Annotated in this window: 100 protein-coding genes, 1 tRNA gene and 1 pseudogene (1 of these 102 only partly in view); 62 read left to right on the top strand and 40 right to left on the bottom strand. The window is 65.5% G+C overall.

Annotated elements, in window-relative coordinates; all coding sequences use genetic code 11:
• The 6 genes from P2G67_RS08750 to P2G67_RS08725 all read left to right on the top strand — a co-directional run.
• Positions 1-1,646 carry the 3' portion of a GcvT family protein gene (locus P2G67_RS08750; protein ID WP_275822099.1) on the top strand. 808 nt of this gene lie to the left of the window's left edge, so the window shows 1,646 of its 2,454 coding nt (coding positions 809-2,454); its start codon lies off the left edge, out of view; its stop codon occupies positions 1,644-1,646.
• 131 nt (positions 1,647-1,777) lie between these two features.
• A complete protein-coding gene (locus tag P2G67_RS08745) occupies positions 1,778-2,497 on the top strand; it encodes an HAD family hydrolase (RefSeq protein ID WP_275822097.1) in 720 nt (239 codons plus the stop codon).
• A 76-nt stretch (positions 2,498-2,573) separates the two neighbouring features.
• On the top strand, positions 2,574-3,926 hold the full coding sequence (locus P2G67_RS08740) for an MFS transporter (protein ID WP_275822095.1): 1,353 nt from the start codon (positions 2,574-2,576) through the stop codon (positions 3,924-3,926).
• 174 nt (positions 3,927-4,100) lie between these two features.
• Complete coding sequence (locus tag P2G67_RS08735; RefSeq protein WP_275822093.1) at positions 4,101-4,817, top strand: AzlC family ABC transporter permease; 717 nt, start codon at positions 4,101-4,103, stop codon at positions 4,815-4,817.
• Positions 4,814-5,545 carry an AzlC family ABC transporter permease gene (locus P2G67_RS08730; protein ID WP_275822091.1) on the top strand — a complete coding sequence of 244 codons (732 nt, stop codon included), beginning with the start codon at positions 4,814-4,816 and terminating at the stop codon, positions 5,543-5,545. Before P2G67_RS08735 ends, P2G67_RS08730 begins: the two co-directional genes overlap by 4 nt.
• Positions 5,532-5,834 (top strand): AzlD family protein, encoded by a 303-nt coding sequence (locus P2G67_RS08725; RefSeq protein ID WP_275822089.1) that lies wholly within the window; start codon positions 5,532-5,534, stop codon positions 5,832-5,834. The genes P2G67_RS08730 and P2G67_RS08725 overlap by 14 nt, the downstream gene beginning before the upstream one ends.
• A gap of 21 nt (positions 5,835-5,855) precedes the next feature.
• Here the strand turns inward: P2G67_RS08725 and P2G67_RS08720 are convergent, their stop codons facing one another.
• Complete coding sequence (locus tag P2G67_RS08720) at positions 5,856-7,421, bottom strand: gamma-glutamyltransferase (RefSeq protein WP_275822087.1); 1,566 nt, start codon at positions 7,419-7,421, stop codon at positions 5,856-5,858.
• A gap of 198 nt (positions 7,422-7,619) precedes the next feature.
• On the opposite strand from P2G67_RS08720, the gene modA reads away from it, so the two are divergent.
• From modA to P2G67_RS08705, 3 genes are read left to right on the top strand one after another with little or no spacing between them, the layout of a single operon-like run.
• Positions 7,620-8,411 (top strand): molybdate ABC transporter substrate-binding protein, encoded by a 792-nt coding sequence (modA, locus tag P2G67_RS08715; RefSeq protein WP_275822085.1) that lies wholly within the window; start codon positions 7,620-7,622, stop codon positions 8,409-8,411.
• Positions 8,412-8,416: 5 nt separating this feature from the next.
• Positions 8,417-9,085: a molybdate ABC transporter permease subunit gene (modB, locus tag P2G67_RS08710; protein WP_275822083.1), complete on the top strand. Its 669-nt coding sequence runs from the start codon at positions 8,417-8,419 to the stop codon at positions 9,083-9,085.
• Complete coding sequence (locus P2G67_RS08705; protein WP_275822081.1) at positions 9,078-10,202, top strand: ABC transporter ATP-binding protein; 1,125 nt, start codon at positions 9,078-9,080, stop codon at positions 10,200-10,202. The genes modB and P2G67_RS08705 overlap by 8 nt, the downstream gene beginning before the upstream one ends.
• On the opposite strand, the gene dapE is transcribed toward P2G67_RS08705, so the two are convergent.
• The 3 genes from dapE to P2G67_RS08690 all read right to left on the bottom strand — a co-directional run bounded on the left by dapE (position 10,203) and on the right by P2G67_RS08690 (position 13,330).
• Positions 10,203-11,330, bottom strand: coding sequence for a succinyl-diaminopimelate desuccinylase (dapE, locus tag P2G67_RS08700; protein WP_275822203.1), 1,128 nt, complete (start codon positions 11,328-11,330; stop codon positions 10,203-10,205).
• Positions 11,331-11,380: 50 nt separating this feature from the next.
• Complete coding sequence (dapD, locus tag P2G67_RS08695) at positions 11,381-12,241, bottom strand: 2,3,4,5-tetrahydropyridine-2,6-dicarboxylate N-succinyltransferase (RefSeq protein WP_275822079.1); 861 nt, start codon at positions 12,239-12,241, stop codon at positions 11,381-11,383.
• A gap of 132 nt (positions 12,242-12,373) precedes the next feature.
• Entirely contained in the window at positions 12,374-13,330 is a 957-nt protein-coding gene (locus tag P2G67_RS08690; protein WP_275822077.1) for an acetyl-CoA carboxylase carboxyltransferase subunit alpha, read from the bottom strand.
• A 112-nt stretch (positions 13,331-13,442) separates the two neighbouring features.
• On the opposite strand from P2G67_RS08690, the gene P2G67_RS08685 reads away from it, so the two are divergent.
• Positions 13,443-13,649 (top strand): DUF6494 family protein, encoded by a 207-nt coding sequence (locus P2G67_RS08685; protein ID WP_275822075.1) that lies wholly within the window; start codon positions 13,443-13,445, stop codon positions 13,647-13,649.
• 4 nt (positions 13,650-13,653) lie between these two features.
• On the opposite strand, the gene P2G67_RS08680 is transcribed toward P2G67_RS08685, so the two are convergent.
• Positions 13,654-16,296 (bottom strand): AMP-binding protein, encoded by a 2,643-nt coding sequence (locus P2G67_RS08680; RefSeq protein ID WP_275822073.1) that lies wholly within the window; start codon positions 16,294-16,296, stop codon positions 13,654-13,656.
• Between the two features lie 115 nt (positions 16,297-16,411).
• On the opposite strand from P2G67_RS08680, the gene P2G67_RS08675 reads away from it, so the two are divergent.
• The 5 genes from P2G67_RS08675 (at position 16,412) to P2G67_RS08655 (ending at position 21,070) form a co-directional block, all read left to right on the top strand.
• The gene (locus P2G67_RS08675; RefSeq protein ID WP_275822071.1) at positions 16,412-17,170 is read left to right on the top strand and encodes a gamma-glutamyl-gamma-aminobutyrate hydrolase family protein; all 759 of its coding nucleotides are present in this window, start codon (positions 16,412-16,414) and stop codon (positions 17,168-17,170) included.
• Between the two features lie 335 nt (positions 17,171-17,505).
• Positions 17,506-18,312, top strand: coding sequence for an exodeoxyribonuclease III (gene xth / locus P2G67_RS08670; protein WP_275822069.1), 807 nt, complete (start codon positions 17,506-17,508; stop codon positions 18,310-18,312).
• A 10-nt stretch (positions 18,313-18,322) separates the two neighbouring features.
• Complete coding sequence (locus P2G67_RS08665; protein WP_275822067.1) at positions 18,323-18,877, top strand: hypothetical protein; 555 nt, start codon at positions 18,323-18,325, stop codon at positions 18,875-18,877.
• A 56-nt stretch (positions 18,878-18,933) separates the two neighbouring features.
• A complete protein-coding gene (locus P2G67_RS08660) occupies positions 18,934-19,662 on the top strand; it encodes a pyrimidine 5'-nucleotidase (protein WP_275822066.1) in 729 nt (242 codons plus the stop codon).
• A gap of 49 nt (positions 19,663-19,711) precedes the next feature.
• Positions 19,712-21,070 carry a TldD/PmbA family protein gene (locus tag P2G67_RS08655; protein WP_275822064.1) on the top strand — a complete coding sequence of 453 codons (1,359 nt, stop codon included), beginning with the start codon at positions 19,712-19,714 and terminating at the stop codon, positions 21,068-21,070.
• Between the two features lie 213 nt (positions 21,071-21,283).
• On the opposite strand, the gene P2G67_RS08650 is transcribed toward P2G67_RS08655, so the two are convergent.
• Positions 21,284-22,486 carry an acyl-CoA dehydrogenase family protein gene (locus P2G67_RS08650; protein ID WP_275822062.1) on the bottom strand — a complete coding sequence of 401 codons (1,203 nt, stop codon included), beginning with the start codon at positions 22,484-22,486 and terminating at the stop codon, positions 21,284-21,286.
• A gap of 152 nt (positions 22,487-22,638) precedes the next feature.
• On the opposite strand from P2G67_RS08650, the gene P2G67_RS08645 reads away from it, so the two are divergent.
• The 5 genes from P2G67_RS08645 to P2G67_RS08625 all read left to right on the top strand — a co-directional run bounded on the left by P2G67_RS08645 (position 22,639) and on the right by P2G67_RS08625 (position 27,168).
• On the top strand, positions 22,639-23,379 hold the full coding sequence (locus P2G67_RS08645) for a TetR/AcrR family transcriptional regulator (RefSeq protein WP_275822060.1): 741 nt from the start codon (positions 22,639-22,641) through the stop codon (positions 23,377-23,379).
• Between the two features lie 198 nt (positions 23,380-23,577).
• Positions 23,578-25,008, top strand: coding sequence for an arylsulfotransferase family protein (locus tag P2G67_RS08640; RefSeq protein ID WP_275822058.1), 1,431 nt, complete (start codon positions 23,578-23,580; stop codon positions 25,006-25,008).
• On the top strand, positions 25,005-25,286 hold the full coding sequence (locus tag P2G67_RS08635) for a selenoprotein S family protein (RefSeq protein ID WP_275822056.1): 282 nt from the start codon (positions 25,005-25,007) through the stop codon (positions 25,284-25,286). Before P2G67_RS08640 ends, P2G67_RS08635 begins: the two co-directional genes overlap by 4 nt.
• Before the next feature lie 29 nt (positions 25,287-25,315).
• Positions 25,316-26,038 (top strand): hypothetical protein, encoded by a 723-nt coding sequence (locus P2G67_RS08630; protein WP_275822054.1) that lies wholly within the window; start codon positions 25,316-25,318, stop codon positions 26,036-26,038.
• Positions 26,035-27,168 (top strand): sulfotransferase family protein, encoded by a 1,134-nt coding sequence (locus tag P2G67_RS08625; RefSeq protein ID WP_275822052.1) that lies wholly within the window; start codon positions 26,035-26,037, stop codon positions 27,166-27,168. The genes P2G67_RS08630 and P2G67_RS08625 overlap by 4 nt, the downstream gene beginning before the upstream one ends.
• Here P2G67_RS08625 and P2G67_RS08620 read toward each other — a convergent pair.
• Positions 27,165-28,463 carry a class I SAM-dependent RNA methyltransferase gene (locus tag P2G67_RS08620; RefSeq protein ID WP_275822050.1) on the bottom strand — a complete coding sequence of 433 codons (1,299 nt, stop codon included), beginning with the start codon at positions 28,461-28,463 and terminating at the stop codon, positions 27,165-27,167. The genes P2G67_RS08625 and P2G67_RS08620 overlap by 4 nt on opposite strands.
• 71 nt (positions 28,464-28,534) lie before the next feature.
• Positions 28,535-29,545 (bottom strand): YheT family hydrolase, encoded by a 1,011-nt coding sequence (locus P2G67_RS08615; protein WP_275822048.1) that lies wholly within the window; start codon positions 29,543-29,545, stop codon positions 28,535-28,537.
• A 157-nt stretch (positions 29,546-29,702) separates the two neighbouring features.
• On the opposite strand from P2G67_RS08615, the gene P2G67_RS08610 reads away from it, so the two are divergent.
• From P2G67_RS08610 to P2G67_RS08575, 8 genes are all read left to right on the top strand, one after another.
• Positions 29,703-31,043 (top strand): MFS transporter, encoded by a 1,341-nt coding sequence (locus tag P2G67_RS08610; RefSeq protein WP_275822046.1) that lies wholly within the window; start codon positions 29,703-29,705, stop codon positions 31,041-31,043.
• Positions 31,044-31,109: 66 nt separating this feature from the next.
• The gene (locus P2G67_RS08605) at positions 31,110-32,570 is read left to right on the top strand and encodes an NfeD family protein (RefSeq protein ID WP_275822044.1); all 1,461 of its coding nucleotides are present in this window, start codon (positions 31,110-31,112) and stop codon (positions 32,568-32,570) included.
• Positions 32,571-32,575: 5 nt separating this feature from the next.
• Entirely contained in the window at positions 32,576-33,367 is a 792-nt protein-coding gene (locus P2G67_RS08600) for a slipin family protein (RefSeq protein ID WP_275822042.1), read from the top strand.
• A 160-nt stretch (positions 33,368-33,527) separates the two neighbouring features.
• Positions 33,528-34,082 carry a PadR family transcriptional regulator gene (locus P2G67_RS08595; protein WP_275822040.1) on the top strand — a complete coding sequence of 185 codons (555 nt, stop codon included), beginning with the start codon at positions 33,528-33,530 and terminating at the stop codon, positions 34,080-34,082.
• A 28-nt stretch (positions 34,083-34,110) separates the two neighbouring features.
• Positions 34,111-35,214 carry an efflux RND transporter periplasmic adaptor subunit gene (locus tag P2G67_RS08590; RefSeq protein WP_275822038.1) on the top strand — a complete coding sequence of 368 codons (1,104 nt, stop codon included), beginning with the start codon at positions 34,111-34,113 and terminating at the stop codon, positions 35,212-35,214.
• Entirely contained in the window at positions 35,211-38,405 is a 3,195-nt protein-coding gene (locus P2G67_RS08585) for an efflux RND transporter permease subunit (RefSeq protein WP_275822036.1), read from the top strand. The genes P2G67_RS08590 and P2G67_RS08585 overlap by 4 nt, the downstream gene beginning before the upstream one ends.
• Positions 38,406-38,572: 167 nt before the next feature.
• Complete coding sequence (locus P2G67_RS08580) at positions 38,573-39,508, top strand: AEC family transporter (RefSeq protein WP_275822034.1); 936 nt, start codon at positions 38,573-38,575, stop codon at positions 39,506-39,508.
• A 101-nt stretch (positions 39,509-39,609) separates the two neighbouring features.
• Entirely contained in the window at positions 39,610-40,368 is a 759-nt protein-coding gene (locus P2G67_RS08575) for an SDR family NAD(P)-dependent oxidoreductase (protein WP_275822032.1), read from the top strand.
• An 84-nt stretch (positions 40,369-40,452) separates the two neighbouring features.
• Here the strand turns inward: P2G67_RS08575 and P2G67_RS08570 are convergent, their stop codons facing one another.
• The 4 genes from P2G67_RS08570 to P2G67_RS08555 all read right to left on the bottom strand — a co-directional run bounded on the left by P2G67_RS08570 (position 40,453) and on the right by P2G67_RS08555 (position 47,229).
• Positions 40,453-40,737: a HigA family addiction module antitoxin gene (locus P2G67_RS08570; RefSeq protein WP_275822030.1), complete on the bottom strand. Its 285-nt coding sequence runs from the start codon at positions 40,735-40,737 to the stop codon at positions 40,453-40,455.
• 25 nt (positions 40,738-40,762) lie between these two features.
• Positions 40,763-43,738, bottom strand: a complete 2,976-nt coding sequence (locus tag P2G67_RS08565) for a type I restriction endonuclease subunit R (RefSeq protein ID WP_275822028.1) — start codon at positions 43,736-43,738, stop codon at positions 40,763-40,765.
• 147 nt (positions 43,739-43,885) lie between these two features.
• A complete protein-coding gene (locus P2G67_RS08560) occupies positions 43,886-45,181 on the bottom strand; it encodes a restriction endonuclease subunit S (protein ID WP_275822026.1) in 1,296 nt (431 codons plus the stop codon).
• Positions 45,182-45,189: 8 nt separating this feature from the next.
• Positions 45,190-47,229: a type I restriction-modification system subunit M gene (locus P2G67_RS08555; RefSeq protein WP_275822024.1), complete on the bottom strand. Its 2,040-nt coding sequence runs from the start codon at positions 47,227-47,229 to the stop codon at positions 45,190-45,192.
• 230 nt (positions 47,230-47,459) lie between these two features.
• On the opposite strand from P2G67_RS08555, the gene P2G67_RS08550 reads away from it, so the two are divergent.
• Complete coding sequence (locus tag P2G67_RS08550) at positions 47,460-48,122, top strand: trimeric intracellular cation channel family protein (RefSeq protein ID WP_275822022.1); 663 nt, start codon at positions 47,460-47,462, stop codon at positions 48,120-48,122.
• A gap of 6 nt (positions 48,123-48,128) precedes the next feature.
• Here the strand turns inward: P2G67_RS08550 and P2G67_RS08545 are convergent, their stop codons facing one another.
• The 7 genes from P2G67_RS08545 to P2G67_RS08515 form a co-directional block, all read right to left on the bottom strand.
• A complete protein-coding gene (locus P2G67_RS08545) occupies positions 48,129-48,623 on the bottom strand; it encodes a DUF421 domain-containing protein (RefSeq protein ID WP_275822021.1) in 495 nt (164 codons plus the stop codon).
• A 202-nt stretch (positions 48,624-48,825) separates the two neighbouring features.
• Positions 48,826-49,068, bottom strand: a complete 243-nt coding sequence (locus P2G67_RS08540; protein WP_275822019.1) for a PA2433 domain-containing protein — start codon at positions 49,066-49,068, stop codon at positions 48,826-48,828.
• 349 nt (positions 49,069-49,417) lie between these two features.
• On the bottom strand, positions 49,418-50,005 hold the full coding sequence (locus P2G67_RS08535; protein ID WP_275822017.1) for a DJ-1/PfpI family protein: 588 nt from the start codon (positions 50,003-50,005) through the stop codon (positions 49,418-49,420).
• A 67-nt stretch (positions 50,006-50,072) separates the two neighbouring features.
• Positions 50,073-51,041, bottom strand: a complete 969-nt coding sequence (locus P2G67_RS08530) for a substrate-binding domain-containing protein (protein WP_322099668.1) — start codon at positions 51,039-51,041, stop codon at positions 50,073-50,075.
• A gap of 31 nt (positions 51,042-51,072) precedes the next feature.
• Positions 51,073-52,068, bottom strand: coding sequence for an ABC transporter permease (locus tag P2G67_RS08525; protein WP_275822015.1), 996 nt, complete (start codon positions 52,066-52,068; stop codon positions 51,073-51,075).
• Positions 52,034-53,512 (bottom strand): sugar ABC transporter ATP-binding protein, encoded by a 1,479-nt coding sequence (locus P2G67_RS08520; protein ID WP_322099667.1) that lies wholly within the window; start codon positions 53,510-53,512, stop codon positions 52,034-52,036. The genes P2G67_RS08525 and P2G67_RS08520 overlap by 35 nt, the downstream gene beginning before the upstream one ends.
• 110 nt (positions 53,513-53,622) lie before the next feature.
• Positions 53,623-54,309: a GntR family transcriptional regulator gene (locus tag P2G67_RS08515; RefSeq protein ID WP_322099666.1), complete on the bottom strand. Its 687-nt coding sequence runs from the start codon at positions 54,307-54,309 to the stop codon at positions 53,623-53,625.
• A gap of 103 nt (positions 54,310-54,412) precedes the next feature.
• Between P2G67_RS08515 and P2G67_RS08510 the strand changes: the two genes are divergently transcribed.
• The 11 genes from P2G67_RS08510 to P2G67_RS08460 all read left to right on the top strand — a co-directional run bounded on the left by P2G67_RS08510 (position 54,413) and on the right by P2G67_RS08460 (position 65,736).
• Positions 54,413-55,417: an Ldh family oxidoreductase gene (locus P2G67_RS08510; protein WP_275822010.1), complete on the top strand. Its 1,005-nt coding sequence runs from the start codon at positions 54,413-54,415 to the stop codon at positions 55,415-55,417.
• A 25-nt stretch (positions 55,418-55,442) separates the two neighbouring features.
• Complete coding sequence (locus P2G67_RS08505; RefSeq protein WP_275822008.1) at positions 55,443-56,642, top strand: iron-containing alcohol dehydrogenase; 1,200 nt, start codon at positions 55,443-55,445, stop codon at positions 56,640-56,642.
• 19 nt (positions 56,643-56,661) lie between these two features.
• Complete coding sequence (locus P2G67_RS08500; protein ID WP_275822006.1) at positions 56,662-58,125, top strand: NAD-dependent succinate-semialdehyde dehydrogenase; 1,464 nt, start codon at positions 56,662-56,664, stop codon at positions 58,123-58,125.
• A gap of 70 nt (positions 58,126-58,195) precedes the next feature.
• Positions 58,196-59,032 carry an alpha/beta hydrolase gene (locus P2G67_RS08495; protein ID WP_275822004.1) on the top strand — a complete coding sequence of 279 codons (837 nt, stop codon included), beginning with the start codon at positions 58,196-58,198 and terminating at the stop codon, positions 59,030-59,032.
• 199 nt (positions 59,033-59,231) lie between these two features.
• A complete protein-coding gene (locus P2G67_RS08490; RefSeq protein ID WP_275822001.1) occupies positions 59,232-59,921 on the top strand; it encodes an FMN-binding negative transcriptional regulator in 690 nt (229 codons plus the stop codon).
• A gap of 256 nt (positions 59,922-60,177) precedes the next feature.
• Complete coding sequence (locus P2G67_RS08485; RefSeq protein ID WP_275821998.1) at positions 60,178-61,029, top strand: transketolase; 852 nt, start codon at positions 60,178-60,180, stop codon at positions 61,027-61,029.
• On the top strand, positions 61,026-62,069 hold the full coding sequence (locus tag P2G67_RS08480) for a transketolase family protein (protein ID WP_322099665.1): 1,044 nt from the start codon (positions 61,026-61,028) through the stop codon (positions 62,067-62,069). Before P2G67_RS08485 ends, P2G67_RS08480 begins: the two co-directional genes overlap by 4 nt.
• Before the next feature lie 45 nt (positions 62,070-62,114).
• A complete protein-coding gene (locus P2G67_RS08475; protein ID WP_275821996.1) occupies positions 62,115-62,867 on the top strand; it encodes an SDR family NAD(P)-dependent oxidoreductase in 753 nt (250 codons plus the stop codon).
• A 68-nt stretch (positions 62,868-62,935) separates the two neighbouring features.
• Positions 62,936-63,901 carry a TRAP transporter substrate-binding protein gene (locus P2G67_RS08470; protein WP_275821994.1) on the top strand — a complete coding sequence of 322 codons (966 nt, stop codon included), beginning with the start codon at positions 62,936-62,938 and terminating at the stop codon, positions 63,899-63,901.
• Entirely contained in the window at positions 63,901-64,470 is a 570-nt protein-coding gene (locus P2G67_RS08465) for a TRAP transporter small permease (protein WP_275821992.1), read from the top strand. Before P2G67_RS08470 ends, P2G67_RS08465 begins: the two co-directional genes overlap by 1 nt.
• 9 nt (positions 64,471-64,479) lie before the next feature.
• Positions 64,480-65,736 (top strand): TRAP transporter large permease, encoded by a 1,257-nt coding sequence (locus P2G67_RS08460; RefSeq protein ID WP_275821990.1) that lies wholly within the window; start codon positions 64,480-64,482, stop codon positions 65,734-65,736.
• Positions 65,737-65,760: 24 nt separating this feature from the next.
• Here P2G67_RS08460 and P2G67_RS08455 read toward each other — a convergent pair whose 3' ends face one another.
• Both P2G67_RS08455 and P2G67_RS08450 read right to left on the bottom strand, forming a co-directional pair.
• Positions 65,761-66,759 (bottom strand): LysR substrate-binding domain-containing protein, encoded by a 999-nt coding sequence (locus P2G67_RS08455; protein WP_275821987.1) that lies wholly within the window; start codon positions 66,757-66,759, stop codon positions 65,761-65,763.
• A gap of 326 nt (positions 66,760-67,085) precedes the next feature.
• Positions 67,086-67,808, bottom strand: coding sequence for a GntR family transcriptional regulator (locus P2G67_RS08450; RefSeq protein ID WP_275821985.1), 723 nt, complete (start codon positions 67,806-67,808; stop codon positions 67,086-67,088).
• Between the two features lie 152 nt (positions 67,809-67,960).
• On the opposite strand from P2G67_RS08450, the gene P2G67_RS08445 reads away from it, so the two are divergent.
• The 6 genes and pseudogenes from P2G67_RS08445 to P2G67_RS08420 all read left to right on the top strand — a co-directional run.
• Positions 67,961-70,051: a hydantoinase/oxoprolinase family protein gene (locus P2G67_RS08445; RefSeq protein ID WP_275821983.1), complete on the top strand. Its 2,091-nt coding sequence runs from the start codon at positions 67,961-67,963 to the stop codon at positions 70,049-70,051.
• The gene (locus P2G67_RS08440; RefSeq protein WP_275821982.1) at positions 70,048-71,772 is read left to right on the top strand and encodes a hydantoinase B/oxoprolinase family protein; all 1,725 of its coding nucleotides are present in this window, start codon (positions 70,048-70,050) and stop codon (positions 71,770-71,772) included. Before P2G67_RS08445 ends, P2G67_RS08440 begins: the two co-directional genes overlap by 4 nt.
• A gap of 76 nt (positions 71,773-71,848) precedes the next feature.
• A complete protein-coding gene (locus P2G67_RS08435; protein ID WP_275821980.1) occupies positions 71,849-72,844 on the top strand; it encodes a TRAP transporter substrate-binding protein in 996 nt (331 codons plus the stop codon).
• A gap of 205 nt (positions 72,845-73,049) precedes the next feature.
• Complete coding sequence (locus tag P2G67_RS08430) at positions 73,050-73,589, top strand: TRAP transporter small permease subunit (protein ID WP_275821979.1); 540 nt, start codon at positions 73,050-73,052, stop codon at positions 73,587-73,589.
• Between the two features lie 15 nt (positions 73,590-73,604).
• A complete protein-coding gene (locus P2G67_RS08425) occupies positions 73,605-74,915 on the top strand; it encodes a TRAP transporter large permease (protein ID WP_275821977.1) in 1,311 nt (436 codons plus the stop codon).
• A gap of 17 nt (positions 74,916-74,932) precedes the next feature.
• A pseudogene (locus tag P2G67_RS08420) lies at positions 74,933-75,495 on the top strand (transposase); the annotation flags it as partial.
• Between the two features lie 296 nt (positions 75,496-75,791).
• On the opposite strand, the gene P2G67_RS08415 reads toward P2G67_RS08420, so the two are convergent.
• From P2G67_RS08415 to cysE, 9 genes are all read right to left on the bottom strand, one after another.
• Positions 75,792-75,867, bottom strand: a tRNA-Lys gene (locus P2G67_RS08415).
• A 167-nt stretch (positions 75,868-76,034) separates the two neighbouring features.
• On the bottom strand, positions 76,035-76,583 hold the full coding sequence (coaD, locus tag P2G67_RS08410; protein ID WP_275821975.1) for a pantetheine-phosphate adenylyltransferase: 549 nt from the start codon (positions 76,581-76,583) through the stop codon (positions 76,035-76,037).
• Positions 76,584-76,628: 45 nt separating this feature from the next.
• Positions 76,629-79,472, bottom strand: a complete 2,844-nt coding sequence (gene gyrA / locus P2G67_RS08405) for a DNA gyrase subunit A (RefSeq protein ID WP_275822198.1) — start codon at positions 79,470-79,472, stop codon at positions 76,629-76,631.
• 517 nt (positions 79,473-79,989) lie between these two features.
• Positions 79,990-80,511 carry a single-stranded DNA-binding protein gene (ssb, locus tag P2G67_RS08400; protein ID WP_275821973.1) on the bottom strand — a complete coding sequence of 174 codons (522 nt, stop codon included), beginning with the start codon at positions 80,509-80,511 and terminating at the stop codon, positions 79,990-79,992.
• Between the two features lie 102 nt (positions 80,512-80,613).
• The gene (tenA, locus tag P2G67_RS08395) at positions 80,614-81,288 is read right to left on the bottom strand and encodes a thiaminase II (protein ID WP_275821971.1); all 675 of its coding nucleotides are present in this window, start codon (positions 81,286-81,288) and stop codon (positions 80,614-80,616) included.
• A gap of 4 nt (positions 81,289-81,292) precedes the next feature.
• Complete coding sequence (locus P2G67_RS08390; RefSeq protein WP_275821969.1) at positions 81,293-81,625, bottom strand: ferredoxin family 2Fe-2S iron-sulfur cluster binding protein; 333 nt, start codon at positions 81,623-81,625, stop codon at positions 81,293-81,295.
• Positions 81,626-81,732: 107 nt separating this feature from the next.
• Positions 81,733-82,869: a cysteine desulfurase family protein gene (locus P2G67_RS08385; RefSeq protein WP_275821967.1), complete on the bottom strand. Its 1,137-nt coding sequence runs from the start codon at positions 82,867-82,869 to the stop codon at positions 81,733-81,735.
• Positions 82,870-82,880: 11 nt separating this feature from the next.
• Entirely contained in the window at positions 82,881-83,339 is a 459-nt protein-coding gene (locus tag P2G67_RS08380) for an Rrf2 family transcriptional regulator (protein WP_275821965.1), read from the bottom strand.
• A 27-nt stretch (positions 83,340-83,366) separates the two neighbouring features.
• Positions 83,367-84,134, bottom strand: coding sequence for a serine O-acetyltransferase (gene cysE, locus P2G67_RS08375; protein ID WP_275821963.1), 768 nt, complete (start codon positions 84,132-84,134; stop codon positions 83,367-83,369).
• A 177-nt stretch (positions 84,135-84,311) separates the two neighbouring features.
• On the opposite strand from cysE, the gene P2G67_RS08370 reads away from it, so the two are divergent.
• Positions 84,312-84,983 (top strand): alpha/beta hydrolase, encoded by a 672-nt coding sequence (locus P2G67_RS08370; RefSeq protein WP_275821961.1) that lies wholly within the window; start codon positions 84,312-84,314, stop codon positions 84,981-84,983.
• 18 nt (positions 84,984-85,001) lie between these two features.
• Here P2G67_RS08370 and P2G67_RS08365 read toward each other — a convergent pair whose 3' ends face one another.
• Together P2G67_RS08365 and P2G67_RS08360 are read right to left on the bottom strand one after the other, a co-directional pair.
• Positions 85,002-86,072, bottom strand: coding sequence for an anhydro-N-acetylmuramic acid kinase (locus tag P2G67_RS08365; RefSeq protein WP_275821959.1), 1,071 nt, complete (start codon positions 86,070-86,072; stop codon positions 85,002-85,004).
• Positions 86,072-87,415 (bottom strand): MFS transporter, encoded by a 1,344-nt coding sequence (locus tag P2G67_RS08360; RefSeq protein ID WP_275821957.1) that lies wholly within the window; start codon positions 87,413-87,415, stop codon positions 86,072-86,074. The genes P2G67_RS08365 and P2G67_RS08360 overlap by 1 nt, the downstream gene beginning before the upstream one ends.
• Positions 87,416-87,543: 128 nt before the next feature.
• Here P2G67_RS08360 and P2G67_RS08355 point away from each other — a divergent pair, with 128 nt between their 5' ends.
• The 3 genes from P2G67_RS08355 (at position 87,544) to P2G67_RS08345 (ending at position 93,869) form a co-directional block, all read left to right on the top strand.
• Positions 87,544-88,746, top strand: a complete 1,203-nt coding sequence (locus P2G67_RS08355; RefSeq protein ID WP_275821955.1) for a serine hydrolase domain-containing protein — start codon at positions 87,544-87,546, stop codon at positions 88,744-88,746.
• An 86-nt stretch (positions 88,747-88,832) separates the two neighbouring features.
• The gene (tyrS, locus tag P2G67_RS08350; RefSeq protein ID WP_275821953.1) at positions 88,833-90,086 is read left to right on the top strand and encodes a tyrosine--tRNA ligase; all 1,254 of its coding nucleotides are present in this window, start codon (positions 88,833-88,835) and stop codon (positions 90,084-90,086) included.
• Positions 90,087-90,362: 276 nt separating this feature from the next.
• On the top strand, positions 90,363-93,869 hold the full coding sequence (locus P2G67_RS08345) for an indolepyruvate ferredoxin oxidoreductase family protein (protein WP_275821951.1): 3,507 nt from the start codon (positions 90,363-90,365) through the stop codon (positions 93,867-93,869).
• Between the two features lie 125 nt (positions 93,870-93,994).
• Here P2G67_RS08345 and P2G67_RS08340 read toward each other — a convergent pair whose 3' ends face one another.
• Both P2G67_RS08340 and P2G67_RS08335 read right to left on the bottom strand, forming a co-directional pair.
• Positions 93,995-94,735, bottom strand: a complete 741-nt coding sequence (locus P2G67_RS08340) for a class II aldolase/adducin family protein (protein WP_275821950.1) — start codon at positions 94,733-94,735, stop codon at positions 93,995-93,997.
• Entirely contained in the window at positions 94,732-95,862 is a 1,131-nt protein-coding gene (locus P2G67_RS08335; protein ID WP_275821948.1) for a TauD/TfdA family dioxygenase, read from the bottom strand. Before P2G67_RS08335 ends, P2G67_RS08340 begins: the two co-directional genes overlap by 4 nt.
• 116 nt (positions 95,863-95,978) lie before the next feature.
• Between P2G67_RS08335 and P2G67_RS08330 the strand changes: the two genes are divergently transcribed.
• On the top strand, positions 95,979-96,866 hold the full coding sequence (locus tag P2G67_RS08330; RefSeq protein WP_275821946.1) for a LysR substrate-binding domain-containing protein: 888 nt from the start codon (positions 95,979-95,981) through the stop codon (positions 96,864-96,866).
• A gap of 37 nt (positions 96,867-96,903) precedes the next feature.
• On the opposite strand, the gene P2G67_RS08325 is transcribed toward P2G67_RS08330, so the two are convergent.
• Positions 96,904-97,785 (bottom strand): pirin family protein, encoded by an 882-nt coding sequence (locus P2G67_RS08325; RefSeq protein WP_275821944.1) that lies wholly within the window; start codon positions 97,783-97,785, stop codon positions 96,904-96,906.
• A gap of 158 nt (positions 97,786-97,943) precedes the next feature.
• Between P2G67_RS08325 and P2G67_RS08320 the strand changes: the two genes are divergently transcribed.
• Positions 97,944-99,701 carry a uracil-xanthine permease family protein gene (locus P2G67_RS08320; protein WP_275821942.1) on the top strand — a complete coding sequence of 586 codons (1,758 nt, stop codon included), beginning with the start codon at positions 97,944-97,946 and terminating at the stop codon, positions 99,699-99,701.
• A 67-nt stretch (positions 99,702-99,768) separates the two neighbouring features.
• Here the strand turns inward: P2G67_RS08320 and P2G67_RS08315 are convergent, their stop codons facing one another.
• Entirely contained in the window at positions 99,769-101,385 is a 1,617-nt protein-coding gene (locus P2G67_RS08315; protein WP_275821940.1) for a BCCT family transporter, read from the bottom strand.
• A gap of 333 nt (positions 101,386-101,718) precedes the next feature.
• Here P2G67_RS08315 and P2G67_RS08310 point away from each other — a divergent pair, with 333 nt between their 5' ends.
• The 5 genes from P2G67_RS08310 to P2G67_RS08290 all read left to right on the top strand — a co-directional run bounded on the left by P2G67_RS08310 (position 101,719) and on the right by P2G67_RS08290 (position 105,507).
• Complete coding sequence (locus P2G67_RS08310) at positions 101,719-102,396, top strand: metallophosphoesterase family protein (protein WP_275821938.1); 678 nt, start codon at positions 101,719-101,721, stop codon at positions 102,394-102,396.
• A 132-nt stretch (positions 102,397-102,528) separates the two neighbouring features.
• Entirely contained in the window at positions 102,529-102,750 is a 222-nt protein-coding gene (locus tag P2G67_RS08305) for a hypothetical protein (RefSeq protein WP_275821936.1), read from the top strand.
• A gap of 43 nt (positions 102,751-102,793) precedes the next feature.
• The gene (locus tag P2G67_RS08300) at positions 102,794-103,300 is read left to right on the top strand and encodes a GNAT family N-acetyltransferase (protein ID WP_275821934.1); all 507 of its coding nucleotides are present in this window, start codon (positions 102,794-102,796) and stop codon (positions 103,298-103,300) included.
• A gap of 111 nt (positions 103,301-103,411) precedes the next feature.
• A complete protein-coding gene (locus P2G67_RS08295; RefSeq protein WP_275821932.1) occupies positions 103,412-104,779 on the top strand; it encodes a glutamate--cysteine ligase in 1,368 nt (455 codons plus the stop codon).
• 104 nt (positions 104,780-104,883) lie between these two features.
• Positions 104,884-105,507, top strand: a complete 624-nt coding sequence (locus tag P2G67_RS08290; RefSeq protein ID WP_275821930.1) for a class I SAM-dependent DNA methyltransferase — start codon at positions 104,884-104,886, stop codon at positions 105,505-105,507.
• 34 nt (positions 105,508-105,541) lie between these two features.
• Here P2G67_RS08290 and P2G67_RS08285 read toward each other — a convergent pair whose 3' ends face one another.
• Positions 105,542-106,243 (bottom strand): alpha/beta fold hydrolase, encoded by a 702-nt coding sequence (locus tag P2G67_RS08285; protein ID WP_275821928.1) that lies wholly within the window; start codon positions 106,241-106,243, stop codon positions 105,542-105,544.
• A 166-nt stretch (positions 106,244-106,409) separates the two neighbouring features.
• Entirely contained in the window at positions 106,410-106,982 is a 573-nt protein-coding gene (locus tag P2G67_RS08280) for a hydrolase (protein WP_275821926.1), read from the bottom strand.
• Positions 106,983-107,225: 243 nt separating this feature from the next.
• Here P2G67_RS08280 and P2G67_RS08275 point away from each other — a divergent pair, with 243 nt between their 5' ends.
• From P2G67_RS08275 to P2G67_RS08255, 5 genes are all read left to right on the top strand, one after another.
• A complete protein-coding gene (locus tag P2G67_RS08275) occupies positions 107,226-108,644 on the top strand; it encodes a DEAD/DEAH box helicase (protein WP_275821924.1) in 1,419 nt (472 codons plus the stop codon).
• Between the two features lie 177 nt (positions 108,645-108,821).
• Positions 108,822-109,064: an Lrp/AsnC ligand binding domain-containing protein gene (locus tag P2G67_RS08270; RefSeq protein WP_275822196.1), complete on the top strand. Its 243-nt coding sequence runs from the start codon at positions 108,822-108,824 to the stop codon at positions 109,062-109,064.
• A 155-nt stretch (positions 109,065-109,219) separates the two neighbouring features.
• Complete coding sequence (locus tag P2G67_RS08265; RefSeq protein ID WP_275821922.1) at positions 109,220-109,702, top strand: RT0821/Lpp0805 family surface protein; 483 nt, start codon at positions 109,220-109,222, stop codon at positions 109,700-109,702.
• A 912-nt stretch (positions 109,703-110,614) separates the two neighbouring features.
• Positions 110,615-110,950 (top strand): hypothetical protein, encoded by a 336-nt coding sequence (locus P2G67_RS08260; protein WP_275821920.1) that lies wholly within the window; start codon positions 110,615-110,617, stop codon positions 110,948-110,950.
• 175 nt (positions 110,951-111,125) lie between these two features.
• On the top strand, positions 111,126-112,307 hold the full coding sequence (locus P2G67_RS08255) for an IS701 family transposase (RefSeq protein ID WP_275821918.1): 1,182 nt from the start codon (positions 111,126-111,128) through the stop codon (positions 112,305-112,307).
• A gap of 296 nt (positions 112,308-112,603) precedes the next feature.
• On the opposite strand, the gene P2G67_RS08250 is transcribed toward P2G67_RS08255, so the two are convergent.
• Together P2G67_RS08250 and P2G67_RS08245 are read right to left on the bottom strand one after the other, a co-directional pair.
• A complete protein-coding gene (locus P2G67_RS08250) occupies positions 112,604-113,950 on the bottom strand; it encodes an aspartate aminotransferase family protein (protein ID WP_275821916.1) in 1,347 nt (448 codons plus the stop codon).
• 46 nt (positions 113,951-113,996) lie between these two features.
• The gene (locus P2G67_RS08245; RefSeq protein ID WP_275821914.1) at positions 113,997-114,260 is read right to left on the bottom strand and encodes a DUF2312 domain-containing protein; all 264 of its coding nucleotides are present in this window, start codon (positions 114,258-114,260) and stop codon (positions 113,997-113,999) included.
• Between the last annotated feature and the right edge of the window lie 87 nt (positions 114,261-114,347).

Below are 114,347 nucleotides of genomic sequence, written 5' to 3'. Positions count from 1 at the left end.
CCTACGAGAAGGGGGCGCCGGCCTGCTTCGTCGACGGCGTGCCCGACTCCTTTGGCCAGGACCTCTTTCCCGGCGACCTGGAACGCCTGATGCCCCACGTCGAAGCGGCGATCAACCGCGTGCCGATCTTCGAGGAGGTGGGCATCAAGGACATCATCAACGGCCCCATCTCCTACACCCCCGACGGCAGCCCGTTGATCGGCCCGGCCTGGGACGTTCGCAACGTCTGGCTGAACGAGGGCCACTCCTTCGGCATCACCGCGGCCGGCGGCTCCGGGCGCTTCCTGGCGGAGTGGATCGTCGGCGGCGAGCCCTCAATCGATTTGATGGCCGTGGACCCGCGCCGCTACGGTGCCTATGCCAACAAGCGCTACGTCAAGCTGAAGAACGAAGAGGCCTATGAGCACGTCTTCGTCATCCACTATCCCGATGAAGAGCGCCCGGCCGCACGGCCCGGCAAGACCGTCGCTGTGCATGACGAATTGGATGCCGCCGGCGCCGTCTGGGGCCAGCGCTACGGCTGGGAGCGGCCGAACTGGTTCGCGCCCGATGGTGTCGAACGCAAAGACGTCTGGTCCTTCCGCCGCAGCAACTACTTCGATCACGTGGGCCGCGAGGCGAAGCACCTGCGTGATAAGGTGGGGCTGATCGAGCTCTCGCCCTTCTCCAAGTTCGAGGTTTCTGGCCCCGGCGCCGCCGACTGGCTCGACCGCCTGGTCGCCAACTCCATACCGAAGAAGATCGGGCGCATGTCGCTGGCCCACGCGCTGACCGACAGCGGCGGCGTGCGCAGCGAGTTCACGATCACCCGCCTGGGCCCGGAACGCTTCTATCTTATTTCCTCGGGTGCTGCCGAGCGTTTCGACTGGGACTATCTCTGGAAGAACCTGCCGGCCGACGGTTCGGTGCAGATCCAAAACGTCACCAACAGCCGCGGCGTCTTCGTGCTGTCCGGCCCGGACGCCCGCAAGGTGCTGCAGCCTCTGACCGACAACGACCTTTCCAACGCGGCCTTCCCCTGGCTGACGACCCAGACCATCAACGTCGGGCTGGCCAGCGACGTGCGCGCGCTGCGCGTCAACTTCGTGGGCGAGTTGGGCTGGGAGCTGCATCACCCCATCGAGTTCAGCCGCCACATCTACAAGGAGCTGATGCAGGCCGGTAAGGACTATGACATCGGCCTGGTGGGCATGCGGGCCATGGACGTCCTGCGCATCGAGAAATCCTATCGCATGTGGGCAGGGGACCTGACCCGCGAGTACACGGCGCTGGAGGCCGGGCTCGATCGCTTCGTGCGGCTGAACAAGGGTGAGTTCCGCGGCCGTGACGCGCTGGTCCGCCAACAGCAGGAAGGTGTGCCGCAGCGATTCGTCACCCTGGAAGTCTTCCCGGAGGCCCGCGGCGACCGGCCCGTCGCCGACGCGGGCGGCAACGAGCCGCTCTACAAGGACGGCAAGATGGTCGGGCGGGCCACCTCGGGGACCTACGGTCACAACTGCGGCAAATCGCTCGCACTCGCCTATGTGCAGCCCAAAGCCGCGGAAATCGGCACGGAATTGGAGATCGTCATTTTGCAGGAACGCTTCCGCGCCGTGGTGATTCCCGAAAGCCCCTGGGATCCAGAAAACGAACGGTTGCGCGCCTGAACGCGATCGCCTAACTACCCGCTCATACAGCCCGCCGGCTTTCAGTGTTGAGCCGGCGGGCTTTCCCCTTTTTACCTCCGGACCGGTTGCCCGATCCCTATACTTGCGCCCACGGACGCACGATCCAGCCCATGGACAGACCCACTCCCTCCGCCATTAAGGGTCTCCTGTTCGACAAGGACGGCACGCTGCTGGATTTCGCCAGGAGTTGGGTGCCGCTCAACCGTCGGGCAGCTCTGGCCGCGGCCGACCAGGATCCGGCGCTCGCAGCGCAGCTGCTCGCCGCCGGCGGGCATGATCCGGAAAGCGATCATGTCACCCCCGGCTCGCTGCTGGCCGCAGCGGATGCCGGTGGCATTGCCGCCTATTGGGCTGAAATGCTGCCGGGTCGCGATCCGACGCGCCTCGCGCGGCTGATCGACGACGTCTTTGAGAACGGCGTCGCCGAAGCCGTAGCGGTGGACTCCCTGGTCGAGGTCTTGGAATCGCTGCACGGCTCCGGCTATCGCCTGGGTCTTGCCACCAGCGACGGGGAAGCAGCGGCTCACGCCACGCTGGAGCGCTTCGGCATCGCCACGCTCTTCTCCTTCGTGGCGGGCTGGGACAGCGGCCACGGGCGAAAACCGGAGCCGGGCATGCTGCAGGCCTTCTGCCGCAGCGCGAGCCTCGCGCCGCAATCCGTGGCCATGATCGGCGACAGTCCGCAGGACATGGTCATGGGCCAGACGGCGGGCGCCGGCTTGTTGGTCGGCGTTCTGACCGGTACAGCGCTTGCCGAGGACCTCCAGCCGCCGGCGCATCGGGTTCTGCCCTCGATCGCCGCCCTGCCGGAGCTCCTCGCCGGCTCCTGACGGCGCGCCCGAGCCCGCGCACACCAATACCCTCATCTCAATCCGGTTTTGCACGCCCGTCCCGACGGAGGGATCCATGCTGCTGCACGCTTTGTCCGCGCTCTGGGCACTGTTCCTGGGCATCGCCGTCATTCTGCTGGCCAACGGGCTGCAGAATGCCCTGCTTGGCGTGCGCGCCAACATGGAAGCCTTTCCCGCCTGGGTGACCGGCGTGGTTATGGCCGGCTACTTCCTCGGCTTCCTGCTGGGTTCGATCATCACCCCGCGGCTGGTGCAGCGTGTGGGGCACGTGCGGGTGTTTGGCGCCTTCGCCTCGCTGGCGTCGGTGGCGGTGCTGCTGCACGCGCTCTTCGTGCATCCCCTGCCCTGGTTCACCATGCGCCTGGTGACCGGCTTCTGCTTCGCGGCACTCTACATCGTGGCCGAGTCCTGGCTGAATGAGCGCAGCGACAACCACAACCGCGGCGCCCTGCTCTCGCTCTACATGACCATCTCTTTGGCCGGCATGGGCGCGGGGCAGTTCCTGCTGACGGTGGCCGACCCCAGCGGTTTTGATCTGTTCATCCTGGTCTCGGTGCTGATCTCGCTCGCCGTGGTGCCGATGCTGATCTCCGCCAGCCCAACGCCGGCCTTCGAGACGCCCTCCAAGCTCTCCTTGCAGGAGCTTTACGCCATCTCACCGCTGGGCGTGATCGGTGCTGTGGGTACCGGCATGTCGCACGGCGCGCTCTTCGGCATGGGGGCAGTGGTGGCGCGGGAGATCGGCCTCGCACTGGCGGAGGTCTCACTTTTCATGGGTGTGGTCTTCCTGGGCGGCATCCTGCTCCAGTTCCCCATCGGCCGCCTGTCCGACCGCTTTGACCGACGCCTGGTGCTCACGGTGGTGACCTTCGCCGCGGCGCTGGCGGCCAGCGGCGCGCTCTTTTTCGCGCTGCTCGGCAACATGCTGGCCGACTTCGTTTGCATGACCCTGGTGGGCGGCACCTCCCTGCCGCTCTATGCCCTGGTGGTGTTACACAGCAACGACCACCTGCGCCTGGACCAGATGGTGGCGGCCAGTTCGACACTCTATTTTCTGGTCGGCCTGGGCGCCAGCCTGGGGCCGGTGCTGGTGGGCCTGGCCATGTCGCTGCAGGGCCCGGAAGCCTTCTTCCTCTGGCTGATCCTGCTCCACAGCGCCGTCGGCTGCTTCGCGCTCTACCGCATGACCCGCAGTCCCATGGTGCCGCTGGAGGACCAAGGTGCCTACGTGCCGCTCGCCGGCAGCGTCACAGCCACGGTCAGCACCGCTACCCTGGTGACAGAGTCGCTGGCAGAAGAGGAAGCAGCCCAGGAGGAAGCAGCCGAAGCGGAGAGCGAGGCCGAGGCACCCGGTTGGGAGGAGGATACCACGGAAATGCAAGGCAGCGCTGCGCCGGCGCCGGCTTGACAAGCCCGGCTCCACAGCGCACCCAAACCGGCATGCCTTGCAGCTTCCACAGGCCCCACCGACCGACCTGCGTACCGCAGCACCGCCGCCGAGTGCCTGTGGCCGGTCGTGCGTCTGCGAGTTGCCCAGTCCTTTCCCCAGCGGCCTGAGCCGCGGCAGTTCACGGGGAGTCGGATGACCGTCGTCTTCACGTTCAACGGCCTGCGCCAGGGGTATCTGCGAACGCTGCCAATCGCGGTTGGAGTGTCGGTCTTCGGCCTGGTCTACGGCCTGGTGGCCGGCCAGAAGGGCCTGAGCCTGGCGGAAACAATGCTGATGTCGGCCCTCGTCTTTGCCGGGGCCGCGCAGATGCTGGCCTTGGAGATATGGCAGGAGCCGGTGCCGGTTCTGGCCCTAACGGTGGCGGTCGGCGTCATCAACCTCCGCTACATGATGATGACCGCAGTGCTGCGCCCTTGGCTGGCGCCGGTCGGCCCGCTCAAGGCCTATGGCAGCCTCTTCTTCACCGCTGATGAGAACTGGGCCGTGGGCGTGGCTGAGATGCGCCGAGGCAATCGCGACGCCGCCTTCTATCTCGGCACCGGCCTGGCGCTCTGGAGCTTCTGGTTGCTCTCCGGCGCACTGGGCCGGATCTTCGGTGGCTTGGTGTCCGCCCCCGAAGTCTGGGGCCTGGACTTCGTGGCGGTGGCGGTCTTCCTGGCGCTGCTGATTCCCATGTGGGAAGGTCCCGGCCGTAACCTGCTGCCCTGGCTCGCGGCCGGGCTCACCGCCTGGCTGCTCTACGACCTGCTGCCGGGCACCTGGTACCTCGTGGCCGGCGGTCTGGCGGGCAGTCTGCTGGGGGCGTTGCTCGGCAAGCACGGTGAGCCGTCTATCGAGGTGCGCTCATGAGCAGTGTCGGGCGCGCCCGCCGAGCTGGCGACCTGCCGAGCGAGGTCATCTTCACGCTGGTGGGTTTCCGTCACGGTTTCCTCGCCGCCCTGCCCCTGGGCATGGGCGCGGCCACCTTCGGCGCCCTTTTTGGGTTCCTGGCAGATCAGCGCGGCCTGAGCGCACTCGAATCGCTGCTGATGAGCGGCCTGGTCTTCGCCGGTGCTTCGCAGCTTCTGGCTCTGGAGCTCTGGGCCGATCCGCCCTCGATCATCCTGCTTTCCTTGGGCGCGGCCTTCGTCAACCTGCGGTTCATGATGATGGCGGCGGCGCTGCGCCCCTGGCTAGCGCCCCTGCCTCCGGCAACGGCCTACGGTAGCCTGCTGCTGCTGGTCGACATGAACTTCGCGCTCAGTCTCGGCGAGATTCGCCGCGGCAAGCGCGATGCGGCCTACTTCGTCGGCGCCGGCTTCCTGCTCTGGCTTATCTGGATCGCCTCCACCGGCTTCGGCTTCGCCTTCGGGCACCTGCTGGAGGATCCCGAGGCCTGGGGCCTGGATTTCCTGGTCGCTGCCTGCTTCCTGGCCATGCTGGTGCCGCTCTTCGAGCGCCACCGCAGCATCGCACCCTGGGCCATGGCCGCCGGCGCCTCCTTGCTCGCCTGGCATTTCCTGCCGGGCGCTTCCTATCTGCTGGTCGGTGCACTGGCCGGCGCAACCACGGGAGCGTTGCTCGATGGACGTCGATAGCATGGCACTGCTCGCCATTCTCGGCATGGCCTTGGCCACCTACGCCGTGCGCGCTTCGGGCTTTTTCCTGGTGCAGCGCCTGCCGCGCAGCCGCTTCCTGGACGGTTTCCTGCACCACCTGCCGGGCGCCATGTTCATCGCCCTGGTCACCCCGCCGGTGCTGAGCGGCGGGCCGCCCACCTGGGCCGGCGCACTGGCGGTGGTGGGAACCGCCGCGCTCAAGATACCACTGCTGTTCAGCCTGCTGGCCGGCGCCGGTACAGTCGCGCTGTTGCGATATCTTCTGTAGACCCGGCTGTAGTACCCGCCGTCAGGCCGAGGGCACCTCGTCCTCCGACACCGCTTCCGCCCAGGGATGCAACGGCTCCACAGCGCCGTGGTTGCGCCCCTGCTCGCGCAGCACCGCCAGCGCGGTGGCATAGTTGTTGGGTGCGAAGCCCGCCGCGCCCGTCTGCACCGGATGTACTGCCGCCAGGGCCGAACGGATCGAGGGGTCGAGCCGCGGATCGACGGTCACCAGGTCCGGGCCACTGACATCGATGCGTGGCTGATGCAGGGCCTCTTCCAAGGTCATTCCGCCCACACCCAGCATCAGGCCGAGTTGGGTCATGGCCGGGATGATCTTGCGCCCGCCCGAGGCGCCGATGGCAAAGCTCCGCTCCGGGGTCACGCCGAGCACCGGCACATAGTTGGAGAGCGTACGCTTGTCCGGTCCCAGCGAGTTGGGCCGGCCCGGTCGCGGATCGAACCAGTTGATGCCGTTGTTCATCAGGATGCCGCTGGACGGCAGCGTCACCTTCGAGCCGAAGACCGAAAGCAGGGTCTGGGTCAGCGTCACCATGTTGCCGGCGCGATCCACCACTGAGATGTGCGTGGTGCAGGAGGGGCCGCGCGCCCCGTCCACGTCGCCCAGGTGCGACAGGCGGTGGGCGAAGGCCTCACGCAGCGCCTCGGCAACCGCGAGGTAGAAGGCCCCGTCCGGCGCTCCGCCGGTCCAGCTCTCGCCCAGCCGCGTCACAGCACGCGCCAGCGTGGGTCCGCCGTTCAGTTCCGGCAGCACGTGCAGCGCCGCCTGGCCGCGGGAGACCGTGAGCGGCTCGACTTCGCGCGCCTGATAGCCGCGCAGGTCCTCGGCGCTGAGGCAGCCTCCCGCCGCCTGGACATCGGCCACGATGCGCGCAGCCAGTTCGCCTTCGTAGAAATCCCGCGCCCCGGCCTTTGCCAGATGCTGCAGCGTTTCGCGTAGCTTGGAGTTGGGCAGGCAGACCGCCGGCTGGAGCTGGGCCGGGGGGTGGCCGTCGCGCAGATAGAGCGCTGCGCTGGCCTCATTCTGCGCCAGATCCCCGCTGTGCTGGGCAATCTGCAGCAGGGAGAACCAGTCCAATGGCACGCCCCGCTCCGCCAGCAGGATTGCGGGCGCCAGGGCGGCCTCCCAGGAGAGCGTGCCCAAAGCCTGTAGCACCGCGGCCATGCCGGCTACCTGCCCCGGCACCGCGATGGCCGTGCCGCCGCGCAGGTTGCGCGAGTCCTTGACCAGGGGCCAGCCAAACAGGTCGGCGTCCTCGCCCTCGACCACGGGGTAGCCGGCCGGGTCGAGCGCCTTGGGCGTGCGCATGCCGAAATCCCAGGCTCGCACCCGGCCGCTGGCCGCATCGCGATGCAGCAACAGGCCACCGCCGCCGACTCCGCTCATCCAGGGCTCGACCACGCCGATGGCAAAGGCCGTCGCAACTGCCGCATCCACCGCATTCCCGCCCCCTGCGAGCGCGGCCGCTCCGGCCTGCGCCGCCAGGCGATTTTGGGCCGCAACGATGCCGCCCGCGCTCACAACAGCGGGCTTGGTTACGGTCTGCTGGTGGGAGAAGCTGTCGGCCATGATGATCTTATCCTGTTGTTGAGAGCTTGCGATCTGACCCCTCGTTGGGCCATGCCGCCACACGCTAGGCTAGTTTGCGCAGCCCCTGGGCCGCAAGATACTGTCTGCTCAGCCCGTTCCACGCTTTTTGCCGAGAACACCCTTCCGCCGTGGCGCGCCTCGTTATATCCTCCGGAACATAACGACGGGGGAGCTCCCATGCACCGACTGTTGCCTATGGTCATTGTCGCCGCTCTTGCGCTCCTGCCCTGGCGCACCGCGATGGCGCAGGCCTTGGTTGCTGCGGCCTCGGACCTGCAGTTTGCGCTGAGCGAACTGGCCGAGGCTTTCGAGCGCGACAGCGGAGAGCCGCTGCGCCTGGTGTTCGGGTCTTCCGGCAATCTCACGCGCCAGATCGCCAATGGCGCTCCCTTCGAACTCTTCCTCTCGGCTGACGAAGCTTATGTGGAACGCCTGGTCGAGGGCGACCACACACGTGATGACGGTGCGCTCTATGCTCAGGGGCGGCTGGTTCTGTTGCTGCCAGCCGGCTCGCCCCTGTTCGAGGACGGCGCGGTGGATGACCTGAGGCTGGAAGACCTGGGGGAAGCCGTTGCGGCAGGGCACTTGACCCGACTGGCGATCGCCAACCCCGAACACGCCCCCTATGGTCGGGCCGCCCGCGAGGCCCTGGAGGCAAGCGGCGTGTGGGAGGCGCTGCAGCCCACGCTCGTCCTGGGCGAGAACGTCTCCCAGGCCGCGCAGTTCGCGCTCACCGGCGCAGCGCAGGGCGGCCTGGTCGCCTACTCCCTGGTGCTGGCGCCCACCATGGAAGGCCGCGGCGACTATGCCTTGATCGACGAAACGCTGCACAGCCCCTTGCGCCAGCGCATGGTGCTGACCCGCAAGGCCGGCGCGGTTGCCGAAGCCTTCTACGACTATCTGCAGACAGAAGAGGCGCGTGATCTGCTCGACCGCTATGGCTTCGCTCTGCCCGACGCTGTGGAGTAGCCGGCTTGGATTGGCAGGCCTTCAGCCTCTCCCTGGAACTCGCAGCTTGGACCACACTGGTCCTGCTGCCGCTTGCGCTGCTGGCGGCCCGGGCACTGGCCTGGCATCGCTTCCCGGGTCAGTCGCTGGTGCAGGCGTTGATCGCCCTGCCTTTGCTGCTGCCGCCTACGGTGCTGGGCTTCTACCTGCTGAGCGCGTTCGGCAGTGGCACCTGGTTGGGGCGCGCCTATGAGGCAGTCTTCGGCGGGTCGTTGGTCTTCACCTTCGAAGGCCTGCTGCTCGCCTCGATCATCTTCAACATTCCCTTTGCCGTGCAGCCGATGCAGCGCGGCTTCGAAGCCGTAAGCCGCGAGGTGCGCGAGGCGGCTTGGTGCAGCGGCATGAGCGCCTGGAAAACCTTCCTGCGCATCGAACTGCCGCTGGCCTGGCCCGGCATCCTCTCCGCCCTGGTGCTGACATTCGCCCACACCCTGGGGGAGTTCGGCGTGGTGCTGATGGTCGGCGGCAACATTCCGGGCGAAACGCGCACCATCGCCATTGCCATCTACGACCGGGTGCAGGCCTTCGATGAGCCGGCAGCAGCCATCATGGCCGCCACGCTGCTGGGCTTCTCGCTCGCGGCCATCGCCCTGGTGCATGGCCTCAGCGGCCGGGTGGGGCAAGGACGTGGCTGAGGGTGGCGAGGGTCTGCGCGCGCAGCTCAATCAGCGCCGCCCCATCCCCCTGCAGGCGGAGCTCTCGGCGGCGCCGGGCGAACTGGTGGCCCTGGTCGGCCCCTCGGGCAGCGGCAAGTCCACGCTGCTGCGCTGCCTGGCTGGTCTGTACCGCGCCGCCGGTGGCTGGATCGCGGTCAACGGCGAAACCTGGTTCGACAGCGCGCAGCGCCTCTTTCGCAGTCCGCAGGAGCGGCGTTGCGGCCTCGTGTTCCAGCACTACGCGCTTTTCCCGCATCTCAGTGCCCGGGACAACGTAGCGGCGGCGCTGGGCCACCTGCCTCGGAGCGAGCGGCGTGCACGCGCCGAACAACTGCTGGCCATGGTGCATCTCGCAGGGCTGGAGCATCGCCCCCCGGGAGCACTCTCCGGTGGGCAGCAGCAGCGCGTGGCCCTTGCCCGCGCGCTGGCCCGCGAGCCGCGGGTTCTGCTGCTGGACGAGCCCTTTTCCGCCGTGGATCAGGTCACCCGACGCAAGCTGCAGCGCGAACTGGCACAGCTTCGACGCTTGCTGGGCATTCCCATCGTTCTGGTCACCCACGACCTGGAAGAGGCCGCGGCGTTGGCCGATCGCATGGTCATCCTCCACCAGGGCCGCAGCCTGCAGGAGGGGCCTCCCCGCGAGGTTCTGACCCGCCCCAACAGTGCTGCCGTGGCCCGGCTGGTGGATCTGCGTAACCTCTACAGCGGCGAGATCGTGGAGCAGCGCCCCGATCAGGGCTTCACGCTGCTGCGCTGGGGGGAGCGGGTGCTGGAAGCCCGCCATCGACCGGAGTTCCGGCCAGGCCAGGCAGTGAGCTGGGTCATCCCGCCCGGCAGCGTGATACTGCACCGGCGCGATCGTCCCTCACGCGGCGAGCGGGAGAATCCGGTGGAAGCCACAGTGGCGGAGATGGTGGAACTGGGCGAAACCTGCTCCCTGGAACTGCGCACGCAAGCGCCGCAGGCCTCCGCGATCAGCCTGGCGCTGCCGACCCACGTGGCGCGGCGCAATGGCTTGGCGCCGGGCGAGGCGGTGCGGGTTTCCCTGCTGGCCGACGCCATTCATCTGATGGAGCACGACCCGATGGTCGAATGATCACCCAGCGTCGAAGACTCGCTCCAGCACCCGCTCGTAGATGCGGCTCAGGGCAACGATGTCACCGGCAGCCACCCGTTCGTTGACCTGGTGCATGGTCTGGCCGACGAGGCCGAACTCCACCACCGGGCTGTAGGCGCGGATGAAGCGGGCATCGGAGGTGCCGCCGCTGGTGGAAAGCTCCGGCTTGCGCCCGGTCTCGTTCTCGACCGCCTGTGCCACGGCCTCGGCCAGCGGCCCCGGCGGGGTGAGGAAGCATTCGCCGGAGACGCGCACATCCAGCTCCCAGCCCTGATCCACCTGCGCCAGGCGCTCGCGGATCCAGGCCTCCAGGGAAGCGCCCGTCCAGTGGTCGTTGAAGCGCACGTTGAAGACGGCGCGAGCCTGAGCCGGAATGACATTGGTCGCGGGATTGCCTACGTCGATGCTGGCAATCTGCAGGCTGGAGGGCTGGAAGTGCTCGCTGCCGGCATCCAGCGGCTCGGCGATCAGCGCCTGCAGCAGTGGCACGATGCGGTGGCAGGGATTGTCCGCCAGGTGGGGGTAGGCGATGTGCCCCTGCTTGCCCTGGACCGTCAGACGCCCGGTGAGGCTGCCGCGCCGGCCGATCTTGACCATGTCGCCCAGTTCCAGGGGATTGGTCGGCTCACCCACCAGGCAGGCATCAATGCGCTCGCCCCGCTCGGCCAACCACTCAAGCACCTTGCGGGTGCCATTGATGGAAGGACCCTCCTCGTCGCCGGTGATTAGCAGCGAAATGCTGCCCGGCACCTCGCCCACACGGGCAAGATGCGCGGCGACGGCAGTCACGAAGGCGGCAATGGCGCCCTTCATGTCGGCGGCCCCGCGGCCGATCACCTGTCCTTCGCGCAGCGTCCCGGCGAAGGGATCCACCTCCCAGGCCTCAGCCTCGCCGGGCGGCACCACGTCGGTGTGTCCGGCAAAGCAGAAATGGGGGGCACCTTCCCCCAGCTTGGCCCAGAGATTGTCCACCGGAGCGGTGCCCGCCTCCTCGAAGGGCAGGCGGGTGCAGACAAAGCCAAGGGCCTCAAGTTCCTGCTGCAGCAGATCGAGTGCCCCACCCTCCGCCGGCGTCACGCTGGGACAGCGGATGAGGCGCAGCGTCATGTCGACGGGGTCGAGCGGGCGATGGGTGCCGGCGGCGGTCACGACCGGCCTCAGGTCCGCAGCAGTTCGTTGATCGCCGTCTTGGCGCGGGTGCGCTCGTCCACGCGCTTGACGATCACCGCACAGTAGAGCCCCGGCCCCGGCGAGCCGTCCGGCAGCGGCTTGCCCGGAATGGTGCCCGGCACCACCACGGAATAGGACGGCACCTCGCCGACGAAGACCTCGCCGCTGTTGCGGTCGATGATCTTGGTCGAGGCGCCAATGAACACGCCCATGGAGAGCACCGAGCCCTCGCGCACGATGACGCCTTCAACCACCTCGGAGCGGGCGCCGATGAAGCAGTTGTCCTCGATGATCACCGGGCCGGCCTGCAGCGGCTCCAGCACGCCGCCGATGCCCACGCCGCCGGAGAGATGGACGTTCTTGCCGATCTGCGCGCAGGAGCCAACAGTCACCCAGGTGTCCACCATAGTGCCGCTGTCCACATAGGCGCCAAGATTGACGAAGCTCGGCATCAGCACCACGCCGGGCGCCACATAGGCCGAGTGGCGCACCGTGCAGTTTGGCACGGCGCGGAAACCGGCCTTGCGGAAGTGCTCATCGCTCCAGCCTGCGAACTTGGAGGGGACCTTGTCAAACCAGTAGGACGCGCCGCGGTCAATATCCCGCGGGCCTCCGCCGATCAGGCTCATGTCATTGAGGCGGAAGGAGAGCAGCACCGCCTTCTTCAGCCACTGATTGACTGTCCAGTTACCCTCGTCGTCGCGCTCGGCAACGCGGAAGCGCCCACTGTCCAGGCCTTCCAGCGCCAGTTCCACGGCATCGCGCACCACACCACCGGTTTCCACGCTGACTTTATCGCGCTCGTCCCAGGCGGTTTCGATAGCCTGCTTCAGATCTTCGTTCTGCATGGCCGCGGTGGCACTCCCAATTGATGATGGCCCGATTGATGGTGGCCCGATTGATGGTGGCCCGATTGATGGTGGGCGGAATGGCGAGAAAATTGGCCAGGGTCTGCTGGCTGTCAACCAAACCGCTGCGGGTCAGCTCAGTCCCTTCTGGCCCATGTCGAGATACTTCTGTCGCCGGTTTCGACGCAGGCTCACAGCGTCCTGGCCTTCGAGGCGCTGGAGTGCGGCTTCCACCGCCTCGCCGACAGCGGCAATGGTTTCCTCGCGGCCGCGGTGGGCACCGCCCAGCGGCTCGGGCACGATGGCGTCGATTACCGCCAGGGCCTTGAGGTCCTGCGCCGTCAGCTTGAGCGCCTCGGCGGCCTCCTGCGCCTGCTCGGAGGAGCGCCAAAGGATCGAGGCACAGCCCTCGGGCGAGATCACCGAGTAGATGGCGTGCTCAAGCATCAGCACCTCGTCGGTGGTCGCCAGCGCGATGGCCCCGCCGGAGCCGCCCTCGCCCACGATCACAGAGACCAGCGGCACGTCGAGCTGCAGGCTGATATCCATGCAGCGCGCGATGGCCTCGGCCTGCCCGCGCTCCTCGGCACCGACGCCGGGATAGGCGCCGGCGGTATCCACCAGGGTGAGCAGCGGCACGCCGAAGCGCTGGGCCAACTGCATCAGGCGCTGGGCCTTGCGGTAGCCTTCAGGCCGCGCCATGCCGAAGTTGTGGGCGACCCGGCTGTTGGTGTCGCTGCCCTTCTCCTGCCCCATGACCACGACAGTGCGGCCGTTGAAGCGCCCGAAGCCGCCGACGATGGCCTTGTCCTCGCCGTAGAGCCGGTCGCCGGCCAGCGGCATGAAGTCCTCGACCAGGCTCTCGATGTAGTCCTTGACGTGGGGCCGCTCAGGGTGACGCGCGACAAGGCACTTTTGCCAGGGCGTGAGCTTGGCATAGAGCGTCTTGAGCTGCCGCTCGGCCTTCGCCTGCATGCGCCCGACCTCGTCGGCGATGTTGAGCTCGTCGTCGCCGGAGAGATGGCGCAGTTCCTCGATCTTGTTCTCGAGTTCCGCGACCGGCTTTTCGAATTCCAGATAGTGTTTCATGATGCTCGGCAATAGCACGATGCGATGGCCAGCGCACGCGGCCGGCGCTCCTGTGCCATGTCCGCCCCCCCTGCGCAACCCGCTGCAGCAGTGAACTCAAGGAGATGCAGAGATGGACGAAGATCGGTTCAACATGGAAATGCGCAAGTTTCTCAAGAAGGTCGGCGTGACTTCCCAGCGCGCGATCGAGGAGGCTGTGCGCGAAGGCCTCGACAGCGGAAAGCTCGAAGGCAAGGAAACAGTGAAGGCGCGCGTGGTGCTCACCATCGAGGGCCTGGACGTCACGCACGAGGTCGACGGCGACATCGGCTTTCGCTGAGCCCTTACCTTTTGGCGGGCGGCGCCAGCGCGGCGACAGCCGCGCGCAGGTGGTCGGCAATGGCCTGGGCATCGTCCAGCGCCGCCAGTGACTGCGCCTCCAGCGCCGGCCCTGCCGTCACCGTCACCTTCCCCGGCCGGGGGAAGCTGGCATGGCGCGGCATGACCTCGAAGGTGCCGTCGATATAGAGTGGGACCGCCGTCACCGGCTGCGCCAGCAGCAGGTGCCCCACACCCGACAGGAAGCTCTGCAAGCGTCCATCCGGTGAACGCCAGGATTCCGGGAACCAGACCAGCGATTCGCCCCGGCGCAGCGTTTCAGCACCATAGGAGAGCGTGGTCGAGGGGTCGCGCTCGTCCACCGGGAAGATCCGCGCCGCCCGGCTGACCAGCCGCATCACCGGGCTGTGAAAGAGGCGGCTGCGCTCACCGGACCAGCGCAGGCTCTGCAGCCGGCGATAGCCCAGGGCGGCCGCCATCACCGGCGGGTCGAGGTCGCTCAGGTGGTTCACGACATAGAGAACCGGCCCCGCATCGGCGGGCGGCAAGGGCTCGCCGCGCAGTTCCAGCCGGAAGTAGAGGCGCTGCACCACGGCGTTGAGGCCATAGAGCAGGGTGCCGAGCGCTCGCATACCCGGCCCGCGCGGTCGCAGCCACTCGGCCTCCTCCTCGGCGAGAGGTCGGATCAGGGCGCGCTCGCTGGCGCCCTCCTCGAGCGGCTTCACTTGGGCCAGCAGGTCCCTGACCGAGAGAATTTCCGCCGTCACCGCCGTGGGGAGGGTCAGCCCGAAGCGGCTTTCCAGCTCCATGCTCAAGGTGACCCACTCCAGGGAATCAATTCCAAGGTCCAGACCCGGGGAGGCGTCCAGGCTGACCGGCCGCTCGGGGTAACGCGACTTGAGGAAGGCCAAGAGTTCACGCCGCCGCCCCTCATTGAGAAAGGCCTCCTCCTCAGCCGTTAGCGGGGCATCGGCGGCAGGACGCTGTTCCCCGGCGCGGATGCGACGGTAGAGTTCCGGCAGCTTGAAACGCTGGTACTTGCCCAGGCGGGTGCGCGGGAGCGGCTCGCGGCTGAGCGCAAAGCCGGCCAGGCGCTGGTAGGGCGCGAGACTGGCTCCCTGCTCCGCCAGGGCTGCGCGGATGACCGGCTCCACGGCCGTACCGGCTGCGGTCGCCGCAGCCATGTCGGGCACCACCACGGCCACCAGCGCGCCCCGCTCCTCCATGACGGCGATCTCCTCGATCACCGGGCTTTCGCGATAGACCGCCTCCACCTCTTCCGGAAAGACGTTCTTGCCGCCGCCGAGGACCAGCATCTCCTTCACGCGGCCGTGGATGTAGACAAAGCCCTCCGCATCCAAGCGCCCCAGATCTCCGGTGCGGAACCAGCCGTCCTCGGTGAAGACGCCTTCATTGACCTCCGGTCCGCCGCGATAGCCGCTGAACAGGGAGCCGCCGCGAGCCTGAAGCTCGCCCACTCCCTCGGCATCGGGCTCGGCCACGCGCAGTTCGACGCCCGGCAAGGCCTTGCCTTCGCTGCCGATGCGCTTTTCCGGGCCGCCGTGGTTGTAGCTCAGCACCGAGGCGCTTTCGGCCAGCCCCCAGCCGCTGCGTGTGTCCCAGCCCAGGGCATCGAGCTTCCAGATGATATCGGCGTCGAACTTCGCGCCGCCGGAAGCGAGCAGCCAGAGGTCGGGCGCGATGCGCTGGTGCAGCGAGCCGAAAAGCCGGCGCCCGATGCGCCAGCCGAAGCGGCGCAGACAGAAGTGCGACAGGGCGAAGAGCGTGCGAAAGGCCAGGCGCTGCAGCCGAGGCTGCTGCGCCACCCGCCCCTCCAGGCCCGCCAGGATGGCTGCGAAAAGCCGCGGGACACCCAGAAGCACTGTAGCGCGCGCCACCTTGAGCGCGGTCATGATCTGCGGCCCCGTGACCCCTTCGGGCAGCACCAGGATGGCGCGACTGCCCAGGCCGACCCCGATGCCGATGGTCAAGGGAAAGACGTGGTGCAGCGGCAGGGGCATCACCACCCGATCCCGGTCGGTCACGATCTGCCGCTCGACCATGGCGGAGATGTTGTGCAGCAGATTGGCGTGGCTGAGAAAGAAAGACTTGGGCGTACCGGTGGTCCCGGAAGTGTAGACCTGGATCATCGGGTCGTCCGCCGCAATCGGCGGCAGCGGCTCCGGGGCATCGGCCAGCAGGTCCTGCCAATGCGGCGCCGGGTCGCCCTCCGCTTCCCCGTCCAGGCGAATCAGGTCGAGATCCCCCGAGACAGCCCGAACGCGGGCGAGGAAGGCGCCGGAGACGAAGGCACGACGCGCACCCGAGTCCGGCAGCAGCACTTTCAGTTCCGCATCGCTGGTAAGCTCATCCAGCGCCACGCCGATCGCGCCCAAGGCCGCCAGCGCGAGACGCACCGTCACCCAGTCCAGCGAATTGGGCGCGAAGAGCAGCACCGGCTCCCCTGGCTGCACGCCCCGACGGTGCAGGCCCGCGGCCAGGCGCAGCGCGCGCTCGGAGAGTTCGCGGTAGCTGAGCGTCTCGATCTGCTCGCCCTGCACCGTCTGCACCGCCGGCACGTCGCCCACCTCGGCGAGCGCGGTCACAAACTCCCGGAACGTCGGCCCAAGTGCGGATGAGTCGGTCATCTCTCCTCCCTTGATCACCCTGGTCGCACAGCAGAGTGTAAACCGCAGAGGTGGTGCGGCCCATGGTCGCGGCAAAGGCCTTGTTTCCCGAGCGCCCCGGCGCTAGCTACGGATCATGCAGCGCAAACCTCTCATCGGCCTGCCGGCCTGCGTGCGCAGTCTGGACGGGCAGAGCTTCCACACCATCGGCGACAAGTACGTGCGCGCCGTGGCCCTGGCCGCCGATGCGGTGCCGGTCATGCTCCCCTCCCTGGGCGAACTGCTGGACATTCCGGCTGCGCTCGAGGGCCTGGACGGCGTCCTGCTCACCGGCAGCCCCTCCAACGTGCACCCCAGCCACTTCGGACAGGAGGCCACGCCCGAGCACGCACCCCACGACGAGGCGCGCGATGCCACCACCTTGCCGCTGATCGAGGCGACGTTGGCGGCTGGCCTGCCGCTCTTCGCCATCTGCCGCGGCATGCAGGAACTCAACGTGGCCTTGGGCGGCACGCTGCACCCGCGGGTGCATGAACTGTCCGGGCGCCTCGACCATCGCCGGCCGCAGCACGATGACATGGACGTGCAGTACGGCAAGCGCCACAGCATCGCGCTCACGCCGGGCGGCCTGCTCCACGCCGTCGCCGGGGCGGAGATGGCCGAGGTGAACTCGCTGCACTGGCAGGCCGTGGACCGGCTGGCGCCGCGCCTGAGCGTCAACGCCACGGCTCCCGACGACACGATCGAGGCAGTGGAGGTACGCGACGCCAAGGGCTTTGCGCTAGGCGTTCAGTGGCACCCGGAATACAAGGTCATGGACGACCCACTCTCGGTGGCGATTTTCCAGCGATTCGCAGCGGAGGCACGCGCTTACGGGGAGCGGAAAGGCCGCTGAGCCGGCCGCTTGGGCGAGAGGAAGCGCAATAGTTGGCACAGGAATCCGGCAGGGCTCCCGGCGATTAACACTTTTTAATGTGACCCATCCTATTGCAGTCTCGTACGCTGCGCTTAAATATTGTGTCAAGGAGGCGCCGCAAAGGATGCCTTCCGATCGTGGGAGAATGAGGTCCCCTGCCAAAGACTCCCACAACTCCGCGGAGCGATGGAACGCCCGGCTGCCCCCCGACCGGGCGTTCCTTTTGCCCGGGTCTCGCCCGCCTCGGATGACAAGCCGCGCCGCCTTGGGTACAAGGCCGGTCGTGACCATCCGGGGTGGGAGGAGATCGGCTCTTGAGCCTTCGCATCGTCAGCTGGAACGTCAATTCGATCCGTCAACGTCTGGACCACGTGGCGCGCTTCGTCGCCGAGTGGCAGCCGGACGTGCTTTGCCTGCAGGAAACCAAGGTTCGTGATGAGAACTTTCCGGCCAGCGACCTGGCGGAGATGGGCTTCACGCATCAGGTGATCCGCGGGCAGAAGGCCTACAATGGCGTGGCCATTCTCTCCCGCCTGCCCTTCGAGGCGCAGGATCACCGCATCTGGTGCAGCAAGGACGACAAGCGTCATCTGAGCGTCACGCTGGCCGGTGGCAGCGCCGGGCCCATCGAACTGCATAACTTCTACGTCCCCTCGGGCGGACCAACCCCCGACCGCGAGGCCAACGACAAGTTCGGCCACAAGCTGGATTTCCTCGAGGAAATGGCCGCCTGGGCCCGGGTGCACGCCCGCGGCCGGCGTTTGCTGCTGGTTGGCGACCTCAATGTGGCCCCGCTGGAAAACGACGTCTGGAACCACAAGCGCCTGGTGCGCTCCGTCGGCCACACCCCGATGGAGTCCGAACGCATGGCCAACCTGCTGGAGGCCGGTGCACTCACCGATGTGGGGCGCCACTTCGTGCCGCCGGACCAACCCCTCTACACTTGGTGGGGCTATCGCTTCCCGCAGTCCCTGGAACGCAACTATGGCTGGCGCCTGGATCACGCCCTGGCCTCGGAGCCGCTGCACGACGCCCTCGTCCGCATGGAGGTGGTCAAGGCGACCCGCGCCTGGGAGAAGCCCTCGGACCACGTGCCGCTGCTGGTCGAGATCGCCACCTGAAGGACGGGTCATGAGCCAGGTGCCGCACGAAACGGTCCACTATCGCTACCCGCCGCGGCGGCTGCTGGGCGACTATCTGCGCGCCGGCGTGGGCACGACCTTCTGCCTCTTCGTGCTGCTCGCCGCCGAGCCCATGCCCTTCCTCTTGTGGCTCTTCCTGGGCTTAGGCGGCATCTTCCTGGCGTTCGGGCTCTATACCGCCCGGTTGCAGCTCACCCACGTCGCCCTCAACCAGGAGGGCATCGCCACCCACGGCCTCGGCCGGCGGCAGTTGGCCTGGGAGGGAATCGAGCGGTTGCGCCTGCGCTACTTCGGTTCGCGCCGCCAGCGCAAACAGGGCGCCGGCTCGCTGGAACTCACGCTCTGGGGCCGCAGCGGCAAGCTGAAGTTCGACGGCCAGGTCGAGGGCTTCCGCGACATCGCCTGGCACGCGCTGCAGGCCGCCCGCCGGCGCGACCTGCCGCTGGACGAGGCGACCGCCGACAATCTCGCCTCGCTCGGTCTCGACCCCGAGCGCAACCCGCCGCGCCCGCCACTCGATCAGCGATCTCTCGGCAGCCTGTAGACCCAACACCGCTGAGGAGGCTTGCCTTCCGGCGGCGCCGGGGCCACCTTTCCGGCATGCGCGAGACCTCTTCCACCTCCCTCATTTCGACGCGTCCCCTGCCCCAACGGGAAGAGGTGGACGTCTGGCTGTTCGATCTGGACAACACCCTCTATCCCGCCGCCTGCAATCTCTTCCCGCAGGTCGAGCGGCGCATGGGCGAGTTCATCTGTCAGCACTTCGAGCTGGCGCATGCAGACGCCAAGGCGCTGCAGAAGCGGCTGTTCCACGAGCACGGCACCACGCTGCGCGGCCTGATGAACGAGCATGGCATCGACGCCCGCGCGTTCCTGGACTTCGTGCACGATGTCGACCTCTCGGCCATAGAGGCCAACCCGGAGATGAACGACATCCTGACGCAGCTGCCGGGCCGCAAGCTGATCTTCACCAACGCCGACCAGCCCTACAGCGAGAAGGTGTTGGACCGCATGGGCATCGCGCATCACTTCGAGGCGATCTTCGACATTGTGGCAGCGGAATATGTGCCGAAGCCGAGCGATGCGCCCTATGACCAGCTGCTGGAGCGTTTCAACATCGACCCGCGCCGCACCGTCTTTTTCGAGGACTCCGCGCGCAACCTGAAGCCGGCGCACGAGCGCGGCATGACCACGGTCTGGATCGAGCACGACGCGCCCTGGAGCCGCGCGGGGCTTTCCGAGGCCTCGGCGGACACCGCCAGCACCCTGCCCGACTGGGTGCATCACCGTGGTGACGATCTGCGCGACTGGCTGCGCGCCTTGCCCTGAACCGCCCCCACCCTCTCCGTCTGCCACCCGAAGCCTTGCAAGGACGCCCATGACCCAGGATCCCGAACGCATCGCCGCCGCCGACACCGCGCTGGTGGAGCAGTTGGTGGAGCGGGCAAAAGCCGCCGGCGCCGAGGCGGCCGACGCCATCCTGCTGCGCTCGACGGCCATCTCCCACGCGCAGCGCCTGGGCGAAGTGGAGCGGCTGGAACGCGAGGAAAGCCTGGACCTGGGTCTGCGGGTGCTGATCGGCCGGCGCCAGGCCATGGTCTCCACCACCGACCACGATGCCGACAGCCTGAGCGCCCTGATCGAACGCGCGGTGGCCATGGCCAAGGTCGTACCGGAAGACCGCTGGTGCGGCCTGGCCGAGCCGGAGCAGCTCGCTCACGATCATCCCGACGTGGAATCCAATGACCCCGTGGAGCCCACTCCGGAGGCACTGATCGAGCGCGCCCGCGCCTGCGAGGAAGCGGCGCGCGCCGTGCCGGGCATCACCAACTCCGAAGGGGCCGAAGCAAGTTGGGGCTCGACCCGCGTGTCCCTGGCCGCCACCAACGGCTTCCGCGGCACCTACGTCGGCTCGCGCCACTCGGTGGGAGTCTCGGTGCTGGCCGGCGAAGGCCTGGAGATGCAGCGGGACTACGACTTCACCTCCACCGTCTTCGGCGCCGACCTGGAAAACCCTGCAGTGGTGGGACGCCGCGCCGGGGAGCGCGCCGTCGGCCGGCTCAAGCCCCGCAAGCCGCGCACGGCCAAGCTGCCCGTCGTCCTCGACCCGCGCATGGCCTCGGGCTTGCTGCGCTCGCTCATTGGGGCCATCTCCGGCCCGGCGGTGGCGCGCGGCACCTCCTTCCTGAAGGACAAGCTGGGCGAGGCGATCTTCGCGCCGGGCATCCGCATCATCGACGAACCGCACCGGCGCCGCGGCCTGCGCTCGCGCCCCTTCGACGGCGAGGGCCTGCCGACCCGCGAGCAGGCGATCATCGACGACGGCCGCCTGACCACCTGGCTGCTCGACCTGGCCAGCGCCCGCCAGCTTGGCATGGCGCCCACCGGGCATGGCTCACGCGGGGTTTCCGGCCCCCCTGGGCCGAGCTGCTCGAACGTCTGGCTGGCACCCGGCAGCCGCTCGCCGCAGGAGCTGATCGGCGAGATCGAGGAAGGCTTCTACATCACCGAGATGATCGGCATGGGGGTCAACCCCGTCACCGGCGACTACAGCCGCGGCGCCGGCGGCTTCTGGATCGAAAAGGGCGAGATCACCACGCCGGTGAGCGAAGCCACCGTGGCCGGCAACCTGCTCACCATGTACGCCGGCCTCACCCCGGCCAACGATCTCGATCTGCGCTTCGGCATCGATTCGCCCACGGTGCGCATCGACGGCCTGACCGTGGCGGGCGCCTGAGACTGTCTCGGAGCCTCTGCGCGAGAACTTTACGTAATAGTGTCAGGTGCTTGCGGCCTTGCCTCCGAGGCAGGAAGGTGCTGTCGTGCCGAGATCACGACACAAAAACCTAATTTTCGCACAGCACAATAACCTAGAAACAAGACAGCCCCTCACGGCGCACCGGGCGAACCGCTTGGGTTCGCCCGGTAGAACCCTGCGTAGCGGAAGAACTCACACACCCCAGGCCCAGAAGTCCTGGCCTTCCGCCATCAGGTAGCGCGAGAGCACCATCTTGTGCACTTCGGAGGCGCCGTCCACCAGGCGGGCCTGGCGGGCGTAGCGGTACATCCACTCCAGCGGCGTGTCCTTGGAGTAGCCGCGCGCGCCATTGAGCTGGATCGCCGTGTCGACGGCCTGGTGCAGCGCGTCGGCCACCACGATCTTCGCCATGGACACCTCCTTGCGGGCGAAATCGCCGCCATCGAGCTTCCAAGCCGCCTTCATGGTGAGCAGGCGGCCGATCTCGATCTGCATGGCCGCGTCGCCCAGCAGGGTCTGCACGCTTTCGTGGTCGGCCAGCTTCTCGCCGAAAGCGACACGCTCGCTGACATAGGACTGCGCGATCTCCAGCGCCCGCTTGGCCAGGCCGGTCCAGCGCATGCAGTGGGTCAGCCGGGCGGTGCCCAGGCGGATCTGCGTGGCTTTCAGCCCGTCGCCAACCTGCATCAGCAGGTTTTCCTCCGGTATCTCCAGGCCTTCATAGACCAGCTCGCAGTGCCCGCCATGCTCCTCCGGGCCCATGATGGGAATGCGCCGCTCGATGCGCCAGCCAGGATCGTCGCGGTGGTGCAGGAAGCAGCTCAGGCCCTTGCGCGGGTCGTCGGAGGTGCGGGCGACCAGGATAAAGTGCTCCGCCACCTCGGCGCCGGTGATGAACCACTTGCGGCCGTTTATCACCCACTTGTCGCCCTTCTTCTCGGCCCGGGTCAGCATCATGCCGGCCGGATCGGAGCCGGAGCCGGGATCGGGCTCGGTCATCACGAAGGAAGAGCGCACCTTGCCGTCGACGATCGGCTGCAGCCAGTGGTCCTTCTGCGCTGGCGTGCCCACGCGGTTCAGCAGGATCATGTTGCCGTCGTCCGGCGCGGAGGCGTTGAAGCAGACCGGCCCGAAGATCGAGCGGTTCATCTCCTCATAGAGCGCCGCCATGCCGACGACGCCCAGCCCCATGCCGCCACGCTCCTTCGGCATCTGTGGCGACCAGAGGCCGGCCTGCTTGGCCTTCTCCTTGAGCGGCTCCAGGGCATGGGAGGCGATGTTCTCATGTTCGTCATAGGCGGTGGGGTCGGACTCCAGCGGAATGATCTCGGAGTCGACAAAGGCGCGCACCTGCTGGCGCAGGGAGTCGATCTCGGCGGGAAGGGTGAAGTCCATGGCGGAGCTCCTTTCCGATGCGGCGCTCGGACAGGCGCACTGCCGAGCAGGAAATAATAACGAACGTTCGTTATTATTTGCATCGCCCACGCGCCCCTGGCAAGCTCTTTCGCACACACGAGACATACAGGAACTTCGAGGAACCACCAGGCATGGCAGCCGTCCCGGCCGAAAGCAGCGCACCGGACTTCGCCGAAATCCATGGCGTGACGCTGGAGGCGCTCTGCACCCGGCTCTATGAGCGCCATCAGGCACAGATGGACGTGCGCAAGCCGGCGACCGCCGTTGCCAACCTGATGCGTATTGTCGGTGCGACCCTGGCACTGGCCGAGCGTGGCAGCTTTCACGAGATGTCCATGCGCGACCTCAGCCGCGAATCCGGGCTCAGCCTGGGCGCGCTTTACACCTACATCCAGGACAAGGCGGGTTTGCTGGACCTGATGCTCGATGGGGTAACCGACGCGGTGGAGCGGGTGCTGATTGAGCCGGAAGAGACGACGGCAATTGCCCCGGCCGATCCGCACGCTTGCCTGGAACGCTTCATCGACCGCCATGTGCGCCTCACCGAAGCCATGCCAGCCTGGTTCACCTTCGCCTACATGGAGGCCCGGGCCTTTGGCCCCCAGGCCCGCGCGCGGGTGAAGGCAGCGGAAATGCAGACCGAAACCCTGATCCTGGACATCCTGCATGCCGGCTGCGCCCAGGGCGATTTCCGGCTCCAGGATCCGGTGATGACCGCGGCGCTGATCAAGCCGCTGCTGCAGGACTGGTACCTCAAGCGCTGGAAGTACCGGGCCCGGGGCGTCACGCCCGATGCCTATATTGCCGCCCTGCTGGATTTCATCGAACAGGGTCTGGCCGGGCCCGATCGCCCCACCCCCGCCGCGCGATAGCCTCCCGCCGAACCGGCTGCGCCCGCGAACCGCCTCCACGGGCGCCGCCGCGGCTCACTGCAACCGTGCGCCGTTTTTCCCCCGTTTCTGTCACAAGCGAAACGGGACCCCGCGGGGTACGCCTAGTGTCCTTAGAAACATGGCGACATCCGGGACTGATTCTTTGGTTCAGCCGGACGTTTCAGCGGAAGGAGAGGTATGGCATCCCCACAGGCCGATCGCAGAGCGGCGCAACCCAAGGGCACCTCAGCGCTGGATCGGCTGTTCTTTGCCGCGTTCCTGATCGCCCTGCTCGCCATCGCCTTTCTTGCCGGTGCGCTGCTGAGCACGGCGAAGGTCTCCCCCGGCCCGCAGATCGCCCGGGCCTACGAGGCGGGACGGGCGCTCTACACCCAGGCCACGGCCTACGACGACGTGTATTCCGGAGATCTCTGGTACCCGCAGCGCAGCGAGGAGCGCGGGGTCACCCGCATCGACCGCGACCGTGCCCAGGAGGGTCTGACCCTTTACGCCTCCGGTGAGGCCAACCGCGCGCGGCTGATCTCGCTCGAAGGCGAGGTGCTGCATGAGTGGCACCTCCCCTTCAGCGAAATGCTGGCGGAGGGTCATGATTTCCCGCGCCCGCGCCCGGACGACTTCGTCTACTTCCGCAACCTGCATCTCTATCCCAACGGCGACCTGCTGGCAGTTCTCGAGGGTAACGGCGACACGCCCTACGGCTATGCCGTGGCCAAGCTCAATCGGGATTCGGAACTGCTCTGGCTCTACACCGGCCGGGCGCACCATGATCTCACGGTGGGGCCGGACGGGCGCATCTACACGCTGACACACGACATCGTGCAAAAGCGCCTCAAAGGTTTCGATCACTTGGCCAGCGCCTGGCTGGAAGACTATCTCGTGGTGCTCTCGCCCGAGGGCGAGGAAGAACTGAAGCTGCCATTGACCGAGGCCGTCGCCAACTCGCGCTACCAGCACCTGCTTCACACGGTCGCCAGCTATTCTGTGAGCGATCCGCTGCACACCAACGCCGTCAACCTGGTGGGGCCCGAAGCCGCCGAGAACCTGTCCTTCGCCGAGGAAGGCGACGTGATGCTCTCCTTCCGCGAACTCAACGCGATCGGGGTCATCAACCCGGAGCGGGAAGAGCTGGTCTGGGCAACCCGCGGTCCCTGGCTCGGCCAGCACGATGCCGACCCGCTGCCCAACGGCAACATCCTGCTGTTCGACAACTACGGCAACTACCAGTCAGACGAAGGCATTTCCCGGGTGATGGAGTTCGACCCCCGGAGCATGGAAATCGTGTGGGACTACGCTGGCACGCCCGAGGAGCCGCTGGACAGCGCGATCCGCGCCGAACAGCAGCGCCTGGACAACGGCAATACCTTGATCGTCGAGTCCAACGGTGGCCGCATCCTCGAGGTCACCCCGGAGGGCGAGATCGTCTGGGAGTATCTCAACCCGGCGCGCGGCGGCGAGGAAGAGCAGCACATCGCGATCGTCGCTTCCGCCGAACGCCTCAGCCCCGACAGCTTCGAGCCAGACTTCCTGGCCGCGCTCGACCTGAGCGACACGGCCGACCTCGCCGCGTCAACATCCACCCCTATTGATGGGAGAGAGGAAAAACCATGACTAGACATCTCTTTGCAATCGCCGCTGGCGTGCTGGCGCTCAGCCTGCCGCTTGCCGCCCAAGCCTATGTCGGCCCCGGCGCGGGCCTGAGCCTGCTGGGCGCACTTTGGGCGCTGCTGATCGCCCTGGGCACCGCGCTGCTCTTCATCGTCGCCTGGCCGCTGCGCAAGATGCTGCGTCGCCGCCGAGCCGAGCGCGCGGGGACGGTGGCCGAGGATGATGTTGTCCACCATGAACCTGCTCGCGCCGAAGCGCTGGACGCATCGCGACGCTCGTGATGCACGCAAACAGCGCGGCTGCCTGATCCATGGGGCTGCTCAATCTACCGCACCCGCTGTTCGACTGGATCGACCAGACGGTCCTGGGTTTCCTGCCGCCCCTGCTGCGGCTGCTGCTCTGGGCCGTGCTGGCCGCTGTGCTGGCAATGGAGCTCTACCGGCTGTTCTCGCCGCAAAAGCGCATTTCGGCGATCAAGCTGGAGTTCCGCGCGGCGCAGCAACGCCTCAATGATTTCGACGGCGCCTTCGAGGAGGCATGGCCTCTGATCGGCCGCGTGCTGGGGCTCGCCTTCAAGCGCATCGGCCTGGTGCTGCCGGCCACGCTCGCTGCCTCTCTGCCGCTGCTGGCTGTAATTGTTTGGCTGGATGCCAGCTATGGACACCGCTATCCGGCGGCCGCTGAACCCGTGGAGGTTTCCGTGCCCCGTGACGGCTATGAAGGGCGGCTGGATCAGGCCGTGGCACCGCCGCCGAGCGCCGTCATCCTCGACCCTTCCGGGGAGGAGGTGACGCGGGTTGAACTGGAGGCGCCGGTGCCGCTGCTGCACAAGCGCCGCTACTGGAACCTGCTGTTGGGCAATCCGGCGGGCTACCTGCCCGACGATGCCCCGGTGGAGCGCATCACCCTCAGCCTGCCGCGCCTGGAGGTGCTGTCCTTCGGCCCGCAGTGGCTGCGGGGCTGGGAGCCGGCCTTCTTCGCAGCGCTGATGCTGTTCGCCTTCCTTCTGAAGTACGTGCGACGGATCGAATGAACCAAGAGACAAAAGCCGACCCCGGCCTGCATGTGCCGGCCTGGCAGGATCGCCTCGGTGGTCTGGTTGAGACGCGCCCGCGGCTCTGGCTGGGCCTGGGCGACTGGGAAAGCCGCCTGCTGCGCGAGCGCCTGGAGGCGGTCCGGATCGAGCGCCCGCTCTACGTCACCGGACTGGCGCGCTCGGGCAGCACGATCCTGCTCGAACTGCTCGCCCGCCACCCGGCGGTGGCCACCCATCGCTACCGCGACTTCCCTGTGCTCGCCGCGCCCTGGGCGTGGAACTGGTTCGTCGATCGCGCCGGCGGCAAGGACGGCGGCCCTGCGCGCGAGCGCGCGCACCAGGACGGCATTGCGGTCACGGCGGAAAGCCCCGAGGCCTTCGAAGAGCCGCTCTGGAGCGCCTTCTTCCCGCAGGCCCACGACCCGCAGCAAACCAGCGTGCTGCGCGCCGGCGACGAGAACCCGGACTTCGAGGCCTTCTACCGCGACCACCTGCGCAAGCTGTTGTTGCTGCGCGGCGGCGAGCGTTATCTGGCCAAAGGCAACTACAACATCACCCGCCTGGGCTACCTCTTGCGCCTCTTTCCGGATGCGCGTTTCGTGGTGCCGATCCGCGCGCCGCTCTGGCACATCGCCTCCCTGATGAAGCAGCACCGCCTCTTCTGCGCCGAGGAGGAACGCAATCCGCGGGTGCTGCGTCACATGCGCCGCAGCGGCCACTTCGAGTTCGGCCTCGACCGTCGGCCGATCAACACCGGCGACCCCCGCGTGGCAGAAGTTTCCGCCCTCTGGGACGCGGGCCACGAGGTCGAGGGTTGGGCGCACTACTGGTCGCTGATCTACGATCACCTGGCCGAACGGCTGGAGGAGGAGCCGGACTTGCGCGCAGCAACGCTGGTGCTGCGCTACGAGGACCTCTGCGCCGACCCTGCCGGCACCATGGGGCGCATTCTGGAGCACTGCGGCCTGTCACCCGAAGACCTCCCCGCCCAGGCGGCCGAACGCATCCAGCACCCCAGCTACTACCGCCCCGACTTCACGCCCGGAGAGGCCGCGACCATCGAGCGCCTGACCGCCGACACGGCGGCGCGGTTCGGTTCCCGGGACACGGAGAGCCGGATCGGCTAGGTGCGGCTGAAGCTGGCGACCAGTTCCAGGTGTGCCGCCCAGGGGAACTGGTCGACCGGCTGGACCCAGTCGAGACGGTAGCCGCCCTCCACCAGGCTGCGGGCATCGCGCGCGAAGCTCACCGGGTTGCAGGAAACGGCGATGACCCGCGGAACTGGACTGCCCGCCAGTTCCTGCGCCTGTTCGCGGGCGCCCTGCTGCGGCGGATCGAAGACCACAGCATCCACCGCCGCCAACTCCTCGGCGTGCAATGGCTGGCGCACCAGATCGCGCTGCTCCACCATCACCGGCCCGGCCAGGCCAGCGCGCCGGGCTGCGGTCCAGAGCGCAGCCAAGGCGGCGGCATCGCCTTCCACCGCCGTCACCGTCGCGTGCTGCGCCAGGGGGAAGGTGAAGCTGCCGCAGCCGGCAAAGAGATCGGCCACACGCTTGGCGTCCTTCGGCAGCGCCTCCAGCACGGCCGCCACCAGGGCGGCTTCGCCGGCCTGCGAGGGCTGCACGAAACCGCCCGGCGGCGGTGAGACCGCGGTCTGTCCGAAGGTCAACAGCGGCGCGGAGCGTTCGACTATAGGCTCCGGCGCCATCTTGCCATCCGCGGCCCAACTCACACGCACCACCTGCTGTTCGGCTGCAAAGGCGCTCAACGCCTCGCGGGCGGCCAGGTCCGGCGGCTCCGGCGTGATCAGCAGCAGGTCGAAACCGTTCTCGGCCTGGAGCAGGATGACATCGCCACGCATGCCCGGCGGCAGCAGCGGCTCCAGTGCGGCGCGCAGCGGTGCGGCCAGGGCAAAGAGCTCGGGAGTCAGCAGAAGGCAAGTCTGGAGATCGACCACCGCGCCGCTCTGACGGCGGTGAAATCCCAGGTCGAGGCCGCCGGCATGACGCCGCAACGCGAAGGTCGCACGGCGACGGCTGCCGGCCGAAATGTAGATAGGCTCACGCAGTTCGCCCGCCGTCACCCCTTGCCGCTCGAGCGCTTCGGGCATCCGCGCCGCCTTCCAGTCGCGGTAGGCGCTCTCATCCAGGTGCTGGAGCTGGCAGCCTCCGCAGACACCGAAGTGGGGACAGGGCGGGTCGCTTCGATTGGGCCCCTCCTCCAGCAGATCCAGCGGTTCAGCGCGAAAGCCGCCGCCCTTTTCCGCCTCCAGCCGCACGCGCAGCCGATCGCCGGGCAGGGTCAGCGGGATGAAGACCGGCTTCTCGTCGACGAAGGCAATGCCATCGCCGCGGCTGCCGATTGCCGTCACGGTCAGTTCGACCTGCCGTCCACCGCCCTTGCGCGCGCGTCTGCGCATGCCTTGCTCCTGCTGCTTGAGATCCGGGGCCACGCCCTGGGGCGGCTGTTATAGCAGCTTCCCGGGCGCCGTCACGACGCGGCCGCCACGCCGTCCCCGGCGGCAAGCTGGCGGAAAAAGCGCTCGGCGCAACGATCGTGCCAGGACCGCGGATCATCGGCGGCGTGAAAGCCCACATGCCCGCCCGAGGGCGCGACCAGCACCTGCAGTGGTGAGGCGTGCTCTGCCGCCTGCAAATGCGGCGCGGCCGGAATCCAGGGATCATCGGCCGCGTGCAGCAGGAGCGTGGGCACTTGGATCTTCGGGAGCAGCGGCGCGGCGGAACTGCGGCGGTAGTAGTCGAGCGCGCCGGCGAAGCCGTTGCGCCGGGCGGTCCAGACCTCGTCGAACGCCAGCAGCGTGCGCGCGGACAGCACCTCCCGACGCTCCTCCACGCTCAAGTCGAGCGGCCAGCGGCGGAACTCGGCGCGCAGGCAGGCGAGAAGATAACGCTGATAGAGTGCGTTGCGCGGCCGGGCAATCGCCCGCGATGCCGCTTCGAGATCGATGGGAGCGGAAACCGCTACGGCACCAGGCAGCGGTACGGGAAAATCCCGCTCGGCCAGGAACTTGAGCAGCATGTTGGCCCCCAGCGAATAGGCGAGCGGCAGCACGCCGTGGCGGCGGATCTGCGGGTCCTGCTGCGTAAGTCCGGCCAGGAAGGCACGCAAGTCTTCGCTGCGCCCGGCGTGGTAGGCGCTGCGGCAATAGGGCGCCGACGGCCCGGCGCCACGCAGGTTCATACGGATGACCGGCCAGCCGCGCTCCAGAAAGTAAGCGGCCGAGGCGCGGATATAGGTTGAGTCCTCGCTTCCGGTCAGCCCGTGGATCAGCACCACGGTGGGCCGGGCCTCGCCATGCTCAGGACAATGGCGGGTGGCAAAGAGCTGGTCGCCGTCGGACAGCGCTACCCGCAGGGGCTCGCCCGGCCAGTGCTCCAGACTGGGCGCACGGCGAAGCAGCGTGTTGCGCAGGGTTTGCAGATCCCCGCCCCACCAGGGCGCGCGCGGTCGAAAGCGCGGAAAATCGGGGATCGTTGGCATATTGTGCTCACCTCTCGCTCGTCATCACTTCCCCTCCGCTAGATAGGGGTGACGCGACTGCACGTCGAGCCGCTGTGCAGCAGCAGAGCGGAAGGTTTGGCCCGTGCCGCCGGAGGTCTGCTATAGCTCAGCGCGTAACACCACCAAGGGATGGCAAATGGCCCAGAAAGGCGAGGCACCACCAAGCGAGCTAGCACCAGGCAATCCATACTCGGCGCAGCAGCGCCCGCCCACGAGCCGACGCGCGCAGGCGGCCTGGTGCCTCTACGATTGGGCCAACCAGGGCTATCCCACCATCATCGAGACCTTCATCTTCGCCACCTTCTTTACCCAGGTGGTGGCCATCAACGAGGTGGAGGGTACGGCACAGTGGGGCTATGCCCTCTCGATCGCCGGACTTTTCATCATCCTGCTGAGCCCGATCTTCGGGGCCGTGGCTGACCAGGGCGGCCGGCGCAAGCCGTGGCTGGCCGGCTTTTCCGGCCTGTGCATGGCTGCTTGCGCCATGCTCTGGTTCACCCAGCCATCCAATGACTACGTCCTCTGGGCGCTGGTCTTCTTCGCGCTGGGCTCGGCGACCTATGAGTTCTCCCTGATCTTCTACAACGCCATGCTGCCGGACGTGGCGCCTCCCGGTCGCCTGGGGCGGCTGTCCGGCTGGGGCTGGTCGGCAGGCTACGCTGGTGGGCTGGCCTCGCTGGTGCTGATCCTGGTGCTGTTCGTTCAGCCTGAGCAGCCGCTTTTCGGGCTCGACCGGGAGACATCGGAACACGTGCGCGTCTCCGCGCTGGTCGTTGCAGGCTGGTGGTTCCTCTTCGGCCTGCCGCTGTTCTTCTTTGTGCCCGACCGCAAAGCGACAGGCGTGCCCCTGGGCCAGGCGGTGCGGCGCGGACTGCGGCAGCTGCTGCAAACCGCGCGCAACCTGCCGCGCTATCGCAACGTCGCCCGCTTCCTGCTCGCGCGCATGCTCTACAACGACGGGCTGAACACCGTCTTTGCTTTCGGCGCCATCTATGCTGCCGGTACCTTCGGCATGGGTTTCGATCAGATCGTGCTGTTTGGCATCGGACTCAATATCACCGCCGGTCTCGGCGCCTTCGCCTTTGCCTGGATCATCGACATGATCGGCAGCAAGCGAAGCATCCAGATCTCCCTTGTCGGGATGTTGCTGATCGGCATCGTGCTGGTGTTGCTGCAATCGGTGTTCTGGTTCTGGGTCTTCGGCCTGATGCTGGGCATCTTCTTCGGGCCGGTGCAGGCGGCCAGCCGGGCCTTGATGGCGCAGCTTGCGCCGCAGGGTCTGGAAGGAGAAATGTTCGGGCTTTATGCGCTGTCCGGCAAGGCCATTGCCTTTCTCGGCCCCGCCGTGCTGGCCTTCACAACCGGGCTCTTCGAGAGCCAGCGCGCGGGCATGGCGTCCATCATGCTGTTCCTGATCCTGGGCTTTGCACTGCTCTGGGGCGTGCGCGAGCCTAGCCATCGGGGAGAATCAGCTTGATCGGGGCACGCAGAAACAAAATCTCTCAAAGGGTGCCCTGAGACAGCAGAGCGGAAGGAGTCCAGCATGCAGCCGGATCGACCGGTAAGGCTTGGAAAGCGGGGGCCCCGCGCCCCGCTCGTGCTGCTCTGGTCGCTGCTGCTCCTGCTGGCTCTCCTGTTGCCCGCGCTCCCAGGGGTCGGCCAGGAAGCGGAAACTGCTGACGCGGGCCGCCCCACCAGCGCGCTCTTGTTGAGCTGGGACGGCGCGATCGGCCCGGCCAGTGCCGACTATCTGTCCCGCAGCCTCGCCGACGCCCGCGACGAGGGGCATGACCTCGTCATCCTGCGCCTGGACACACCCGGCGGGCTCGACAGTTCCATGCGCCAGATGATCCGGGAGATCCTGGCCTCGCCGGTGCCGGTGGCCACCTGGGTCTGGCCGCGCGGCGCGCGAGCCGCCAGCGCCGGCACCTACCTGCTCTATGCAAGTCACGTTGCCGCCATGGCCCCGGGCACCACTCTGGGCGCCGCCACACCAGTGCGCGTCGGCGCCAGCGTCTCGCTGCAAAGCGATGGTGACAGCCCGGAGCCGGAAGAGGAAGCGGGCGAGGAAACGGCGGAAGGCGGCTCCAGCGAGAACGCACCCGATGCCATGTCGGCCAAGATGGTCGAAGACGCCGTGGCCTACATCCGTGGCCTGGCCGATCTGCATGGCCGCAACGCCGAGTGGGCGGAGAAGGCGGTGCGCGAGGCTGCCAGCCTGCCGGCGACGGAAGCGCTGGCCGAGAATGTCGTGGATGTGATCGCCGAGGATCCGGCAGACCTGCTCGAACAACTCGACAGCCGCTCGGTGGTCATGGAGCGCGGCGAGACCAGGGCGCTGTCCACCGAAAGCATGACGATTGAGGAGCAGGCGCCGGACTGGCGCGCGCAGCTTCTAGCGATCATCAGCAACCCCAACCTGGCGCTGGTGCTGATGATGATCGGCATCTACGGCCTGATCTTCGAGTTCTCCAACCCCGGCGCGCTCTACCCCGGCACCGTGGGGGCCATCAGCCTCCTGCTCGGCCTCTTCTCGCTGACCATCCTGCCCATCGACTATGCCGGGCTCGGTCTGCTGCTCCTGGGCGTGGTGCTGATGACCGCCGAGGCCTTCGTGCCCTCCTTCGGGGTGCTGGGCATCGGCGGCGCGGTCTCCTTCGCGCTGGGGGCGGCGATGCTGTTCGACGGCGCGGATGTCCCCGGCTTCGAGCTCTCCTACTGGACCATCGGCGCCATGACCGGCCTGTCGCTGCTGCTGCTCGCAGTGGTGCTGCGCCTCGCCGCCCGCTCCTTCCGCCGACCGGTGGTTTCCGGCCGTGAGGAGTTGATCGGCAGCCGCGGCGAGGTGCGCCGGTGGAAGGGCACGCACGGGCGCGTCCACGCCCACGGTGAGATCTGGCAGGCGCGGGCCTCCGGGCCTCTGACACCCGGACAGAAGGTCCGCATTACGGCCCTCGATGGCCTGACCCTGACCGTTGAACCCGACACCCGCACAGGGGAGTGAAGACCATGGACCTGCCCTTCGACCTCATCACCTATGTCGCGTTGCTCTTCCTGCTGATCCTCTTCCTCTCAGCAGCGATCAAGATCATGCGGGAGTACGAGCGCGCGGTGGTCTTCACCCTGGGCCGCTTCACCGGCGTGAAGGGCCCCGGCCTGATCCTGCTCATTCCCTACGTCCAGCAGATGGTGCGGGTGGACATGCGCACCGTGGTGCTCGACGTGCCGAGCCAGGACGTGATCAGCCACGACAATGTCTCGGTGAAGGTCAACGCGGTGATCTATGCCCGGGTGATCGCCCCGGACCGCGCCACCATCCAGGTCGAAAACTACCTGCAGGCCACCAGCGAACTGGCCCAGACCACCCTGCGCTCCGTGCTGGGCAAGCACGAGCTCGACGAGATGCTCTCGGAGCGGGACAAACTCAACGACGACATCCAGGGGATCCTCGACTCTCAGACCGACTCCTGGGGCATCAAGGTGTCGAACGTCGAGATCAAGCATGTGGACATCGATGAGTCCATGGTGCGGGCCATCGCCCGCCAGGCCGAGGCCGAGCGCAACCGCCGGGCACGCATCATCGACGCCGAAGGCGAGCAGCAGGCCGCCGCCAAGCTGCTCGAGGCGGCGGAGATCCTCGGCGGACGGCCGGAAGCCATGACGCTGCGCTACTTCTCCACGCTCTACAGCGTTGCCAACGAGCGCTCCAACACCATCATATTCCCGCTTCCGGGCGACCTGATGAACCTGGTGCAAGGCCTCAGCGGCGGTGCAGGGACAAGCGGCGGCAGAAGCGAGTAAGAATCCTGCGTGTGGCCGTCTGGATCGCAGGGATCTTGCGGAAACCGGGATCATTCCGCACTCGAATATTATATCGATCTGATATATATCGGGCCGAGAGGTTAGCGCGCCCCTGCAGGGCTGTTGCTCCTCGATGGAGTTGCCTCAGGAGGGCCGCCCGATGGACACCAAAACCCTGTGCCTTGCCGTCCTCTCCCGCGGGCCAGCCAGCGGCTACGAGATCAAGAAAACTCTGGAGCAGCCGCCCTATTGCCTGTTCCAGGACACCGGCTTCGGCTCGATTTACCCGGCGCTGCAGCGGCTGAACGAGGATGGGGCTGTCGCCACGACGGATTGCACCCCGACCAGGCGCCCGGCGAAGCGAATTCACGCGCTGACCGACGAAGGCCGCAGCCGCCTGCTGGAGGCGCTGAGCCAGGCCCCCTCTCCAGATCGCCTGCGCTCGGACTTTCTCTTCACGCTCTTGCACGGGGACCTGCTGCCGCCCGACCTGGTTCTGGAGATGATCGATGCCCGAATCGCCGAGCTCGAAGCGAAACTTTCCCAGGTAGAGGCCTGCGAGCCCCGCGCGGACTCGCCTTGTGCCGTCTTCCTGCATGGTCTGGGTCGGACCCATTACGGCGGCTGTCTCGACTACCTCCGTCGCAACCGCTCCAAGCTGGCCAGGGACCTGAACGCAGCCTCCGCGCCCAGCAGCAAGCGCGCCGCCGAATAGCGCCGAACGCGGCTTAAAGAGACCACAGATGAACCGCTCGCTTCTTCTTGCCATCCTGATCGCCGTCGGCGCCACCCTCTGGGTGGTCTCCGGTCCGCTGTTGAGTCAGGACGGCGGACCCGACATGCAGAAGGCGCCGGCCACGCTCGACCGTAGCGAGCAGCGGCCGGACGTACGCGTACGCACACAGCAGGCCGAGCCCCACACCCTCGAGTTGGTCATCAACGGGCGCACCGAAATGACGCGCGAGGTGCAGATCCGCGCCGAACAGTCGGGCGCGGTCGTCGAACTGCCCGGGGAGAAGGGCGAGGTGCTGGAGGAAGGCGCCTTGATCGCACGCCTTGCCGACCGCGACCGCAGCGCAGCGGTCGAAGAAGCCCGCGCGCGCCTGGCTTCGCGAGAGCTGGAATTCAACGCTGCCGATCGCCTCCTCCAGCGCGGCCATACCGCCGAAACCCAGCACGCTGCCGCGCGGGCGGAGATGCAGCAGGCGCGCGCTGCGCTGCGCCGGGCGGAACTCGCCCTGGAACAGCTCGAGGTCCGCGCCCCCTTTGCCGGTGTGCTGGAGGAGCGCTCCGCCGAGTTGGGCGATTTTCTGCGCGAGGGCGATAGCGTGGCCCGCCTGGTGGATCTCGATCCCCTTCTTGTGGTCGCGATGGTCAATGAGCGTGACATCGGCGATCTCTCGGTGGGAGACCGGGGGACGGCACGCCTGGCCGACGGGCGAGAGGCCGAAGGCCGGCTGCGCTACATCGCCCGCACCGCCGAAGAGACCACCCGCACCTTCCGGGTGGAGCTGGCCATTCCCAACCCGAGCAACCTCTTTCCCGCGGGCGTGACGGCCGAGTTGCGCCTGCCGCTGGAGGTGGTGCCGGCCCACTTGGTGTCCCCGGCCATTCTGGTGCTGGCCGATGACGGGACGGTCGGCGTGCGCGCCGTTGACGAGGAGGATCGCGTCGTCTTCCACCCCGTCACCATCATCGAGCAGCGGCCCGAGGGGCTTTGGGTCGCCGGCTTGCCGGACGAGGTGACGCTGATCACCGTGGGTCAGGAGTTCGTGCTGGATGGCCAGCAGGTGACGCCCGTGGATGAGGCCGAGGTGGCAGCCGGGCAGCCTGGAGCGGGCGCATGAACAGCCTGATCGATGCGGCGCTCGGTCATGCCCGCACCGTGCTGGCGACGCTGACGCTGCTGCTGATCGCGGGAACCTATGCCTACCTGAGCATTCCCAAGGAGGCAGAGCCCGACGTCAACATCCCGATCGTCTATGTCTCCCTCAGCCAGTCGGGCATTTCGCCCGAGGATGCGGAGCGCCTGCTGATCCGCCCGATGGAGCAGGAACTGACTGCCATCGAGGGCAAGAAGGAGATGCGCTCCACCGCCTATCTCGGCGGCGGCATGGTGCTGCTGGAGTTCGAGGCGGGCTTCGATGTCGCAACAGCCATGGCGGACGTGCGCGAGAAGGTGGACATCGCCAAGGCCGAGCTGCCCGGCGATGCCGACGAACCGCGAGTGCACGAGGTCAACCTCAGCCTCTTTCCGGTGCTGGTGGTGACCCTGGGCGGCAAGGTGCCGGAGCGCAGCCTGCTGCGCATCGCCCGCGAGCTGCGCGACCGGATCGAGGGCATCCCCACGGTCCTGGAAGCTGAGATCGGCGGCGACCGCGAGGAACTGGTGGAACTGATCGTCGATCCGCTGGTGCTGGAAAGCTATGGCCTGAACGCCCCGGGCATCCTGGAATCAGTCAGCCGCAACAACCGGGTCGTCGCTGCGGGCGAGATGGACACGGGCCGCGGACGCTTCCCGGTTACAGTGCCGGGGCTCTTCGAGGACGTGAACGACATCCTCAACATGCCGGTGAAGACCGAGGGCGATGCGGTGATCCGGTTTCGCGACGTCGGCCACCTGAACGCCACCTTCAAGGACCCGGAGGATTTCGCGCGGGTCAACGGCAAGCCGGCGCTGGCGCTCGAGATTTCCAAGCGCACCGGCACGAACATCATCGAAACCATCGAGGCGGTGAAGGCGCTGATCGAGCGCGAGCGCGCCTCCTGGCCGGCTGGGCTCGAGGTCAGCTACAGCCAGGACAAGTCGACCCAGATCGCCACCATGCTGAGCGACCTGCAGAACAATGTGCTAAGCGCGATCATCCTGGTGATGGTGGTGATCGTCGCCGCGCTGGGGCTTCGCTCGGCCGGACTGGTGGGCGTGGCCATCCCGGGCTCCTTCCTCACCGGCATCCTGGTGCTGGCGGTCGCCGGACTGACGGTCAACATCGTGGTGCTGTTCAGCCTGATCCTCGCCGTGGGCATGCTGGTGGACGGCGCCATCGTCGTGACCGAGTATGCCGATCGTAAGCTGGTCGAGGGGCTGCCGCGGCGCGAAGCCTATGCGCTGGCCGCCAAGCGCATGGCCTGGCCGATCATTGCCGCCACCGCCACCACTCTGGCCGCCTTCCTCCCGCTGCTCTTCTGGCCGGGGCTGGTGGGTGAGTTCATGAAGTTCCTGCCGATCACTCTGCTGGCCACGCTCACCGCGTCGCTGTTCATGGCGCTGATCTTCGTGCCGACCCTAGGGTCCCTGGTCGGCAAGTCGGGTGCGCCTGTGGAGGCCAGCCGCATGCGTGCGCTGGCAGCGGGCGAAAGTGGGGACCTCAGCCGCCTGGGAGGCGTCACCGGGGCCTACATCCGGGTGCTGCGCGCCACCTTGCGCCATCCTGGCAAGATCCTGCTGGCTTCGGTGGCGCTGCTGGTGGCCGTGCAGTTCGCCTATGCCACATTCGGGCGCGGGGTCGAGTTCTTCCCCAGTGTCGAGCCGGAGAATGTCTCGCTTTGGGTCCACGGCCGCGGCAACCTCTCGATTCACGAGCGCGATGCCTTGCTGCGCGAGGTGGAGCAGCAGGTGCTCGAACTCCAAGCCGAGCGCGGCGAGTTTCATTCCATCTATGCCCGTTCCGTCGCCAGTTCGGGACAGACGAACGACGAGGAGCCGGAGGATCTGGTGGGCACGATCCAGCTCGAGTTCGTCGACTGGTTCGCACGGCGCGGCGCCGAGGAAATCCTGGCGGAGATCCGCGAGCGCAGCGCGCATCTGGCCGGCATCTCCATCGAGCTGCGCGAGCAGGAAGCGGGCCCGCCGGTGGGCAAGCCGATCCAGATTCAGGTCTCCTCCTCCGACCCGGCGCGCATCGAACCCACCATCGATCGCATCCTGGGGGTGATGGCTGACCTGGGCGGCTTTATCGACCTGGAGGATGGGCGGCCGGTCCCGGGCATCGAGTGGGAGATGCGGGTCGACCGTGCCCAGGCGGCCAAGTTCGATGCCGACGTGCAGCTCGTCGGCTCCTACGTCCAGATGGCCACCCGCGGGCTGGAGATCGGCAACTACCGGCCGGACCGGGCTGATGAGGAAATCGATATCGTCGTGCGCCTGCCCGAGGACTATCGCAACACCAGCCACCTGGACCGCATCCGTGTGCAGACCGAGAACGGCCTGGTCCCCATCGCCAACTTCATCACCCTGCGCCCAGAGCCCAAGACTTCCCTGCTGCGCCGGGTCGATGGCAACCGCGCCATGACCATCCGCAGTGACGTGGCACCGGGCATTCTGGCCGACGACAAGGTGCAGGAGCTGCGCGCCGCGCTGGCGGGCGTAGAGCTCGACCCGATGGTCAGCGTGACCTTCCGCGGCGAGGATGAGGAGCAGCGCGCCGCCGGCGAGTTCCTCAGCAAGGCCTTCCTGGTGGCGCTTTTCCTCATGGCCATCATCCTGGTCACGCAGTTCAACTCCTTCTACAGCACCGGGTTGATCCTCTCCGCCGTCGTCATGTCCACCATCGGCGTGATGCTGGGCCTGCTGATCACCGGCCAGCCCTTTGGTATCGTGATGAGCGGCATCGGTGTGATCGCGCTGGCTGGCATCGTGGTGAACAACAACATCGTGCTGATCGACACCTTCGATCGCCTGAAGCAGGAGGCTTCCGAACCCTTCGAGGCGATTCTGCGCACCGGGGCGCAGCGCCTGCGGCCGGTGCTGCTGACCACCATCACCACCATCCTGGGCCTCATGCCCATGGTGCTGGGGGTCAATGTCGACTTTTTCGGCCGCAACGTGCAGTTCGGCGCACCCTCGACCCAGTGGTGGCAGCAGCTTGCCACCGCGATTGCCTTCGGGCTCGCCTTTTCCACGCTGCTGACGCTGATCTTCACGCCCTGCGCCCTGATGTTCCGGGCCAACATCCAGAGCTGGCGCGCACGGCGGCAAGCGCGGAAACAGGAAAGCCCGCCCGGCGGGGTGGCACGGCTGCGCCGGGCAGCGGAGTGAACACTCCCGGTGCACTTGCACCGCTTGCATGGCTCTATCTCTTTGTTGGAGAGCGGATTCACGCAATTAATCTGAACCAGGAGTGGTTCAGATTAATTGCGATCCGGTCTCGTCGTCTGCTTCATGTCTGGACAGCCGGGCGTTGCAGCGACAGTCTGCGCCGCGTCATGGAAGCCATCGTCAATGTCGTCCTGCCGGTCTTTGCCATCATGGCCGCCGGCTATCTCAGCGGTCGCGCCGGCATCCTGGGGCAGGACTCCAGCCAGGCGCTGAACGGATTCGTCTACTACGCCGCCCTGCCCGCGCTTTTCTTCGGCTCGCTGGCGCGCACGCCCCTGGCCGACGTTTTCTACTGGGACTTCATCGCCGTTTTCGGCCTCGGCCTGCTGGCGATCTTCTTCCTGGCCGCGATCATCGCCCGCTTCGCCTTTCCCGGTGGGATCGAGTTCAACGCCATGCACGGCTTTTCGGCCATCTTCTCCAACACCGGCTACATGGGCGTGCCGCTGCTGCAGCTCGCCTTCGGGCAGGAGGGGGTGCTGCCGGCGGTGATCACCACCATCATCAACGGTGCCCTGGTGATCGTCGCCGGGGTGGTGGTGCTGGAGGTGGTGCGCGCTCAGGGCCAAGGCGCCCTGCAGGTGGTGCGCAAGGCCGGCGCCGGGGTGGGTAAGAACCCACTCTTCCTCTCAGCCGCCGCCGGTTTGCTCTGGTCCTGGGGCGGGCTGCCCCTGCCCGCCTCGGTGGGCAACTTCATGGACATCCTGGGCGCCGCCGCGGGCCCTTGCGCGCTTTTTGCCATCGGGCTCTTCATGGTGGGCAAGTCGCTGCGCGCCGGGCTGGGTGAGGTCTTGTGGATCTGCCTGCTGAAGCTGGTGGCCTTGCCGGCCCTGGTGGCCTGGCTGGCGCTGGTGGTTTTCGAGCTGGAGCGGGTCTGGGCCTTCTCCGCGATCATCCAGGCGGCCCTGCCCATCGGTGCGCTGATGTTCGTGCTGGCTTCGAGCTACGAGGTCTATGTCCAGCGCGCCACCTCGGCCATTCTGCTCTCCACCCTGCTCTCTCTGGTCACGCTGTCCCTGCTCTTTTTGCTGCTGGGGGTGTGAGGCCATCCCCCTTGCACAGGCGTGACCGGATGGCCGGGGGCGTGCTATAGGCGCGGCCAGCTTTTTGCAGGAACTTTCCCACAGGATAAGGAAGACAGCTCATGGACGTGAAAGGACTGGCCGCGATCGTCACCGGCGGCGGCTCCGGCATGGGGGCGACCACCGCCCGGGCCTTGGCAAAGGCCGGCGCCAAGGTGGCGGTACTCGACATCAACGAGGAAGGCGTCAAGCGCGTGGCCGAGGAGATCGGCGGCCTCGGCTTCCGCTGCGACGTCACCAGCGCCGAGCAGGCCGAGGCGGTGATGGCCGAAGCGCGCGAGAAGCACGGGCCGGCCCGGGTGCTGGTCAACTGCGCCGGCGTCGCCCCGGCCAAGCGCATCGTCGGGCGCAACGGCCCCATGCCGCTGGAGGACTTCCGCAAGGCCGTCGAGATCAACCTGGTGGGCAGCTTCAACATGCTGCGCCTGGCCGCCGCCGAGATGCTGGGCGCCGAGCCGGTGAACGAGGACGGCGAGCGCGGCCTGATCGTCAACACCGCCTCCATCGCCGCCGGCGAGGGCCAGTTGGGCCAGGTCGCCTATGCCGCCTCCAAGGCCGGTGTGGTCGGCATGATGCTGCCGGCCGCGCGCGAGTTCGCCAAGTCCGGCGTGCGCGTCATGACCATCGCGCCGGGGCTCTTCGCCACGCCGATGCTGCTCAATATGCCCGAAGAGGTGCAGGAAAACCTCGCCAACCAGGTGCCCTTCCCCAAGCGCTTCGGCAAGGAGGAGGAGTTCTCCAGCCTGGTCATGCACATCCTGGCCAACCCCATGCTCAACGCCGACAACATCCGCCTCGACGGCGGCATGCGCATGCAGTGACGCCCACGCCCCCGCCGGCTTGATGGTACGGTCGGCGGGGGTGATTGCTGTACATCGAGCAATTCTCCTAAAGGCAGATCCGCTTTACGCAGCCCTGGTCGGCAACTGCCGGATGGCCGCGCCCTTTTCCCGCTGCGCGACGGCCAGCTCGAATTGCGCTTGCAGGTTCAGCCAGAACTGCGGGTCCACGCCGAACCAGTGACCAAAGCGCAGCGCCGTATCGCCGGTGATCGCGCGCTTGCCGGCGATGATCTGCGAAATGCGGTTCGGCGGCACCTCGATCTGGCGCGCGAACTCCGTGGACGTAACATCGGCGGCTTCCAGCTCCTCCTTGAGGACCTCGCCGGGGTGCACGGCTCTCATGAGCATGAGGCGGCTTCCTTCTCAGTCATAGTCAAGCATCGGGCCGCCCCGGTTCCTCGCGCACCTCGCGCAGGGCGCGGGCGAAGAAGTGGCGGGTGAGTTGGCCGCGGACTTCTGGGTCGGACAGCAGGATATTCTTCATCTCGCCGTCGCGCTGAAAGAGCTGGATGAGGCCGCGGAAGAAGGCCTGGTCGAAGGCGCTGTAGACCACGTCGGGTGGATTGTTGCGCAGCATCTCTGTCATGTCCGCGTCGAGGACGTCGCGCTTCACCGTCTCGTAGCGCAGAAAGTCCTCCTCGCTGAACTGCGCCCCGTGCCGCTCATTGAAGGCCTGGATGATGTCCGAGAGGGAGCGCTTTTCGTCTTCGCTGTAGGGCTTGGCGCCGAATTCGGTGATGGGCGGCAGGGGTTCCGCCATGCCGCGGGCGAGTGAGGCGTTGCCGGCTTCCTGCTGCTCCACCTTGAAGGCGTGCAGGCGCAGCATCTCGTCGGTGATCTCGATGTCCGGCGGCACCTCGCGGTCGGGCAGCAGTGTCAGGAGCAGGTGGCCATAGGCGTGAAGCTTTTCCAGGTCCGTGTCCTGCAGGCGCACCACCTGGGCCACGAAGCTGTAGTAGCGCGTGAAGCTCTTGAGAAGCTGGCGGAACTCCTCCTGCCGCCCCTCGTCCTCCTCCATCTCGAATCGCTGCACCGCGTGGCGCACCAGCCCGCTCAGGCGGGCGCGGTCGCTGCTATCCAGCAGTCCCTTAAAAAAGTTCTGGGCAAAGCGCTCCACCTCCGCGCGGTCGATGATCCCGAAGCGGCGCAGCCGCGCCTCCAGGGCGTAGACCTGGTTGGGATCCGAGGTTTCTTCCAGCGCGGCGGCCTCGAAGAAGGGTTTGAAGGCTTCCTGGATGTCCTCGATGGAGTTCTGGAAGTCGAGGATGTAGGTCCGCTGCTTGCCCGCCATCGTGCGGTTGAGGCGGGAGAGCGTCTGCACCGCCTGCAGGCCGGCCAGCTTGCGGTCGACGTACATGGCGCAGAGTTTGGGCTGGTCGAAGCCGGTCTGGTACTTCTCCGCCACCACCAGGATCTGATACTCCATCCCACCGAAGCGGCGCGGCAGTTCCGTCTCGGCAAAGCCGTTCACGGCGGCCTCGGTCCAGACCTCCCCGTCCAGCGTCTGCTCGCCGGAGAAGGCCACCAACGCCTGCAGGTCGCCATAGCCCTGCTCGGCGATGTAGTCGCGCAGGCTGAAGTAGAAGCGCAGGGCGTGCTCGCGGCTTTGCGTGACCACCATCGCCTTGGCGGCACCCTGGAGTTCGCGCTGCACATGGCGGCGGAAGTGTTCGACGATGACCTCGACCTTCTGCGCGATCGCGGTGGGATGCAGGGAGGCGAAGCGGGCGACCCGGCGCTGCGCCTTGCGGCCTTGCAGCTCGGGGTCGTCCTCGATGGCCTTTTCCAGCTCGTAGTAGGCCTTGTAGGTCATGTAGTTCTGCAGCACGTCGAGGATGAAGCCCTCCTCGATGGCCTGGCGCATGGAATAGAGGTGGAAGGGCCGGGGCAGCCCGTCGGGGCCCGGCGTGCCGAAGCGCTCCAGCGTCACGTTGCGCGGCGTGGCGGTGAAGGCGAAGTAGCTGATGTTGGGCTGCGGCCCGCGGCTCTGCTGATAGGCCGCGATCATGTCCTCCACATCCTCGCTGGAGTCCGCCTCGCGGGTCAGCGCTTCTGAGAGGGCCTGGGCGCTCTTGCCCGATTGAGAGCTGTGCGCCTCGTCCACCAGGATGGCGAAGCGGCGGTCCTGCTGCCCCGACACCTCCTCAAGGTGTTTGGTGCCGAATTTCTGGATCGTGGTGATGATGATGCGCGCGCCCTGCTGGATCGCCTGCTTGAGCTGGCGCGAGGTGCCGTCGATCTTCTTGACCACGCCCTTGGTCTGCTCGAACTGGGCGACGGTGTTCTGAAGCTGGCGGTCGAGCACGATGCGGTCGGTGATGATGATGACCGTGTTGAAGATTGGTTGGTCTGCTTCGTCGTGCAGCGTGATGAGCTGGTGCGCGGTCCAGCCGATGGTGTTGGACTTGCCGGAGCCGGCGGAGTGCTGGATCAGATAGTTCTGCCCCGGCCCCTGGGCCCGCGCGTGGGCCAGCAGCTTCGTCACCGCGTCGAGCTGCTGAAAGCGCGGGAAGATCAGGGTTTCCTTGCCGTCCTTCTCCAAATGGAGGAAGCGGCCGATGATCGACAGCCAGGTCTCCCGCCCGAAGACAGCCTTGCCCTCGGGCAGATCGCGGTAGAGGTAGGCGATGCGGAATTCGTCCGCCACCGGCGGGTTGCCGGCCCCGCCCTCCGCGCTGCCGCGGTTGAACGGCAGGAAGCGCGTGCGCCCGTTCAACAGGCGCGTGGTCATGGAGACATTGTCTTCATCGGCCGCGAAGTGCACCAACGCGCCGCGCTTGAAGGTGAGCAGCGGCTCCCCGGCCGGCGAGCGATCGCTTCTGTACTGCTTTTCGGCGTTCCTGAAGCTCGAGCCGGTGGGCAGGTTCTTCAGCTCCAGGGTCGCAACCGGCAGGCCATTGACGAAGAGCGCCAGGTCGATGGCGTTCTCGTTCCGGCGGCTGTAGCGCACCTGGGACATTACGCTCAGGATGTTCGCCTCGTAGAGCCGGGTGAGCGCCGGGTTGAGGTTGGAGGCCGGCTGGAAGAAGCAGAGCGCAAAACGAATGTTGGGCACCAGCTTCAGGCCGTGGCGCAGCACCCCCAGCGTCCCGCGATCCTTCAGCGCGCGTTCGAGCTGCTTGAAGAACTCGGCCTCGGCGCTGGCGCCGTACTGCGCCGTGAGCTTCTCCCAGGCCTCCGGCTGGGTCGCCTGCAGGAAGCGCAGCACCAGCTCCCGGTCCAGGGCCAGCGCCCGGTCGAAGACCTCGGGCGGCCGCGCCTCATAACCCTGCTCCGCCACCAGCCGGTCCAGGATATGGTCTTCCAGCACCGCCTCGCGATGGATGCTGCTGGCGCTTCGTGCTCTCATCTCCCCCTCCCCCGATCAAAACACGATCAAGAACGATACAGAGGCACAAGCAATTGAGACTGTTGATATTTTCTACTCATTCTAGCCCCCGTTTCCCTGTAGTCTTTGTTCCAATCAAAACCTGATCAGATTGCCTCACGTCTCCCGTCAGGCCGGAGCGGTCGCAACGCTCAGCCCTGCCGTCATATCTTTTTGAATCTCGTCCAGCCGCCGATCCGCCTCACCGCGCCGGCCCCAGGTGGCAACGTCGATCTGGCCGGTGACGGCGGCGGTGATGAGCGCGGAGCGGAACTCGCGGAGGCGGTTAGTATGCAACTCGACCTTACTGCGAAGTTGGGAGCGCTTAGCTTCCTGTTGCTTTAGCCGGCCTGCGATTTTCCGCTGTAGATCCTCCGGCGGCGTCGGAACGAACACGCGCTTAAGATCGAAGATGTTGATCCCCCGAACAGCAGCACCAAGCGAGCGTGCTTCAAGCGGGTGGAAGACTGCCGAGGAAAGCAGAGCAAAGCGCAGCCATTCATGGTCTACGCCGTCTCTTGGTGCAATACGAGCGGCGTCCTGAGTCAGATTGGCGCCATGAATCTCCGGAGGTACAATTTCAACGTCCCCGATACCGCCGCGGATAGAAATAACAAGATCGCCTGATTTCAAACGCGACCGAGCGTAGGCGCTCTCAATCTCAACTGTTGTTCGGCAAAGGCGGGCCGGGTGAAGCCGCCCCGGCTTCACATCGCCTCCCTTAACGATCATGGGACCATCTTCCATGTTTGGTCCCGGCAGCACTATGCCGTACATGATCGGGCGCTTTGGGTCAGTAAGGTACTTTAGGCGCACCTTGCGCCACTCGCGAGGCAAATGCTCCCAGTCTGGACTTTGGGGAAAGATGATGTGATTCAGTGTCGCAGACCAATGTTCATCGGCAATGCTTAGAAACCGCTGCTTCTTCTCGATCAACTGATCGATGCGGGCGGTCTCGCGGTCGAGGAAATCCGCGATGGCCTTTTGGGTGGGGAGATCAGGCAAGAACAGTCGGATGTTCTTCATGTCTGCGTAACGCGTTGTCCAAAGATCGGCAACGATACCGTGCCCCCAGCGGTAGAACTCCTCTTGAAATGCCCGTGAGCGCAGTAAGTGGTGTGCGAAGCTCGGATGAACACCCTTCGGCTTGAGTACGATACTGATCAACGATACCGATCCGTCGTAATCTGAAACTCCTCCTGAGCCTTTGCGGTCAGATCGGCTGTTGATGACGTAGTCTCCGGTCTTCACCAGTTTCCGATTATCGCCGTCATCTGACTTAGCAGCAGTTTCGAGCTGTGGGACGATGCCATTCATGGTTACGGAAAGCGGTGGAAAATCTTTGTCGCTGACTTTCTCCTTGCGCTCGTCAAATAACTGCCCCAGGCGATAGAGGCGCCATCCTCGGGGCTCGTGCAGAGTCATAATGTCCCTCACGCCGCCACCTCCTTCAGCAGCCCGGCGATCTCGGCTTCGAGCTGCTTCAGTTCGGCGTCGATCTCCGCCAGCGGCCGCGGCGGGACGTACTGATAGAAATAGCGGTTGAAGTTGATCTCGTAGCCGACGCGCCCCACATCGCCGTCGCGGGCGTCGCGGTGGCTTTCGTCGACCCAGGCGTCGGGCACGAAGGGTGTCACCTCGCGCGCCATGTAGTCGCGCCAGTCCTCGGTCAGCGGCACCAGCTCGCTGTCCCGCAGTTCGGGGTCAGGCTCCGGGTTGCCGTCTTTGTCTGTGCAAACCTCGGCCTCCTCGTCGCGCTCCGAAAGCGCGGAGAGGATGGCCTTGCGGGTTGGCGCGGCGAGCTTCACGCCCTCGGCCGCCAGGGCCTTCTTCAGGGCCTTTTCGAAAGCCGGCCGCTGGGTGAAGAGCCTGTCGCCCAGGGCCAGCAGGATCACCTCGATCTCCTCGCGCTCGTCTTCGGAGAGCTTGAGGAAGGCCTTCTCTTCCCGCAGGCGGGCGATGCGCTCGGGGCTGGCCCGGAAGTTCAGGCGCAGGGGCCGCTCCACCCGGATCTCGCGATAGCCGAAGTCGGTGGTGGCAAAGACCTTGGAGACCGCCCGGTCTGCGCCCTCGCCCTCCGCGCCCTCGCCTTCTGGCATTTCGTTGTAGAGCCGCAAAATCTCCCGCCGCGCCTCCTCGGGAATCTCCCGGCGCTTGGAGCCCAGCGACTTGCGCAGCGGCTTCCAAAAGCGCTCCCCACTGGCGTCGATGAGCTGCACCTTGCCCTTGCGCTCGGGCGCCTTGCGGTTGCTCAGCAGCCAGACGTAGGTCTGGATGCCGGTGTTGTAGAAGAGGTCGGTGGGCAGGGCGATGATCGCCTCGACCCAATCCTCCTCCAGCATCCAGCGGCGGATCTCGCTCTCGCCCGAGCCGGCGCCGCCGGTAAAGAGCGGCGAGCCGTTCATGACGATGCCGATGCGCGAGCCGGTCTCGTCGACACGCATCTTGGAGATCATGTGCTGCAGGAAGAGAAGCTGCCCATCGGACACGCGCGGCAGGCCGGCGCCGAAGCGGCCGGCAAAGCCCTGCTCCGCCGCCTCGGTCTTGATCGCGTCCTGATACTTCTTCCAGTCCACACCATAGGGCGGATTGGAGAGCATGTAGTGGAAGTCGGTGCCGGCGTGGGCGTCGTTGGTCAGCGTGTTGCCAAACGCGATCTGCTGCGGGTTGTGGCCGGTCACCAGCATGTCGGACTTGCAGATGGCGAAGGATTCCGGGTTCAGCTCCTGGCCGTAGAGCTCGACCCGGACCTTGCGCGCATTGGCCTTGGCGATGGCTTCTTCGGCGAGCGCCAGCATGCCGCCGGTGCCGCAGGCCGGATCATAGACCCGGCGGATGACGCCGCTGCCGCTCAAGCCCTCGTCGCCGGCAATCAACAGCTCCACCATGAGGCGCACCACCTCGCGCGGCGTGAAGTGCTCACCGGCGGTCTCGTTGGAAATTTCCGAAAAACGCCGGATCAGCCCTTCGAAGAGGTAGCCCATCTCGATGTTGGAGATCACCTCCGGGTGCAGGTCGATCTGGCAAAAGCGCTCGAAGACCTGCCAGAGCAGCCCGGCCTCCTTCAGGCGCTTGAGCTGGTCGGTGAAGAGGAACTTGTCGAGGAAGATGTCGCGGATGTTGGGCGAGAACTTCGTGATGTAGTCCAGCAGGTTGTCGTGGAGCTGGGTCGGGTCCTGCCCCTTCAGGCTTTCGAAGGTGAAGCGGCTGGTGTTGTAGGCGCGGATGCGCGCGCCCGCCGCCTCGAAGAGGATCAGGTCGCGGCTGTCGGGATCGATGTCCTCGGGCAGGGAGGCGTCAGTCGCGCGCACTGCCTCCTTACTGCCCTCCAGCAGACAATCCAGCCGGCGCAGCACCACGAAGGGCAGGATGACCTTGCCGTACTCCGACTGCTTGAAGTCGCCGCGCAGGATCTCCGCCACCGACCAGACGAAGGAGTCCAGGCTCCGGATGTCCGCTTCGTCCCTGCTCATCGTCCCTGCCCGCTCCACTGTCGCTTTGATCGGCTCCCCCGGCCGTAAACTCCGCCCTTCCGGGGCCGGGTGCAAAGCGCCGGATCGTCAGGCAAGGTAAGGCTTTACGGCGCAAAAGTGTAGCCACCTTTTCGACCTGACGGTGTGTATGCTGCGGGCAAGCTCGCCTGGTAAGAAGCGCCCGGCTAGAGCAAGGGAGAAACCGCCGTGGCAGTGGAAGCGGGGGCCTGATGATCGGCATTGAGACTCTGGTCAATCTGCTCGACCTGGGCGGCACCTTCGTGTTCGCGATCAGCGGTGCGCTGGCGGCGGTCAATCGCCGGCTCGATATCTTCGGCATCCTGGTGCTGGCCTTCGTCGCCGGCAACTTCGGGGGGATCACCCGCGATCTGCTGATCGGCGCCGTGCCGCCCGCCGCGCTCAGCCACGAACGCTATCTGCTGGCCTCAATCATGGCCGGGCTGATCACCTTCTTCTCCTACTCCGGTGTCAAGCGCCTGCGCAGCCCGGTGCTGCTTTTCGATGCGGTGGGGCTATCGGTCTTCGCGGTTGCCGGCGCCGGGAAGGCGATCGAGTTCGGGCTCAACCCCGTGATGGCCGCGCTGCTGGGCATGGTGACCGGGATCGGCGGCGGCATGATGCGCGACCTGCTGCTGATGGAAATCCCGCAGGTCCTGCGCTCGGACCTCTACGCGCTTGCCGCCCTGGCCGGCGCCGCCGTCGTCGTCATCGGGCACGAACTGGCCCTGCCCTACGGCGTCGCGGCGCTGGCCGGCGGGCTGCTGTGCTTCACCCTGCGCTTCATGGCCATCCGCTACGCCTGGCGCCTGCCGGTCGGGCATTTCTCCGCCCGCGAGCGCGCTAAGGCCGGGAAGGATGAGGAGGAGCAGTGAAGGGGGTCAGGAGGCTGACGCTGCCAAGAAACTCACGCTGATCGTGCCGTCGCTTTCGAGCACGAGGCTCTCCACTTCGGAAACCGAGTGCCCGCCCTGGGAGCGAATGGCGCTGATCGCCTCATCCTGCGTCACGCGCTCGCGCTTCATGGACTGCGCGCAAAACGCGCCGTTGCGCGCAAGCAGCGCCGGCTCCGAGCGCACCGCGGCGGCAAAGCGCTGTGAGCGCACCGAAAAGGAGGCGACGAGGTACTGGGCGAGGATCAGCAGGGCGAGCGCCGTCGCCCCCTCGGCGAGAGCGACCGATTCCTGCAGCACGATGGCCGACAGGGTCGAGCCGAGCGCCACCGTCACCACGAGGTCGAAGGCGTTGAGCTTGGCGAGCGTCCGCTTTCCCGAGATGCGCAGGAACAGCACCAGCGTCACATAGGCGAGCGCGCCCACCAGCACGGTCCGGACAATCCCTTCCCAGTCCTGAAAGAACATCGCCGCGATGTCCATGATCTCGGTTCTCCTGCCGGTGGAGCCTGTCTCATTCAAAGTGATGGGAGTTTAACGGGACGCGGGGCCCCGGGCGACTTCACACAAGCCTCAACCAGGCTGCCCCCGAGGCGCCCGGATCATTTCACGCGGGAGCAACGCCCCGGAGCAGAGTTGGTGGCCGCTCCACTCCGGGACGTGCGTCAAGTCTTTGCGTCAAGTCTTACAGCCCGAGGATGTCCTTGGCCTCGCCGAGAGCGGCCTCGGAGCCGGCGTGGTCGCCGGCCTCGTGCAGTTCCTCGCCTTCCTGCCGGAGCTCCGTCACGCGCTGACGCTCGTCCTCGGACAGGTCCGCGCTCGGCAGTGCCTGGTCGATCTCCTCCATCATCGAGGGACACTGATGCGCCAGGGCGGCGCCGCCGGACAGTGCAAGCACAAAGGCGGACGTGAAAATGATGCCTCGCATAGCAAGCCTCCGTTCGTTCGGGACCGCTTATCGGTCCACTGCCCGCATTCTACGGGCACATAAATCAGACGGAGATTCGCGCGGAAGGTTCCGTGACAAGCGCAGCGTCTCTAGCAACCACTGGCCCGTCGAGGGTCATCAGCACCTCCAACGGCGATACCCCCACCAGTGGGCATCCTGGCGCTGAGCGAGGCGGGGGTGTAGGGGGACCGGACATTATCGGTGTCTCGGCGAAATCAGCGTGAACAAATCAAAAAGCCCCTTGCGGGGGTCCGCGAGGGGCTTGCTTGATTGGGTGAGGGTGGTTGGAGGCAGATCAGCTGGAATGGCCCATCGAGGGCGAGGCCGCTCAGCTATGGGTGATCTTGGTCCCCAGCACGTTCAGGCATTCGCGCATGAAAGCCGCCAGACCGGTCCAGCCCTTGGCTGAGACCATGTTGCCATCGACATAGGCTTCCGTCGGTCCGACATCGATGAAAATGCCGCCCACGGCCGTGACCTCGGGTTCGCACGCTCCGAGACCCGCAACCTTCCGTCCTTCGAGAACGCCCGGTACCGCCATCAGAATCTGCACGCCGTGGCAGATCGTGAAGATGGGCTTGCCGGTCTCGTGGAAGTGGCGAACCATATCCTGAATCCGCTTGTCGGTCCGGATGTATTCGGGACCGCGACCGCCCGCAGCGTAGACGGCGTCATACTCCGCGAGATTCACTTCCGAGAAGGTTTTATTGATCTCGGCGTAATGACCGAGCTTCTCGGTGTAGGTCTGGTCGCCCTCGAAATCGTGCAGCGACGTCTTGATGAGGTCACCTGCCTTCTTGTCGGGGCAGACGACATGGACGGTGTGCCCCACGGCCTCCATGCCCTGCTGGAATACGTAAATCTCATACTCCTCGGTGAACTCACCCGTGAGCATCAGGATCTTCTTGCCGCTCATCGCGGATCTCCCATCAAGTGTCGGATAGGGTGACACCCGGCCGGAGCCGGGTGTCACTCGGGTTGGTTCAGAACGGAGAATCGGGGAAGTAGAACTGCTCCGCATTCTCCGGCGTGATCAGTGGCGCATCCAGCAGGAAGGAACCGCGCATCGGCGCCTGGCCGTTGAACTGGCCGACAGTCATGTAGATTGCCGACTTGATCATGGACGGCGGATAGGGCGTCGAGATCGGTGTGCGCTCGTCTTCCGCCATCACCAGTTCGATAACCTCCTTCATGCCGTTGCCGCCAAGCGCGAACTTGATGTCATCCCGTTCGGCCTGATCGACGGCCTCGATGACGCCCAGGAGCATATCATCGTCGTTGGCCCAAACGGCGTCGATGTTCGGGTACTTGGCGAGGTAGTCCTGCATCAGGGTGAACGCCTCGTCCTGGTTCCAGTTGGCGTACTGGATGTCGAGGATTTCAATGTCCGTCTCGGCAATAACCTCAGAGAAACCCTGAATGCGCTCGTCGTCGATGACCGTCGGAATGCCGCGCAGCACCACGATCTCGCCCTCGCCGCCGAGTTGATCGGCAAGCCAATGCGCCGTGTTGGCGCCCACGGCGATGTTGTCGCCCGCAACATAAAGATCCTGGACCGAGGTGTCGCTCAGCCCACGATCCACGACGGTGATGAAGGTGCCGTTGGACTTCACCTGCTCGACCGGTCCGGTCAACTCCTCCGAGGTGAACGGCAGGATGACGAGGGCGTCCAGATCCCGGGTGGCGGAGAGGTCTTCCAGTGACGAGACCTGTGCCGTCGCCGAGGAGGCGGTCGACAAGACAATGTCGATGTTGGGGAACGCGGCCTCGATTTCCTTTTCGGCCTGTTCGGCGTGATAGACGACACCGCCGGTCCAGCCATGCGTCGCCGCGGGGATCGACACGGCGATCGTGATATCACTCTCCTGTGCGCTGGCCGCTCCGAACGACATGGCGCAGGTGAGAGCGATGACGGAAACAAGTGTTCCCGTCCTTGTGGTGGCATACTTCATCTTTTCCTCCCTTGTGGTCGTGCCGCTGTTGTCAGCGACTGCTGGTAAAACGGTGCGCAAGCATGGCGATGATGATGATCGCGCCCTGCACCGCGGCCACGAGGTATTCGGAGACCATGTCCGATAGGACCATGACGTTCGCGATAACCTCGAGGATGAGCGCGCCGGCGACGGAGCCCCAGATTCGCCCCCTGCCGCCGCGCAAAAGAGTGCCGCCGATGACGACGGCCGTGATGACTTGAAGCTCCCAGAGCTGACCCGTCGTCGGCGTGGCAGCGCCTAGGCGCGGGACGTAGCAGATCGCCGCAACACCGACGCAAAGTCCCTGGATCACATAGGCAAGGGTTCGCACCCGGCTGACGTTGACCCCCGAGAAACGTGCCACTTCGGCGTTCGAGCCGACCGAGGTCAGGCGGCGACCGTACTTCGTGCGGTAAAGCAGGAAGGCGCCCAGCAGGACGACGGCGAGCGTGATGAGAACAGGATAGGGAATACCCAGGAAATCACCGAAATAGACCGGCCGGTAGGCCTCGCGCAGGCTGCGGTCGATCGGCAGCGAGCCGCCGTCGGACATGAAAGTGATAAAGGCGCGAAAGATACCCATCGTCCCGAGCGTGACGATGAAGGGTTCTATTCGTCCAACGGTAATGATGAGGCCGTTGAAGAGCCCGCAGAGCCCCCCCACCACCAGCGCGACGCCGGCCCCCATGACAATGGCCCAACTGCCATAGGACGGTGCCAAGCCGTTCATTGTCATGATCATGATGCCGGTAACGAAGGCCATCATCGACCCAACCGACAGATCAAGGCCACCTGATGAGATCACAAAGGTTGCGCCCACCGCGATGATGGTGATGAAGGCACTGCGGGTGATGACGTTGATCAGATTGGCCGAAGAGGCAAAATTCGAGTTGATCAGAATGCCAATGAACACGATCACGCCCAGCGCAATGAAGGGCGCCAGGTCGGCCCAGCGGATGCGACGTTTCTCTTCAGCTGTCGCGACGGGTGCGGCCGCTGTGGTCATGTAAATCCTCCCCTGTGCTGCCGTGCGCGCCTGAGGTGGCGGCGTAGACAACATTCCCTTCGTTGATTTCGCCACCCGACAGCTCGGCGACGATTCTCCCCGCGCGCATCACCAGGACCCGGTCGGCAAGCCCCACCAGTTCCTGCATTTCCGACGAGATAACGATGCAGGCTTTGCCGGCACGCACCATCGCGTCGATGAAATCGTAGATCTGACTCTTGTTGCCGATGTCGATGCCGCGCGTCGGCTCATCGATGATCACCACGGAGGGATCGGTCATCATAAGCTTGGCCAGAAGCAGCTTCTGCTGGTTGCCTCCGGAAAGCTTGCCGGCTTCGAGCGTTAAGGAGCGAACACGGATGTCATAATCCGCGACCGCCTTGCGCAGGGCCGCCAACTCGGCGCGCCGGTCAAGTATGGTTGCCGGATTGACGGCCTCCAGCGCCTGCAAGGTCAGGTTCGGCGCAAGCTTCTCGTCGAGGAGCAGGCCTTTGCCCTTGCGGTCTTCGGTCAGATAGACAAGTCCGGCCTCCATCATCGAAGCGACAGAGCGATGGGAGATCTCGCGGCCGTTCACGACGACGCTTGCCGCCTGCGACGAGCGCAGCCCCATCAGACCCTCGATCAACTCGGTGCGGCCGGATCCGATCATGCCACCGAGGCCGAGCACCTCGCCGGGACGAACGGCGAAGGAGGCCTTCTGCGCGCCCTGATCCACCTCCAGATCGGTGACCGAAAGCAGAGGTTCCTCCGACGTGGCCGCGCGCTTGTTTGGGTAAAGCATATCGAGCTCTCGCCCGACCATGAGTTCCGCCATCTGACGCTGGTTCAGTTCGGCTGCAGGCCAGGTGCCGATCATCCGCCCGTCGCGCAGCACCGTCACCCGATCGGCGAGCGTTTGAATCTCGTCGAGACGATGGGAGATGTAGAGCACCGCAACGCCGTGTTCGCGAAGGCCGCGAATGATGTCGAGCAATGCCGCGACCTCGTCATTGGCCAGCACCGCGGTCGGTTCGTCAAAGATCACGACCTTGCGCTCATCCAGAAGCGCGCGGGCGATCTGCACCAGTTGTCGCTGCGCCAGCGGCAGATCCCCGACCCGATGGCGTGGTCGCGCGACAGAGCCGATCCGCGCCAGCAGTTCGGCAGCACGGCGGTTCATCGCCCGGTCGTCGACCATGAACCCACGGCGAAGCTCGCGGCCAAGAAAGATGTTCTCGGCGACCGTCAGATCATCGGCGAGCAGAATCTCCTGATGAACGAGGACAATTCCCGCGTTCTCCGCCTCAACGGAGTCCGCAAAGGCGAGCGGCTGTCCCTCCATGAGCAGGTCGCCGGCCGTGGGCGTCACATGCCCTGACAACAGCTTCATCAAGGTGGACTTGCCCGCGCCGTTCTCGCCGATGATCGCGTGTATCTCGCCGGCGCGGATATCGAGCGTCACATCGGACAGGACCGTGATCGCTCCGTAGGCCTTGCTCAGCCCTTCCGCGCGGAGCACCTCAGCGGCTGGCGCACGCGCATTCTTGGTTGCTGCCCTGTGCGCGAGTGAGTTCATTCGAAGGCCCAGAGGATACGGTCGCGTGAGCGTTCAATGTGCTCGCGCATAGCCCGGGAGGCCGCGTCTGGATCCTGTGCCCGGAAGGCTGCGAGCAGCTCCTCGTGCTCCTCAAGCGCCTCCTGAGTGACCCGGGTGTGGAACATCAGCCGGAAAATGTGCAGGTGCACATGCTGGCTGAACAGCGTGCTGCGAATCACCTCGTTTCCGGAAAGCCGCATGATGTCATCATGAAACTGGGCGTCTGCGCGCGCAAAGCGAGAATAGCGGGCATTCCTGTCTTCCGGAGCCCCATCGTGCCCCATGTCGGCGGCTGTCCCCTCCAACAGCGCCAGGGCCTCCGGCGTCATGTTGTGCACAGCCAGCCGCGCGGCCTCGGGCTCTAGCAACAGGCGAAAGGCATAGAGATCCTCGAACTGCTTGCGCGTCCATTGTGGCGCGGCGCTGTAGCCGATGAGGTGCTCCTTTCGCACCAAGCCTTCCCGCTCCAGCCGGCTGAGCGCTTCGCGCACCGGCGTTTGCGATACATCGAGCTCGCGGGCGAGCGCATCGATCGGGATGCGCGCCCCTGGCGCGATCTCCAGCGCCATCAGCCGGTGGTAGATGACGTCATGGACGCCGTCGACCACGCTGCTCGGCCTGACACTGGCCCGTCTGCCCTCGCGTTGCGCTGAAGAGGTCACACCCGGCTCTCTCGAAGACCTTCTTGACATACACCAAGCAATTGCACGTAGGATATCGAATGTCAAATACGATATCGTATATGATTTGATATAGGGTTTTGTTATGTTGCGATCTGCCGACGCGCTCAGACAGCTTGCCGTCACCTCATTGGAAAGGCGTGGTGCACCCTATGAAATGGCGCAACTGCAGGCTGACCTCTTGATCGAAGCCGAGCTGCGCGGCCTGCCCTCACACGGGCTGCAACGGCTGCCGCGCCTACTGGTGCGGATCGACAGGAAGCTCGCGGATCCCCGCGCCAGGGGCGCAAAATCCTGGAGCGGGCAAGGCTTCCTGACCATGGACGGACAAAGGGGCCTGGGACCGGTGGTCATGATGGAGGCCATGCGCGAACTCGAGGATGCCGTCGCCACCTGTGGCATCGCCGTCGCTGCGATCCGCAACGCCAACCATATCGGCATGCTCGCCTACTACGCCGAGGCGGCTGCAACGGCCGGATTGATCGGCATCATCATCTCGACCAGCGAAGCTCTGGTGCATCCTCACGGTGGCACACAGGCAATGTTGGGGACCAATCCGATTGCCGTTGGCATCCCGGCGGGCAAGGAACCCTTCATCCTCGATCTCGCCACCAGCGTCGTGTCGATGGGCAAGATCCACAATCACGCCCTGCGTGGCGCTCCCATCCCTGCCGGTTGGGCAGTCGATGCGGCCGGCCGCCCGACGACCGACCCCGAAGCAGCGAAATTCGGCGCCATCGCTCCCTTCGGTGGCGCCAAAGGCTACGGTCTCGGCCTCGCCTTCGAGCTCCTCGTGGCCACGCTGGCCGGTTCCAACGTCGCGCCTGAAGTACGGGGCACGCTGGACGATAGGCACCCGGCGACCAAAGGCGACCTGCTGATCCTCATCGACCCGAGGGCCGGCGCGGGCAACGCCGCGACATTGGCCGCCTATCTCGATCAGCTGCGCTCATCCCGCCCCGCCGATCCCGAAAGACCGGTCGCCATTCCCGGAGACGGATCGCGCGCGCGGCGCACCAAAGCGCTCTCATCCGGCATCCACGTGCCCGATGCGCTCTTGGACAGACTTTCGGCCCTCGCGGCCGCCTGAACTCTTGATGGAAGGAAAAAATGAGATGACCCTATTCGGCACCATCCGGGCCCCGGGTGAACTGGTTTTCGGTTCGGGCCAACGACGGTCCTTGGGCAGGATTGCCAAGAAGTTTGGCGAGCGAGCACTCGTCATAACCGATGCTCGGCTGGTGGCGGATGCGCAGTTCCAGGACATGGTGGCGCAGCTCGAGAAGGCGGGCCTTGCAGTGCGGGTCGACGGCTCGACGCCTCCGGACGTCCCGGTCGAGGCGGCTCTCGCCAGCGCGGGCGCCGCGCGCGACTTCTCGCCGGATCTGGTTATCGGTGTCGGTGGCGGGTCCTGTCTCGACATGGCGAAGGCCGTTGCCGTTCTGCTGACCCACGGCGGCAAGCCGCAAGACTATTTCGGCGAGTATAACGTCCCAGGCGCGGTGATGCCGATCATCGCCGTTCCCACCACCGCCGGCACGGGTTCGGAGGTCACCCCGGTGGCGGTGCTCTCCGACAGCGAGCGCAACCTCAAGGTCGGCATCTCGAGCCCCTATATCATTCCGGCGACCTCGATCTGCGATCCCGACCTGACACTCACCTGCCCGCCGAGCCTGACCGCGATCGCCGGCGCGGATGCGATGACACACGCGCTTGAAGCTTTCACCGCCGTACGCCGTGAAGCGGTCCCCGGCATCGCACAGGAGCGCGTTTTCGTCGGCAAGAACGCCTTCTCGGATCATTTCGCGCTCAGAGCCATCTCCCTGCTGTGGCAGGGTCTGGAAGCCGCCTGCACGAACGGCGCCGACGCCGCCGCCCGGGAGAAGGTGATGATGGGCGCCACCCTGGCAGGGCTTGCCTTCGGCGTCGCCGGCACCGCCGCAGCCCACGCCATCCAATACCCCGTGGGCGCCCTCACCCACACGGCCCACGGAGCCGGGGTGGCCTGTCTCATGCCCTATGTCATGAGATGGAATGCGCCTGAGATCACGCCCGAGCTCGCCGAAATCGCCGCGGTTACCGGACTTGGCAGCGCAGAGGAGGTGATTCCCGCCATCGCGGCCTTATTCGCCCGCATCGGCATTCCCACGACGTTGCGCGAACTGGGCCTCGAGGAAAACCGCGTCGACTGGGTCGCCGAACAGAGCTGCGGCATCGCACGGCTGATCGAAAACAACCCGCGCCCTCTGCCCCAGCCCGACATGCGCAGGCTGGTCGCCGCCGCCTACAGCGGCGACGTCTCACTGCTCAACTGATTTCCAGAGGTCCGGAATAATGACAATAAAGACAAGAACATCCGGCTATGCCGATCCTTCCCTGCACGCCCAGGGGCTCTATATCGGCGGCAAGTGGGAAAAGGGTTCCGGCATCGCCGTCGTCGATCCCTCAAGCGGCGACAGTCTGGCCGACGTGCCGGACGCCTCGGTTGAGGACGCACTTCGCGCCGTCGACGCGGCCGAGGCTGCCGCGTCCGGCTGGCGCGCGACCGCGCCCCGGCAACGCTCCGAAATCCTGCGCCGCTGGTTCCAGTTGATGAGCGAGCACGCCGAAGAGCTTGCCACTTTGATCTCGCTTGAGAACGGCAAGGCCCTTTCTGATGCGTGCGGCGAGGTCGCCTATGCGGCCGAGTTCTTCCGCTGGTACGCGGAGGAGGCCACCCGCCTTCCCGGGGAGTACAGGCATACGCCCTCGGGCTCGCACCAGATTCTGGTTGATCACGAACCCATTGGCATCTCGCTGCTGATCACGCCCTGGAACTTCCCGGCAGCCATGGCCACGCGCAAGATCGGGCCCGCGCTGGCGGCAGGCTGCACCGTCATCCTGAAGCCCGCCTCGGAAACGCCGCTGACAGCCTATGCCATGGCGCGTCTGGGCGAAGAGGCCGGCGTGCCCCCAGGGGTCGTTAATGTGCTGACCACCACCAGTCCCGGGCCCGTCACCAGCGCCGTGCTTGCCGATCCGCGGGTGCGCAAACTCTCCTTCACCGGGTCCACCGGGGTGGGCCGTCTGTTGCTTGCGGAGGCGGCAAAGACGGTGGTGAGTTGCTCGATGGAGCTTGGGGGCAATGCGCCCTTCCTTGTTTTCGACGATGCGGATCTCGAGGCCGCGCTTGATGGTGCGATGGTCGCCAAGATGCGCAACGCGGGCGAGGCCTGCACCGCGGCCAATCGTTTCTACGTGCAGGCCGGCATTCACGACGCCTTTGTCGCGGGTCTCACAGAGCGTATGGCAGCTCTGAAAATCGGTGCAGGTTATGATCCGGAGACCCAGTGCGGACCGATGATCACCCCAAAGGCGGTGGAGAAGATCAACCGGCTGGTCGGGGACGCCATCGCCCTTGGTGCGCGGGCGACGACCGGCGGCGCGCCGCTGCCCGGCAGCGGGTATTTCTATCCGCCAACGGTTCTGGAGAACGTGCCGGTCGATGCCGCCATCGCCAGCGAGGAAATCTTCGGGCCGGTCGCGCCGATCTACCGCTTCGAGACCGAGGGGGAGGCCATCCGCCTTGCAAACAACACCGACTACGGCCTCGCCGCCTATGTCTACAGCCAGGATCTCGGGCGCGCGATGCGTGTCGGCAGCCGGATCGACAGCGGCATGCTCGGCATCAATCGCGGCTTGATGTCCGACCCCGCCGCGCCTTTCGGTGGGGTCAAGCAAAGCGGTATCGGCCGCGAGGGCGGCGTGACGGGCATTCAGGAGTTTGTGGAAGCCAAGTACTACGCTGTAGAGTTTTAGCGCGGGCGGCACGGTCGAGCGCCAATTCCGCTGGCCGTGCCGAGACCGCTTACATCTTTTGGGGGGCCATGTGACCAAAACCGACTTGTACCGCATTCGCGATTTCGTACCTGAGTTCGACGAGATCGCCGCCGAATTCTCGGCGCGCAGCCGCGCCCTCGAGCGCCACGCGACGATGCGCAGCGACATCGCCTATGGCAGTCGTCCACGTGAGACGCTGGACATCATCTTTCCCGAGACCTCTCCCAGCGACGCACCGCTGCATGTCTTCGTACACGGCGGCTATTGGCGCTCGGGCGAAAAGGCGGACTACCGCTTCGTCGCCGAACCGGTGCTGGCTGCCGGCGGGATAGCCGCGCTGGTGGAATATGACCTTATGCCGGGGCAGCGACTCCCAACCCTGGTCGATCAGGTCCGGCGCGCACTGCTCTGGCTGCAAAACCACGCGGCGGAACTGGGTGCCGCAGCGGAACGCATCACCGTCAGCGGCCACTCAGCCGGCGCTCACCTTGCCTCCTATCTCGCGGCGACCGGCGTCGAGGAGGTCACACCTGCCCTGCCCCATCTCAAGGGTCTGCTGCTGCTCAGTGGGATCTACGACCTCTCGGGCATTCCCGACAGCTTCCTCAAGAACGAGGCCGAGATGAGCCGCGAGGAAGCAGCCGCCTGGTCACCACTCGACGCTAAACAGCATGAGGGACCGCACCGCATCATCGCCTATGGCGCCGAAGAAACGCCGCCCTTCCACGAACAAGCTGGCGCCCTGCACGACAGGCTCGCTGCACAAGGGCAACCGGCGGAGCTTCTGGCCCTGCCAGGCTGCAACCACATGAACATCCTGCTCGAACTTGGGGATAGAAACAGCGCGCTTGGGGCAAGGCTGCTTGAGCTCATGTCTGCACGATAACCAAAGGCAAAACCGCGCTGATTCCCCGTTGATGGCAATGGCACTGACTCAGGTTGGCAGCTTTGCGAGCACAAGCCGCCAGACTGGAAGCCCTGGATGATGTACTTGGAGATGTCGGCGGCATCGGCGCTCGGCTTCGACCCTCACGCCGTTCGATGCTATGGCTGGACTGGACCAAGAAAGCGGAGCACCGAGACTCATGCACATCGTTCGTCCAGCCTTCCGGATGGAAGAACAGGCGGCGCTCGCGTTTGCCGCTGAGCGGGGCTTCGGCCTGGTGGTTACAGCCGGGCCCGACGGCCCGGTCGGCTCGCATGTTCCCTTTGTGCTCCGCGAAGAGGCGCATGGCGTGGTCGCGCAGATGCACTTCACGGCCCAGAACCCCTTGATCGCCCTGGCCGACGGCCGGCGTCGCTTCCTGCTGGCCGTGACAGGTGGCGATTCTTACGTCTCCAACGACTGGTACGTTTCCGCCGATCAGGTCTCTACTTGGCTCTACGAAGCGGTGCATCTGTCTGGCGTCGCCAGCCAGCGCCCCCTGACGGACAACCGCAACCACGGCGACGACCTCCTTGCCGTTGCCGAAGCGCGCCTGCCGAAGGCGCCCTGGTCACTCAGCTCCATGGAGCCTGGCAAGCGCGAGACCATGCTGAACGGCATTCGGGTGGTCGAGATCGCTGTCGATCGTATAGAAGGGCAATCCAAACTGAACCACCACAAGCCCGATGCGGACCACGTTGCGGTCGCCAATCACCTCGCCAAGCAGCCCTCGACCGCCGCCCGGGAGCTGGCTGCCAAAATGCGCGCGTTGCGACCGCATCTCGACTATGCGGCGCCAAAAGGTGAGGCCGCGGTGGGGGAGAGGGAGCCTGGAAAGGCGGCGGGGTGAAGGGGAGAATGAGTAGCGCCACTACTTGAGCAACGGCCTGCTCGCAGAGGTTTGGTTGCCCGGCGAGAAGCGGTTCGATCGACGCGCACCCGCGTGCCGGCCGCCGTGGTGGCGATCGAGCGCGGTCAAGTTCGGGCAGACCGAGCACACTTTGTTAGCTCACCTAACAAACCCTGAAAGAAATAATAAATTTCTCCCGCGGCATCGCATGTTATGCGTGTGGAAACGGTCAAGATGCCAAAAGGGAGACCCTTAGATGCCAGCAGGGCGCGCCAGCGCGGCATCCAACGTATCGCTCGAGCTGCGAGCGTGGAACATTCGCCGCAAGGCACTTCTTATGGGTGAGGTTCAGGGCCAAGGCTACATCGGCCAAGCCCTCGGCATAGCCGATGTTCTCGCCGCCAGCTATTTCCACGCCTTGGAGTACCGAGCGGAAGATCCCGAGTGGGAGGGGCGTGACCGCTTTCTGCTCTCGATCGGCCACTACGCAATCGCGCTCTACGCCGTGCTTATGGAAGCCGGCATCCTGCCGGAAGAGGAGTACGAGACCTACGGCATGGATGACAGTCGGATGCCCATGTCCGGCATGGCATCCTATACCCCCGGCATGGAGATCACCGGCGGTTCGCTGGGTCATGGACTGGGCGTCGCCGTGGGTATGGCATTGGGGCTCAAGCGCAAGCAGAGCCCGGCCTTCGTCTATAACCTCATGTCCGACGGCGAGTTGGGAGAAGGCTCGACCTGGGAAGCTGTGATGTCGGCGGTCCAGTGGAAACTGGACAACCTGATCTGCCTCGTGGACTTCAACAACCAGCAGGCCGACGGCAAGCCGACCGACGCGTTGGCACAGGGCGAGGAAGCGAAGAAGTGGGAAGCCTTCGGCTGGCATGCCCAGCGCGTGGACGGCAATGACCTGGAAGCCGTCGTCGCCGCCTTCGATGCAGCCCGGGAAACGGACCACCCGGGCCCCCGCGTGATCATCTTCGACACCACCATGTGCAAGGGCGTCGATTTCCTGGAGAGCCGAGAGATCACCCACTTCGTACGCGTCGAGCCTGACGAGTGGGCCAAGGCGCTTGCGGTGCTGGAGAAGGGGAAGCCGCTATGACTCTCGCATCGATGAAGCGCAAGTACGAGCCGCGCCGGGTCAAACTGGGTCCAGACGGCAAGCCGATCGCCACCTCGGCGATGATCGCCTCCCTCTCTGCGGAAGGCTACGACACCGTCGCCGCGCCCTTCGGTCACGCTTTGGTGGAAATGGCGCGCAAGGACGAGAAGATCGTCGGCCTGAGCGCGGACCTGGCGAAGTACACTGATCTGCACATCTTTGCTCGAGCCATGCCTGATCGCTTCCACCAGATGGGGATGGCCGAGCAGCTCCTGATGTCGGCCGCGGCCGGGCTTGCGCGCGAGGGCTTCAACCCATTCGCCACCACCTATGCCGTCTTCGCAGCGCGGCGGGCCTATGACTTCATCGCCATGGCCATCGCGGAGGAAAACCTCCCGGTTAAGATCGTCTGCGCGCTCCCGGGCCTGACCACCGGATATGGCCCCAGCCATCAGGCGACGGAGGACCTGGCGATCTTCCGCGGTCTGCCCAACATGACGATCATCGACCCCTGTGATGCGGACGACATCATGGGCATGGTGCCGCAGATCGCCGCGCACGACGGGCCGGTCTACTCCCGCCTCCTGCGCGGCAAGGTTCCTTCGGTCCTGACCCGTCATAAGCCAGACTACAAGTTTCAGCTGGGCAAAGCACAAGTGATCCGAGACGGCCAGGACGTCCTCATCATCTCCACCGGCTTCATGACCATGCGCGCGCTCGATGCAGCCGAACGGCTCGCGGCAGATCGGATCGAAGCCGCCGTGCTGCACGTGCCGACCATCAAACCTCTCGACATCGAGACGATCCTGGCCGAAGCCCGCAAGGAGGGGCGGCTGGTCGTCACGGCAGAAAATCACAGCGTCGTGGGAGGTCTTGGAGAAGCCGTGGCCAGCACCCTGCTCACGAACCGCGTCACACCTTCATTCCACATGATCGGCCTGCCGGACCAGTTCCTGGAAGCAGGAGCCCTGCCGACACTCCACGAAATGTATGGACTGAGTGTGGATCGGGTAATCGAACAGATCAAAAGTTGGCTCTGACCTCAGCATGATCCGACGCATTCAACGAAGCGGAGACAGTCGGCCATGGGCCTGATGGACAATAAGTTTGTAATTGTGACTGGCGCGGCGAGCGCGCGTGGTCTGGGCAAGGCAACAGCGCAGCTCTTTGCCGAGCAGGGCGCGACCGTCGCCATCCTCGACCTCGATGCCGCGGCAGCCGAAGCCGCCGCTGCTGATTTGGGTGAGGGGCACCGAGGCCTAGCCTGCGACGTCACCGACAAGGCGGCTTGCGAAGCAGCTGCCCGAGATCTCGAAGGCGAATGGGGACGCATCGACGTGCTCGTCAACAACGCCGGGATCACCCAGCCCCTGAAGTTCATGGAGATCGCTCCAGAGAACTACGAGGCCGTTCTCGACGTGAACCTGCGTGGCACGCTTTACATGAGCCAAGCGGTGGTGCCTGGCATGCGGGCACGCAAGTACGGCAGTATCGTCAATCTGTCGTCCGTTTCCGCCCAGCGCGGCGGTGGCATCTTTGGCGGCCCGCATTACTCCGCTGCCAAGGCTGGAGTGCTTGGCCTCACGAAGGCCATGGCGCGCGAACTGGCGCCGGACAATGTCCGCGTGAACGCGATCTGTCCCGGCTTTATCGCGACTGACATCACTGCCGGGAAACTCACCCCGGAAATGCACGAGCAAATTCTGGCCGACATTCCCATGGGTCGGGCTGGCGCAGCTTCAGATGTGGCAGGTTGCGCTCTCTTTCTCGGCTCGGATCTGTCAGCCTACTGCACAGGAACCGAGGTCGATGTGAACGGTGGATCCCTGATCCACTGATATGCCGGCGGCGCCACGGCAAAAGGCGCCGCTTGTACTTGTTGCTCAAAAATAGGAGAGGAAACACTATGAAGACGTCGCTTTGGGCCGTTTTGGCATCAACCACCATCCTGGCCGGCGCTGCTCAGGCCGAGGAAGTGATTTTTGCGCACGGCGAGAACCCGGGCAACCCGCGCTACGTCGCTGCGGAAGAGTGGGCAGAAATCTTTACCGCCTGCAGCGAAGGCGCCCATACGGTCAATGTCGCCGCCTCAGCCACGCTGGGCGATGACTCGGAAATGCTGACCTCCGCCTCTGCGGGGGTAATTCACATCACTGCCAACAGCCAGGGCGCCATGAGCCAGATGGTTCCGGAGATCGGTCTGCTTGGTTTGCCCTTCCTGTTCGAGGATCTGCCGACTGCCTGGGAGGTGCTCGACGGTGACGTGGGCGCCATGATCGATGAGCGCGCCCAGAGTGCCGGCCTGAAGATCCTCGGCTACTGGGACAACGGCATCCGCAATGTCACCCATCTGAACAAGCACGTCTCCGAGCCTGCCGATCTGGCCGGCATGAAGATCCGCACCCCACCGGGTGAAATGGCGATCGCGATCTTTGAGGAGCTGGGTGCATCTCCGGCGCCGCTTGCCTGGTCCGAGGTTCCTTCCGCCCTGCAGTCGGGCGTCTTCGATGGTCAGGAAAACCCGCTTACCAATATCTATACGGCGAACCTCCACGAGATCACGCCCTACATCACCCTGACCGGTCACATGTACGAAGCCACGCCAGTTGCTGCCGGGCTGGCCTGGTGGTCCGGCCTCGATGAGGCGACGCAGAACTGCGCTCTGCAGGCGACGGCAGAGGCCGGTGAGTTGCAGCGGAGTCTGTCTCTGGCAGCGGACGAGGAGCTGCGGCCGAAGATGGAGGAAGAAGGCGCCATCTTTGCCGAAGCCGACAAGGCAGCCTATCAGTCGGCTACGCAGGCTGTGTATGACGCCTACGCCGAGCGTTATCCGGAACTGGTCGCAGCCCTTCGGGAAGCGGCGGGTCACTAATGTCCTTCGGCTCCGATGACAGCCGACAGGAAGGCGGGAAGAGGCCGAAAGGCCTCTTCCTCGCCGTGGCTGAGGGACTGGTCTCGGCTCTCGACTGGAGTGGCCGTCTCATCGCCGTGGTCTGTCTCGGCGTCATGTTTGCAGCCCTGTTCGTCAACGTTGTCCTTCGCTATACGCTGGGCTCGGGCATAACCTGGGCCTACGAAATCCATGCCATCCTGTTGCCCTGGCTGGTGGCCGGCGGCATCGTCATCGCCACGGCGCGCGGGCGTCACGTCGCGGTGAGCCTACTGTCGAACCTGCTGACCGGTCGCGCGCTGTCGGTTCTTGTTCTGATCATTCAGGCGGCAATCCTCGTCATCTCGCTCAGCATCCTCTGGTCGAGCCAGCCGATCCTGAAGGCATCCACATTCCAGACTCTCGCCACACTCGGGATCAAGCAGGTCTGGGGCTACTCGAGCCTCGCCTATGCCTTCGGCGCCATGGCGGTGATCGCTGGCCTTGATATCCTGCAGATTCTCGCGGGCAAGCCGCCTGCGAGCCAGACCCCCGAAGCAAGCCTGAGTTAAGAGGCCATCATGACTGCGCCCTTCGTTCTGGTGTTCTTCCTGCTTCTGGTGATCGCGGTGCCGGTAGCCCACGCCATGCTTGGAGGCGTCGCCGTCGCGCTTTGGCTGGATGGGAAGCCGATGGCGGCCATCGCCCAGCGCCTATACACGCCCACGCAAAGCTTCCCCATGCTCGCCATTCCCTTCTTCATTCTGGCGGGCAACCTCATGATGTCGGGCAAGTTTGGCGTCTACCTCGTGAACATTGCACGATTGATCGTCGGGCGTCTCAAGGGTGGCCTGGGACACGTTTCCATCATGGGATCGGTGATGTTTGGCGGCGTTTCCGGATCGGCAGTTGCGGACGCTTCGGCATTGGGCAACGCGCTCATCCCGGTGCAGATCAAACAGGGCTACCCCCGAGCCTTCGCATCCGCGATAACGGCCTCCTCAGCGTCCGTTTCGGTGCTGATTCCACCGTCCATCCCGCTGATCCTTTACGGCCTGATCTCCAACGTTTCCATCGTCAACCTTTTCATCGCTGGGATCCTTCCGGGACTTCTTCTGGGCCTGGGATTGCTGCTGGCCGTCGCTGTCGTGGCCCAGGTGCGCAACCTGCCACGCTCTCCATTGGAAGGCGGGTTTCGGGCGTTCAAACCGCAGATCCTGTCGGCCATACCCGCGCTGTTGATGCCGGTCTTCATCATCGGGACGTTGCGATTCGGGCTGGCCACGCCGACGGAAGTCAGTGTGCTTGCTGTTGCCTACGCCCTGGCAATCAGCGGCCTTATCTACCGCGACCTCACTTGGCGCGGCATCTGGTCCGCTTCGGTGGATACAGCCCTGATGACCGGGGCGGTCATGATCATCATCATGGCCTCCTCCACCGTGCAGTGGTTGTTGACCGCCGAACGGGTGCCGCAGGAGCTTGCCATGTGGGTGCAGGCGAGCTTTTCGGAGCCCTGGATGGTCATCCTCGCGCTCAACATCGCGATGATCATCGTGGGGGCATTCCTCGATCTGCCCGCCGCCGTCCTCCTGCTCGGGCCTCTGTTCGTGACCATCGCGCAGGCGATCGGGCTCGACCCGGTGCAGTTGGGACTTATAATGGTGGTGAACCTGTCGATCGGTCTCTTCACGCCGCCCGTTGGAACAACCTTGTTCATCTCAGCCGCAATCTCCGGCGCCAAGATCGGGGAAACGGTAAAGGCGCTGATTCCCTTCTATTTGGTGGCCCTGGTGGTCCTGGCGCTCATCTCCTACGTTCCAGCGCTCACTATCTATTGATTTGGCGAGGCGGCGGCGGGCGCATCAGCCTGTCTCCGTCTCGGCGCCCTCCTCGGACTCCGGCCCGCTCGGCCCACTTTCCGGACGGAAACGGCAGCCAAGATCCACCAGCAGGCGGCGCGCTGCTGCATCATGGCTGCTGGCCACCTCCGCCAACCAATCGGCAAAGCGGCCCACAATGCGCCGGTTGAAATGCCGGGGCGGACAGACGAGCCAGTAGGCCGGGAAGTCGATCACTTCAAACTCAGTCGAAAAAGGCACCAGTTCTCCCCGCTGAAGCTCAGGCAAACAGAGCGTGACGCTGTCGAGCGCCAATCCGCCCCCCTGTTTGGCGAGTTCGATGGACATGGAAGAGCGATCGAAACGAAAGGGGTAGCTGAGGTTGGCGACTTCGACCCGATGTGCCGCCAGCCATATATCCCAGCGGTAGAGCATCTTTACGCTGTCGATCAGACGCGCGGCGCGCAACTGCTCAACGGGATCGTCAGAAACAGTTCGAAGCTGCGCAAGATAGTCGGGACTGCAAAGCGGCAAGACCAGGTCATTCATGACCTTATTGACTGTAAGCCCTGCCCAACCGCCCAGGCCGTAGCGTAGATCGAAATCGACAGATTCCGTTTCAAAGGCCGTGAAATCCGGCGTGGCATCTATCCGGATGTTCCAGTCACGATTTTGTGCTGCGAAGTCGGCAATGCGCGGGCCCAGCCAGCGTACTCCGAAGCTGGGGCTGACCCGAATGACGAGAGTGCGCACGTTTCTCTGCAGCGATATAGCGCTGCGCGCGTTGCGGATTGCCCTGAACGCCTGAGTGGTGGTCTGGAACAGGCGGTCGCCATCCAAGGTCAGCACGAGCCTGCGCTTTTCCCGCCGAAACAGGCGCACGCCAAATTGCTCTTCAAGAATGCGGATCTGTTGACTGACCGCCGAGGGAGACACGGCCAGTTCCGCCGCAGCCTTGGTCACGGTTCCCAAACGCGCCACAGCCTCAAAGTACTCGGTGGCTCTCAAATTGATGTCACGCATATGCAGATTTGAACCGGGCCAGCACCCTGTGCACGAAGGGAAACTTCAGGTTAACACAGCTCCGGCTGAAAAGCTGGTACGGAGGCCTCCAAGCGGGATTCGACACAAGAGGGGGAGGCGCCAAAAAAGGACATCTGCCGGCTGAGGGCCTGGCCGATCTGATACCCAAAGTACCATCGGCACACAGATAGTGGTCATGAGCGCTACTCCATGAGCCTGGATCCTGCTTGAGCGGAGCCTCGGATTCTGGATCCTGTCACCACTCGGAATGTGTGGCGGGCATGGCAACCCAAATGCTTCTCCTTTTGGTCAGGATGGGTTGGGCATCATACGCGCAGATGTGAGAGCAAGCCGTCAATCGGGATCAGGGTCTGGGCGACCCGATTGCGGAAGAGGATAGTGTGTTCTGCTGCAAGTCGCTCTGCCTCGTCGGCATCCTGTTGTAGTAGCGCGTTGTAGAGCGCGTGATGCTCCGAGGTTGTGCGGTCCACATGCGCGCTCAGGGGCGGAGCCTCCCTGTCGTTCTCCTCGCTGAAGCAAACCCGTGCGACACGCAGGCCTTCTGTCATGACGCGGCTGTAGGACCGCTCCAGGTACTCGCTGTGAGCGGCCACGGCGATTGCCATGTGGAAGCGATAGTTGGACTCGGCCATATCCAGGCTCTCGACCCGCTTTCCGCTTTCCTCGAAGGCCTGGATGTGGGGCTCGATCGCCGCCAGATCCTCCCCTGTGCGTCGGAGGGCCGCCAAGCGGCTGACCGCGCGTTGCAAGAGGTCGAGTGCCTCAAAGAAGGTCCGCAGGTTGCTGATGTCCAGCGGGGCAACCCGGGCGCCGCGACCGCGTTGCAATACGACGAGCCCTTCTGACGCCAGCCGGATGAGCGCCTCGCGGATGGGCGTGCGCGAGAGGCCGAGCAAGGTGCAAAGCGCTCCTTCCTCCAATTCCGCACCGGGAGAAAACTCCAGGCGCAAGATGCGGGCGCGTATCTCCGTATAGGCTCTCTGCCTGCCACTCCCGTTGGTCAAGTCATGCACTTTTGCTGCTGCCATGTCTCATTTCACCAGGTTGTCTCTAGCCCATTCGACACGCCTCTGTCCCGCGATGGATGGTGCAGATCGCATCGCGCGGCACCTGCTTGACGCCGTGTATACGTCACGTATACCGTATTGCCTCTGAGGACACAGGGAAAGGCCAAGGGCAGATGGCGGACGGGATCAAGCAGGCATCGGATGCTGGCTCCGGCTGGATAGTGGGCGTCGACGTCGGCGGAACTTTTACCGATTTCTATGGCTTCGACAGGGCCACCGGCACGATTCAGCTGCACAAGACGCCTTCCACCCCTGACAATCCCGCCAAGGCGATTGTTTCCGGCTTGCGGGATATGGGCGCATCCAAAGCGCTGCCCTTGTCTGCGGTAACCAACCTGGCGCACGGCACAACGGTCGCGACAAACGCCCTGATTCAGCGAAAAGGTGGAACGGTGGCCGTGATAACCACGCGCGGCTTTCGTGATCTGCTGGAAATCGGGCGTCAGGTCCGCCCCCGAATGTATGACTTAAAGGCGGATTACCCGGCTCCACTGGCCAAGCGCGAGCATCGTTTCGAGATCACGGAGCGGGTCGGTCCGGAAGGACAGATCATAACGCCGCTCGATGAGACGGAGCTGGAAGAGATTGCGCAAGCGCTCACCGCGATCAAGGCAGAAGCCTGCGCGGTATGCCTGCTCTTCTCCTACATCAATCCTGCGCACGAAGAGCGTATCGGGACCTGGCTGAGAGAACGCCTTCCGACCCTCGCAGTTTCCCTGTCCAGCGAGGTTCAGCCCGAGTTCCGGGAGTATGAGCGCTTCTCCACCGCGCTCCTCAACACCTACCTGCAGCCAATCTTCGCCGGCTATATGAGCCACCTTGAGCAGGAGTTGGCAGAACTGACGCCAAAGGCGCGCGTCGGCATCAACCAGTCCAGCGGTGGCCTGATGTCGATTGCGCGGGCGCGCAGCTTTCCCATCCGTACCGCACTGTCCGGCCCAGCCGCCGGGGTGATGGCGGCAATTCATACCGCGCGCCAGTCTCAGAGGCCCAATGTCATCACGCTCGACATGGGAGGGACAAGCGCGGACGTCGCCCTGATCCGGAACTGCGAAGCAGGCCTCGCCTTCGATCGTGAGGTTGCCGGCTTCCCGGTGCGCCTCCCCATGGTCGATATCAACACGGTCGGCGCCGGCGGCGGCTCGATTGCGTGGTTCGAGCGCGACGGTCTGCTGAAGGTCGGCCCCTTGAGCGCCGGGGCGGACCCCGGCCCTGCCTGCTACCGCCGTGGCGGCGATCAACTCACGGTGACTGACGCCAACGTCGTGCTTGGACGTCTCTCCGCCCGCGGATTGCTTGGCGGATCGATGTCGCTCGATGTGGCTGCCTCCCGCGCCGTCACGGCACCGATCGCGGAACGACTTGGCTTCTCCATCGAGAAAACGGCTCAGGGCGTGCTCGGAATCGTGACGGCCAACATGGTTCGGGCAATTCGGGCGATCTCGGTCGAGCGCGGACACGACCCGCGCCAGTTCACCTTGATGCCGTTCGGTGGAGCGGGCCCCCTTCATGCCAACGCGGTGGCACGCGCCCTGGGGATCCACGAAATCCTGGTGCCGCTCGCCCCGGGCATCCTCTGTGCCCAGGGTCTGGTCGTCGCCGACATCAAGGAAGATCTCGTGCGCAGCCGGCGGCTGCCCGTCGTGGATGACAGCCTGCCAGAGCTGCAGACACTCCTCGAGGAGCTCGCTGCCGAAGCACAGCCATGGTTTGAACAGGAAGAGATACCCGTTGAGGCACGACTGCTCCAGGTGAGCCTCGACATGCGTTATGAAGGGCAGAATTTCGAATTGCGCGTTCCCGTCGACGTCGACGTCGCGGCGCCCCGCCTGCCCGAGGCGAAGGCCTTGCGGCAGCTCTTCTTCGAGGAGCACGAAAGCAGCTATGGGTTCTTCAATCCCGAGGATCCGGTGGAGGTGATCAACCTGCGCCTGACAGCCCTTGGTGCGCTACCGCCCCCACGGGCTCCCTCTGCGCCGGAAGGAGCCAGCCTGCACCCAGAGCCAGTCGAGCGGCGGCCGGTCTGGTTCGATGAAGCAGACTCGCACGACACCCCGGTCTACCGTCGCGAGGCGCTGGCCCCCGGCTGCATCATCCCCGGCCCTGCCGTCATCGACCAGTTCGATGCCACCACCCTCGTTTATCCGGGTGACACCGCTCGCGTCGACGACGCTCTCAACCTGATGATCGAGATCGCGCCATGAAATCCATCCCTCTGCTGTCGGACGAGGCCACCCGAAAGGCGCTCGACCCCATCACCCTCGAGATCCTCTCGAATGCCCTTCGCTCCGTTGCCGACGAGATGTTTGCGGCGCTTATGCGCAGCGCATACTCGACGAACATCAAAGAACGGCACGACCATTCGACAGCCTTCTGCGATCGGGCCGGGCGCCTCATCGTGCAGGCGGAGCAGTCACTGCCGATCCACATTGCCTCCATGACCGGGCTGATGCGCACGCTCCTGGAGAAGTACGACCTCTCCGAGATCGAGGAAGGTGACGTTTTCGTCGCCAACGACCCCCACGTGGCAGGGGGAACGCACCTGCCGGACATCAATCTGGCCGCCCCGGTCTTCGTGGACGGCCGCCTGCTGGGCTTCATCTGCAACATCGCCCATCACGCCGACGTGGGCGGGATGGCACCAGGTTCCATGGCCGGCGGAATGACGGAGATCTATCAGGAGGGGTTGCGCATTCCGCTGGTTCGCCTCTTCCGCCGGGGCGAGATTCAGGCCGATTTATTCGAGCTGCTGCTGCTCAACGTACGGATTCCGACGGAACGGCGCGGCGACTACTTTGCCCAGATCGCTGCCTGCCGCCTTGGTGTGCGGCGCATGATCGAAATTGTGGCGACCCATGATATCTCGCTGCTGGAAGCGGCGTTCGACGAGATCGTCGTCCGCACCGAACAGCGGCTGCGCACAGCGCTGAAAGCCATTCCCGATGGCAGCTACAGCTTTGAAGACGTGATGGACGACGACGGGGCCGGCACTGTGGATATCCCGATCCGTCTGACGGTCACAGCCCGCAACGGCGCCTTGACTTTCGATTTCAGAGAGACGGCACCGCAAGTGCGCGGCAACATCAACCTGCCCGTCAATGCCACCCAGGCCGCGGTCTGCTACGCCATCAAGGCGCTGCTCGATCCGGACGTGCCCAACAACCAGGGCATCATCGAGTGCTGCGAAATCAAAACGACACCGGGCACCCTGCTCGACTGCACCTTCCCGGCGCCCGTCGCCGCGCGCGCCAACACCTCGCAGCGGGTGATCGACGTCATCATCGGCGCGCTTGCAGCGGCCCTGCCCGAAAATGTGGTCGGCGCCGCCAACGGCGCCAACACCACGGCGGTTTTTGCCGGTCGCGACCCACGCAACGGCAACCATTATCTCTATTTCGAGACCCTGGGCGGCGGCTTTGGCGGGCGCAATGATCGTGACGGCAAGGACGGGGTGCAGGTGCATATCACCAACACCTCCAATCTGCCGATCGAGGCGATCGAAACCGAGTATCCGCTGCGGGTCGAGAGCTACGGATTCGTGGAGGACTCCGGTGGCGCCGGCCAGTGGCGTGGCGGTCTGGGCTTGCGGCGGGTCATCCGCCCGGTGGACCACACCTGCCTCTTCAACGGCGCGGGCGAGCGCTTTCGCCATCAGCCCTGGGGCATTTTTGGCGGGCAGGCCGGCCGCTCAGGTCGCTTCGAGCACGTTGACGGCGAAGGCAGCACCCAGGTGCTCGACGTGAAGCCATCGGGAATCGATGTCGGCCCCGATGAGCACATCGTTGTAGAGACACCAGGAAGTGGGGGGTACGGTGAACCGAAGCAAAGGCAGAGTGAACTACTGGCTGAAGATCAGAAGAGTGGCAAATTCAGCAAAAGTTACCTGCAGCGACATTACGAGAATGTTGCATTCTCCGGAGAATGAATCACACCCTCCTTTCTGGTTGCGTTTTCCACTCGTTCAAAAGTCGTCCAACAGGAACAAGGGAGCTTCGACGGTCATGACAAGATACACAACCACTTTGCTCGCGGCAGGTGCCCTGCTGCTTGGCGCTCAAGCGGCCTCTGCACAGAGCATTTCTTGGGATCTGGCCAACGAGTACGAGATCGGTTCGATCCACGGCCAGGCGGCTGAAACCTTCTCCGAAAGACTCGAGGAGCTTTCAAGCGGCGACATTCAGATCATGCGCCATCATGGTTCGTCCCTCGGCTACAAGTCGGTCGACCAGTTCGATGCCGTCGGAGACGGAGCGCTTCCCCTCGCGAGCAGCTACGTGGGGCCCTGGGGCGGCATTGACCCGCTTTTCCTGCTCTCCTCTCTACCCTTCCTGACCCCCACACCGGATGATGTCTGGGAACTCTATCAGGCTGCCAAGCCGGCCTATGCTCAGGTGCTGGAGGACAACAACCAGGTGATGCTGTTTGCGACCCCCTGGCCGCCCAGCGGCCTCTGGGCGAACCAGGCGATCGACTCTCAGGATGCACTGGAAAATCTCCGCATTCGCACCTATGACGCCAACGGCACGATCACCCTGCGTGCCGCCGGCGCGGCCCCCATCCAGCTGAGCTGGGCAGACGTCGTGCCGCAGCTCACCACCGGCGGCCTGGACGGCGTGCTTACCTCAGCGGATGGCGGTGTCGGCGCAAGCCTTTGGGAACAGCAGTCGCACTTCACCGAGGTCAACTACGCCAGCCCGCTTCAGATCGTGCACATCAACCGCGATGAGTATGATCGGCTGAGCGACGAACAAAAGGAATGGCTGCTGGAAGCCGCACGCGCGGGTGAGGAATTCGGCTGGTCAGCGCTGCGCGAACGCGTGGCGGAGAACTACGAAGTGATGCGCAGCCACGGTATGACCGTTGTCGAAGAAGTCGATCCCGCGTTTCTCGATCTTTTGCGGAAAGCGGGTACCGAGGCCATCGAGCAGTGGAATTCACAGCTCGGCGAACGCGGCGCAGTGATCCTCAGGGAGTACGAGGAAAGGCAGCAGAATTAGAGCAGATCGCCTCAAAACGGGTTCGCGAAGCGACGCGATTTGAAGCGTGAATCTGCACTACACTCTTGATTCAGAGCGGATTGACGCGTTTGTTCTGAACGCTGCGCGTTACAGATCAAACGTGATCCGCCCTAGCAGGTTCTGCAGTGGTCGGCGGCACGGCAGTGCGTGTCGCCGACACTTTCCCTAAAAGCGAGGAGCGATGATGCGCCTCCTGCAGACGGCAATATTTGCCCTCTCCCGACTGGCCGGCGGCTTAGCCGGCCTTCTGCTTGTGGCCATGGTTCTCCACATTCTTCTGGAGATCGTTCTTCGTGCCTTTTTTTCGACCTCGACCTTCGTTCTGGACGAGTTCGTGGGCTACGGCGTGGCGGCGATCACCTTCCTGTCCCTCGGCTATACGCTGGAACATGGCGAACTGATCCGCGTGAACCTGCTCCTCTCACGTTCTCGTGGTTGGGCCCGAAGAGCGCTTGAGGTGCTGGCCGCCAGTTTCACGCTCGCGCTTCTGACTTTCCTTGGCTGGTTCTTCTGGTTTCGGGTCATGCGCCACGTGACACGGGGCACGGTCAGCAGTTCCATCGCACAGGTGCCGATGTGGATTCCGGAGGGGCTCGTTTTGCTCGGGCTGGGACTCTTCTGGCTGCAGATGCTGGCTTACCTGCTAAGGATGCTGTTCGGGTCCTCTGATCAGGCTAGACCCCTGGCCGTGCGCGGTGCACGCGCCGCCGACAAACAAGAATGAGGCAGCGCTAGCGCCATGGAAGCACTGATCGCAGGGCTGGTGATTCTGGTCCTTATTCTCTTCTTCCTGGGCCTTGGCATATGGGTGTTTGCAGGGCTCTTCCTCGTCAGCGTGTCGGGCCTGGCGCTTCTGCTGGATATGCCGATGCAGCGCATCGGATCGATCGGCACCAGCATCATCTTCCGCTATGGCTCGGCCTGGGAACTGGCCGCCATTCCCATGTTCATATGGATGGGCGAGATCATCTTCCGTACGGACATATCCGATCGCCTTTTCCGCGGCCTCGCCCCGCTGGTTGACTTCGTGCCGGGCCGGTTGCTCCACACTAACATTCTCGGCTGCACGCTCTTTGCGGCCGTCAGTGGGTCCAGCGCCGCCACCACCGCAACAGTAGGCAAGATCACCACCGAGGAACTGGCACGCCGAAAGTACGACACCAACCTCTCAATCGGATCCCTCGCCGGCGCCGGCAGCCTCGGCCTGCTGATTCCGCCGTCCATCGTCATGATCATGTACGGGATCCTTGCCGAGGTATCGATCTCGCGCCTCTTCGCCGCGGGCATCCTGCCGGGACTTCTCGTCGCCGCCATCTACTCCGGCTACATCATGATCGTGTCCCTCTTGTCGAAGGAGGTGGCCCCGGCCGAAGAAAAGCGCCTGTCCCTCGGCCAAAGGCTCCGCGGCGTCGCCAACCTCCTGCCGGTCTTCTTCCTGATGGTGCTGGTCCTTGGCGCCATTTACAGCGGCCTGGCAACCCCATCAGAAGCGGCAGCCGTCGGCGTTGCCGCGGCCATCCTCGTCGCCGCCGTCATGCGTCAGCTCAGTTGGCAGATATTTGTCGAGTCCCTGATGGGCGCCGTGCGGACCTCCTGCATGGTCTGCATCATCCTGATCGCAGCAGCCTTTCTCTCCACCGCGATGGGCTACCTCCACGTGCCGCAAAACATCGCGCAAACGATCAGCCAGTTGAACCTCACGCCCTTCACACTGATCCTGGTCCTGTCGCTTTTCTACGTGCTTCTCGGCCTGTTTCTCGACGGCATCTCGATCATCGTCATGAGCCTTCCGATCACACTGCCGCTGGCAACCATGGCAGGCTTCGATCCTGTCTGGTTCGGCGTCTATCTCGTGCTCATGGTCGAGCTTGCACAGATCACCCCACCGGTGGGCTTCAACCTCTTCGTCATCCAGGGGCTGACCGGCCACCCGATCGGGCGCGTCGCCCGCGCCGCCATGCCCTTTTTTTTCCTGATGTGCCTGGCCGTCGCAATCCTGACCATCTTCCCCGGCATCGCCCTCTGGTTGCCGGATATTCTTTTTGGCTAGGCGCCATTGGGCAGTGACGCTACAGTCGATGGCGTTCTTGCCTGGTGACCCGGGTCGGCACGCTGGGGCTGTGGGTGCCGTAAGCACCGCGATAGGCTGTTCTCGGCGCGGCTGTTCGAGCGCTACCAACGCTCCGAGAAGGCCTTAGCGGGGCGCTGGGGGAGATGTATGTGCAGGGTGTTTCGATCGGGAAGGTCAAAGCGATCACCGATGAGCACTGCGGCCACAGCTTCTCGGCGCCGACGATCAGCCAGATCAACACGTGGCTGGACAAGGAGTTGGCGACCTTTGCAGCCCGGCGGCTGACCAAGTGGCGTCCAAGTACCCCAAGCTGACCGACTGGGTCGAGGCGCACATCGAGGACACCCTGATCTACTACCGGCTGCCGCAGCAGCACCACAAGCACATGAAGTCGACCAACATGCTGGAGCGCCTGAACCAGGAGCTGAAGCGGCGCACCCACGTGGTGCGCATCTCTCCCAGCAGTGAAAGCTGCCTGCGACTGATCCGGGCGCTGGCGATCGAGACCCATGAGAACTGGCTGGAGGGCACGCGCTATCTCAACATTGGGAGAAGTTGACGCGCAAAGTCACAACCTATGAACGCGCAGGTTGCTTTACTCCTTAACACTACCGCTTTGGAAACACCACCACCTTGGATCGGTGAATCTAGTTGGTTATGGGCAATTATAAGCAATGTTCTTGCGTTCAAACTGCTTACTCTCGATCTTTCTGCAACAACTTCTGGCACCGGCCTTTCGAGGGGCAGATGTCCGACATCTCCGTAATGATGTCCCGTTGATGTCCCGTTTAGAGCTTTCGATACATAGCCGGACATCAATGCGGGCTTTACGTTATTGTATTTACTAGAGAAAAATGGTGTGCCCGGTAGGACTCGAACCTACGACCCGCTGATTAAAAGTCAGCTGCTCTACCGCCTGAGCTACGGGCACTGCGGCGGCCTAGGTGTCGGGGGACGGGTGTCGCTTGACGGGGCGGCCGGCAGGATGGGCGCGACAATAGGGAGGCGGGGGCGAGGGGTCAACGACGGGTTGGTGGTGGCTCAGCAAGAAACCGTCGCAGGGTCGGAGCCGAACAGCGATGCGGCGAAATCGGCCGCTCAGCCCTCGCCGTCGCGCCGGTTGCGGGCGAACTTTTCGTCCAGGCGTTCGTGTACCAGCGGGGTGACGAAGGAGGACACATCACCGCCGAGCTGGCCGATCTCCTTGACGAAGCGCGAGGAGATGAACTGCTGGCGCTCGCTGGCCATGAGGAAAACCGTTTCGATGTTCGGCTCCAGCCGCGCGTTCATACCGGCCATCTGGAACTCATACTCGAAGTCGGAAACGGCGCGCAGGCCGCGCACGATCACCCGGGCCTTCACCGACTGGCAGAAATGCATCAGCAGACTGTCGAAGGCGCGCACCTCAACCCGGCACTGGTTGGTTTCCTTCTGGGCCACGAGCCGGTCGAGCTCGTGCTGCACCAGTTCCACCCGCTCATCGGTCACGAACAAGGGGCCCTTGCCGGCGTTGCGCGCCACCGCAACGATCAGGTGATCCACCACCTTGGTGGCCCGGCGGATGATGTCGAGATGGCCCAGGGTGATGGGATCGAAGGTGCCCGGATAGACCCCGATGAGCGGCGGATGCTGTGCCTCTAGCGCCATGATCCCTCCATGTCTCGACCCGGCCCTTGCGCGGGCATGCTCGCCCTATGTGCCATTCTCGGGCCCCTCATCGTCAGGCGCATCGTCATCGGGCGCGTCGCTGGCGCGCGGCGCTTCCGATCCCTCGTCCTCAGGCGCCGCCGGCGTCTCTCCGGCCTCCTCGGACGGCTCGCCGTCTTCGTCCTCTTCCGTGTCGAGGTCGGCCATGTGCGCCACCGAGACCACGCGCTCGCCCTCGGCAACGCGGAAGAGCGTGACACCGCGGGTGGTGCGCCCGGCGATGCGGATGTCCTCCACCCCGGTGCGGATCAGTTGCCCGGCATCGGTCACCAGCATGATCTGGTCGCCCGGCCCCACGGGGAAGACGGCCGAGACCCGGGCGCTGCGTCCGCCGCTGCGGCTGAGATCCAAGTTGCCGATGCCCTGCCCGCCGCGCCCGGTGACACGATACTCATAGGCCGAGGTGCGCTTGCCGAAGCCGTCATCGGAGACCGAGAGCAGGAACTCTTCCGCCGCCTGCAGCTCGGCCAGACGCTCGGCCGAAAGCTCGACCTCGCCTGCTGCTTCCTCGGCCAGGCCTTCGCCCTCGCCGTCACCATTGTCGTTGCCAGTGCCATTCTCGGCCCGGCGCTGTGCCGCGGCCCAGCGCAGGTAGGCGACACGTTCCTCCGGTGCAGCCTCGATGTGGCGTAGGATCGACATGGAGATCACGCGGTCGCCCGCCGCCAAGCGGATGCCGCGCACACCGACCGAGCTGCGCCCGGCAAAGACGCGCACGTCATCGACGCGAAAGCGGATGGTCTTGCCGCCGCCCGTGGCCAGCAGCACGTCATCGGCGGGGCTGCAGGTGCGCACCGCCACCAGGTGCCCGTCGGCGGCCTCCAGCTTCATGGCGATCTTGCCGTTGGCCATGACGTTGGTGAAGTCGGACAGGCGGTTGCGCCGCACCGTGCCGGCGGAGGTAGCGAACATGACGTCCATTTCGCCCCAGGTGCTTTCGTCCTCGGGCAGCGCCATCCAGGCGGTGATACTCTCGCCATCCTGCAGTGGCAGGATGTTGACCAGGGCCTTGCCCCGGGCCTGCGGCGTGCCCAAGGGCAGGCGCCAGACCTTGAGCTTGTAGACCATGCCGCGCGAGGAGAAGAAGAGCACCGGCGTATGGGTGTCGCACACGAAGAGCGAGGAGACGAAATCTTCGTCGCGCATCGCCATGCCCGCGCGCCCGCGCCCGCCACGCCGCTGGGCGCGATAGGTCGAGAGCGGCACGCGCTTGATGTAGCCGCCGTGGGTGACGGTGACCACCATGTCCTCGCGCGGGATCAGGTCCTCGATGTCGTGCTCGAACTCGGAGTCCTCGATGGAGGTGCGCCGCGGCGTGCCGAAACGCTCCTTGATGTCCACCAGTTCCCCACGCAGCACCTCCATCAGGCGCTCGCGCGAGCCGAGGATGGCCAGGTACTCGCGGATCTTCGCCGCCAAGCTTTCCAGTTCTCCAGCGATCTTGTCACGCTCGAGCCCGGTCAGGCGCTGCAGGCGCAGTTCCAGGATGGCCTTGGCCTGGGCCTCGGAGAGGCGATAGGTACCGTCTTCCGCCACCTGGTGGCCCGGCTCGTCAATCAGGTCGACCAGCGGGCCCACATCGCCCGCCGGCCAGGAGCGGCCCAGCAGGCCGGCGCGCGCGGTGTCCGGATCCGGCGCATGGCGGATCAGCGCGATCACCTCGTCGATATTGGCGACCGCGATGGCCAGACCCACCAGGACGTGCGCGCGCTCGCGCGCCTTGTTGAGCTCGTAGGCGGTGCGCCGTGCGATCACCTCTTCACGGAAGCGCACGAAGGCGACGATCACCTCGCGCAGGGTCATCATGCGCGGCCGACCGCTGTCGATCGCCAGCATGTTGACGCCGAAGGAGGTCTGCAGCGGCGTGTAGCGGTAGAGCTGGTTCAGGATGACGTCGGACACGGCGTCGCGGCGCAGCTCGATCACCACCCGCAGGCCGTGGCGATCGGACTCGTCGCGAATCTCGCTGATGCCCTCGACGATCTTCTCGCGCACCACCTCGGCGATACGCTCGAGCATCCGGGCCTTGTTCACCTGGTAGGGCACCTCGGTGACGATGATGGCCTCACGCTCGCGCGGCAGCTCCTCGATGTGGGTGCGCGCGCGCATCAGGACCGAGCCACGGCCGGTGCGGTAGGCCGAGCCGATGCCCGAACGGCCGAGAATCAGCCCCCCGGTGGGGAAGTCGGGTCCCGGCACCAGCTGCATCAAGGTCTCGTCGCTGGCCTCCGGGTCGTCGACCAGAGCGCAGCAAGCGTCGATCACCTCGCCCAGATTGTGCGGCGGGATGTTGGTGGCCATGCCGACCGCAATGCCGCCGGCGCCGTTGACCAGAAGGTTGGGAAAGCGCGCCGGAACGACCGTCGGCTCGCTGGTGCTTTCGTCGTAGTTGACCTGGAAATCGACCGTGTCGCGATCGATGTCTTCCAGCAGCGCTTCCGAGGCCACGCGCTGCAGACGCGCCTCGGTGTAACGCATGGCCGCCGGCGGATCGCCGTCCATGGAGCCGAAGTTGCCCTGTCCGTCCACCAGCGGCAGGCGCATGGAGAAGTCCTGCGCCATGCGCACCATGGCGTCGTAGATCGCCGAGTCGCCATGGGGATGGTACTTACCCATGACGTCACCGACGATGCGCGCCGACTTGCGATAGGGCCGGTTCCAGTCGTAGCCCAGCTCCTTCATCGCATAGAGGATGCGCCGGTGCACCGGCTTCAGGCCATCGCGCACGTCCGGCAGGGCGCGCGCCACGATCACACTCATGGCGTAGTCGAGGTAGGAGCGGCGCATCTCCTCTTCGATGGTGATGCCGCCGGTCGCCCCGCCGCTCATGCCGTCGCCACCGCCCGGTGGCAGCCCGCCGCCATCGCCTGAGGCGCCGTTCTCCGGCTCCGGAGGAACCGGGACGCTGTTCTCGTCAATGTCGCTCAAAATCGGACCCGAAATGCAGGTTCAAGGAAGGGAAAGCCCCGTCAGGCCCACCGGCCCCACACCGCGTAGCTTAACAGAGGCCGCAGATGCGAACAAACGCTTCGCGAGGCGCCGCAGCCGTGCCCCCGTCATTGGCAGAGTCATTGGCAGGCGGAACTTGCGTGGACAAATGCAGAACGTGTGCCCGCGTCCAGGGGTTGTGCATTCCCCAGGCCGTCATTGCGAGCGACCAGCGGGAGCGCGGCAATCCAGGGCCAAAGGCAAACCGCCCTGGATTGCCGCATCGGCCTGTCGGCCTCCTCGCAATGACGGGGCTAGAGCCAGCCGGCCTATGCAGACCGGCGCACCGCATGCTCCACGCCGCCGTGACCGGGACTTGGGGCCGCCGTGCGCTGCGATGTCGAAGCCGGCCGCCGGCTCAGAACGGAATTTCGTCGTCCAGATCGCTGGGGGGCGGGGTGGAGCCGCCGCCGGAGGAGCCGCCGCCGGGGGAGCCGCCACCGCCGCCGAAGCCGCGGTCTTCGTAGCCGGCGCCCGACGAGCCCATGCCGCCCTGGCCCCCATAGCCGCCGCCGCCACCGCCATCGGCGCGGGAATCCAGCATGGTGAGCTCACCGCGGAAGGGACGCAGCACGATCTCGGTGGTGTAGCGTTCCTGGCCGGACTGGTCCTGCCACTTGCGGGTCTCCAACTGGCCCTCGATGTAGACCTTGGAGCCCTTGCGCAGGAAGCGCTCGCAGATGGTCACCAGGCCGTCGTTGAAGACGACGATGCGGTGCCACTCGGTCTTTTCCCGCCGCTCCCCAGTCTGCTTGTCGCGCCAGTTCTCGGAAGTGGCCAAAGCCAGGTTGCAGACCCGGCCGCCGCTTTGCATGGTGCGGATCTCGGGGTCGCGCCCCAGATTGCCGACCAGAATGACCTTGTTGACACTGCCCGCCATCGTCTGCGTTCCCGTTTAGTTCGTGCTGTATGCGGGCACCTTAGCGCCCTGTTGCCGCGAGTCCAAGCCGCGCGTTGCGACAATTCCGGCGCGGGGCCCGGCTCAGGGATTGAGACCCATCTCCCAGAAGCCGATTTCCAGCCGCGTTGCGGTCCGGAAGGTCGCTACCAGATCGGGCCAGCGTCCGGAGCGAGTGACCTCGCCCTCGATGCCACGACGGGCCGCCACCCGGTCGAGCTGCGTGGCCGCGACCGCCGCCCCTTCCTGAAACTCCGTCCCGGCGTAGAGCTCGAGCCACTCGCGGTAGGGATTGCCCTCCAGGCGCGTGTCGGGATCGGCCATCAGCCGCCGGCCGATTTCGGCATAGCCCAAGGCACAGGGCGCCAGGGCCACCAGCAGGTCGAGCAGATCGCCGCTCATCCCGCGGTCGAGCACATAGCGGGTGTAGAGGCGGTTGGCGTCGGCCTCCGGGGTGGCAGCAAGCTCCGACTCGCTCAAGCCCCAGCGCGCCGAGAACTTGAGGTGCAGCGGCACCTCCGTGTTGAGCAGCAGGTCGACCAGCGCCGCCGACTGCTTCAGGTCCTCCACCGCGTCGGACTTCACCACCGCCAGGGCATAGGCCCGCGCGTAGTGCAGCAGGAAGACGTAGTCCTGCTTCAGATAGTGCCGGAAGCAGGACTCCGGCAGCCTGCCCGCCGCCAGTTGCCGCACGAAGGGGTGGGTAACGTAGCCCTCCCACTCCTGCGGGCATTCGGCCTTCAGCGCCTCGAAGAGCATGGGCTCAGCCCAGCATCATGTTGCGGGTTTCGCCTGGCAGGCGCACGGTTAGGCCGTCGAGCTCATCGGTGATGATGAGTTGGCAGCCGAGCCGCGAGGTCTTCTGCAGATCGAAGGCAAGGTCGAGCATGTCCTCCTCGTCCTCGCTCGCCTCCGGCAGGCGATCGTACCAGGATTCCTCGACGATCACATGGCAGGTCGAGCAGGCCAGCGATCCCTCGCAGGCTCCCTCGATGTCCACATCGTTGCGATGCGCGATCTCCAGGACCGAAAGTCCGGTTGGCGCCTCGACTTCCTTGCGGTTCCCGTCGCGTTCGATGAACACCATCTTCGGCATAGAGCCAGTCGCTCCTCGTTACAGATCGGCCCGGGCCATAGCAGACACGGCCCGGGAAGTGGAGTGGAAAGGTAAAGGCGCGCCGCCGCGGCCTGCCGCTCGCGGGGTCACGCCACGACCTCGGCTGTCGAAGGGCTGCCCCTCTCGGCCCTGCGCCGGTGCAGCGCGATCCAGGCCGCGGCGAAGGCGTGAAGCTCGGTCTCCTCGCTGGCCCAACCGAAGGAAATGCGCAGCGCGTTCTGCGCCAGGCGCTCGGGCACGCCCATGGCCGCCAGCACATGCGAAGGACCGACCTTGCCGCTGGAACAGGCCGAGCCCGAGGAAACGGCGAAACCCTCCAGGTCGAGCGCCATCAGTTGCAGCTCGGCGCTAAGCCTCGGCGAGGCCAGGCAGGAGGTGCTGGGCAGCCGCTGGACGTTCCGGCCGAAAACCCGGGCCTCCGGCTCCGCGGCGAGCAGCGCCGCCTCCAAATCATCACGCCAGGCGGCGAGCCCTGCCATCCGCTCCAGATCATCGGCTGCCGCCTGCGCCGCGGCACCGAATCCGGCGATCCCGGGCAGGTTTTCCGTCCCGGCGCGCCGGCGCCGCTCCTGGCCACCGCCGCGCAGCATGGGACTGAGGTCCAGGCCGCCACGCAGCCAGAGCGCGCCAACCCCGGCTGGCCCGCCCAGCTTGTGTGCAGAGAGGCTCAGAAGATCCACGTCCAACGCACCGACATTCAAGGGCCGCTTGCCGGCAGCCTGGATGGCATCGCAATGGACCAGCGCCCCGGCGGCGCGCGCGACCTCCACTACCCGTTCAATGGGCTGAATCACCCCCGTCTCGTTGTTGGCGAGTTGCACCGACACCAGCGCCGGCCGCGCTTCGGCCGACAGCATGTCGGCCAGCGCCGCGCAGTCCACACGCCCATCACTGTCCAGCGGGATCAGCTGCGCGCCCTCCACCGCCTCCAGAACCGAGGCGTGTTCTCCGGCCGACAGCAGGATCGCGGAGCGGCCACTGCCGCGCAGGGCGAGGTTGTTGGCTTCGCTGCCGCCGCTGGTGAAGAGGATTTCCGAGGGCCGCGCCGCGATCAGGCCAGCGACAGCCGCGCGGGCCCGCTCCATCACCGCTCTTGCTGCCCGTCCCTCGGCATGGATCGAGGAGGGATTGCCCACACGGCAGAGGACATCGGTCATGACCTCGCGCGCTTGCGGCCGCACAGGGGCCGTAGCGTTGTAGTCCAGGTAGATCCGTCCAGCCATGTCCACGCCTGCTAGGCTGCTGCCACCGGCGTTGCCGGTCGCGACTCGCTGCGCGGCGCCACCCGTCCCGCGACCACGTCAGCCACACTCACCCCACTGAGGTAGAGATAGATCTGGTTGCCCAGTTCCTCCCAGAGGTCGTGGGTCATGCAGCGTCCGACGTCGCCGCGACAGCCCACCGGCTTGCCCGGCGTGCAGCGGGTCGCACGGATCGGCTCATCCACCGCCAGAATGATGTCCGCCACCCGGGTCTGCGCCGCGGGGTGCGCCATCAGGTAGCCGCCGCCTGGTCCGCGGATGGCATCCACCAGTCCGGCACGCCGCAGCTTGGCGAAGAGCTGCTCGAGATAGGACAGGGAGATGCCCTGCCGCTCGGCGATCTCCGCCAGGGTCACCGGCTCCCCCGCGCTGTGTGCGGCGAGGTCGACCAGAGCCATGACGGCATAGCGTCCCTTGGTACTCAGCTTCATCGTCCTACTCCCAGGGCTGCAGGCCGCTCAACAGCTGCCATTGCGCCCATTGTGCGAGGGTCGCGGCTGCGACTCCCCGCGCTCCGATTCCGGCCCAGGGTCAAGGGATGTTGCCCCTGTGCCTTCACGTTCCAGCTCAGCGACCCGGGCGCGCAGGTGCTGCACCTCGTCCAGCAGGCCGTCGAGCGCCCTGGCAATGGGGTCGGGAATGTCGCCGGTCGGCGTACCGTAGGCGACGAAGCGCTCGTCGCTCGGCCGCACCGGCTGCTGCACCGGTCGGGCGGGAATGCCCACAACGGTGACGCCCTCCTCCACCGGCTTGGTGACCACGGCGTTGGCGCCGACCCGGGCGCAGCGCCCCACTGTGATGGGGCCGAGGATCTGTGCGCCGGAGCCCACGATCACCCGGTCTTCCAGGGTGGGATGGCGCTTCTGCTGGCGCTGGGAGTCGCTGTCCACCGAGGGCGCCACGCCGCCGAGGGTGACGTCGTGATAGAGGGTGACATCGTCTCCCACTTCGGCGGTCTCACCGATCACGACTCCCATGCCGTGGTCGATGAAGAAGCGCTTGCCGATACGTGCGCCGGGGTGAATCTCTATTCCCGTCAGCCAGCGACCCAGCTGGGAAATGAAACGTCCGAGCAGGTAGAAGCGGCGGCGCCAGCACGCGTGCGCCAGACGATAGAAGATCATCGCCTGGAAACCGGGGTAGCAGAGCACCACCTCTAGCCCGGAACGAGCGGCCGGATCGCGGGCCATGATGGCCTCGATCTCGGCGCGGAGTGTCTTGAACATGGCTCGACCTGTCGGCTACTGTCGCGGCCCCTGGGGGCTCTCCGACCTGGCATATAGGCTTCCTGAGTAAATTGGTCAACTTTTGACCTGGTGCGGAAGCACAGCCCGGACGTACGGAAACAGCCTGCCTTCGCGCCAGATTGCCGGGGCGAGCAAGACGAAGGTGAGTCGCAAGGAATGCCAGAGGTGATGTTTAACGGGCCGGCGGGCCGGCTCGAGGGTCGCTACCATCATGCGGCCGATTCCACGGCGCCGATCGCGCTGGTGCTGCATCCGCACCCGCAGCACGGCGGGACCATGAACAACAAGATCGTCTACAGCCTGTTCCACGCCTTCGTGCGTCAAGGCTTCTCCGTGCTGCGCTTCAATTTCCGCAGCGTCGGGCGCAGCCAGGGCAACTACGACCGGGGCGAAGGCGAACTGGCCGATGCGGCCTCGGCGCTCGACTGGCTGCAGATGTACAACCCCAATGCCTCGGCCTGCTGGGTCGGCGGCTTTTCCTTCGGGGCCTGGATCGGCATGCAGTTGCTGATGCGCCGGCCGGAGATCGCAGCCTTCATTTCCGTTGCGCCGCCGGCCAATCTCTACGACTTCAGCTTCCTGGCCCCCTGCCCCTCCTCGGGATTGGTGATCCAGGGCACGGCGGATGAGATCGTGCCGGAAGCCGCCTCAAAAAAGCTGGTCGAGAAGCTGTCGCACCAGCGCGACATCACCATTGACTACCAGACGATTCAGGGCGCCAACCACTTCTTCCAGGGCTATCTGGAGCAGATGGAAAAGACCGCCGAGGACTACATCAAGCGCGGCCTCGCCGAGCAGGCCGCCGCGAGCAAGGCTGCAGAAACCTGAATTGACCGGAACTGAACCCTACACCGGAGGCCGATAAATGCGGCCGCCGGTCGTGGGGCTCGGCACGCCGGTGGTGCCCGGCAGCGACAGGGGAAGGCCGGCGAGGCTGCGCGCTGCCAGGTAGGCGAAAGCCTCTGCTTCCAGGGCATCGCCGTTCCAGCCCAACGCCTCGACCGGCTCCACCGCCGCCCCCAAACGCTCAGCCAGCCAGCGCATAAGGACAGGGTTGCGCCGCCCACCACCGGTGACCAACCAGCGCCGCGGCGGGGCTGGAAAGTGATCGAGGGCCCGCACGACACTCTCCACCGTGAAGGCCGCCAGGGTGGCCGCCCCGTCCTCGCTCGAGAGTTTTTCGACCGGCGTGGGATCGAATGCGTCCCGGTCCAGGGATTTCGGCGGCCTTGTGTCGAAGTAGGGGTGGTTCAACAGGCTGGCCAGGGCTTGTCGATCCACCCTTCCTGCGGCGGCCAGGGCGCCGTCGAGATCGCAGGGCTGCCCTGCACGGCGGCGCGCCCAGTCATCCAGCAGGGCATTGCCGGGCCCGGTGTCGAACGCCAGCAGGGCCTCGGCCTCCTCACCAATCCAGGTGACATTGCCCACACCGCCCAGATTGAGCACCGCTGCCGGACGGGGCAGCGGGCCGAGGCGCGCTGCGTGATAAAGCGGTGCCAAGGGCGCGCCCTGTCCCCCGGCCGCCACGTCGGCGGAGCGGAAGTCACAGACCACGGGAATGCCCGTCAAGCGAGCCAACAGCTCGCCATCCCCAATCTGCCAAGTCCGTCGCTCGTCTGGCTCGTGCAGGATGGTCTGGCCGTGAAAGCCCAGCGCCGTCACCTCAGCGGCCGCAATACCGGCCAGCGCCAGCAGCCCTCCCACCGCCTCGGCATGGCGATGGGTCAGTTCCTGCTCCACTTCCGCCACCGGCTGCCGGCCGCCCAGCAAGGCGCGCAGCCTCTCGCGAAATGCAGGGTCATAGGGCACGCTGTGAGAGGCGCCGGGGTTCACCTGCTGTGCCCCGTCGGTCTCCAGCAGCGCGGCGTCGATCCCGTCAAGCGACGTGCCGCTCATCAGGCCGAGATAGAGCGCCATCAGCCTGCCTCCACCATCCGGTTCGCCTCGGGCATGGCCGCTGAAAGCCATGCCGCCGCCAGCGCCAACAGCAGAAAGATCAGTAAGGCCACTGGCGCGCCGGCAAACTGAGCCACGATGCCCAGCCCCCCGAGCGACAGCGCCACCAAGCCTATGAGCGAGTTGGAGAAGGCGACATAGAGCGGGCGCTCCTCGGTGGGTGCGGCATCCACCAGATAGGTCTTGCGGCCCACCCGGGCGCCGGCTTCGGCGATGCCAAGCAGCAGGAAGGCCGGCGCGTAGGCCAGCGCCGGGATGCCTTCGCCGGCAAAGAACCCGATCGCCAGGGCCAAAGCAGCCGCGGCGGCGCCCAGCAACCCCGCCTGCATCATCACGCTGCGCGCCGTCTGGTCCGACAGCTTGCCCCAGATCGGACTGGAGAGAACGTTGGCCAGGCCCACGGCGACGATGAAGACGCCCAGGGCCGTCGCGCCCTCCACCAGCCCGTGCGCATGCAACACGAAGAGCGGCATGGCCACCTCCACCGAAGTCAGCGCCGCCCGGGCCCAGAGATAGCGGCGAAAGCCACTCTGCTGTTTGACCAGCCCGAAACCCTGCCGCACCTCGGCCAGCATGTTGCGGCCGCCCTCGCTGGCGCCGGGTTCCTCCTCGATGCGGGCGAAGAGCAGGGACGCCAGCGCCCAGAGCAGCGCCGCCACCAGCACCAGCCAGAGGTAGGGCGTGACACCCGCGTCCTCTCCCAGCCAGAAGCGCAGGCCCAGGCCGGCGAGCAGCGTCAATCCGCCGCCGACGGCCGCGCGGTGCGACAGCAGGCGGCCGCGACGGCCCTTGGGAATGGTCTTGCCGGTTACATCCTGGAAGGCGACCGATCCGGCGCCGCTGGCGATGCTGAAGAGCGTGAAGAGCGCCAGGATGGTGATGCCCGCCGCCAGAGGCGGCAGAAAAGCAGCGGCGGGCAGGATGAGCAGCAAGGTCACGGCCTGAAAGCTGCCGGCGGCGCTCCAGACCCACTTGCGCCTGGCCATGCCGCGGATCCGCGCTGCCACGGCCATTTGCGGCAGCAGCGAACCCACCTGCTTGATCGGCGAAAGGAAGGCGACCAACGATGCCGGCACGCCGATGGCCGCCATCATCCACGGCAGCGTCAGACCCGGGCTGGCAAGCTGTTCAGCGAGCTTGGTGCAGGCTCCATTGCCGAGGTTCAGCAGATAGTTGCCCGGCAGGGCGGTACAGGCAGAGTCGGGAATCGCACTGCAGGCCCGCTCCTCCGGCCCGTCGCCGGTAAGGGCGCCGTAGAGCCGTTCGCTTAGCGTGCTGGCGGCAGGTCCCAGCGTCGTGCTCATGCAACTACCTCGTCCTCATGGTCGCCGCTCGCAAATCGCGGGGCAAACGGGAAAGCGTTTGGTCCGCTATGCGGCACGCTATAGCATTACCGGATGCGGTGGCGCTGCCGCAAACCGGGGGAAAGACAATGGGGCTCCATCGCACGGGGAAAGTCGACAGCGGTCTCGGGCGCGCCCTGATGACAAGCACCTTCTGCCTCGCCATCTCCCTCGCCGCGGGTTTCGGACAAAGCGCCCAGTCTGCCGACTGCGACGCCAATGCCGTCCCGCTCCGCGGCGCCTGCGTTGCTGTCGCCGAGGTGGCCGAGGATCTGGCCGCGGCTGTTCAGGACGCCATTGAGGAGGACGGCTTGAAGGCCGTCCTTCTGGCGGTGGAGGTTGCGGGCAAGCCGGTTCTCACCCATGCCTGGGGCAAAACGATGACCGCGGTCCCCGCCACCGCGGACATGCGTTTTCGCAACGGCGCGATCGCGATTGCCTACATGGGCGTGCTGGCCCTGCAGCTGCAGGAGGAGGGACTGCTGTCCCTGGATGATCCGCTTTCGCAGTGGCTTCCCGATCTGCCCATGGCCGAAGGCATGACCGTGCGGATGCTGGCGGATGGCACCGCGGGCTACGCCGACTACGTGCCGCTCTTCCCCTTCTACGACGATGTTTTCCGCCAGTGGCGCGAAGACGAGTTGCTCGCCATCGCCTTCGCCGAGCCGCTGGTCTGCGCCCCCGGCAGTTGCTTCGCCTATGCCCACACCAACTACATCCTGCTGGGCCGGGTGCTGGAAGCCGCGGCCGAGCAGCCACTGGCGGAGCTGCTACAGGAGCGGATTCTGGCGCCGCTCGGCCTCACCGACACGCACAGCGGTGCCACCGCCCGCATGCAGGAGCCAGTGCTGCACGCCTTCACCAGCGAGCGCGGTCTCTATGAGGACTCCACCTACTGGAACCCCTCCTGGACTCTGGCCCAGGGGGCGATCATGACCACCACGGTGGAGGACGCGATGGCCTCCTTTGCCGCCATCGGGCCCGGCGAGTTGCTCTCAGCCGAATCCCAAGAGCAACTTCTAGCCCCGACCACCGCCGGCTACGGGCCCTTCGACGAGGATATTTACTACGCGTTCGGCCTGCTGGTCAGCGATGGCTGGCTGATCCAGACGCCGGCTTTTGCCGGCTTCTCGGCGGTTGCCGCTCATCTCCCGGACCAGGACATCGGCTTTGCCGTCACCGCCACTGCCGGCCCCGAGACATCGCCGGACCTGCGGACCAGCAATCGCCTGGCGGTCCGCCTGGGCCGCATTCTGGCGCCCGACCAGCCACCGCGCCTGCCCGAGCGCTGAGCGGCCTGAGGCGCGTTGAGCCTTCCGGCAGCGCGTGCTAACTCTGCCCTCTTCCAAGACAGCAGACGCACTGCACGAGTGGTCCCATGACAAGCCCCGCATCCGATTTCCTGCGCACCATGGCGGCGCGCGGATACATCCATCAGTGTACCGACATGGAGGCACTGGACGCCCTGGCGCTCAAGCAGCCGGTAGCGGCCTATGTGGGCTATGACTGCACGGCGGACTCGCTGCACGTGGGCCACCTGCTCTCGATCATGATGCTGCGCGTGCTGCAGCAGAATGGGCACAAGCCTATTGTGCTGATGGGCGGCGGCACCTCGCGGGTTGGCGATCCCTCCTTCCGCGACGAATCCCGACCGCTGCTGACGAACGAAGAAATCGGGCGCAACATGACCAGCATCAAGCGGGTTTTCGCGCAGTTCCTGACCTTTGGCGATGGGCCCAGCGATGCGGTGATGGTCAACAACGCCGACTGGCTCGACCAATTGCACTACATCGACTTCCTGCGCGACTACGGCCGCCACTTTTCGGTCAATCGTATGCTGAGCTTCGATTCCGTAAAGCTGCGCCTGGATCGCGAGCAGCCGCTGACCTTCCTGGAGTTCAACTACATGATCCTCCAGGCCTACGACTTCCTGGAACTGGCGCGGCGCCACGACTGCCGGCTGCAGATGGGCGGCTCCGACCAGTGGGGCAACATCGTCAACGGCGTCGAGCTGGGTCGCCGGGTGGACCAGCGCGAGCTCTTCGGCCTGACCACGCCGCTGCTCACCACCGCCTCCGGCCAGAAGATGGGTAAGACGGCCGCCGGCGCGGTCTGGCTGAACGAGGAACGGCTGTCGGCTTACGACTACTGGCAGTTCTGGCGCAACACCGAGGATGCGGATGTCGGCCGCTTCCTGCGCCTCTTCACCGAGCTGCCGCTAACCGAGATCGAGCGCCTGGAACGTCTGGAAGGGGCGGAGATCAACGAGGCCAAAAAGGTGCTGGCCGACGCCGCCACCAGCCTCTGCCGCGGCACGGAAGCCGCACAGCAGGCGGCGGAAACCGCGCGGCGCACCTTCGAGGAGCATGCCCTGGACGAGGCGCTGCCGACGATCGCGGTGCCCCGCCAGCGACTGGAAAACGGCGTCCCAGCCTACGAGCTCTTCCGCGAGGCCGGCCTCAGCACTTCCAATGGCGAGGCTCGCCGGCTGATCAAGGGCGGCGGCGCCAGGGTCAACGACGAGCGCCTGGCCGACGAGTCCGCGGTGCTCGGTCTGGCGCAGCTCACCCAGCAGGGGGTGATCAAACTTTCGGCCGGCCGCAAGCGGCACGTCCTGATCCGCCCCGACTGACCCGCCGCGCCGCGCGCATGTCGGGGCATTGCGTTGCAGGGGGTTCGGACGCAATATCCAGTTCGTACCTTCCGTAAGCTAAGTTAATTTATGTCTGTCAGTGACTTAGCCCAGTTCCACTCGACAGATAGGTCAGTTTGCTCTACCTTTTTCTGGCTCCTGCCAATGCCATCTTTGCAGGACGTACGCCAAGAAGAACGGTCCGGAGCAAGGCCGCCACTTGATGCCAAGATCGCGGAGCCAGTCCGCGATCGGTTCAGGAGATGAGGGTCAGACATGCCTGACGGAGCCGTTTCGCTCGACGACAAGTACACTCTGGACAGCGGTCGGATCTTTCTGACCGGCACCCAGGCACTGGTGCGCCTGCCCATGATGCAGCGCCAGCGCGACGAACGGGCCGGACTGAACACCGCCTGTTTCATTTCCGGTTACCGCGGCTCGCCCCTGGGCGCGCTGGACCAGCAGCTCTGGAAGGCCCGCAAGTACCTCAAGGACAACCACATCCATTTTCAGCCGGGTGTGAACGAGGACCTGGCCGCCACCGCCATCTGGGGCACGCAGCAGGCCAATCTCTTCGGCGACTGTCTCTACGACGGCATCTATTCGATGTGGTACGGGAAGGGCCCGGGCGTGGACCGCAGCGGCGACGTCTTCCGCCACGGCAACTTCGCCGGCGCATCCCAGAACGGCGGCGTGCTGCTGCTGGCCGGTGACGACCATGCCGCCAAGTCCTCCACCACGGCGCATCAGTGCGAATACGCCTTCATGGACGCCATGGTGCCGGTGCTCAATCCGGCGGGCGTCCAGGAGTTCTTGGACCTCGGCCTCTTCGGCTGGGCCATGAGCCGCTATTCCGGCTGCTGGATCGGCTTCAAGACCGTCACCGAGACGGTGGATGCCACTGCCTCCTGCTACGTCGATCCGCACCGCCTCGAGCCGGTCCTGCCGGACTTCGAGATGCCGGAAGGCGGCCTCAATCTGCGTTGGGGCGGCGCGCTGGACATGCTGGCGCAGGAAGAGCGTCACCATCGCTTCAAGCTGCCGGCGGCCATCGCTTTTGCGCGCGCAAACGGTCTCGACAAGCGGGTGATCGACTCCCCCAATCGGAAGGTGGGCATCATCACCGCCGGCAAGTCCTATCTCGACGTGCGCCAGGCGCTGGACGATCTGGGCATCAGCGAGGAGATGGCCCGGGACATCGGCCTGTCGATCTACAAGGTCGCCATGAGCTGGCCCCTGGAACCGCAGGGCGTGCGTGACTTCTGCGAAGGGCTGGACGAGGTGCTGATCGTCGAGGAAAAGCGCCCGATCATCGAAAGCCAGGTCAAGGAGCAACTCTACAACTGGCAGGCCGACCGCCGCCCGCGCATCATCGGCAAGCACGACCGCAACCTGCCGGACGAGCCCGATACCTGGTTGCTGCCCTCCTATGCCGAATTGAACCCGGCCCAGATCGGACGGGCCATCGGCGCACTTCTGAAGCGCCACGGCATCACCAATGAGCGGATCGAGGCTCGCTTCGCCTTCCTGCAGGAACTGGAAACTCTCCTGCAGGGCGAGCAGGCGCCGATGAAGCGCATCCCGCACTTCTGCTCCGGCTGCCCGCACAACACCTCGACGAAGGTGCCCGAAGGCTCCCGCGCCATGGCCGGCATCGGCTGCCACTACATGGCGCAGTGGATGGACCGGAACACCGCGACCTTCACGCAGATGGGCGGTGAAGGTGTGCCCTGGGTCGGCCAGGCGCCCTTCAGCAGCACCAAGCACGTCTTCGTCAACCTGGGCGACGGCACCTACTTCCACTCCGGACTGATGGCCATCCGCCAGGCGGTGGCTGCCGGGGTGAACATCACCTACAAGATCCTCTACAACGACGCCGTGGCCATGACCGGCGGGCAGCCGCACGACGGGCCGCTGAACCCGGTGATGATCGCGCGCCAGGTGGCGGCCGAGGGCGTGAAGCGCATCTACGTCGTCTCGGACGAGCCCGACAAGTATCCCCTGGGCACGGACTGGGGCCAGGGCGTGACGGTGGAGCATCGCGACGAACTGGACCGCATCCAGAAGGAACTGCGCGAGTACCCCGGTGTCACCGTCATCGTCTACGACCAGACCTGCGCCGCCGAGAAGCGTCGCCGGCGCAAGCGCGGCACCTTCCCCGATCCGGCCAAGCGCGTCTTCATCAACGACCTGGTCTGCGAAGGCTGCGGCGACTGCTCAGTCCAGTCCAACTGCGTTTCCGTCGTGCCCAAGGACACCGAGTTCGGCACCAAGCGCGCCATCGACCAGTCCTCCTGCAACAAGGACTATTCCTGCCTGAAGGGCTTCTGCCCCTCCTTCGTGACGGTGGAGGGCGGCAGCCTGCGCAAGCCGGAGGCCCTGACCCCGGCGGCCGAGAAGGCACCGGCCTGGGCCGTGCTGCCTGAGCCGACGCTGCCGTCGGTCGAGGAGGAGCCCTACGGCATCCTGGTGACCGGCGTGGGCGGCACCGGCGTGGTGACCATCGGCGCCCTTTTGGGCATGGCCGCCCACATCGAGGGCAAGGGCTGCTCGATCCTGGACATGGCCGGCCTCGCGCAGAAGGGCGGCGCGGTGCTCAGCCACCTGCGCATCGGCAAGCGGCCGGAGGATCTGCACGCCGTGCGCATCTCTGCCGGCGGCGCCCGCCTGCTGCTCGGCTGCGATCTGGTGGTCGCCGCGGGGCAGGACGCACTGTCCAAGCTGCGCAAGGGCTACAGCCGCGCCGTGGTCAACAGCCACGAGACGATCACCGGCGACTTCACCCGCAACTCGCCCACCTACCACTTTCCCACCAAGGAACTGGAAGAGGTGATCGAGGATGTGGTCGGCCGCAACGCGAGCGAGTTCGTGGAAGCCACGGAGATCGCCACCGGTCTGCTGGGTGACTCGATCGCCACCAACCTCTTCATGCTGGGCTATGCCTGGCAGAAGGGCCTGATCCCCATCACGCGCGAGGCCATCGAGCAGGCCATCGAGCTGAACGGCGTGGCCATCGACTTCAACAAGAAGGCCTTCCTCTGGGGCCGCCGCGCCGCGCACAATCTCGATGCGGTTCAGACCCTGGTGGCGCCTGAGAGCAAGACCGCTCCGGCGCAGGAGCAGAGCCTGGATCAGCTGATCGCGCGCCGGGTGAACTTCCTCACCGACTATCAGAACCGCGCCTATGCCGAGCGCTACCGTCACCTGGTTGAGCGAGTGCGCACTACGGAGCGCACCCGGGCGCCCGGCCGCGAGAGCTTGACCGAGGCGGTTGCCCGCTATGCCTTCAAGCTGATGTCCTACAAGGACGAGTACGAGGTCGCACGACTCTACACCGACGGCAGTTTCAAGCGGAAGCTGGAAGCCCAGTTCCAGGGTGACTTCACACTGAAGTTCCACCTGGCGCCGCCACTGCTGGCCCAGCGCGATCCGGAAAGCGGCAAGCTGAAGAAGAAGCAGTACGGCCCCTGGATGCTGCGGGCCTTCGGCCTGCTGGCCAAGGGCAAGCGGCTGCGCGGCACGCCGCTCGATCCCTTCGGCTACACCGCCGAGCGCAAGACCGAGCGGCGGCTGATCGGCGAGTACGAGGCCCTGGTCGGCGAACTTTGTGAAGGCCTGACGCCGGACAACCACGGACTGGCCGTCTCGCTCGCCTCCCTGCCGGACCAGATCCGGGGTTACGGCCACATCAAGGAGGCCAACATTGCCAAGGCGGAGGAGCAGAAGCAGGAACTGCTGAGCAGCTGGCGCAATCCCCAGCCGCAGTCGGTCGCTGCGGAGTAGATCGGGGCGAAGAGTCTCGCGGCTTGGGCCGGATCGCGTTCAATCTGACCTATCAGGGTACAGATTGAACGCGTGACTCCGGTCCAGTCTTAAGGTGACAGAGTACAACGGCGCCAAATCCTGACTCAGTCGCGCCAGGAAGAGTCTTCGGCGTCGAGTGTCGACTTGAGATAGTCGAAATGCCGCTGGGCCATTCCCCGGTACGCGGCCCAACCTTCGGCGGTCGCGCTTGCCACCTCGTCCGAGAGCACCGACAGCGGCTGACCTGCGGAGCGGGCCAGGATGATTGTCTGGGCCGCCTTCTCGAAAAAGTAGAGGTCCTCGAAGGCATCGGCGACCGTCTCCCCGGCGACCGTGACGCCGTGGTTGGCCATCACCATAACCGAGTGACCGTCCATCGCGCTGGCCATGCGCCGCCCTTCTTCTTCTGCGTCGGCGATGCCGCCGAAGTGTAGGTCATAGCCGGTGCGGCCGAAGAAGCGTGCCGTGTTGTTGTCGATCGGCAGCACGCTCGGGTCCTTCAGACAGGACAGCGCCAGGGCATAGGGTGAATGGCAATGCAGGATGACCCGTGCCGCCGGCAGGCTCCGGTGCAACGTCCCGTGCACCGTCCAGGCCGAGGGATCGGGCGCGTCCGGGCGGGCCATCACCTCTGCATCGTCGGCGTCCAGCAGCAGTAGATCGCTCGCCCGGATGGTCGCGAAGTGTTGCCAGCGCGGGTTCAGCAGGAACCTCCGGCCGCAGTCGGAGATGGCGGCACTGAAGTGGTTGCCGACGGACTCGCTCCAGCCGAAGCGGTGGCAAAGCCGGAAGGCCGCAGCCAGGTCCTGCCGCAGCCCCTGTTCGGTTACGCTCTCTGCCGTCATGCCTTGAAGCGCCCTTCGCTGACGAGTGCCCGATAGCTGGAGCGCATTTCAGCGCGATCCGTGTAGCAGCCGCGCAGATAGCGCTCACCGCTGCTCGCCGAATAGGCCGCACGACCATGCACAACCCGGTGATTGTCGAAGGTGAGGCACTCCCCGGCCCGCATCCGGAAGTGCATCACGTAGCGCTCCTCCTGCAGCATCCGGCCGAAGCGGCAGAAGGCGGGATAGTAGTCGTCGAGCAGCTTCTGGGGCAGGTCGAAGACGTCGGCCATGTGCTGGCTGATCGTCACGCCCGACACCGCGCCCGTCTCGTCCAGTTCGATCACCCGCTGGCGCGAGCGCATGTCGTAGGTGTCATGCTCGCAGTAGAAGGGAATGTCGATCTCGGACAGCAGTCGGAAGGCTTCGGGATCTTCACGACGGAGATCCTCGGCAACAGCGACGCCGTCGAGGAAGAGGCTGTCGCCGCCCTCCACCGTGTTGGCGCGGCAATGCAGGAACTGAACACCCGGCGCCACCTCTTCGGCCGGGGTATCCGTGTGTAACTCCAGCGCCTTTGCGGTGTAGGCCAGATTGGTCGGCTCGATGTGTGTGCGCACGTCGAAGTACTGGCCGAAATAGGTGGGACGCACCTGACCGATCAGCCTGGCCGTTTCCGTCAGCCCTTCGTCGCTGTCGGGCATGTCGGTGATGATGGCGATGCCTTCGACCAGCATTGCCCTTATCCACGCCGCGACTTTCTGCGGATCGCTCAACAGCATCGGCTGCGAAAAGCGCTGGATCGCGGGAAAGTGATCGCCGTACCAAGGTGCGCGCGGCAGAGCGGCTGGATCGTGACGGCGCCCCTCATCAGCGAAAGTTTGGAGCATGGGAATGGGCAAGTGCGAGACGTGATTTTCGCGCTGCCAGGCGATCACCAGGGCCTCCCCCTCGAGAGCAACGCTTTGCGGGCGCGGAGGCTGTTCGAGATGAAAGATGTCGAAGGTCCGCTCGCGCGTCTCGCTGTCGAAGGAGGTCGGGCAGTTGTCACGCAGCCAGTAATAATTGAAGTAGCTGGTGCGGCCGTCCGGCAAGGTGATGTCGAGGCCCTTTTCCCGAAGGGTGACGGCGGATGTCAGGGTGTCCATGGCGCCTTCTTTAACTTCTACTGCAAAGAGGTTCGATCTGCCCGAGCAGATCGCACGCCTTTTCAGGATCCAAAAGGGGGATTACGCTTAAGGTTTGTTAAGCTGTGAGTTAACCCGTGAAGCGTTTGCCCCCACTGCGCCTGCTTGCCACGTTCGAGGAGATTGCCCGTCTCGGCTCAATGCGCGAGGCCGCCGCGCGCCTGAACGTCACCCGCCCGGCCATCACCCAGGCGCTCAAGGCTCTCGAAGACCACGTGGGCGTGGCTCTTCTCGATCGCACGACACGACCGGCCCGGCTCACCGAGGCGGGACAGCAGCTCGCCCGAGCCACCCGTGAGGGACTTGGTATCATTTCCGGCACGATCGACGAAATCCAGACAAGCGCCGGGCAGGAGCAGCAGCTGACCATTGCCTGCACCGTCGGCATGGCGACCCACTGGCTGATGCCACGCCTCTCCAACTTCTATGCGCAGCATCCGCAACTGGTGGTGAACGTGCAGGCGCCGCCGACAGACCTTCCGGCCCTTGCCCCCGGCATCGACGTCGCCCTGCGCTATGGCACGGGAGACTGGAGTGATGGAAAGACCTGGAAGCTTTTCAATGAAGTCGTCTGCCCGGTGGGCCAACCGGCATTGATCGCGCGCCTGTTAGAGGCGGGCGTGGATCTCGAGGAAGCGCCGCTGATCCAGGTGGCAAGCGCCGAGACACCGCACTGGGCAGGCTGGACGGAGTACATGGCGATGGCCGGGCGGGGCCGACCCCGCGGCCCCACCCAGACCTTCGACAACTATGTGCAGGCGATCCAGGCCGCCAGGGACGGGCGCGGGCTGGTGCTCGGCTGGCGCTCAATCACCGACGAGCTGGTGCGGGAGGGCCACTTGCGGCCCTGGCCCGGCGGCGAGGTCGATCCCGGTTTCGGCTACCATGCAACGCTGTCGCCGCAGGGTGCCGCCAAGGCCGCCACCCACGCCTTCATCGACTGGCTGAAGCAGATCACTGCCTGAAGAGAAGGCGGTCAACACAGCAGATGGAAGGGTCGCGTCAGAAGCGCCCGGCGCGGAAATCCTCTACCGCCTGCACCAGTTCGTCACGGCTGTTCATCACGAAGGGACCATAGCGGGCCACCGGCTCGTTGAGCGGACGCGCAGCCGCCAGCAGGACCCTGGCCTCACCCTCCGCGCCGGCCTGGGCGCGAAAGCCGTCGCCCTCGCCCAGAACCGTCAGGTCGCCGCGGGACAGGGACTCACCCTCCAATATCACCCCGCCCTCGTAGACGTAGGCGAAAGCAGCGTGCCCGGCAGGCAGAGGCACCTCCGCCGTGCTGCCGGCTGGCAGGGTCACATCGAGGAGATAGGGCTCGGTCGGCCGCGCCTCGGGATCGAGGGCAATGGCGCCCGTCACCTCGCCCAGACGCCCGGCAATCACGCGGGCCGTGGCGCCACCCGGCAGTTCCGCCGTGGGGATCGCATCTGCCTGGAGGTCGCGGTAGCCGGGCGTGGTCATCTTCAGATGCGAGGGCAGGTTCAGCCAGAGCTGAAAGCCGCGCATCAGGCCTTCCTCCTGCTCCGGCATTTCTGAGTGAACCAAGCCGCTGCCGGCCGTCATCCACTGCACGCCGCCGGGGCCGAGCAGCCCCTCGTTGCCCTTGTTGTCGCGATGGCGCATGCGGCCGTCCAACATCACGGTCACCGTCTCGAAGCCGCGATGGGGATGATCGGGAAAGCCGGCGATGTAGGCCTTGGGGTCGTCGGAGCCGAACTCATCAAGCATCAAGAAGGGATCCAGCGCGTCCAGATCCGGCGTGCCGATGATGCGGGTCAGCTTCACGCCAGCGCCATCGCTGGCCGGCATGCCGCGCAGGCGCCGCGCCACCGGACGCGCCTGGGTGACCGGGGCAGTGGGGCGGTCGTGTACTGTGGTCATGGGGATCACTCCTTTTGCTGTCCCCTGGAAGGTAGGCACGCGCGGCGCGCAAGAGAAGTGACGCCCGGCGGCCGCACTGTTTCCTCATGTCGAACAAACCAAGCCATTCACAGGAGCGCCCGCCGCCGGGTAAAGTGTTGCGCAAGGGGGATACCATCATGAGTCAGGTCGACCGATCGGCTAAATCCGCGGGGCTGCAGTACGCGGCCGACGAGAATCCGCCGCTTCTCCTCACGGGCATGCTCGGCTTTCAGGTGGTGACCCTGATCCTCGTCGGCATCGTGCTGACGCCGCTGATCGTGCTGCGCGCCGTCGGCCTGGAAGGAGAATACGGCTCCTGGGTTGTCTTCGCCGCCCTGCTGATCTCCGGCCTCACCACCATGTTGCAAGCGCGCCGCATCGGACCCGTGGGTGCGGGCTATCCGCTCTTCATGGGCACCTCGGGTGCCTTCATCGCTATCGGCATCGCCGCACTGACCGCCGGTGGCATGCCGCTCATGGGCACCCTCATCATCGCCGCAGCCCTGGTGCAGTTCGTCTTTGCCTCCAAGCTGGGTCAGCTCCGGCGCATTCTTACGCCGACGGTGGGCGGAACCGTGATGATGCTGATTGCCGTCACGGTCTTCCCGGTGATCTTCGATCTCTTGGCCCAACGGCCGGAGACGACACTGGGCCCTTCGGGCGCGCCCCTGGTGGCAACGATCACCTTTCTGATCACGCTCAGCCTGCTGCTCTTCGCCCGTGGCGGGCTTAAGCTCTGGGGACCGCTCGGCGGCGTCCTGACCGGCTGTCTGGTGGCTTGGTCCATTGATTTGCTGGATGTCTCAGCTGTCGCAACAGCGCCATGGTTCGGTTTGCCCTCCGTGGCTTGGCCCGGTCTGGATCTGTCTTTCGGTCCGGCCTTCTGGGGCCTGCTGCCCGCCTTCATCATCGTCACGCTCGTGGGGGCGGTCGAGACTTACGGCGACGCCATCGCCATTCAGCGTCTTTCTCACCGCGAGCAGCGGCCGTTGGATTTCAAGGTGATACAGGGCGCGGTCTATGCCGACGGTGTGGGCAACCTGCTCTCCGGCGTCGCCGGAACCCTGCCCAACACCACCTACTCCGACAGCGTTGCAGTGGTGGAAATGACCGGCGTGGCCGCGCGCCGCGTGGCCGTGTTCGGGGGCCTGATGCTGGTGCTGCTGGCCTTCTCGCCGAAACTCTCAGCCCTGCTTCAGTCGGTGCCCAGCCCGGTTTTGGGGGCCTTTGCCTTCGTAATCCTGTCGCTGCTCTTCGGGAATGGCCTGCGCATGGTCACGGAGGGCGGGCTGTCCTATCGCAACGGCTTCGTGGTCTGCCTTGCTTTCTGGCTGGGCATGGGCTTCCAGCACCAGTGGCTCTTCTCCGATTTGCTGCCGCCCTGGTCACGGGTCCTGCTCGACAACGGCATCACCGCCGGATCCATCGCCGCGATCCTTCTGATGCTTGCCCTGAACATCGGCAGCCCGCGCCGCCACCGACGCTCTCTCGCCGGCTCTCACGCGGCCTTGGGCGATCTCCATGACTGGTTGCAGGAAGAGGCCGTGGCCATCGGTTGGGACAAGCCAGCGGTGATGCGGCTGCAACTGGCAGCCGAGGAGGCGCTGCTCTTCTTGCTGGAGCGCCGGTCCACCGGCGGCCGTCGACGCGAATTGCGGTTGTCTGCTGCGGTGCAGCGGGACGGCGACCTCCTGGCAGTCGAATTCTTCATGGGGGCGCAAACCCAGGAGAACATCCTGGAGCAGCTCTCCGGTCTGGAAGCCCAGCCGGACCCGTCGGATGGGGAGGATGCCGGATTGCGCATCCTGCGCGGCCTGGTGCAGAGCCTCGACCATCAGCAGTACAACGAAGGGGAATACCTGAGCTTTTCTGTCGACAGTACGCCCCTGGCGTGAGGGCGAAACAGCTAGGCGCGCGAAGCGGCCCGGCGAAGCTTTTGGAACTCCGCCGGGCCGATCGCAATCAGCGCGGTTCTGCGCGCAAGCCCTTGATCAGGGCCCAACAGCCCAGCAACAGCACCAAGGCAAAGGGCAGACCCGTCGAGACCGAGGCTGCCTGCAGCGCCGCCAGCCCGCCGCCCAGCAACAGAGCGATGGCGACAAGCCCTTCAAAAATGCACCAGAAGACCCGCTGCGAAACCGGGGCATCCAACTTACCACCGGCAGTGATGGTATCGATAACCAGGGAACCCGAGTCGGACGAGGTCACGAAGAACACGATCACCAGCACGATGCCAATGAAGGAGGTGATCGACGCCAGGGGCAGTTCCTGCAGCATCAGGAAGAGCTGCAGCGGCAGCGCCGCTTCGGCCGCAGCCTGGTAGCCCTCGACGATCACCTGGTTGATGGCCGTGCCGCCGAAAGCTGTCATCCAGAGGACCGACGCTATTGAAGGAATCAGCAGCACGCAGGTGATGAACTCGCGCACCGTGCGCCCCCGACTAACCCGGGCGATGAACATGCCGACAAAAGGCGACCAGGAGATCCACCAGGCCCAGTAAAAAGCGGTCCAGCCCTGGGCAAAGTTGCTGTCCTCACGCCCGAAGGGATTTGAGAGTGCTGGCAGATACTCCACATAGGCCCTGAGGTTGGCGAAGAAGCCGTTGATGATCGCAAGTGTGGGCCCCACCAGGATGACGAAGAGCAACAGAAGGATGGCCAAGGACAGGTTGATCTCCGACAGGCGCTTCACGCCTTTATCCAGCCCAGCGAGCACCGAAACCAGGGCAACGGCCGTGATCCCGACGATTAGCAAGACCTTTGAGGTGTCGCCCTCCGGCACGCCGAAAAGGAACTCGAGCCCCGCATTGGCCTGCTCCGCCCCGAAGCCCAAGGAGGTCGCCAGACCAAAGAGCGTGGCAAAGACTGCCAGGGTGTCGATGACGTGGCCGGTCCAGCCCCAGACCTTCTCACCGAAGATCGGATAGAAGATCGAGCGCACCGACAGCGGCAGGCCCTTGTTGAAGGCGAAAAGCGCCAGAGACAGTGCCACGATGGCGTAGATCGCCCAAGGATGCAGGGCCCAGTGGTAGATCGTCGCCGCCATGCCCAGACGGCGGGCCTCCTCGGTGCTGCCCGGCGCTCCGGCCAGCGGGGACCAGCTTCCGGCGGTTCCCGCATCCTCGGCCACGGCGGTGCCAAAGTGCGTGAGCGGTTCCGACACGCCATAGAACATCAGCCCGATGCCCATGCCGGCGGCAAAAAGCATGGCGAACCAGCCGGGGTAGGAATAGTCGGGCGTGGCCTCGCGTCCACCCAGACGAACCTTTCCCAGCGGCGAAACCAGGATGCCCAGGCAAACCAACACGAAGATGTTGCCGGCGATCAGGAAGAACCAGTCGAAGGTCGAGGTCACCGTCGAGAGCAGCCAGTTCAAGATATCGCCTGCAGGCCCGGGCAAGGCCAGGGTCAGGAAAACGAAAGCGACGATGGCGAGCCCGGAGATCATGAACACCGGGTTGTGGATATCGAGCCCGAAGGGTCCAATCTTTGCTTGGATGTTGTCCTGACCGACCTCGTAATCCGTTTCGATCAGGTCGGCTGCCCCCTCTGGGGTCGGGTTGCCTTGGTCGTCGGACATCACGTGCTCCCCACTCTGTTTATTATGTCCGCAGCCGCTGCCGTGACCCTTTCCGCGCTATCAAAGGGATCAGATTCCCGACAGGCCAATGCTGCGTGTCTGAGACTTCGTATCCTCCACATCTATAGCTTTGGCAGAGGCGACCATTTCTATCGCCACTCAGGCATTCTAGGGGTTATAGAGCGATATGACCAAGATGGATTTCTTCCAGGCGTCTGATCGCTTTGCGAGAATGTTGATGTTGCGCAGTCGGGCGACACGGCCCGTGCGCTTCCAGCTGAACGGACAGGGTCGTTCATGCTTTGCGACTCGTTACAACGCAGGGCGGCTGGCATGACGAAGGTGCGCATTCTCTTCTACGGCGACCCGCACGGGCAATGGCGGCCACTGCTTGCCGCCTGCAAGGAGGAGCGACCCGATGCGGTGGTGATCCTGGGTGATTGCGATCTCGCGCAGCCGCTTTCCGAAGCGATCGCGCCGCTGCTTGAAGCGGAGGTTCCGGTTCATTGGATTCCCGGGAACCACGACAGCGATCGATCCAACTGGTTCGATCATCTGTTTCATGGCGGGGTGCCGGGAAACCTCCACGGGCGCACAACCGAAGTCGCGGGCACCCGGATTGCGGGATTGGGCGGCACCTTTCGTGCCAGTGTCTGGCATCCGCATGGCAGTGAGGACAGCCGGTTTCACGCGCCGCAGGAGTATCTCGCACACTTACGAGAGCAGCGACTACTCGATGGTCGCGAGCGCCTGGCCGAAACGGTGATTTTTCCCAGCATCTATGATGACCTGGCCAATGAGAGCGCCCAGGTGCTGGTCACGCATGAGGCGCCCTCGTGCCACCGCCACGGCTTCGAGGAACTGGACCTGCTGGCCGAAACCATGGGCGCGATGCTCATCGTTCACGGCCACCACCATGAGGATTATGAGGCTCGCTTGCCGTCCGGCATTCAGGTGATCGGTCTGGGACGGGCACAGCCCCGCCTGATCGAAATCACGCCTGCGGGATAGACGAGCAGAGGGCGAAGAGGCCCGGACGTTGCCCAGCCAAAGTCGTCTCACCATCATGCCTCAGTTTTGCACCTGGGATGGCCCCAGCACCGGACGCATCTTCACGGCAGCGAACCGACAAGGGAGTTCGACATGCACGTCGACGGGAAGATCAGCGGCGGCTACGCCATCCTCTGCAATTGCGGCAACGCCTTCGCCACCGAGCGTCTGGGCCTCGCACTGGAATGCCCCGCCTGCGGCCATACCGAGTTAGGCGTCGACGTCGCCGCCGACTATTACCTGCGGAGCAAGCGCCCCTCCTCATCCCACGACGTCTCCTCTCCTCCCTTCGCCGCTGGGCTTGCAAAGGCATGAGTTCGAGAATTGACGGGAGCAGGCGGCGGGTTAAAGTGCCGCCATGCCAGCCACAGAGTCTCCCCTCCACATCCGTGCCGCCGGCCGGGCGGATGCCCCAACGCTCGCCGCCATGATCCGCTCCCTGGCCCGCCATGAAGGCAAGGCCAACGTCGAGCATATTACCCCGGAGGCGGTACTAGACTGGGCCTTCGGCCCGGAACCGGCTTTCCACGCCCTTCTGGCCGAGGATGGCCCAACGGCCCTGAACCCGGCACCCCTGGGCTACCTCGCCTGGTACCCGGTCTTTTCGCCTTTCAAAGGCGGGCGGGTGATATTGGTGGAAAATCTTTGGGTGGAAGAAGCTGCACGCGGCCGCGGCGTCGGCAAGGCCTTGCTTCAGGCTCTGGCGCGCGAAGCGGGGCAGCGCGGATTGGCCCGCATAGAACTCAATGTGCGTCGGGACAACGAGGCCACGCGACGCTTCTACGCCAGTCTCGGGTTCAAACTCCCCGGCGAAGAAGTCTGCCGCATAGAGGACGAGGCCCTGCACCGCTTGGCGCAGAGGTGAATCCGGCTCTGCTTGTCCCGCCACCCAGCCTTGCCGCCTTCGCGCTTGACCCTCTCGGGGTGAGCGCCTTTTCTGCCCACTGGTTCAGTTCGACTGTCAGGGGAGTCGCCCGTGTCCGCACCGCCGCAAGCCAAGGGCGCACCAATTACCGACAAGGCTCAGTTGATCGAATGGTTTGCCGCCGGCAGCAAGCCGCGAGAGGACTGGCGCATCGGCACCGAGCACGAAAAGTTCGTCTTCACCCGCGACGATCTCAAGCCGGCGCCCTATGAGGGAGAACGCTCGATCCGCGCCGTGCTGGAAGGCCTGGCAGCGCGTTTCGGCTGGACTCCGGTCGAGGAGGAGGGGCGGCCCATCGCCCTGACCAAAGCGGGCTGCAGCATTACTCTGGAGCCGGGTGGGCAGTTCGAACTGTCGGGCGCGCCGCTGCGCACGCTGCATGAGACCTGCTCTGAGGTGAACCGTCACCTGGCTGAGGTCAAGGAGGTTTGCGACCCCATCGGCGTCGGCATGCTGGGCCTGGGCTTCGCGCCCACCTGGTCGCGTGCCGAGATGCCCTGGATGCCCAAAGGGCGCTACGCCATTATGAAGCGCTATATGCCGACCCGGGGCAGCCTGGGCCTGGACATGATGCTGCGGACCTGCACCGTGCAGACCAACCTCGACTTCCTCGACGAGGCAGACATGGTGCGCAAGTTCCGAGTCAGCCTGGCACTGCAGCCCATCGCCACCGCGCTCTTCGCCAACTCTCCCTTCACCGAGGGCAAGGTCAACGGCTTCAAGTCCTTCCGCAGCCAGGTCTGGACCGACACGGATCCCGATCGCTGCGGCATCCTGCCCTTCGTCTTCGAGGAGGGCTTCGGCTTCGAGCGCTGGGTGGACTATCTGCTCGACGTGCCCATGTACTTCGTCTACCGCGACGGGACCTATCTCGATGCGGCGGGTTTGTCCTTCCGCGACTTCATGGCCGGCAAACTCGAGATTCTGCCGGGTGAACTGCCGCTGATGAGCGATTGGTCGGACCATGTCACCACGGTCTTTCCCGAAGTCCGGCTCAAGAAGTACCTGGAGATGCGCGGCGCCGACGGCGGCCCCTGGCGGCGGCTTTGCGCGCTGCCCGCGCTCTGGGTCGGACTGCTCTATGACGACGAGGCCTTAGATGCGGCCGAGGCGCTGGTCGCCGACTGGACCGCTGCCGACCACGAGCATCTGCGCGCCGAGGTTCCACGCCTTGCCCTGGACACGCGCTTCCGCGGCCGGCCGCTGACCGCGCTGGCCGGAGAGGTGCTCGACATCGCGGCCCTGGGCCTGAAACACCGGGGGCAGCTCAACGGCGAAGGCATGGATGAGCGTCTCTTCCTCGACGTTCTGCGCGAGATCGTCGCCTCCGGCCGCAGCCCCGCCGACGCGCTGCTGGAGGATTTCGCCGGCCCTCTGGGCGGCGACATGGCCAAGCTCTTCGAGGCCTACCAGTACTGACCCGCGAGTGATCAACCCGCCGGGCTGTGGCCGGTTTGCCACAGCAGGTCGCTTTGCCTATGCTTGTAGCCGCTTTTGGAACAATGCAGAGGACAAGCTAACCGATGGCAGAAGAGAACCCCTTGCTGCGCCGCATCTATGCTCTTGGTGGTGATAGTGAGGAAATTCGCCGGGCCTATGGCGAGTGGGCAGAAGCCTATGACCGCGACACCCTGGACGGCATGGGCTATGTGGCACCGGGAATCGTCGCCAAGGAGCTCTCCGAGCTGGTGGAGGACGACGCCAAGGTCCTCGACGCCGGCTGCGGCACCGGTCTGGTCGGCAAGGAACTCAAGGAGCTCGGCTTCAAGGCCATCGACGGCATCGACCTTTCCGATGAGATGCTGGAAGTCGCCCGCCGCAAGCAGGCCTATGACCATCTCGCCCCCGCTGACATGAGCCAGCCGTTGGAGATCGAAGACAACAGCTATGATGCAGCCGTCTCGGTGGGTGTTTTCACCAGCGGCCACGTCAAGCCGAAGGCCCTGGACGAACTGGCCCGTGTCACCCGCAAGGGCGCGCCCATCGTGGTGACCGTGCACGAAAAGGTCTGGGACGCGGAAGGCTATCCCGAATACCTGGACTCCATGGAGAAGCGCGGCCTGGTGCAGGTCCGGGCGGTGAAGGACGCGCCCTACCACGACAAGGAAGGCTATCGCTGCCAGATCTGCGTTCTGGAGTCGCGCTGAAGCAGATCGCTCCAATCGGGAGCGCGCCGCAAGCTTACGCCAAAAGCCAGCGGCGCAGTTCCCGGTTCGTGGCCTCGGGCCGCTCCAGTGGCGGAAGGTGGCCGCAGTTTTCCAGAACGACCAGCCGCGCATCGGCAATGCTGGCAGCAAGCTCAGTATGAAGGTCCGCTGGCGTGAGCTGGTCCTCGCGACCGCAGAGAACCAGGGTGGGGCAGCGAATCGAGGCGAGCAGCGGCCGGTAGTCGGCCCGGTCGAGAATCGCCTGCTGCTGACGCAGGAAGGCATCGCGCCCCACCGTCTCCGCCATGTCCATAATGTGGCGGGTCAGTTCCTCATCCTCGAGGCGATCGGGGTGGATCAGCAGCGGCAACAGCCGCGGCGTCACGCCTTTGAAAGCCCCTTTTTGCGCCAATTCGATCAGGCCGCGGCGTCGCGCCGTGGTGTCGGCATCGTCGGGGCGCGCCTTGGTGTCCAGCAGCGCCAGGCGCTCCACACGCTCCGGCGCCTGGCGCATGATCTCCTGTGCCACATAGCCCCCCATGGACAGGCCGCAGAGCGCAAAGCGCTCCGGCATGGCCGCCAGCACGCTTTGCGCCATGGCCGCAATGGAGTCCTGCGAGGTGAAGTCGGCCACCCAGGGCTCGGCGATATCGGCCAGCGCGGCGACCTGATGATGCCAGAAGGTGCCGTCCAGCAGCAGACCGGGTAACAGGGCGAGCGGGGTCTTCTCCGACACGATGACGTCTCCACAGGGGCAATTTCACAGGGGCAATTCGGGTGCGAAGCCTACGACCCAGAAACGCCCAGGTCACGCTGTGAACGCAGGGCAACCGTCATTCGGCAAGCTTGCCCCAAGCCGGCGGACTCTGCTGGTCTGCCGGCCGCGAGCGCACCCCAGCAGCCTACTTGATCAGCCCCAGCACCTCCTTGAAGGCGGCGTTGCCGGCGTGATGCAGCCACTCGAACAGCACCATCTCCGTGGTCACCGGAATGCAACCGGCGGCCTGCAGGCGCACAAGCGCCGCCTGGTGATTTGCCTCGACCCGCGAGCCCATGGCGTCGCCGACGACGAACACCTCGTAGTCGAGGGCGCGCAGGCCCAGCGCCGTCTGCAGCAGGCAGACATGGGCCTCGGTGCCGGCCAGGATCCACTGGCGGCGCCCGACGGCCGCCACCCGTGCCACGAACGCCGGCTCCTCTGCTGCGGAGAAGTGCGTTTTCCGGTAAACTTCCTTTGGGGCCAAGCCCTGGCGCAGGGCAGGCACGCTGCCCCCGATCGCCTGGGGACAGTGCTCAGTGGCCATCACAGGTACCTCCAGGCGCCGCGCACCGACCAGAAGGCGGCTGGCATTGGCCAAGACCCTGTCTTGTGCTGCGATCGCCGGCAACAACCGCTCCTGGATATCCACCAGCAAAAGCGCCGACTGCGCGGCGCGCATCAGCGCGGCCGAGCGCGCCTTGGAGTCCAGGGTCATGAAGAGTCTCCGATCAACAACGTCACGATACTTTACCGATTAAAGACCACCCTCCCCAGGCCACGATAAAAAAGCAACGCTGATGCCACAAAGTACTCCAATGGCCCACATGGCAGCCATGAAAACGGCCGCAACTCTTGACAAAAGCCGGTCACAAGACCAGTTTCCCGATCAAGCCGGCAGCGCACTTGAACCAAGTCGCCGCCCTAAGGCTCGCATCTTCCCTGGAAAGCGCTGGAGCGCATGAGTTTCGACACACTCGGGCTGAGCACCGACGTACTGCGTGCAATAAGCGAATCGGGCTACACCACCCCGACCCCCATCCAAGAAAAAGCCATCCCTTACGTCCTGATGGGACGTGACGTTCTGGGGGTGGCCCAGACAGGCACCGGCAAGACCGCCGGCTTCACGCTGCCGATGATCGACATCCTCAGCAGCGGTCGCGGTCGTGCGCGTATGCCGCGTTCGCTCATCCTCGAGCCGACGCGCGAGCTGGCCACCCAGGTGGCGGAAAGCTTCAACAAGTACGGCAAGTACAGCGGCTTGAGCATGGCCTTGTTGATCGGTGGCGAGTCCATGCGCGACCAGCAGCTGATCCTGCAGCGCGGGGTCGACGTTCTGATCGCCACGCCGGGCCGGCTGCTCGACCTGTTCGAGCGCGGGCAGATCCTGCTGGCCGACACCAAGCTGCTGGTGATCGACGAAGCCGACCGCATGCTGGACATGGGCTTCATTCCGGACATCGAGCGCATTGTTGCCATGCTGCCCACCATCCGGCAGACGCTGTTCTTCTCCGCCACCATGGCGCCGGAAATCCGCAAGCTGGCCGACAAGTTCCTGCTCAATCCCAAGGAAATCAGCGTCGCGCCGCCGGCCAGTCCGGCGAAGACGGTGACCCAGCGCCTGCTGCGCTGCGAGGCCGAGGCCAAGACCAAGCGCGCTGCGCTGCGCGCGCTGCTGCAGCAGGAGGACGACGACACCAAGAGCGCGCTGATCTTCTGCAACCGCAAGCGCGACGTCACTATCGTCCAGCGCTCGCTCAAGCGCCACGGCCTCGACGCCGAGGCGCTGCATGGCGACATGGCGCAGGCCTCACGCACCGAGACGCTGGCCCGCTTCAAGGCCGGCGACATCAGACTCCTGGTCTGCTCCGATGTGGCCGCGCGCGGCCTCGACATCCCGGCGGTCAGTCACGTCTACAACTACGACGTTCCCATCCATGCCGAAGACTACGTACACCGCATCGGCCGCACCGGCCGGGCGGGGCGCAGCGGCAAGGCCTTCACCCTCTTTACGCCGGAGGACGGCAAGGCGCTGGCCGGGGTGCAAGAGCTCATTGGCGGTGTGATCGAGGAGTTGACCCTCGACACCGTCGAGACACCTGACAGCGACGCCTACAGCACGGACAAGCGTCGGCGCACTCGCGCTAAGTCCGGTAAGAGCAGCAAGGCCGAGGCGAGCCCGGCGAAGCAGCAGCCTGCCAAGGCGCCGGAATCCCAGCGCGAAGAGCAGCGCCCCAGCGCCCAGGCCCGCAAGAGCAGCAAACGCCCGCCCCAGCGCGAGCGCGAGGAGGCAGAGGCAGCGCCGGAGGGCAACGGCCCCTTTGGCGACCACATTCCCGCCTTCATCCTGCGCCCGGTGCCCCTGACCGCCAGCGCCTGATCTCGAACACCTGGCGCCAAACCAGGCTAGAGTGGCGCTGGACGCCGTCCCTCTAAGCGGGACGGCGCGCCCAAGCGCCCTGCCACGATTGCGGTCCGACGCAGCCGGGTCTGCCTTTCTGCGGGCACCCGGCGGGAAAGCGATGACGTGGCCGCGGCTTGCGGTTATGATCGCGCCATGCAGACGATCTTCGTTCAAATCAAATGCCAGCTGGGCGAGGCCTATAAGGTGGCCGACGACCTGGTTCAGACCGTGGAGCAGGTCTCAGAGGTCTATTCCACCTCGGGGCAATACGACCTGCTCATCAAATGCTACCTGCCGGAAGGCGAGGATATCGGCCACTTTGTGACCGAATCGATCCAGCGCCTGGAAGGGGTGAAGGACACCTTCACGCTCATCACCTTCAAGGCCTTCTCTTAAGTCGAAGCTCCTGGGCCGCCCCATTGACCGGGGCGACGCGCCAGCGGCCGAGGGCAGCGACCGGATAAAATCATTCACTTCGGGGATACTCCGGGTTCGCGGCGGCGTAAGAGGAAGAGTACATCCTCTCAGGTCCTGATCGGGAGCAAAGCAGAATGAGAATCCTCACCCTTGGCCTGGCCCTGGCCGCGTCCCTGGCGCTGGCCGGCTGTGCCAACCAGCAGTATGACAACACACGGCAGATCGGCGGCGGCCTGCTCGGCGCCGGTGCCGGCGGCTTGGCTGGTGCCGCACTTGCCAAGAACAGCAGTTCCTCCACCCGCGCAGCGGCCACCGGCCTGGGCGCGGTGCTGGGCCTGGTGGTGGGCTCCGAGATTGGCCGCTACATGGACGAGCAGGACCGCCAGCAGTCCTACAGCGCCTGGAACCAGGCAACCCGTGCTCCGGTGGGACAGACGGTCAGCTGGAACAACCCGCGCAGCGGCAACTACGGCTCCGTGGTCCCGGTACGCGACGGCTATCACCAGAGCGGCGCCTACTGCCGCGAGTTCCAACAGACCATCGTCGTTGGCGGCCGCACCGAGCGCGGCTTCGGCACCGCCTGTCAGCAGCCGGACGGCTCCTGGAAGACCATCTGAGGCACGCGCCGCGTCGCGAAGGTAGCGGCGCGGCGTTCTCTTGAACCGCCAGGTATAGATGGTCCCCTGTCTGCAAGGAGGAAATTGCAGCCCGCCACAGATCTGGCAGCGGTCATATATCCAACCTTTGAGCGCGGTCCAAGACCGCTCACTACGATGGGTTTCGCAGATCGGGTACCAAACGTTGAGGTGCGTTCTTCCACGCGGTTGCGCGGAGTTGACGCATTCACGGTTGGAGTATCCCGGCCCCGGCTCTGACAGTTTTGCTAGCGCTGTCTTCTGCGCCTTGTCTATTTCGCCGCTGGGCTGGCGGCGAAGCTTGTGACCTTAGGCTGCCCGCATCCAGCGCGCGGCCCGTATTTGTGGCTGGAGACGCGCGCGGCCAAGGGGAAGCACACGTGCTTGGCGGCCTGAGCGAAGCCTGCCACCGTCACCAGACCTCCAGAACCTGGAGGAAATAGCCTAGTGAGGGCCACGATGGCGCCGAGGGTCAGGAGATTTCGCCACTTCAGCGGGAACCACAGCTCTCGTTGCATGCGGGCCATTGCAGGCTTTCAGCCAGGCACTCTACCTGACCCAGATCCGCACTCACAGCTAAGTACAGTCAGTCCATCAACCTGTGCGTCTATGCTGGGAGAGCGTCCGTCGGAGATCCCGCGCCCCTCTGTCTTCAGCGAGGGTGCGACGCAGGTTGCAGGATCGGGACAAGGCGGCCCGCACCTGCATCCAAAAACGAACTTCTGATTGCAGTAGATAGCCAAAGCAGCATAACGGGCGACAGAGCAGCCTCGTTTCCATGTTGATTGACCGCTTACACCGTTTGGAGGAGACTAAGCTCGGTGGCGCGCACCAGCGGCTGCAGAAAACAGCCGACAGCGCCCGAAAGTCCAAACAAATTATAGGGAGAGAAACGTGGCTGGTGTTGGAAGCGAGAAAATTTTCGAGAACGACAAGGTGATCGTTTGGAACTTTGAACTCGCGCCGGGAGAAGAAACGCCGATTCACACCCACGAGCACAGCTACATGTGGTATGCGATAGCGGGTACAGCTCTTCAGGTGTTCGATGAACACGGCAAGGATTTGGGAACACTGGACGTGCCCACAGGAACCGTCTACTCGCTCAAGCTTGAAGATGGTTTCCTGGAAATTCTGTCAGAGCCCGGAAAGGGCCTCCGTGTTCCCGCCAAGCACAAGGCGCGTAACGCGGGAAGCACGCACTACCGCGAGATCTTGGTGGAGTACAAGTAATCACACGCGTGGCGCGGCTTGTCCGACTACGAGCCAGTCGCGCCACGTCAATCAGGGTCAGCTCATGTGCGTGTCTGCGCGCAAGTGCTTCGCTCATCCTCCATCTAGTACTACAGTTGCGCTTCTTCGTTTGTTCTGATTCCTTGGGCCATCGTGGAACAGGGGAGACGAAACGATGTCGGTGGCGGAATGGGCAGGGACACTGGTCGACTGGAAAGGCTCTCTTGAAGTATTGAAGGAGCGGCTGGCCCCCGCTTTCGGGCGCTCGGAGACACGGAAATCAGCCTCTGCATTCATCGAGGGGTTGCTGTCGCCTGCGGAGCGCAAGACCGGCTGGATGCTGGCTGAGCAGGCAGGGCTTTCTCGACCCTACCGCATCCAGTCTCTGCTTGGGCGCAGCCGCTGGTCGGCTAATTTGCTGCGCGACATAGTGCGAGACTATGTCTGGGAAGCCCTTGGTGATCGCGATGGCGTGCTGGTTGTTGACGATACCGGCTTTGTGAAGAAGGGCGCGCATTCGGTTGGCGTTGCGCGGCAGTACTCCGGGACGGCAGGCCGAATCGACAACTGCCAGATTGGCGTCTTCCTGTCCTATGCCAGTCGCTTCGGCCAGGCCCTGATCGATCGCCAGCTCTACCTGCCCAAGAGCTGGGCGTTCGACCCTGAGCGGCGGGCAAAGGCAGGCGTGCCGGAAGATATCGAGTTTGCGACAAAGCCCGCCATGGCGCGTGAGATGGTCGCCCGGACCCTCGATGGAGGCGTGTCTTGCGCCTGGGTCTTGGCGGACGCGGCTTACGGCAGCGATCACCGCTTCAGGCGCATGCTTGAGGAGCGTGGACAAGCCTACGTTCTAGCCATCCGTTCCAACCATACCCTGCGGTTCGTCGACGACTGGACACTGGTACAGAGCGACCCTGCCACCCTCGCCGATGAGCTTAAGGCTGACCAGTGGCACTCCCTGGCTGCTGGCGAGGGGGCGAAGGGGCCCCGGCTCTATGACTGGGCCAGAATTCCATTCGGGGAGGCTCGTGAAGACGGCTTAGAGCGCTGGGTTCTGGTGCGCCGAAGCCAGGCCGAGCCAACAAAACTGGCCTACTACTTCGCCTACGCACCCGCTGGCACTTCACTGACGGACCTCGCCGGGGCGGCCGGGCTGCGCTGGACGATCGAGGAGTGCTTCCTGCGGGCAAAAGACGATCTCGGGCTCGACCACTGCGAAGCCCGCTCCTGGCATGGCTGGCATCGTCATGTCAGCCTCGTCATGGCGGCAGCTGCTTTCCTTGCCAGGCTTTCCGCCGATCAGCGCCGCGCTGCCTTCAGCAAATGGGACAAAACGAGTCCAAGCGCCGCTGCGTGAGCTTCCGCGTAGCCGATATGCTCACCGCCTCGGAAATCCGCTACCTGATGATCAGGTTGCTGTTCACGCCGCCCAGCAATGCCGCTTTCATATGGACTTGGTCGTGGTGGCGACGACGGCATCAAGTCAATGCCGCTGAATGCCATCGAAGAATGCGGCAGAAAATGCAACTGTAGTACTAGCACGAATGATGCCGCCTGGAGGCCGGCGACACCATCCGGGCGGCCGACTGTGAACCGTTGTGGTCCGCCGTTCGGACGTGCAGAATTGGTGTTTGGCTTCCGGCCCACGCCGCCTCACGCTCGGCCGGACACCTCGGCGACCACGGCGCGAACAGCCTCGCCCAGGCGGCCGGTGATCTCGGCCAGCTCGGCTTCCGTGACGTTGTAGGGCGGCGCCAGGATGACGTGGTCACCGCGGCGCCCGTCCACATTGCCGCCCACGGGATAGCAGATCAGACCACGGTCAAGCGCCGCCTGGCGCACGCGCAGGTGCACCTGCAGTTCGGCCGGGAAAGGTTCCTTGGTCTCGCGGTCGGCCACCAGTTCCACCGCCTGGAAGAAGCCGCGGCCGCGGATGTCACCCACTGCCTCGACGCCTTCCAAAGCCTCGCCCAGAAGGCGATGCAGCAGCGGCCCTTCGGCGGCCACCTTTTCCACCAGCTTCTCGCGCTCGACGATGCGCTGCACGGCGACGCCGGCAGCGCAGGCTGCCGTGTGGCCGGTGAAGGTGTGGCCGGTGGAGACCGCTCCGTGCGCCGCCTCAATCACCTCGCCGATCCGGCGGTGATAAACGGCGGCGCCCAAGGGCATGTAGCCCGCGGCCAATCCCTTGGCCACGGACATGACGTCCGGCACCACGCCGTCGTGCTGCAAGGCGCGCCAGGTGCCACAGCGGCCGCTGCCGCACATGACCTCATCGGCGATCATCACCACCTCGTAGCGATCGCAGATCTCGCGCACCTTGGCGGCATAACCCGGCGGGGCGGGAACGCAGCCGCCGGCCGCGCCCACCACCGGTTCGAAGATGAAGGCCGCAATGCGCTCCGGCCCCTGGCGCAGGATTTCCCGCTCCAGCTCGTCTGCACACCACTGCGCCACATCCTCGGCGGCCACGCCCTTGGGCGGGCGATAGCTGTTCACCGGGGAGAGCAGCGGCACATCCAGCAGGCTGCCCTCGAAAGGCTCGCGCCGGGCGGCAAAACCGGAGCAAGAGAGCGCACCCAGCGTGTTGCCGTGCCAGGAGCGCTGACGAGCGATGAACTTGTGTCGGGTGTGGGCCCCGCGCGCACTCTGGTACTGCAGTGCGATCTTCAGGCAGGATTCCACCGCCTCCGACCCGCCGGAGACAAAGACCATCCGCTCCAGGCCCTCGCCGCCCCCTTCGGCGCAGCGGCGGGTGATGATCTCGGTCAGTTCCTCCAGCGGGTCGCTGGTGAAGCTGTAGCGGTAACCATGGGCGACACGGTCGAGCTGGGCCTTGATCGCCTCGTTCACCTCCGCATTGCCGTGCCCGATGCAATAGACCGCCGGACCGCTGGAGCCGTCGAGATAAACCTTGCCGTCGGTGTCGTGGAGGTAGAGGCCGCGCCCCCAGGCGATCTTCGGCAACTGCGGCGAAACGACGGTGGCACTATCCTGCATTGACCTCTCCCCTCCCCTGCACTCAAGCCCGCTGATGGGCCGTGCGTCACTCCATGCCGAGCGCGGCCTTGTAGAGTTCCAGCAGCTCTTCCTGCTCCTGGCGCTCTTCCTTGTCCTGTTTGCGGATGCGGATGATCTGGCGGAGGATCTTGACGTCGAAGCCGGAGCTCTTGGCCTCGGCGTAGATCTCCTTGATATCTTCCTGCAAGGTCTTCTTCTCCTCCTCGAGGCGCTCGACGCGCTCAACGAAGGATCGCAGACGATCGCCGGCAACGCCGCCGACGTCATTGGTGGTTACTGCTTCACTCATGCCAAGAGACTCGCTGTGAGGATAAAGCGGACGGTCCGGCGAGCGCCAGCCGTTGCCCCGGTCGGCCGCCGCACCGGCTCACCGCCC

Source organism: Aquibaculum arenosum, assembly GCF_029222965.1.
Taxonomy (GTDB): domain Bacteria; phylum Pseudomonadota; class Alphaproteobacteria; order Kiloniellales; family DSM-21159; genus Aquibaculum; species Aquibaculum arenosum.
The sequence above is the reverse complement of the archived record's forward strand: the minus strand, read 5'-3'. Positions and strand labels throughout refer to the sequence as shown.

Bases quoted from the DNA above. Each gene is read 5' to 3' on its own strand.
- P2G67_RS08690 (WP_275822077.1), bottom strand. From the start codon at position 13,330: ATGAAACACTATCTGGAATTCGAAAAGCCGGTCGCGGAACTCGAGAAC.
- P2G67_RS08535 (WP_275822017.1), bottom strand. From the start codon at position 50,005: ATGAGCGGCAAGAAGATCCTGATGCTCACGGGTGAGTTCACCGAGGAG.
- P2G67_RS08340 (WP_275821950.1), bottom strand. From the start codon at position 94,735: ATGACGGCAGAGAGCGTAACCGAACAGGGGCTGCGGCAGGACCTGGCT.
- P2G67_RS08580 (WP_275822034.1), top strand. From the start codon at position 38,573: ATGGAAGCCATCGTCAATGTCGTCCTGCCGGTCTTTGCCATCATGGCC.
- P2G67_RS08600 (WP_275822042.1), top strand. From the start codon at position 32,576: ATGGACCTGCCCTTCGACCTCATCACCTATGTCGCGTTGCTCTTCCTG.
- P2G67_RS08370 (WP_275821961.1), top strand. From the start codon at position 84,312: ATGCCAGAGGTGATGTTTAACGGGCCGGCGGGCCGGCTCGAGGGTCGC.
- ssb (WP_275821973.1), bottom strand. From the start codon at position 80,511: ATGGCGGGCAGTGTCAACAAGGTCATTCTGGTCGGCAATCTGGGGCGC.
- P2G67_RS08315 (WP_275821940.1), bottom strand. From the start codon at position 101,385: ATGTCCGACGACCAAGGCAACCCGACCCCAGAGGGGGCAGCCGACCTG.
- P2G67_RS08475 (WP_275821996.1), top strand. From the start codon at position 62,115: ATGGGCCTGATGGACAATAAGTTTGTAATTGTGACTGGCGCGGCGAGC.
- P2G67_RS08480 (WP_322099665.1), top strand. From the start codon at position 61,026: ATGACTCTCGCATCGATGAAGCGCAAGTACGAGCCGCGCCGGGTCAAA.
- P2G67_RS08390 (WP_275821969.1), bottom strand. From the start codon at position 81,625: ATGCCGAAGATGGTGTTCATCGAACGCGACGGGAACCGCAAGGAAGTC.
- P2G67_RS08345 (WP_275821951.1), top strand. From the start codon at position 90,363: ATGCCTGACGGAGCCGTTTCGCTCGACGACAAGTACACTCTGGACAGC.
- P2G67_RS08365 (WP_275821959.1), bottom strand. From the start codon at position 86,072: ATGGCGCTCTATCTCGGCCTGATGAGCGGCACGTCGCTTGACGGGATC.
- P2G67_RS08485 (WP_275821998.1), top strand. From the start codon at position 60,178: ATGCCAGCAGGGCGCGCCAGCGCGGCATCCAACGTATCGCTCGAGCTG.
- P2G67_RS08505 (WP_275822008.1), top strand. From the start codon at position 55,443: ATGACCCTATTCGGCACCATCCGGGCCCCGGGTGAACTGGTTTTCGGT.
- dapD (WP_275822079.1), bottom strand. From the start codon at position 12,241: ATGCAGAACGAAGATCTGAAGCAGGCTATCGAAACCGCCTGGGACGAG.
- P2G67_RS08470 (WP_275821994.1), top strand. From the start codon at position 62,936: ATGAAGACGTCGCTTTGGGCCGTTTTGGCATCAACCACCATCCTGGCC.
- P2G67_RS08635 (WP_275822056.1), top strand. From the start codon at position 25,005: ATGACTAGACATCTCTTTGCAATCGCCGCTGGCGTGCTGGCGCTCAGC.
- P2G67_RS08300 (WP_275821934.1), top strand. From the start codon at position 102,794: ATGCCAGCCACAGAGTCTCCCCTCCACATCCGTGCCGCCGGCCGGGCG.
- P2G67_RS08615 (WP_275822048.1), bottom strand. From the start codon at position 29,545: ATGCCAACGATCCCCGATTTTCCGCGCTTTCGACCGCGCGCGCCCTGG.
- P2G67_RS08625 (WP_275822052.1), top strand. From the start codon at position 26,035: ATGAACCAAGAGACAAAAGCCGACCCCGGCCTGCATGTGCCGGCCTGG.
- P2G67_RS08740 (WP_275822095.1), top strand. From the start codon at position 2,574: ATGCTGCTGCACGCTTTGTCCGCGCTCTGGGCACTGTTCCTGGGCATC.
- P2G67_RS08530 (WP_322099668.1), bottom strand. From the start codon at position 51,041: ATGAAGTATGCCACCACAAGGACGGGAACACTTGTTTCCGTCATCGCT.
- P2G67_RS08445 (WP_275821983.1), top strand. From the start codon at position 67,961: ATGGCGGACGGGATCAAGCAGGCATCGGATGCTGGCTCCGGCTGGATA.
- modA (WP_275822085.1), top strand. From the start codon at position 7,620: ATGCACCGACTGTTGCCTATGGTCATTGTCGCCGCTCTTGCGCTCCTG.
- cysE (WP_275821963.1), bottom strand. From the start codon at position 84,134: ATGTTCAAGACACTCCGCGCCGAGATCGAGGCCATCATGGCCCGCGAT.
- P2G67_RS08440 (WP_275821982.1), top strand. From the start codon at position 70,048: ATGAAATCCATCCCTCTGCTGTCGGACGAGGCCACCCGAAAGGCGCTC.
- P2G67_RS08450 (WP_275821985.1), bottom strand. From the start codon at position 67,808: ATGGCAGCAGCAAAAGTGCATGACTTGACCAACGGGAGTGGCAGGCAG.
- gyrA (WP_275822198.1), bottom strand. From the start codon at position 79,472: ATGAGCGGCGGGGCGACCGGCGGCATCACCATCGAAGAGGAGATGCGC.
- P2G67_RS08645 (WP_275822060.1), top strand. From the start codon at position 22,639: ATGGCAGCCGTCCCGGCCGAAAGCAGCGCACCGGACTTCGCCGAAATC.
- P2G67_RS08290 (WP_275821930.1), top strand. From the start codon at position 104,884: ATGGCAGAAGAGAACCCCTTGCTGCGCCGCATCTATGCTCTTGGTGGT.
- P2G67_RS08265 (WP_275821922.1), top strand. From the start codon at position 109,220: ATGAGAATCCTCACCCTTGGCCTGGCCCTGGCCGCGTCCCTGGCGCTG.
- P2G67_RS08675 (WP_275822071.1), top strand. From the start codon at position 16,412: ATGCAGCGCAAACCTCTCATCGGCCTGCCGGCCTGCGTGCGCAGTCTG.
- P2G67_RS08540 (WP_275822019.1), bottom strand. From the start codon at position 49,068: ATGCGAGGCATCATTTTCACGTCCGCCTTTGTGCTTGCACTGTCCGGC.
- P2G67_RS08305 (WP_275821936.1), top strand. From the start codon at position 102,529: ATGCACGTCGACGGGAAGATCAGCGGCGGCTACGCCATCCTCTGCAAT.
- P2G67_RS08585 (WP_275822036.1), top strand. From the start codon at position 35,211: ATGAACAGCCTGATCGATGCGGCGCTCGGTCATGCCCGCACCGTGCTG.
- P2G67_RS08385 (WP_275821967.1), bottom strand. From the start codon at position 82,869: ATGGCTGGACGGATCTACCTGGACTACAACGCTACGGCCCCTGTGCGG.
- P2G67_RS08525 (WP_275822015.1), bottom strand. From the start codon at position 52,068: ATGACCACAGCGGCCGCACCCGTCGCGACAGCTGAAGAGAAACGTCGC.
- P2G67_RS08680 (WP_275822073.1), bottom strand. From the start codon at position 16,296: ATGACCGACTCATCCGCACTTGGGCCGACGTTCCGGGAGTTTGTGACC.
- P2G67_RS08270 (WP_275822196.1), top strand. From the start codon at position 108,822: ATGCAGACGATCTTCGTTCAAATCAAATGCCAGCTGGGCGAGGCCTAT.
- P2G67_RS08570 (WP_275822030.1), bottom strand. From the start codon at position 40,737: ATGCTCATGAGAGCCGTGCACCCCGGCGAGGTCCTCAAGGAGGAGCTG.
- P2G67_RS08320 (WP_275821942.1), top strand. From the start codon at position 97,944: ATGAGTCAGGTCGACCGATCGGCTAAATCCGCGGGGCTGCAGTACGCG.
- P2G67_RS08245 (WP_275821914.1), bottom strand. From the start codon at position 114,260: ATGAGTGAAGCAGTAACCACCAATGACGTCGGCGGCGTTGCCGGCGAT.
- tenA (WP_275821971.1), bottom strand. From the start codon at position 81,288: ATGCTCTTCGAGGCGCTGAAGGCCGAATGCCCGCAGGAGTGGGAGGGC.
- P2G67_RS08510 (WP_275822010.1), top strand. From the start codon at position 54,413: ATGTTGCGATCTGCCGACGCGCTCAGACAGCTTGCCGTCACCTCATTG.
- P2G67_RS08630 (WP_275822054.1), top strand. From the start codon at position 25,316: ATGGGGCTGCTCAATCTACCGCACCCGCTGTTCGACTGGATCGACCAG.
- P2G67_RS08435 (WP_275821980.1), top strand. From the start codon at position 71,849: ATGACAAGATACACAACCACTTTGCTCGCGGCAGGTGCCCTGCTGCTT.
- P2G67_RS08660 (WP_275822066.1), top strand. From the start codon at position 18,934: ATGCGCGAGACCTCTTCCACCTCCCTCATTTCGACGCGTCCCCTGCCC.
- P2G67_RS08355 (WP_275821955.1), top strand. From the start codon at position 87,544: ATGGGGCTCCATCGCACGGGGAAAGTCGACAGCGGTCTCGGGCGCGCC.
- P2G67_RS08595 (WP_275822040.1), top strand. From the start codon at position 33,528: ATGGACACCAAAACCCTGTGCCTTGCCGTCCTCTCCCGCGGGCCAGCC.
- P2G67_RS08545 (WP_275822021.1), bottom strand. From the start codon at position 48,623: ATGGACATCGCGGCGATGTTCTTTCAGGACTGGGAAGGGATTGTCCGG.
- P2G67_RS08565 (WP_275822028.1), bottom strand. From the start codon at position 43,738: ATGAGAGCACGAAGCGCCAGCAGCATCCATCGCGAGGCGGTGCTGGAA.
- P2G67_RS08735 (WP_275822093.1), top strand. From the start codon at position 4,101: ATGACCGTCGTCTTCACGTTCAACGGCCTGCGCCAGGGGTATCTGCGA.
- P2G67_RS08640 (WP_275822058.1), top strand. From the start codon at position 23,578: ATGGCATCCCCACAGGCCGATCGCAGAGCGGCGCAACCCAAGGGCACC.
- P2G67_RS08665 (WP_275822067.1), top strand. From the start codon at position 18,323: ATGAGCCAGGTGCCGCACGAAACGGTCCACTATCGCTACCCGCCGCGG.
- P2G67_RS08430 (WP_275821979.1), top strand. From the start codon at position 73,050: ATGCGCCTCCTGCAGACGGCAATATTTGCCCTCTCCCGACTGGCCGGC.
- P2G67_RS08745 (WP_275822097.1), top strand. From the start codon at position 1,778: ATGGACAGACCCACTCCCTCCGCCATTAAGGGTCTCCTGTTCGACAAG.
- P2G67_RS08685 (WP_275822075.1), top strand. From the start codon at position 13,443: ATGGACGAAGATCGGTTCAACATGGAAATGCGCAAGTTTCTCAAGAAG.
- P2G67_RS08425 (WP_275821977.1), top strand. From the start codon at position 73,605: ATGGAAGCACTGATCGCAGGGCTGGTGATTCTGGTCCTTATTCTCTTC.
- P2G67_RS08460 (WP_275821990.1), top strand. From the start codon at position 64,480: ATGACTGCGCCCTTCGTTCTGGTGTTCTTCCTGCTTCTGGTGATCGCG.
- dapE (WP_275822203.1), bottom strand. From the start codon at position 11,330: ATGACGCTGCGCCTCATCCGCTGTCCCAGCGTGACGCCGGCGGAGGGT.
- P2G67_RS08620 (WP_275822050.1), bottom strand. From the start codon at position 28,463: ATGCGCAGACGCGCGCGCAAGGGCGGTGGACGGCAGGTCGAACTGACC.
- P2G67_RS08275 (WP_275821924.1), top strand. From the start codon at position 107,226: ATGAGTTTCGACACACTCGGGCTGAGCACCGACGTACTGCGTGCAATA.
- P2G67_RS08730 (WP_275822091.1), top strand. From the start codon at position 4,814: ATGAGCAGTGTCGGGCGCGCCCGCCGAGCTGGCGACCTGCCGAGCGAG.
- P2G67_RS08575 (WP_275822032.1), top strand. From the start codon at position 39,610: ATGGACGTGAAAGGACTGGCCGCGATCGTCACCGGCGGCGGCTCCGGC.
- P2G67_RS08500 (WP_275822006.1), top strand. From the start codon at position 56,662: ATGACAATAAAGACAAGAACATCCGGCTATGCCGATCCTTCCCTGCAC.
- P2G67_RS08325 (WP_275821944.1), bottom strand. From the start codon at position 97,785: ATGACCACAGTACACGACCGCCCCACTGCCCCGGTCACCCAGGCGCGT.
- P2G67_RS08655 (WP_275822064.1), top strand. From the start codon at position 19,712: ATGACCCAGGATCCCGAACGCATCGCCGCCGCCGACACCGCGCTGGTG.
- P2G67_RS08610 (WP_275822046.1), top strand. From the start codon at position 29,703: ATGGCCCAGAAAGGCGAGGCACCACCAAGCGAGCTAGCACCAGGCAAT.
- P2G67_RS08550 (WP_275822022.1), top strand. From the start codon at position 47,460: ATGATCGGCATTGAGACTCTGGTCAATCTGCTCGACCTGGGCGGCACC.
- P2G67_RS08650 (WP_275822062.1), bottom strand. From the start codon at position 22,486: ATGGACTTCACCCTTCCCGCCGAGATCGACTCCCTGCGCCAGCAGGTG.
- P2G67_RS08490 (WP_275822001.1), top strand. From the start codon at position 59,232: ATGCACATCGTTCGTCCAGCCTTCCGGATGGAAGAACAGGCGGCGCTC.
- P2G67_RS08255 (WP_275821918.1), top strand. From the start codon at position 111,126: ATGTCGGTGGCGGAATGGGCAGGGACACTGGTCGACTGGAAAGGCTCT.
- P2G67_RS08555 (WP_275822024.1), bottom strand. From the start codon at position 47,229: ATGAGCAGGGACGAAGCGGACATCCGGAGCCTGGACTCCTTCGTCTGG.
- P2G67_RS08310 (WP_275821938.1), top strand. From the start codon at position 101,719: ATGACGAAGGTGCGCATTCTCTTCTACGGCGACCCGCACGGGCAATGG.
- P2G67_RS08380 (WP_275821965.1), bottom strand. From the start codon at position 83,339: ATGAAGCTGAGTACCAAGGGACGCTATGCCGTCATGGCTCTGGTCGAC.
- P2G67_RS08590 (WP_275822038.1), top strand. From the start codon at position 34,111: ATGAACCGCTCGCTTCTTCTTGCCATCCTGATCGCCGTCGGCGCCACC.
- P2G67_RS08455 (WP_275821987.1), bottom strand. From the start codon at position 66,759: ATGCGTGACATCAATTTGAGAGCCACCGAGTACTTTGAGGCTGTGGCG.
- coaD (WP_275821975.1), bottom strand. From the start codon at position 76,583: ATGGCGCTAGAGGCACAGCATCCGCCGCTCATCGGGGTCTATCCGGGC.
- P2G67_RS08720 (WP_275822087.1), bottom strand. From the start codon at position 7,421: ATGGCCGACAGCTTCTCCCACCAGCAGACCGTAACCAAGCCCGCTGTT.
- P2G67_RS08250 (WP_275821916.1), bottom strand. From the start codon at position 113,950: ATGCAGGATAGTGCCACCGTCGTTTCGCCGCAGTTGCCGAAGATCGCC.
- P2G67_RS08280 (WP_275821926.1), bottom strand. From the start codon at position 106,982: ATGACCCTGGACTCCAAGGCGCGCTCGGCCGCGCTGATGCGCGCCGCG.
- P2G67_RS08560 (WP_275822026.1), bottom strand. From the start codon at position 45,181: ATGACTCTGCACGAGCCCCGAGGATGGCGCCTCTATCGCCTGGGGCAG.
- P2G67_RS08465 (WP_275821992.1), top strand. From the start codon at position 63,901: ATGTCCTTCGGCTCCGATGACAGCCGACAGGAAGGCGGGAAGAGGCCG.
- P2G67_RS08605 (WP_275822044.1), top strand. From the start codon at position 31,110: ATGCAGCCGGATCGACCGGTAAGGCTTGGAAAGCGGGGGCCCCGCGCC.
- P2G67_RS08725 (WP_275822089.1), top strand. From the start codon at position 5,532: ATGGACGTCGATAGCATGGCACTGCTCGCCATTCTCGGCATGGCCTTG.
- P2G67_RS08360 (WP_275821957.1), bottom strand. From the start codon at position 87,415: ATGAGCACGACGCTGGGACCTGCCGCCAGCACGCTAAGCGAACGGCTC.
- tyrS (WP_275821953.1), top strand. From the start codon at position 88,833: ATGACAAGCCCCGCATCCGATTTCCTGCGCACCATGGCGGCGCGCGGA.
- P2G67_RS08335 (WP_275821948.1), bottom strand. From the start codon at position 95,862: ATGGACACCCTGACATCCGCCGTCACCCTTCGGGAAAAGGGCCTCGAC.